Source organism: Blastocatellia bacterium (genome assembly GCA_035275065.1).
Lineage (GTDB): Bacteria > Acidobacteriota > Blastocatellia > UBA7656 > UBA7656 > DATENM01.
Window position 1 is genome coordinate 57672 of the sequence record DATENM010000097.1, and the last position, 115343, is coordinate 173014.

Genomic DNA, 115343 nt, shown 5'->3' on the forward strand with positions numbered 1-115343 from the left:
CACCGAATGGCATAAGGCACTGCTCGCGGCACTGAGCAGCATTCCGCCGATGGAGCCCGGCGACACGATCTGGTGGCACCCCGATCTTCTACATGCCGTCGAGGACCGCCACGCCGGAACCGGCTACAGCAACGTGATGTACATCGGCGCGGCGCCTTATTGCGCGAAGAACGCGGCCTATCTGGAGAGACAGAAACAGGCATTTTTAAACGGCGAGAGCGCGCCGGATTTCGCGCCCGAAAATTATGAGATCGCTTATCAGGGGCGGGCGACGATGGCCGAGCTGACAGAGCTTGGCAAGCGGCAGATGGGATTTGCGAGCTGGTAGCCTGTGTGCGGCGACTATCGCTTCCGTGGGCGCTGCCCACGGCTATTGATTCCCGGTGGCGTTGCCACCGGCTATTGACGCCATCCCCTTCGGGGATCATTTCAAAACCCGCTCTTGCGGTTTTTTCAAGCAGGCTGATCTATGGCTTATTGCTTGTAGATCGTGCCGCCTTTCATCACAAAGCGCACGCGCCGCGTCGCCGAGATGTCGCGGGTCGGGTCGCCTTCGACGGCGATGAGGTCGGCCAGTAATCCCGCTTTGACGCGCCCGATCTTATCGTCCATATGAAGCACATGCGCGTCAATCGAAGTTGCCGAGCGCAGCACGTCCACAGGTGACATGCCGAAGCTAACCATCAGCTCAAGCTCGCGAGCGTTGTCGCCATGCGCAAAGACACCGACATCGCTGCCGCTCGCAATAGTTACCCCGGCGGCGAGCGCCGCTTTGAAGCTGGCGCGCTTGGCCTCAGCGCCGGGGCCGACGCCTGAAACCGACACGGTCGGGCACAACGCGACGCCACGCTCTTTCATCAAGCGAAAGACTTCGGGCGTGCCGCCATCGCCATGCTCAATCGTTTCGACGCCGGCCATCACGGCGCGGCGCATGCCTTCGGCGGTCGTCGCATGAGCGCAGACCGCGCGGCCACTGCTGCGCGCCGTTTCAACAATGAACCTCAGCTCATCAATCGAAAAGGTCGGCGCGGCGGTGTTGTTCGCGCCCCAGCGGTAATCGGCATAGACCTTGATCCAATCGGCGCCCTTGCCGATCTGGTCGCGCACGACGCGAATCAACTCGATGCCGTCGGCCTCTTCAGCGCCTTGCGGCACGCGCCACTCGGCGGCAAAGCCTTTCGGGCCATAGCTGCCGGTAGCGACGATGGCGCGCGTGACGACGAGCATTCGCGGGCCGGGAATGATGCCCTGCTCGACCGACTGCTTCAATCCCACATCGGCATAGCCCGCCCCTTCGGTGCCTAAATCGCGCAACGTCGTGAAGCCGGCCATCAGCGTGTTGCGCAGGTGATTGGTGGCGCGCGCGACACGCACGGCTACAGATTCGCGGGCGACTTGATCGTTCCAGACCGTCTCGCTGTACGGGTGAAGCAGCACATGCGAATGCGCATCGATGAGACCGGGCATCAGTGTGGTGCCAGGCAGCTCGATCACTTTGGCGTCGGCGGGCGCGTTGATCTGGCTTGCAGGGCCGACCGCTTCGATGCGCTCGCCGCGCACCAGCACGGCCCAGCCGTCATGCAGCTCGGCGGCTTCGCCATCGAAGACATGCGCGGGTTTGAGCAAGTAGGTGGCGGGCGTTGGTGTCGTCTGTGTGCGGGCCGGAATGCCTGTGAGCAGGCAGCAGAGCAGAATCAGAAGCAGGCGGTAGCTTTTCATGATCTTCCCATTTCGGTGATGATGTGAAGCAGGCCCATTTTAATCGGCGCGCTTCCGCCCGGCAATGTAATTGCGGTCTGTTAAACCGCCAAGACGCCAAGACCGCCAAGAACAGCTTCGTATCCTCTTTGCGTCCTTGGCGTCTTGGCGGTTAATCTTTTGGTTTGTCGGGCGTGTCAATCTCGCGTAACCGTCACCGGCAATTTTCAGTAGCTGTCTTTCAGACCATCAGCCAACAAGGAGCTAACGCAATGAAAAGCCATCTTGCGCGGCGCGGCGCGGCGCTCGTCTGTGCGCTCGCTTTCGCCCTCTTCCTCTTGATTCCGCAAACCACGGCGCGCGCCCAACAGCGCGTTGACGATTCCCTGATGAAAGGCTTGAAGTGGCGCAGCATCGGCCCCTATCGCGGCGGACGCTCGACCGCCGTGGCCGGCGTCAGCAGCCAGCCCGGCACCTTTTATTTTGGCTCGACCGGCGGCGGCGTCTGGAAGTCAACCGATGGCGGCGTCAACTGGGAGAACGTTTCGGATACTTATTTCAAGACCGGCTCGGTCGGCGCCATCGGCATCAGCGAATCCGACCCTAACATCGTCTATGTCGGCATGGGCGAATCGCCCATTCGCGGCAACGTCTCGCACGGCGACGGCATGTATAAATCTACGGACGCCGGCAAGACATGGAAGAAAGCCGGCCTCGACGATTCGCGCCAGATCAGCCGCGTGCGGGTTCACCCGCGCAATCCCGACATCGTTTATGCCGCCGCGCTCGGCCACGTCTGGGCGCCGAACGATCAGCGCGGCGTCTTTAAATCCGTAGACGGCGGCAAGAACTGGCAGCGCGTGCTGTTCAAGAGCAACAAGGCCGGCGCGACCGATCTGATTATTGACCCGACCAACCCGAATGTAATGTATGCCGCATTGTGGGAGGTCTATCGCAAGCCGTGGACGCTCGAAAGCGGCGGCCCCGACGGCGGCATCTACAAATCAACCGACGCCGGCGACACCTGGGCAGAGATCACGCGCAATTCGGGCTTGCCCAAAGGCATCGTCGGCAACATCGGCATCACGGTTTCGCCCGCGAACCCTGACCGGCTGTGGGCCATCGTCGAAGCCGAAGACGGCGGCGTCTTCCGCTCGGACGACGCCGGCAAGACATGGCAGCGCACCAACCAGCAGCGCGCCCTGCGGCAGCGCGCGTGGTATTACACGCGCATCTACGCCGACCCGCAGAACCAGGAAGCGGTTTACGTGCTCAACACCGGCATGTATCGCTCGAACGACGGCGGGCGCACGTTCACCGGGTTCGAGAACATTCATCACGGCGACTGTCACGACCTCTGGCTCTCGTCCGCGGACCCGAACCGCATGATCTTAGGCGATGATGGCGGCGCCGAAGTGTCGCTCAACGGCGGCAAGAGCTGGAGCGAAGAAGATCAGCCGACGGCGCAGTTTTATCGCGTCGTGACCGACAATGATTTTCCTTATAACATCTATGGCGCGCAGCAGGACAACTCGACGGTGCGCATCGCTAGCCGCACGACCGACTTCAGCATCGGCACGTCCGACTGGTACGACGTCGGCGGCGGCGAATCAGGCTGGATCGCGCCCAACCCGAAAGATTCCAATATTGTTTTCGCCGGTTCCTACGGCGGATTGATCACGCGCCGCGATCACCGCACGGGCCAGGAGCGCAACGTCAGCCCGTGGCCCGACAACCCGATGGGTCACCCGGCGAGTGATTTGAAATACCGGTTCCAGTGGAACTTCCCCATCGTCTTTTCGCCGCACGACCCGAACACGCTTTATGCCGGCGGCAACGTGGTCTTCAAATCAACCAACGAAGGCCAGAGCTGGGACGTCATCAGCCCTGACCTGACGCGCAACGACAAGTCAAAGCAAGGCTCGTCGGGCGGGCCGATCACCAAAGACAACACCAGCATCGAGTATTACTGCACGATCTTTACGCTCATGGAATCGCCGCTTGAGCGTGGCGTCATCTGGTCGGGCTCCGACGATGGCCTGGTGCAAGTGACGCGCGACGCCGGCAAGTCATGGCAGAACGTCACGCCGAAAGACATGCCCGAATGGATTCAGGTGAATTCAATTGACGTGTCGGCCATCCAACCGGGCACCGCATACGTCGCGGCGACCATGTACAAGTTCGACGACTATAAGCCGTACCTCTACAGGACGAGCGATTACGGCAAGTCGTGGAAGAAGATCACCACAGGTATCCCCGATACGGCTTTCACTCGCGTCATCCGCGAAGACCCAAGCCGGCGCGGCCTGCTCTACGCCGGCACAGAGACCGGCCTCTACGTATCGTTCGACGATGGCGATCACTGGCAGTCGCTTCAGCTCAACCTGCCGGTGGTGCCGATCACCGACCTGACGATTCACAAGCGCGAAAAAGATTTGATCGCCGCGACACAGGGGCGCAGCTTCTGGATTCTCGACGACCTGCCGGCGCTCCATCAAATGAGCGATGCGGCAGCGGCGGACGCTTACCTGTTCAAGCCCGAAGACACGTATCGCTTGCCGGGCGGCGGCTTTCAAGCGTCGCGCACGGCGACCGCGGGGCAGAACCCGCCCGCTGGCGCGGTGATCTATTACTACCTGAAAGAGAAGCCGAAGGCCGACGTGACGCTTGAGCTGTTCGACCCGGCGGGCCATTCCGTCAAGAAGTACACGGCGCGCGTCGCCAAGCCCGAAGCCGGGCCGCCCAGCCCGACGCCGCCGACCATGGAGCAGCAGGAAGAAGGGCCGCCGCGCGGCGGTGCTGTGCGACTGCCCGCCGACGCCGGCTTGAACCGCTTCATCTGGGATTTGCGTTACGACGACGCGAAGCGCTTCCCCGGGTTGATCATGTGGTCAGGCGACACACGCGGGCCGCGCGCCGTGCCGGGGACGTATCAAGTCAAGCTCACCGCCGGCGGCAAAACTTATACGCAGAGCTTCGAGGTGATGAAAGACCCGCGACTCGAAACGACCGTGGCCGATTTTCAGAAGCAGTTCGAGCTGCTGACGAAGATTCGCGACAAGTTCAACGAGACGACCGACGCCATCACGCGTATCCGCGAGGCGCGCAAGCAGATCGAAGAGATCACGGCGCGCGTCAAAGATCAGCCGAACAGCAAGCCCGTCCTCGACGCCGGGCGCGCGCTGCGCGAGAAGATGACGGTGGTCGAAGAGGCGCTTTATCAAACGAAGAACCAGAGCAGCCAGGACCCGCTGAATTATCCGATCCGTTTGAACAACCGGCTGGCGGCGCTGGGCGGCGTCGTGGCGGCTTCGGATGCCGCGCCATCGGCGCAGGCGTATGTGATTTACGACGAGCTGGCCGCGGCCATCAATGCGCAACTGGCGACGCTCGATCAGATCATGAAGACCGATCTGCCGGCGTTTAACAAGCTGGTGCGCGACCAGGACATCCCCGCCGTCCTAGTCAAGCAGAAAGCCGACGGCAATTAACGACGGATAAAGAAGGGCGGCTTCATCGCGGGCCGCCCTTCGCTACTGCGCTCTCCGCTCATCTCTTCGCATTGATACAGAACGAGCAAGCAGGTTAGTATTTTTGTACCTCAGAATTGTTTATGAGCAAGCCAATCATCTATGACGCCATCATTGTCGGCAGCGGCGCGGCAGGCGGCATCGCCGCTCACGTGCTGGTGAACAAAGGGCTGAACGTGCTGCTGCTGGAGATCGGCCCGAAGTGGGACCCGACGACGAGTTACATCACGTCGCACAAGTGGCCTTATGAGATGCCGTTTCGCGGGCGCGGCAAGCCCGGCCAGTACGACGGCCTGTGGAAGATCGATGCCTACACCGAACACCTCTACGTCAACCCGCGCGTTGATCGCTATGCGCTGGCTCCGGGCACGGACTTTCACTGGACGCGAATCCATGCGGTCGGCGGGCGCACCAACACCTGGGGCCGCGTCAGCCTGCGCTTCAGCGAATGGGATTTCAAGCCCAGGTCCATGCAGGACGGTTACGGCGACGATTGGCCCATCGCTTACCAGGACCTCGCGCCCTATTATGACCGCGCCGAAACCTTGATGGGCGTCTACGGCACACGCGAAGGACTGGCCGTGCTGCCCGACGGCAACTACTTGCCGCCGCCGGCCATGCGCTGCGGCGAAGCGATGTTCAAGCGCGGCGGCGCGAAGATCGGCATTCCGGTGATCCCGATGCGCGCCGCCGTCTTGACGCGCAACCATGAAGGCCGCGCTGCCTGTCATTACTGCGGCGAGTGCGGGCGCGGCTGCGACACCTCATCGCGGTTCTGCACGCTCGACGCCATCATCCCGAAGCTGCTCGGCAAACCGAACTTCACCCTGCGCACAGGCGCTGCCGCTTATCGCGTGCTGCTCGACGCCAAAACCAATCGGGCGCGCGGCATCGCTTTTATTGATACAAAGAGCAAGCAGGATTACGAAGTCTACGCGAAGACGATTGTGCTGGGCGCCGGCGCGATGGAGACGACGCGCATCCTGCTGAACTCGAAGACCGGCGAATACCCGAATGGCCTGGCCAACTCGTCGGGCGTGCTCGGCCATTACCTGATGGACAGCATCAAGTCGGGATTCCTGAGCGGTGTGCTGCCGCAGTTGAAAGGCGCGCGAGTCACGAATGACGATGGCGCCGGCGGCGGTCATATCTACGTGCCGCGCTTTACGAACATCAAAGGCGGGCGCAAGGCAGCGATGCTGCGCGGCTGGCAGTTTCAACCCTCAAGCGGCGCACCGATGTTTCCGTGGGTTTCGCGCGGGATTGCAGGCTTCGGCTCGGAGTTCAAGCGCGACGTGCGCCAGCACTATCCGACGACCATCGGCGTCGCGGGATTCGGTGAAAGCCTGCCGCGCTTTGAGAACTACTGCGAGATTGATCCGAACGGGCTGAAAGACCGTTATGGCATTCCGCAACTGCGCTTCAATGCCCGCTGGGGCGACAATGATTTAAAGATGGCCGACGCCATGTACGACACCGCCGAAGAGTTGCTGCGCGCCGCCGGTGCCGAAGTCTTCCCCTATCGCCGCAACCCGCCGCCGCCGCCCGGCGATGCGACGCACGAAGTCGGCACCTGTCGCATGGGCGACGACCCGAAGCACGCCGTGCTAAACCGCTTCAATCAAGCGCACGACGTCAAGAATCTTTTCGTCACTGACGGCAGCTCGTTCGTTTCGGTTTCCGAGAAGAACGTCACGCTAACGATCATTGCGCTCTGCTGGCGCGCTTGCGACTATCTCGCCGAAGAGCTGCGCAAGGGCAATCTCTAAGCGGAGAAAGAGGAAACGATTGAACATCACCTGAACCTGTAGTAAATTGCCCTCATCGCCAGTCCCCGCGAAAGTAGCTCCTGCTTGATGCTCTTGAAACCCCTGCGGAGTCGCAGCTATCTCGAATCAGATTTTAGACACCATCCGTTCGGGCACCGCGCCGCCGACCATCAAGCTGGCGGCAGCGCGCGGTCTGCTGCCATTCAGCAACGAAGAGTTGCTGGAGTCGCTGGTCACCCTGTCCGGTGACACGGACCCTGGCGTGCGCGACACCGCGGCAGCCTCGATAGACACGCTCAAGCCCGAATCCTTCGCGGCGCTGGCCGCCGCGCCCGATGCGCCGCCCGAGGTGCTCGGCTTCCTCTGTCTGTGGCCGCGCGCGCCGCGTGAAGTCATTGAAGCCGCCATCTTCAACCGCGCGACGCCCGATTCAGCGCTGGTCATCCTGGCCGGACAGACCAAAGACGCTTCGATCATCGAAGCCATTTCGCTCAAGCAGCAGAGCCTGATTCGGGCGCCCGGCATCATCGAAGCGATTCTATCCAACCCGGCGCGCAGCTTTGAGGCCGAGCGCCGCGCCAGCGAAGTGCGCCAGGAGTTCTTCGAGAAACAGTTCGGCGCGCAACTGGTCGCCGACGAGCAACGCGTCCGCGCCGAAGCCGAAGCCGCCACCCGTGTTGAAGAAGAGAAGCGGCGGCAGATGGTCTCTATCGAAGACGTAGACGACCTGATCCGCCTCGGCCTTATCGAAGAAGGCATTGACGATTCACTGATCACCGAATACGAGAGCGAGTTCGGGCCATTCGACGAGCGCCCGCCCGAGGCGCACGAAACGTTCGATATCAGCCCCATCGTCGAAGAGATTCACGCCGCGGAGATGACGCAGATTACCACCGACCGCATGCCGGTCTTTCAGCAGATCGCTTTGATGAGCATCAAAGACCGCGTGATGCTGGCCATCAAGGGGACGCGCGAGGCGCGCTTGATCCTGGTGCGCGACCCGAACCGCATGGTCGCTTCGGCGGTGATGCGCAACCCGCGCCTTACCGACAATGAGATCGAATATATCGCTTCGATCAAGTCGATTCATGAAGACGTGCTGCGGCAAATCGGCTCGAACCGCGCCTGGGTGAAGGGCTACGCCGTGATTCATAATCTGGTGCGCAACCCGCGCACGCCCATCGCCATCAGTCTCGGCTTCCTCAACCGCATACAGACCCGCGACCTGCGCGCCCTGTCGCTGAACAAGAACATCCCCGACGTCATCCGCCAGACATCAAACCGCTGCTACATCAAGCGCACCGGCCATTAAGCGCGTTGACATGCCATCACCGCGCCTCTAAGATCAAATCAGCTTTCGGTGAGCGTAGTGGCTGCGCGCCGGCTTATGGGCCGGTCAAAAACAGCGGTGCGGCAGCAGTTTGAAAATCAGGAGACAGGCAAATGATAGGCGAGATTATCGGCTGGTTGATCGTCGGGTTGATTATCGGCGCGCTGGCGCGCTTGCTGATGCCGGGCCGCGACCCGATGGGCTGTTTGATGACGGCGGTTCTCGGCGTCGCCGGCAGCGTCGTCGGCGGCTTCATCGGAAGCCTGATCTGGGGACCGCAACGCGGCACGGGGTACTTCACGCCGAGCCGTAGCTGGATACTATCCCTCATCGGTGCGATGCTGCTGCTGTGGATCTTTCGCGCCACCAGACGGTCCTGAGCCGGTTGAGGCCGGATGTTAAGCGAACCTTCCGCCGACAACTGAGGCGCAAGTGTAGCGATCTGACTACCTGTGCGCCTTATTTTCATCCACCCAGACTCCCTCTTCTTCCTTAGCAGAAACTTCCAACTGAAATATGAGGGTTCAGAATTGCGCAGCTCAATGCATTTTTATCTCATTTCTCATCTGGCGGCTATAAACAGACTATCTGCAAATTGAAAATCTTGCGCCTCGCACCGGCTGCCTGGTGCTTTCTATCGCTGGCATAGACGTTGCTACAGTTGTGGCGTAGCAATCTTCAAGCGGGGGAACGTTCGTAAGATAGGGAAATGCGGCGAGCAGTTTGGCCGCTTTGAAATGGCGACAGGCGAAAGCGAGGAGAGAATTATGATGATTATTATTGCGGCGACCGTATTTGCTCTGAGTTTAACCGCCCTGTTTCTGCTCAAGGGGCGCAAAGAAGACCCGACGCAACTGCGCGCGCCGCGTCCACAGATTCCGACCCTGGGTGTGCAGATCATCTGCGGTGATTGCTCAGGCTATAATCTAATAGCCCGTAAGACGTTTCTCGATCAACACGGTAATTGCCACCAATGCGGCGGTCACAGCTACATTCTGGCCTCGACGATGGCGCTACAGGCAATGGCACTGCGCGCCCAGCGGATCGCCGAACAGACCAGCGCTTCGGCGGGCCGGGTGATTCCATTCGACGCCGCGGCACGCGCGGCGCGGACAGAAAAGATTGCCGTTTAAGGCGGCACTTCCACAGGTTAATTTCAGCGCGAAGGCCGGAGCATGCTCCGGCCTTCGGTTTTTTGATGGGCACTCCGTAGCCGCTGAGTAATAAGTGTTGAGCAATCCGTAGCCATGCTTTTTAAGGTTCGATCAGCCGCCGATAATCTTCGGGATAATCAAAATCAGTCAGCACCGAATCGGTCATTACTTCAATATGCACGAGGCTATCGGCGTGCGCATGAATGACCTGCCGCAAGCCTTGCGCGGGGTCGAACCCCAGCAGTTCGTCGCGCAGCCGCAGATCGATCAGGACCGGGTGACCGTTGCGCCCGCCGTAAGTCGGGATGACGACGAGCCCCCGGCGCCGCTCATATTCATCGATGACGCGATTGATGATCGAAGTCTCAATCTGCGGCTGATCAACCAGCGCGACCAGAACAGCCGAGGCGGCGGGCGACACGGCAGCGATACCGCACTTAACCGACGAGCTCATCCCTTCACGATAATCCGGGTTATGCGCGAAGCGCACGGCTCGCCCGTCGAGCGCGCGGCGCACGTCCGTTTCGCGGTGGCCGGTGACGACGACGACTTCATCAATCCGAGCCGCCAACAGTCGGTCGGCGCAGCATTCGACGAACGTCTGGCCGGCGAATCTGAGCAGTTGTTTGAACTCGCCCATGCGCCGCGACTCGCCCGCCGCAAGAAGAATGGCTGAGATCATAAATTGACTTTCGCGCACATACTCTCGCCTCGGCGATTATAGCGGCGCACCGCCATGCGCCGCCAACACCGCCGCGCTTGCTTTGGCCTTTCTCGTCCGCGCAGTTCTGCTATAATTGGTTTCGCGATTTCGCTTCTTGTTCAACCTCTCCAACGAACCTGATTGAGAAGGAGTTTGTCGTGCGTCTCAACTCGTTGCCCCCGGCGAGAGTCGCCTGGTTGTTTTTTGCTCTCTTCCTGATTGTTGTGCAATGGCCGGCGTCGGCAAAGCTTGCCGCGCGCCCGGCGGCGAGCCCAACTCAGGCCGATTACGAAGCCCTGCCGGATTTCGACCTCCGCGCCCTGCGCCCGCGCCACCTCGTTGACATCGAACAGAAGAAACGATTGCTGGCAACCAGCCGCGCCGCAAGCCAGCAAGCGACGCTGCGCTGGAATGACTGGCTGGACGCGCCGCATCATCTGTTTTCGCTCGGCGCGCCATTGACCGCTGCGTCCAGGGATGACGCGGCGGCGGCGGCGCGGCGCTTCGTTGAAGCCAACCGCGCGCTCTACGGCATTGAGCGCAGCGAGTTGGACGAAGCGCGGGTTGCTGCGCTGGAAGACGTCCCGGGCTTCACGCGGCTGGCGCTCGAACAGCGCGTCGGTGGCCTGCGAGTCTTCGATTCCGAGATGCTCTTTGTTCTTGACGGCGAGCGCCGCGTCCTCGCCGCTTCGGGGAGCTTTGTGCCAGGGCTCGCGCGCCGCGCAGTTGCTGCCAACCCGCAGCTTTCCGCCGAAGACGCCCTGCGCCGCGCCGCTCTAGTCTGCGGCGCGCGGTTGACGGCCCCGGTTAGTTCCACGACAGAACGACTCGCCGCCCGCGAGCGCGTCGTCTTCGCTTCCGACGAAGTCGACAGCCGCTCGGAAGCCAGCCTCGTCTATTATCCGATCAGCCGCGACGACGTGCGACTGGCGTATCAAGTGTTGCTTTATGGCGTGCCTTCAAGGCTCGACGCTTACCTGATTTTGATTGACGCCCACAGCGGCGAAGCCTTGCGCCGTGACGCGCTCACCATGAGCTTCGCCGCGCCGATGGCGCGCGTCTTCACACATGAGAATCCGCTCACAGCGGAGCGCGAACCGATGCCGCTGGGTGGCGACCCTACCGCCTCGCCGCAGGGCTGGGTCGGCAGCGACCGCACCGAAGGCAACAACACTCGCGTTTATTTCAACCCCGACATGAGCGGCGGCAGCCTTGTGCGTGCGGCGGCGGATGGGACGTTCGATTTTCCGCTCGACCTGGAACGCTCGCCGCTCGACTCAAGCGACGCGTCGGCGGCCAATCTCTTTTACTGGGTCAACGTCGCGCACGACCGCTTCTACGCGCTCGGCTTCAACGAAGCGGCGCGCAACTTTCAGAGCGATAACTTCGGCAAAGGCGGCGCCGCCGGCGACCCTGTGCGCGCAGACACCTTGCGCGGCGCGCGGGTGGACCCGGCGAGCGGCCAGACGGTTCGTAATAACGCTTACTTTAATCCGACGCTCGACGGCTCGCCGCCGCTGCTCGCCATGTTGATGTGGACAAACACAACAGACGGAGCGACCCGCGAACTCGATTCGTCTTATGATGCCGGTGTCATCATCCACGAATATACACATGGCGTTTCGACGCGGCTGGCGGGCACGGACAACGCGCTCGGGTTGCGCTCCAATCAGGGCAATGGCATGGGCGAAGGCTGGTCGGATTTCTTCGCCATGTCGTTTTTGACGCCGAGCGACCGGGCGCTCGACGCCCCTGCGCCGACCGGGGTTTATGTTACACAGCGCGCGCGCGGCGTCCGCGCTTATCCGTACTCGACGCGAATGGATGTAGACCCGCTGACCTTCGGCGACATTCGCTTCAACCCCGAAGTCCATGCGCAGGGCACCGTCTGGTGCTCGATGCTCTGGGACTTGCGGCAATCGTTTATCCAGCGCTATGGCTTTGACGCCGGGCGCGTGGCGGCAGAGCGCCTGGTCATCAACGGCTTGAAGGTGACGCCGCTCACGCCGTCTTTCATTGACGCTCGCGACGCCATTCTGCTGGCCGACCGGACGACCAATCAGGGCGCCAATCAAGACTTGATCTGGCGCGCTTTCGCCGGCCGCGGCCTTGGCCGGTCGGCGACAACGCAACTGGCGACGAGCGGCACCGGCTACCGCATGCCGGCGGTCGAAGCCTATGACGTGCCGGCTGAAGCGACTGCCGGATCGCTGGTGATGAACGACCGCCCCGACGCGCCTCTCGTCATCGGTGAAAACGTCAGCCTCATTCTCAGCGACCGCGACCTGATGAACGCCGTCTCGGCTGAAGTGCATGTCACGAATCAGCGCCTCGGCAGCGACCTTGCCGTGACGCTGCGCGCCGACGGAGCGGGCCACTTCGCTGTCAGCTTGCCGGTGGTGTCGCCTGCGACGGGCAGCAAGCCTGCTGCAAGCATCATCGCAGAAGCCGGCGACGAAATCGTCTTCAGCTATGCCAACGCCCGCAACAATGCCGGGGTCCCTGAAGCGGTTGAGGTGCGCGCCACAGCGGGCCGGCGGGTGGCCGTCTATGCGGTGAATTTTGAGCAGGAGGCGCCCGACTGGACGCTGTTCGGCAACTGGCATCTGACGACGCGGCGCGCGGCGAGCCCACCGCAATCGCTCTATTTCGCTAAGCGCAAGGGCGTTGATGAGGGCAAGTCGTATACCCCATCGGGCAGCTCGGGAACCGCCTACACGCCGGCTATCGATCTTCAGGCGCTGGTCAAGCCGCAGCTTGAATTCGATTATTACTTCAGCGGCACCATGCAGACGCCCGCCGATATGTTGACGCTTGCGGCGCGCAACTATCCGTTCATCGGCAGCGGCACGACGACCGCCGGCGAGCCGCCGATGACGCTGACGTACGACCTGCGCCCGGACGCCGACCCGACATTTCAAAGCGCCCGCATCGATCTGCATTTTCTCGGCAAGCGCCAAACTTTTCTGAGCTTCGCCTTCAACGCCTCGACAGCGGAAATCAACCGCAAGCGGCTCGAAGGTTTCTACCTCGACAACCTGCGCGTGACCGCCGTCTCAACCAGCAGACAGTAGTCAGTTGCCAGTTGCCGGTTGTCAGTAATCAGTTATCAGTTGTTAGTTGCAGCAAAGGTCTAACGATCTCGCAGTCACTGACAACTGACAACTGATAACTGGCAACTGGCAACTATTTACTGACTACTGATTTCCCACCGCTGCTACTTACTTCCCGGCACATTGTTACCACACGCGGCCTCGGATGGGATGTGTCGCTTGCCGCACGTCGGCTGAAATCACGTGCCGGCGGCAGTTAGATTCGCTGTGTGATGAAATTCACAAAGTTTCTGATTCTGGCACAGTGAATGCACAAGTGAGCACCGGGGTTCGGCCTCACCTCCAGGTTTGCGACCGATGGTCGAATGGTCAGGAGTAAGTTATGAGCGCCACCGGCAGTTTTCCTGGTCGCCCGGCAAGACGATCAACCGCTTGTCTCGCTTGCACAGTCGCGGCGATGATCGCTTTCACCGTCAGCGCCTGTTTGCCGATGACGACGACGATGGCGAGCCAGCGGGCCGCGGCAACTCCTATGGTTACCGGCGAGCCGAGGCCGCCGACGGCTAGTGCGGGAAGGCTCAGCCCTGAGGCTTTCAAGCGATTGCCGTTGCGCTTTGAAGCCGGCGACCCGAACGTGCCGGGGAAATTTCTGGCGCGTGCGGGCGATTGTAACATTACTCTCACAGCGACCGAAGCGGCACTGGCCATGCGAATGGCTGACGGCGCGGGGCGGCTTGGTTGCGGCGCGAATTTGGGATTGCCACGGAATGCGGGATCGCTTCATGCGAACGAGCAGCTTCCTGGATCGCGCCGCGACCGAGCGGCTCCGCGCCGCCGCCACGCGGCGGCTGATCAATCCCTGACCGCAACCCTGCGCATGCGGTTAGTCGGCGCGCGCCGGCGTGCCCGGCTGGTCGGCGAAGCCCAAGGGCTGACCCCGACTCATTACCTCATCGGCAATGATCCAAAGCGATGGCGGGCGAACGTGCCGACCTACTCACGCCTCAAAGCTGAGCAGGTCTACGGCGGCGTGGATGTCGTCTACTATGGTTCGGGCGCGCAACTCGAATACGACTTCAACGTGGCTCCGGGAGCCAGTTACGCGGCGATCCGCTGGCGCTTCGACGGCGCGGAGCGAATCCGGCTTGATGACTCGGGCGGCCTGCTGATTGACACCTCCGCCGGCACGATTCGCCAGGCGAGGCCGGTGGCTTACCAGATCGCCGGCGGCCCTCGCAAAGCCGTTCCCGCCCGTTATCTGGTCTGCGGCAAACGCGAGGTGCGCTTTCTCGTCGGCCAATACGACAAGCGCCTGCCGCTGGTCATCGATCCCGTCCTCAGTTACTCGACCTACTTCGGCGGCCACGGCGAAGACCGGGCCAATGGCGTGGCGGTCGATGCGTCGGGGAATATTTACATCACCGGCAACACCTACTCTTATGACTTGCCGCTGAAGGCCGCCATGCAGCCGGCGCACAACCAGCAGCCCTATGCCGACGTGTTCATCGCCAAGCTCAACGCGGCGGGCACCGAGTTAATCTATTCGACCTACCTGGGCGGCAGCAGTAGCGATAGCGCTAACGCGATTGCCGTAGACCGCGCGGGCAATGCTTACGTGACCGGGGCGACCCTTTCGAGCGACTTCCCGGTCACTGCCGGCGCGTTTCAAACGGCGCTCGCCGGCGGCAGGAGTCTCGACGCCTTCGTCGTGAAACTGAGGGCGGACGGCGCGCTCGATTATTCGACTTACTTGGGCGGCGGCAGGCCGGAGTCGAGCGGTTATGAGGTGGGCAACGGTATCGCCGTCGATGCCGCTGGCGACGCCTACGTGACCGGCAGCACCCAATCAAGTGATTTTCCAACGACCTCGGAAGCCGTGCAACGGGCGCTCAACAGCTATCGAAACGCCTTTGTGACCAGGCTCAATGCTTCGGGCACGGCGCTGGTCTATTCGACTTATCTGGGCGGCAGCGGCGGCGATGAAGGGCGCGGGCTGGCGCTGGACGCCGCCGGCAACGCGTATGTGACGGGCACCACCTATTCAAGCGATTTCCCGGTGACGGCGGGCGCGCTGCAATCCCGCAACGCCGCTGCCCCGCCCTCGCTGCCGTCGAGCGACGCCTTCGTCACCAAGCTCAACCCAAGCGGGACGGCGCTGGTTTATTCGACCTACCTCGGCGGTTCAAACGCCGATAGCGGCAGCGCGATTGCCGTGGACGCGGCGGGCAATGCCTATGTCGCGGGCACAACCTTTTCGCTCAACCTGCCGACGACGGCGGGCAGTTTGAAGAGTCAATCCGGCGGCGGCTTTTACAAGAGCGTCAACAGCGGGCGGCGCTGGCAACGGAGCAACACGGGCCTGGCGACGTCAACGGCGTACGCGCTCGCCGTTGACCCGAAAGCCGCCGGCCACCTCTACCTCGATAACAATGATGGGTTGTATACGAGCACGGACGGCGGCGACAGTTGGCGGCAGGTGAGCCGGCAGAATGTCGGCGACCTCGTCATTGACCCCGACCACCCCTCGACCATTTATGGCACCTACCCCAACGTCATCAAGAGCACCGATGGCGGGGCGACGTGGGCGGCGGCCAGTAGCGGACTGCCGCCGACTTTTGGGGGCTATAGCCTGTTGATCGATCCGCTGCATCCGGCCACACTTTATGTCTTCGGCTACTTCCTCGGTGGTGGCGCGCCGCAAGGGCCGCCGCAGCCACACTATTTTTTCAAGAGCACGGACGCCGGCGCGAGCTGGCAAGAAGTGATCTCGGTGCCGGCGATATTGCAGAGGCCGGATGCCCTGGTCATCGACCCGCATGACACGACGCGGCTCTTTCTGAATACCGCCTACCTGCTTTATCGAACTCAGGATGGCGGGCAGTCGTGGCGGCTGATGAGCGACCACACGGGCTACTCGCCGCGCGCCGTGGACCCGAACTCTTCAGGCATCCTCTATGGCTACGACTATGGCGGCGGCATCGGCAAGAGCACAGACGACGGGCGCACGTGGACAAGGATCAGTAATGGCCTGCCGCCGCAGTTCAACCTGCGCGATTTCGTGGCCGTGCCGACGACGCCGACGACGCTCTACCTGGGCACGGAGGATGGCATCTTCAAGAGCGCCGACGGCGGCAACAACTGGCAGGAGGTCGGCATCGCCGGCGACATCGATTTCTTGGCGTTCGACCCGCGCGACGCCTCGACGGTCTACACCGGAGTCAATGATCCCAAGGACGCCTTCGTCGCGACAGTGAATGCCTCAGGGTCGGCGCTAGTCTATTCGACTTACCTGGGCGGTAACGGCGGCGAGGAGGCATTCGCCATCGCCGTAGATCAGGCGGGCAACGCCTATGTGACCGGCTTTACCTTTTCAAGTGACTTCCCAACACAAAGCGCGCTGCAATCCAGCAAGCCGCGCGAGGCCAACCCGGCATTCCTGGCGAAGCTGAACCCGGCGGGCGCGGCACTGTCGTTTTCGACTTATTTCGGCGGCAGCAAAGATGCGACCTGGGGGCAGGCCGTTGCGGTCAGCGCCGCCGGCGATGTTTACGTCGCCGGCTGGACGGAATCCTCCGACCTGCCGACACGCGGCGCGATGCAGGCAGCTTATTCGGGACAGGGGGACGCCTTCCTGTTCAAGGTGGGTGCGCCGCGCGTCACCGGCGTTTCGCTTTCGGGCAAACAGCTCGTTGTCAGCGGTGAGAACTTCGACCAGGGCGCGGTGGTACTGGTCAACGGTGAACCGCAGAAGACCGAAAACGACGCGGCGAATTCGACGACCCGGCTGATTGGCAAAAAAGCCGGCAAGCGCCTGCCGCAAGGGCAGGCCGTGACCGTTCAAGTGCGGAACACGGATGGCGCGTTGAGCAACGCCTTCACCTTCACACGCCGCTTAGAATAAAACGGTAAGCGGCGGAAAGCCGGCGGTCGTGTTCAACCGACGCCGCCGAGGCGCTTGTCGCTGATGCCGAGTGCTTTCATTCTGCGATAGAGGTGCGAGCGGTCAATGCCTAAGGCTTCGGCGGCGCGAGTGATGTTGCCGTCACATTCGGCGAGCTTGCGCAGAATGTAATTGCGCTCGTAGGCGTCGCGGCCTTCGCGATAAGAGGTGAAGTTATAACTGGTCGGCGGGCGCACGCCTTCGGCGCTGCCGAACGTTGGCAGGTCGTCTGCCGTGATCGTTTCTTTCGCCCTCATGATGACGACGCGCTCAACCGTATTGCGCAGCTCGCGCACGTTGCCCGGCCATTCGTAAGCACTCAGGCGTTCGAGCGCCTCGTCGTCGAAGCGCTTCGGCGCGCGATTATAGCCGGCAGAGTATTTGCGGTTGAAGTGCTCGACTAAGAGAGGAATGTCTTCGCGGCGCTCGCGCAGTGGCGGCAGCTCGAAGGGGATGACATTGAGGCGGTAGAACAGGTCAGCGCGAAACGTGCCGCGTTCGATCTCTTCATCCAGCCTCTTGTTTGTCGCCGCGATGATCCGCACGTCTACTTTGACTGAATTATTCGAGCCGACCGGTTCGAAGCGCTGCTCTTCAAGCACCCGCAAGACCTTCGCCTGAACTTTCAAGCTCATATCGCTGACTTCGTCGAGCAGCAGTGTGCCGCCGTCGGCCTGCTCGAACTTGCCGCGCTTGGCCTGAGTCGCGCCGGTGAATGCGCCCTTGGTGTGACCGAACAGTTCTGACTCGATCAGCTCTTCGGGGATCGCCGCGCAGTTCAGCTCGACAAACGGCAGCGCGGCGCGCGGCGAGCCATGGTGCAGGGCGCGCGCCACCAGTTCTTTGCCGGTGCCCGATTCGCCATAAATCAAGATGCGCCCGTTGGTCGGCGCGGCAACGGCGATCTGCTGGCGCAGGGCGCGCATGGGCACGCTCTCGCCGATCATCACATAATCGTCGAGCTGTTGGCGCAGGTGCAGGTTGTCGGCTTCGAGTTGTTTCTGGCGCAGCGCGTTGCGCACCGCAAGGATCGTGCGATCAATTTGCAACGGCTTCTCGATGAAGTCGAGCGCCCCCAGCCGCGTCGCGCGCACAGCGGTTTCGATGCTGCCATGCCCGCTGATCATAATCACCGCCGTTTCGGGATAGGCCGCCTTCAACCGCTCAAGGGTTTCGATGCCGTCAATGCCCGGCAGCCAGACATCAAGCAACACGCAACTGAAGATGCGCCGCTCAAACGCCTTCAAACAGTCTTCACCCGACGCGGCGGCTTCGACCGACAGACCTTCGTCTTCGAGCACCCCCGAAAGCGTGCGCCGGATTCCTTCTTCGTCGTCTACGATGAGAACCGAGTTGGGCATGAGGCTTCGCCAGTGACCAGTGACCAGTGACCAGTGACAAGAAGGGAATTCTGTCTTGTCACTGGTCACTGGTCACTATTCACTCCTTTTGGGCGGCAGGCCGAGGATGGTTTTTTCAAACGGGTCAATCTCAAGCCGCAGCATCTGGCCGGCGTCAGAGAAGGCCGCCTGCATATGCTTGCGCCGCTTCAAAAACATCGTCGTGCCGAAGATGCAGCCGGCGACCAGCACCGAGCCGAGCAGGACGCCGAGCAGGCTAAACGTCGACAGCAGCATCTGCGCCGCCTTCTGGGCGCGGAACGGGTCGGGGCTCGGGATGCTCGGATGATGCAGCCACTGTACGCCGTAAGGGTACTGCACGGCATCAACGATGGCCTGTGCGGCATTGCGGTCGTTGAAGCTCACCGCTTCGACAATGTAATTCCCTTCACGCTTGATGATGATGTGCTGCTGTTCGGCTTCGGGCAGCGAGTTGACAAATTCGTTGGCGCGATTGATGGCGTCATAGGCAAACTGCGGCGTGTGGTATTCGATGATGATGAGCTTCATCGGCGCTGTCGGGGGCGCGGGGGCGCGGGGGCGCGGGGACAGCGTCGCCTATCGCCGCGTCGCCGTGTCTCTCCGTCTCCGCGTCAGGCTTCTGCTCATACTCTGCGACCACGGCTTCGGCGTCGCCATTGAAGGCGTAGAGGTCGCGCGTGCCGGCAACTGCCGTGTTGAGCGTTTCCGGGCCGAGATAATAACGCGGGCTGCTTACCGGTCGCGGCGTCGTCGGCAGGCTGCGGAAGACGACCGGGTGCTCGTCGAGCTTCGTCGTCGGTAGCGCATTGGCAATGGCGCGGGCCAGCGTCGCGTCGCCGTTAACCGGCATGTGTGGCTGGCCACTCGCCGCCGTCACGCGCACAAAATATCTGTCCTTCCAGAAGACCAGCGCTTCAGGCGTGCGGGCGCTGCCTGCGCCGATGTGGTCCGGAGCAGGGCTGTTAGTGCCGCCGTAAAAACTCAGCAAACCGAAAGCCCCGAACGGGTGCGACGATTGAAAGACTTCAACGCGAGCCGCGCCATATTGCCGCGCGGCGGCGCGCGTCACGTAGTATTCGCGGTAAACCGTCGCTTGATCGCCGGCCAATTCCGCGAGGTTGCCGGCGTTGAATGGTTTGATGTCGCCGGTCGCCTTCACGCCGGCCAGTTTATCGGGCAGCAATTCGGCCAGGGGCCGTTCGGTGGTGACGGCGATGACCGGTTGATTGCCTGCATTGGGCGGTTGCGCATGGACGGAAAGCGACGCGGCGAACAAGCTCGCCATCGCCGCCAACGCGAGAAACCATTTTTGATGCCGCATCCTGATATCGAATCCTCTGGTTGAATCCTTCAAGGCGATCCCTGTCGCCCTTCATTAGACCCCGCCGCCGTTGCTTTAGTTCCGGCGGCGCAGCTCGTCCAAAATCAAGTTCGCGTAACGCTCCGGGTGGTGGATGTCGTCGAGAATGATCTTGCCCATCTCTGACGCGCTATCGATTTCGATGTCGCCAATGTGGATCACCCGCTGCCAGAACGACGCGGTCACGGTGACGTCTTGAATCTTAGTGAGCGGGATATTGCGCACCGTCTTCGAGAGCAGCCCGTAGCGCATCTCCAGCTTGTGATTCGTCAGCGTGTAGACTTCACGGCGGCGCAGCAAGTGCTTGTAGACCGGCGACGCAAACGCGATGGCGCCGACAATGAGGATCACCACGAACGACACGACGCCGGTAAACCATTCCGGCTTGGCGCTGTGCATCAAGCCCATCAGCGCCGCCGTTGCCAGCAGGATGAGGATGGCAATGCCATAACGCACCATCACGAAGATCAGCGTCGGGCGCAGCACAAAGATGACCGACTCATTCGGCGCCAGATCATCGCGCCGCGCCGTCGGCAGTGGCGACTGACCTGCGGCGGCAGCAGCGGGCGGCGCAAAGTTCGGCTGCGCGACATTGACGTTGCTGTTGGCGACGACTACCGCACCGCAGGAATTGCAGAAGCGGCTCGTCGGGGGAAGCGCCTGACCGCATTGGTTGCAATACATATTCTTCATCCGTTCGTCTGATCTTTCAGGGCCGCCGGCTCGCGCCATCCTGGCGAATGTTGCCATCCGCCCGACTCACTCTCATTTCGAATTTTAGCATAAGCCGCCAATTGCAACGAAGCAACGAAACTCGGCGGTTGGTGAACGCCAGTTGCTTTATAGACGGCAGGAGTAAGCGGACGCCCCCACCGGATTTCATCGTTGACCGCCATGAAATCGGTAAATCCCTCGGATCGAGCAGCAAAGTGACCCCCAAACCGGCGGCAGCTTGTCGCCCCGAACGATTGACGACGACGGACGGACGCCACGGATGGACGAAAAGGAAACAACGCATAGGCTATTGCGTACCATCTAATGACGCAGCCCATCGGAGGGGAGCATATGAGTCAGGGCGAAGCGGATAAAGAGCATGCCGCAGAGATGAACCTCACGGCGGCCATCAACTCGGCAGCGATGGCGCCGCACAGGCGGTGGCTAGGGCTGGGCGTCGCCCTTGGCGTCGCCGGCTCGGTGACGCTGGCCTTCGGGGCGACCTGCTATCAGCTTTCACAGGCGTTGATCCGCCCGCGCCTCAAGCGGCTGACGCAACTCAAAAGCCCGCACCTGCGCCACCTGCTCAGGCGGCGCAACGTCCGCTTCGAAGACGTCACCTTCAATTCCTTCGACGGCACGCGGCTCTATGGCTGGTGGATGGCGTCGGGCGCGGCGCGGCCTACGATTGTCCTGCTGCATGGCGTTAAGAAGAATCGCACAGACGTGCTGCGCGGCGCGCTGGTGTTGTGCGAAGCCGGATTCAATGTGCTGGTCTTTGACGGGCGGGCGCACGGCAACAGCGAAGGCCGCTTTGTCACCTATGGCTTCTACGAGCGGCGCGATGTCGAATCAGCCATTGACTGGCTGGCGATGAATAAACAGGTTGACCGCAATTGTCTGGGGCTTGCGGGCGAGAGCATGGGCGCGGCCATCGCTTTGCAGGTCGCGGCGCATAACCCTTGGGTGCGCGCCGTCTGGGCCGACAGCCCGTTTGCCAGCCTGCGCCGCGTCAGCTCAGAGTTCCTCGAACGGATGACGCACCTGCCGGGCAGCTTGCTCAACCCTGTGGTCTGGACAACGATCCAGGTCGCCAACTATCGCGGCAAGTTCGACGTGCAGGCGGTTGACCCGCTGGCGCTCGCCGCCCGCATCACCTGTCCCGTCTATCTCGTGCATGGCACGGCTGACCAGTTGATTGCCCCGACGCACTCGCAGAACATTCACGACGCGCTGGCCGGCGAGCGTCACCTGTGGCTGATCGAAGGCGCGCGCCACGCGCGCGGCGTACGCCATGCGAAGCAGCATTACGCCGACCGCATCGTCGGCTTCTTCAAAGACAAGCTCACCGATTAAAGTTCTTTTGTCTCGCCAGAGGCGCTGATAGAATAAGCTTTAGAGGCATTGACGCGGGTTGAAGAAAAGCACAGCCGGGCCCGCTCGCTGTAGACCGTCGCGACGCACGAAGCGCCAATCGCATCTAATCCCGTGAATGAATTCAAGCAGGTATTGAGGAATCGAATGACCAGGAAATTCAAAGCTATCTTATCCGCCATTGCGCTCACCATCGTTCTGAGCGTGACGGCAAGCGCGCAGCAAGACTTTACCTTCACGACGCTCGACGGCCAATCGCTGAGCCTCGCGGCGCAGCACGGCAAAGTCGTCGTGCTGCTCTTCAGCGGCACGCAAGACCCGCAGTGCCGTGACGCGATGCAGTCGCTGGCGTCGCTCGCCGAACGCTATCAGGGCAAGCCCGTGAGCATTTACTGGGTCAGCGTCAATTCGCCCGCCGAAGCGAGCAACGAGCAACTGCGGCAAGCTTGTGGGCCGGTGGGCTCGGTGGTCGTCGCGCGCGACACCAACCAGGCGGCGTTCAAGCAGTACGGCGGCAAGCGCCCGCAACTGCCGACGGTGATCGTGCTCAATCGGCAAGGTCAGGCAGCGGGCCAGCCGCGCGGCGGCTTCAATCCGAACTCGGACTTTGTCAACGACCTGGCCGCCGTCGTTGACAGCCTGCTGGCCAAATAGGCTTCGCTTGCGAACCGACGAACCGAGGCCGCCGGCCTGGCGCAGAATCAGGCCGGCGGCTTTTACTTTTTTACCAATCGCTTGCTGCCGACCGGAGGCTACTCGAAGCCGGGCGCTTGTAACCGGCCGCCGCTTCATGATAAACCGCACTGTGGAAGCGGGCCGTTTGCCGGCGCGGCTTCCGCACAAACCACAGACGCTCAGCGCAAGCGAGGCCCTTTATGATGCATGAGAGCGAGATCACCATTCGTCCCGATGCCCTCAAGCCGCGTCAGCCGATCTTCCCGACCAGCTCTTCCGAATACGTCACCTCGCTGTCGCATTATTATCGCGCCGAGCTGTCGCGCATGATGAGCTGGCGCGACCGCCTCGACCGCACGACGAACTGGGCCATCACCGGCGCCGGCGCGATGCTGTCGGTGTCGCTGTCGTCGCCGCAGTCGCATCACGGCGTCTTGCTGTTTGCGATGGTGCTGGTCTTTTTGCTGCTACAGATCGAATCGCGCCGTTATCGCTTCTTCGATGTGTACCGCAGCCGCGTCCGCCTGATCGAGCGCAACTACTATGCGCGCATCTTCGCGCCGCGCGAGATGATCGATCCGATGCATTGGATGAACAAGCTCGGCGACGACCTGCGCCTGCCGCGCTTTTCGCTGTCGCATAACGAAGCGATGGCGCGGCGCCTGCGGCGCAATTACATCTGGCTGTTTCTGATCCTGTTGCTGGCCTGGCTGTTGAAGACCTCGACCAGCTCGCTGCAACCGGGCAACGGTACGCTCCAGATCATCCACTCGACAAGCGAGCTGTTCAGCAACGCTGCCATCGGCTATGTGCCGGGTTGGCTGGTGGTCATCACACTGCTGGGATTTTACGGCTGGCTGGCGTACATCATCATCAAGCACCGCGAGAAGACGGGCGAGCTGGCTTATGGTGAAGTCCACGTCTAGCGCGTTACGGCAAGCCGTCCTTCGCGCCATCATCGGCGCGGCGGTCGGGGCTGATCGAGGTATCTTCGGGGTGTGATTCGCGCGTGAACATCAGAAAGCCGACGCCGATAACTACCAGGACGACGAGGATGACCAGGACGAGCACGTACCAGGGCAGGCTGGCCTGGTCGGGACTGGCCGGGTCTGTGCCGCTGATGGCCAGCAAGACGAACGGCCCGATGACCGCGCCGAGCAGGCCGACCAGCAAAGCGATGCGGTCAACGGCGTGTTCCTGCGGCACTTTGACGTGCCAGCCCAGGTAAGCGCCCGCCGCCGCCCCTGCGAGCGAAAGCAGTGTGAATATTAAGCTGCGCTGGAAGCCGCTTAAGAAATACCCGCTGACGAACTGGCCGCGGCTGGCATTAGGCAGTGCGAGGTAGACCAGTGACACCAGCACCAGCGCCACGACCGTGACCAGCGTGGCATCTAACACGCGCAGCTCTTCGCTCATCCAGCCGATGACAAAACCACCCACCAGAAAGGCGCCCAGCGCCAGCCCGTAAGCGATCATCCACCAGATGTCTATTTGATTGCGCGCCGTGCGGTTGGCAATACCGGAGAAGAGTAGCGAGATGATGATCTGTAGTCCAAACGTGAAGCCCAGGCCGATCAGCGTCCATTTGATGCGGTCTCTCATCAAGCCCCCGGTTGGCGTGCCGATGAAGGGGCACGCCGTCGCACGGATATCTTGCCGTCCCGCCCCTGGTCGCTGGCTATCTTAGACGCGTGGCCCGCGCCTGTCAAAGAAGAGACACGGCGACGCGGCGTGTGCTATGAGACGCCGCACAGTCGCAGGAGTTGCACGGTGGCCGCCGCGAGCAGATAACCGATGCCGCTGTAGAAGAGCAGTTGCAGCGCCGCGAAGCGCCACGAGCCGCTTTCGCTGCGCACCACCGCCACCGTCGAAAGACATTGCAGAGAGATGAAGAAGAAGACGATCAGGCCGATGATGCTCGAAGTCGTAAAGACGCGCCGCTCGCTGCCGGTAAACGTGGCGTTGCGCATGTTTTCGAGCAGCCCCGCTTGCCGCGACTCTTCATCGTCGGCAACGTGAAAGACGATGGCCATCGTGCTGACGAAGACTTCGCGCGCCGCGAATGCCGATAACAGGCCGACGCCAACCCGCCAGTCCACGCCCATCGGACGCAGGACCGGCTCCATCGCCTGCCCGACCTGTCCGGCGAACGAGTGGTCGAGATCGCTCGACGCGACGAGCGGCGGGCGCTGGCCTTCCGGCGGTTCAGGCTGGCGCGCCCCGAAGCCGAAGTTTGATAGCAGCCAGAGAATCGATGAGATGACGACAATCGGCGCGCCGGCTTTGCGCAGGTAAGCCGAAGCCCGCGACCAGGTGATGCGCAGCGTCGGCTTGATCAGCGGCTTGCGATAAAGCGGCAGCTCCATCGCCAGCATCGAAGCCGTCCGCTTGCGCATGATGAAGCGGCTGATCAAGCCGGCGGTCAGCGCGCCGGTCAGCAGGCTGGCGACATAGATCGTTGCCAGCGCCAACCCGGCCTTGCCCGCCGCGCCCGGCAACAGCGCCGCCAGCAACAACGCGTAGACCGGCAGCCGTGCGCTGCAACTCATCAGCGGGATGATCCAGATCGTCAGCAGCCGCTCGCGCTTTGAGGGAATCGTGCGCGCCGCCAGCACCGCGGGGATCGCACAGGCGTAGCCCGACAGCATCGGCACGAACGAGCGCCCATGCAATCCCAGATATGAAAGCGGCTTGTCCACCAGCGCCGCGCCGCGCGACAGGTAGCCCGAATCTTCGAGCAGCGTCATCAAAAAGAAGAGGATGATAATTTGTGGGAAGAAGACCGCGACCGCGCCGACGCCGCCCAGCACGCCTTCGGCGATAAAGCGCGAAACGACGCCCGCGGGCAGCACCTGTATCACCAGCTGACCGAGACTCTTGAAGCCCCAATCGATCAAATCCATGAACGGCTGCGCTGCCCAGAAGATCGAAGCGAAGAGCGTCCCAAGGATCAAGAAGAAGATCGGAAAGCCGAGCCAGCGGTGCAGCACGATGCGGTCGAGGCGTGCCGTAATGGTATCTGCCGCCAGTTGTAGCGTCCGCCCGCGCCTGAGCGCCCCGCTCTGTTCGAGCAAACGCTCGATCTCGCGGTAAGCTTCCACCGGATCGTCACTGAGCACCGCCAGCCGGTTGTGATTATTGTAGGGCTTGCCGGCCGCGCGGCGCAGCTCGGTCAGCAACTCTTCAACGCCCCAGCCGGTGCGCCCGTCCACCGCCACGACCGTTGTGCCGAGCGCCGCCGAAAGCTTCGTGGCGTTGATCGCCTGGCCCGACTGCGCTAGCAGATCGATCATGGTCAGGGCGATGACAAATGGCTTTCCCTGCCGGGCGACATAAGAGGCGAATTTCAGGTGGCGCTCAAGCTGCGTCGCATCAACGACCATGATGAGCGCGTCGGGATGAATTGAAGGATGGCGGCCTTCGATGACCTGGCAGGAAAGGCTTTCTTCGGGCGTCGTCGCGGCGGTGCTGTGAACACCGGGCAGGTCAACAATCGTCACTTGCGGGCCTAGCTCCGCGCGGCTCTTGCCGCGCGACAGCGTGACCGTAGCGCCGGGATAGTTGGCGGTGTGAAAGCCGCCGCCGGTCAGGCCATTCATCAGCGCCGTCTTGCCGGCGTTCGGCACTCCCGCCAGACAGACGGTTAACGCATGCACCGCGGGCGCAGAGGCCGCAAGCGGCGACGGCTTCGCCGCCTGCGGCGCGTCGGCGGCAGCAATATGGATGGATTGGCGTTCCACTACTCGACTCGTATCCAGGCGGCTTCACGTCTTCTGAGGGCCAGGCGCATGCCGCGCACGACCACTACCAGCGGATCACCGAACGGCACACTCTGCACAACGGCCATCTCTTCGCCGGGCGTCAGCCCCAGGTCGAGCAAGCGGCGACACTCATCGGTGGGACCATCGAGCTGCTTGATGCGGTAGAACTGATTGCGCGCTGCGTCCAACAAACTCATTGAGGATTCCTTGATCGCAAAAAATGAAAATGAATTTCAATTTGAATCCAGCAGAGCAAGAATAAAGCGAAAGCCGGATGATGTCAACAACAAAGATTTCATGTCGCGACGCTGCTTTTGCAGGGGTGCGGTCGAGGGCCGCCTGGGAAACAAGTGCGGGCAAAATAGCCGAAAGAATTGTGACAAGCTACCGGCAGCTTTACAACTCACAGGGCTTTCTCTATCCTCACACTTGCCCCAGACCCATTGACAAAGGAGACTGAACTGATGCAGCTCTCGCTCGACAAGTTAATCAGCAGTTTCGGCGGCACGTGGGAAGATAAGAGTGGCAAGGCCACGCAGTTCGCTAGCCAGGATAGTAACTACCGCCTTTATCAGCCCGACACCAAGCCGGCAAGCAACAGCGGCCTTCTGGTTTACGTCAAGATAGACCACATTCGCGGCAGCGAAAAGGATGATCACGCCCAGATCACTTTGGGATTCGATAAGACGGGCGCACTGATTTCGAGCGAGCCCCAGATACAGCTTGCGCAGGCCGACGACATCCCCGCGACGGTGCTGAAGCTGACGAGCGTGACGGCAGCCGGCGCGCTCGGCCCGGCGGCGGCGGCGGTCGTCCAGATCGTCGGGCAGACCTACAATGCCTTGGCCGAGAGAATGGCTGTCATTACCGATGATGGCGGACGGCTCAACTTCCCCGCGGTCATCGCCCACACTATCAACAAGGTCGCCTGTGCGATTGAACTCTAATGATGCCCGACTCGATATTCGACGGCGTCTCTCAACCGTCTTGGAGAATGCGGAATGAAGATTGATAGCGATTGCATCGGAGCCAAGCTAAACGGCACGGCGTCCAAGGATGACCGAGCCTGGGACTATACGGGCGGCGACCAGAACCAGTATAGCTATAGAACGTGGAAGCCCGATTCGTCTTTATCGCCCAATCAGGACGCGCTGCTGGTGTCATCAAAGATAGACTTCACTCATGGCGGAGTGGATGACCATACGGTGTTGCTGCTGGTCTTTGATCGCACGGGGGCGCTGATCCAGGCCGAAGCCGACATGCAGTTGAACCTTGTCGAAAAGAAACATGGTATGTACAAGACCTCGATCAAGACGGTCGGCAGCGGCGTTGTGACGGGCACGCAGGCGCAAATCACCAGCGCCATTTTTGATGCGCTGACTGCCGGCCTCTTTGGCCTGGATGAGGATAAGTATGATGTGTCCGGCGATCACAGTCCGGCCGACTTCCCGAATATGGTGAAAGTCAACATGGACATCTTTGCCGGCTGCGTTCAGAAAGATTGAAGCGGCGACACGCGCGACACGCTTACGACCCCACTGAAGATGCAGAATCTGGCGTCACGCCGGGCCAAGCCATCGGCGCGCGGCGGCTTGCGCCTCGTCCAGTGTGCGGACTTCGCCGTCGAGCTGGCGTTCGTAAACCTGCCGCAGTAGCTCGCCCATTGCCGGGCCGGGCGCAATCCCCAGATCAATCAGGTGGCGGCCCAGGAGCAGCGGCGCCGGCGGCCCATGTTCGACGCCGAGCCGCCGCGCCCGCTTGATGAACCAGTCGGCGGCCTGCACGACGCGGTCATCAGCCGCAGCAGTCGCGGCACGAGCCAGCCCGCAGGCTTTGACGAGGCGATAAAGCAGATCGATCTCGACCTGCCGCGCCAGGCGGCGAAAGTCGCCATCGGTCGTCTGCTCGCGGCGGCCAAAGAACTCGCAGGGTCGGGCTTGCTCGCGCAGCAAGGCCAGAACCTGTGCGCGCACGTCATAACCCAGGAGCGTGTAGAGCCCGAGCCGCCGCATCACCGCCAGCGCCGGCGGCTCTGCCGCGGCGGACTGGTTTACGCTGACGTTGCCGAGCGCATGGCATAAGGTGGCGAGCATGACCGTCACGCGCCGTGGCCGGTCGAGATCATCCGTCAATTGCGCGGCGGCGTCGAATGCCCGCCCGGTGTGCGCGAAGGCGTCGTCGAGCGGCGCGCTGTCACTTGCGGTCGCGCACGGTTCCTGAAGACGGCTGCCGACGAGCGCCCGCAGTTCAGGGAACAGCTTATCTATCACACCGAGCTGCAACGCCACGTCGAGACCGATGGCGGGTCGCGCCGCCATCAATAATAATTTTTCGACTTCGCCCCAGATGCGCTCGTGCGGCAGATCGGCAAGATCAATCGTCCGGCAGAGGGCGGCGGTCGGCTCGTCTACGCTCATCTCGAAGCGCGCGGCAAACTGCACGGCGCGCAGAACGCGCAGGCTGTCTTCGACAAACGTCTCGGCGGCGACGGCGCGCAGCCGTTTCTGCCGCAAGTCGCGTATGCCGTCGTAAGGGTCAATGAACTCGTCGGCAAGCGGGTCGTAGAGAATGGCATTGATCGTGAAGTCGCGCCGCCGCGCCGCCTCTTCGAAGCTCATCCGCGGGTCGCCTTCGATGGTGAAGCCGCGATGTCCGCGCCCCGATTTGGATTCGCGGCGCGGGATCGATACATCGATCTCCAGCCGCCCGCCGTTCGACGCCGGTGCGTCATCCGCCGACCCATAACAGACCAGCTTGTAGACGGCGAAGTGCTCGCCGACCGTGTTGACGCGCCCGAGCTTTTTCAACAAGGCGCGCAACGCTTCGGGCTCGACCGCGTAGACTTCGAGGTCATAATCCTTCGACTCGTGGCCGAGCAGGCGGTCGCGCACCCAGCCGCCGACGAGCATTGCCCGCCCGCCCGCCGCCCGCACGGCTTCACACACTTGCCGCACTTCTTCGCGCATCGGCACAAGCATAGCGGCATTGCGCCATGCGATAAAGTGCTATAATGCGCTCGCTATGACCACCACCCCGAACGGCTTGGAGAGCCAGGAATTCGTCGCCCGGCTGGATGAAGAGATCGGCGCGATGCTCAATCGCCTCGGCCAGATGAGCGCCGCCGGCACGGCGTCCGAGACCTTGACCGTCGAGCGGCTGTTGCGGCTGGCTTTGAAGAACGAGCTGGAAGCGACGGAGCTGGCGGCGATCTGGCTGGCGACGACGCAGGAGATCGACGTCAAGCTGGCGCTGGCGCGGCAGTGCGGCGACGAGGCGAAACATTATCGAATGATCGCCGAGCGGCTCGAAGCGATGGGCGTTGATGCCGCCGGCATTGATCCGCGCGCCGGCGGCTATTCGCCGCTCTTCGAGTTTCTGCGCTCGCTTGAAAGCACGCCGGCGCGCGTCGCCGCAGGGCAGTTCACCCGCGAGGGCCTGGCGCTGGTGCGCAATCAGGCGTTCATCGAATTCTGTGAAGCACGCGGCGACCATGAAACCGCCACGCTCTACCGCGAGGTCATTCAGCCCGACGAGCAGCATCACCATGAGCTGGGCCGCCGCCTGCTGTTGCGCTATGCCATCACGGTTGCCGATCAACAGGTCGCGCATGACGCGGCGCGGCGCACGCTTGAGCTGGCCGAAGAGGTGCAGGAGACGGCGCGCATGAAAGCCGGTATCTCACACGCGCCGGGATGCTGAAGCCCATTTCGGCGGCTTACTGCATGGTGAAGTTGAAGACGATCACACCGCTAACGCGAACCGGCGTAGCCCCCAGAAAAGTCGGCTCAAAGCGCCAGCCGCGCGCCGCTTCGACCGCCGCCCCGATCAGCAGCGGGTGACCGCTGACGGCGCGCGCCGCTTCGACGTGACCATCAAGCGCGATCATCACCTCTACTGAAACCGAGCCGGAAAGATGAATCTGCCGGGCCAGCGGCGGGTACTCCGGGGTGCGCCGGACGATGGCTTTGCCTTGCAAGACGCCAGAACTCACACGCACCTGGCGCGGGGGGTCAGCCTGCGTCGTTGGGCGCACGGGCTCGACCGGGCGCGGTGGCGGCGGCGCTGCCGTTTCGATGTGCGCGGGGCTGCCCGGCACACTGCCGATGCTGTCGGGCACGCCGACGCCATCAGGCACGCCGACAACGCCTTGGCCATCAATGCTGGGCGGCGCAGCCTGCCTGTGTGGGGGCGCGGGCGTGTTGACGACCTGATCGAGGTTGCGGACTTGCGTGGGATCGTTGCGCGGCGCGACCGGCGGCGGCGTATTGTCTCGTTGCGCCGGCGGTGGCGGCGGGCCGGGCGGCGGCGGGGTGAGCAGCGCCAGCATGCGCTCGCCTGTATCGGCGAGCCTGGGCGTCGAGACCATCACGGATAACGAAAGCACACCGGCAATGACGATGGCGTAGATCGCCGAGGTGCCGAAGAAGAATCGAGCGATGCGGCCCCGACGCCGCTCGTTTGTCGAGATAACCAGCTTATTGAACATCGCACACGCTCCTTTGGGCAACACGCTTCCTTAAAGCCGCGGCTCGACGCGGGCGGTTGCCGGTTAAGGTCTGACGCTCTGTAATGTGGACTACGGCGGCGCTCTAAGGCTGGAAAGGCTAAAGCGGCGTCTTTGTCATTTGTCCCTGGCCGTCGGCGTCAGCTCATCTTACCGACAATCAACCAATGACCGGCGACGAATGACAAAGAACTCTATCCGCTAATATCAACTTTTTCGACGAACATGATGATGCGCGTCGGCACCGGGTGGCCTGAGACGGTGGCCGGCTGGAAGGTGCGGTTGCGCAGCGACCACCAGAGTTGCTCGACGACATAAGGGTCTTTAGGCGCGTTCAACACATCGATCAATTGCGCCCGCCCATCGGAATCTACTTCGACCATCGCCGACATCGCCTCGTTGCCCGGTTTAGCGTAAACGATATGGCTGAAGCTGATCAGCGCGCTGTTATCGAGCAGGCGCGGCAACTGGTAATAATGCTCTTCCGCCGCCGCGTCTTTGTCTTGCGGCAGATTGTTGTAGCTGTGGTACTCGCGATCCGAGCCGCTGACGACCGGGAAGATCATCGCCGTCTCGTTGGCCTCGACCGCCGGCACAGGGATGGGCCGGAAGCCCGAAAAGACCAGCGCAAACAGCAAGGCCGAAATCGCCGAGCCGGCGCTGTAAGCGACCAGCCGCGGGTCGAACTTCTGCAACCAGCCGACGGCGCGCTGCATGACGGTGATCTCCTTGCGCGCTCGCAGCGCCACTTCGCGCATGACATAGCCGTGCAGCTCACGCGGCGTTTCGGGCGACAGCAGCTCCTTTAACATCAGGGACGATTGCTCGACCTCCGTGAGATGCAGGCGGCAGTCGCCGCACGCCGCAAGGTGCGCGTCACAGTCGCCCGTCTCGGCGGCCGTGAGCTGCCGATCCAGGTAAGCCGAAGCCAGGGTTTCAAACTTCTTACATTCCATAATAGCCACACTTCAAAATGATGAATGATGAAGTGGCCGGAGCGAGCATTTATCGCGGGCCGACCTTTTTCAGTAATTCAGCATTCATCCTTTCTCATTCAACGTCTATATCAAGTCTTTCAGGCGGCGGCGCAATTCTTCGCGCCCACGCGCGATGCGTGACTTGACCGTTCCGATAGAGATTTCCAGGGTCTCGGCAATCTCATCGTAGGACAGTTCTTCGATCTCGCGCAGCACCAGAGCGACGCGGTACTCCTGCTTGATTTCGCCGAGGGCGCGCAGGATGCAGCGCTCGCGCTGATTGGCAATGGCCTGGGCTTCCGGCGAACGTTCGGAGCCCGGAAGGCGGCTGCCGAGGCTCGATTCGTTTTCGCCGCGTGTGAGGTCGAGCGAAATGGTTTCGTCGCGATGCCGCCGCCGCCACCAGCGTTGCTGATTCATTGCCTGGTTGATGGCGATGCGATAGATCCAGGTCTTCAGTCCCGACTCGGCGCGAAAGCCGCCAAGCCCGCGATATACTTTCAGGAAGGTCTCTTGCGCCGCATCGCGCGCTTCTTCGGCGTCGCCGAGCAGGCGAAAGCAGAGCGCGTAGACCGGCCGCTCGAATATCCGCACCAGATCATCAAAGGCCGTCAGGTCGCGGGCGCGCAGGCGCGCCACCAGGCCGGTCTCGAAGGTCTGTTCGACTGACCTCGATTCCAACTCCATGCGAGCCAGCGTCGTTTGTTCGAGTGCGGCCATATCTCCGGTTGACATTTGCGGCGCTCCTCAAGATTCAACCTGACCGGAGAGGGCCATCGCGCGAATCCGTGAAGCCGAGCGCCGTTAGTAGCTCCAAGTAACTCAGGCGATGACCCGTCACCTCACTTGTCGCTAACTTAGACACCAATCCGGGCGGTTTGTTCCGATGTTTTATCCTACCACAGTTGAACGGGCGCGACCTGAAGAGTTGCAGGGCGCGGGCGCTCCCGGCGTTGTGAACCGGCGGGCGAGTGTGTAGATTACTGGCAGATACAGCCGGGACGTGAGTGACGAATCAACGCAGGCAACGATAAGATTATGGCACAGCAAAACAGCTTCGACGTGGTCTCGCAGGTTGATATGGCGGAAGTCAAAAACGCCGTCAACCAGGCGATGAAAGAAGTCACCCAGCGATATGACTTCAAAGGCACCAACTCGACAATCGAGCTGAACGAGAAAGAGCATACCCTTCAGCTTGCGACCGCCAGCGAGTTCACCTTGAAATCGCTCAACGACGTGCTGCAACAGAAGCTCGTGCGGCGCAACGTTTCGCTCAAGGCGCTCAGTTACGGTAAGGTCGAGCCGGCGGCCAAAGATTCGGTGCGGCAGACGGTCACCCTGCAACAGGGCATCCCCATCGAAAAGGCGCGCGAAATCGTTAAGGTCATCAAAGACAGCAAGCTCAAAGTGCAGGCGCAGATTAACGGCGACTTCGTGCGCGTCTCGGGCAAAGATCGCGACACCTTGCAACAGGTCATCGCCTTGCTCAAGCAGAAAGACTTCGGGATAGATATGCAATTTACCAACTACCGCTCGAATTGAGGCGCGACTTGCTGATGCGAGGATTTGATAGGGGTGCGGGCTACTTCTCGATGATCGAGCCGACGATGGCCGCCAGGCTTTCCAGGTTGTGACGGTCGCAGTAATCCGCCAGGCCGTCAATCACTTTCATGGTGACCGCCGGGTCATAGTAATTCGCCGTGCCGATCTGTACGGCGGTCGCGCCGGCGAGCAGAAATTCGAGCGCGTCGCTTGCCGAAGTAATGCCGCCGATGCCGATCAGCGGAATCCGAACGACTCGCGCGACTTCGTAAACCATGCGCACGGCGATGGGGCGAATCGCCGGCCCTGACAATCCCCCCGTGCCATAGTTCAGTCGCGGGCGGCGAGCGTTTACATCAATCGCCATGCCGACCAGCGTGTTGATCAGCGACAGCGCATCGGCCCCGGCTTCGGCGATGGCCCTCGCTAGCTGTGTAATATCGGTAACATTAGGCGAGAGCTTAACGATCAACGGGCGGGCGGCCATGCGTTTCGCCTTTTCGGTCAGCCGCGCCGCCGCGACCGGCGAGTTGCCGATGACGATGCCGCCTTCTTTGACATTCGGACACGAGATGTTCAGCTCGTACGCATGAATGCCTTCGCCGTCGTTGAGAATGTGAATGGCTTCGAGGTAATCGTCGTCCGAGTAGCCGAAGACGTTAGCGACAATGCGCGTGTCGTAAGCCGCAAGCAACGGCAGCTTCTCTTTGACGAAAGCCCGCGCGCCGACGTTTTGCAGGCCGATGGCGTTGAGCATGCCGCCGTGGGTTTCGACGATGCGCGCCGGCGGGTTGCCGGCGAGCGGGCGCGCAGACAACCCCTTGGTCGCAAAGCCGCCGAGCCGGTTGAGATCGATCAAGCCGGCAAACTCCAGCCCATAACCGAACGTCCCCGACGCGCCCAGCACAGGGTTGTTGAACCGTATGCCGGCAATCTCAACCGCCAATCGTGAATCGTGGTCAGACATGGTGATTGCGGATTGCGGATTGCGGATTGCGGATTCTGGAACTTGTTCCTGAACTTAACTGAATCCCAGGCTCCAAATTCCGCAATCCACAATCCGCAATCCGCAATTCTTAATGTGTCATGGCGTTGACTTCCCAGCGAATGCGTTCAGCCGGAAAGATCGAGCCGTCAACGCAGACTCGCTTGTAAGATTCATAACCGAGCGGCGCGGCGCTCTCGACCGCGACGACGCAGCCGACGCAGACGCCGAAACCGCAGCCCATCGGCGCTTCGAGCGAAACCAGACAACGGGCATTGAATGTGCGAGCAATCTCGGCGACCCGGCGCATCATTACCCACGGGCCGCAGGCATAGATCGTCGCCCCTGTGCCGCCGCCTGCCGCGAGGTGACGTTCGAGCGGCGCGGTGACGAATCCCTGTTCGCCGAGGCTGCCATCGTCGGTCGTCAGCGTGAGCGGCAATTCGAGAGCGCGAAAGTCTTCGAGCCCGCAACCCATCGCAACGCGCCGGCTTGCCGCGCCGAAAAAGACTTGCGTTTCAACCTGCGCCGCCCGCAACCCTTCGCACAACATCAACACCGACGCCGAGCCGATGCCGCCGGCAACGACGATGGCTTTAGGCAACGGTTGCCGCTCGGCAATGGGCCACGCGTTGCCGAGCGGCAGCAGCGCGTCCACCTTGCCGCCGGCAGAGAGTTCGGCGAGCGCCTGCGTGCCGCGGCCTAGCACCTGATAGAGAAAGCTCAAGCGATGCGGGTCGGGCGCGCGATAGACAGCCAGAGCGCGGCGCAGCAGCGGCTCGAAAGCGGCGTGCGCTTTCAGCATAGCGAACTGGCCGGCGTGCGCTTCGACTTCCGGCTCAAAGCGCAACGTGAGCAGACGATAGCCCGGCGTCAGCTCGCGGTTGGTTTCAACGGTGGCGATTGTATCGATCATTCGCGCTGGCGTGTCCCCGGTCATCGGTAAAGGCCAGTCTATCAGCGTGCCTGACGGATGACAAACAGCCTACAAAGGCAAAAGGCAGCCGCGCGAACGGCTGCCTCGGTTGCGTGACGAACGGCGGGCTCAGCGCGATTGCTGCGCCGAGTCCGAGAAGTTCGGAATCTTGAGCTTCTGCCCCGGCTGAATCTTGTTCGGGTCGCTCAGGGTGTCGCGGTTCGCTTCAAAAATCTGCTGATAGGTGAGCTTGCCGCCGGTGACGTTTTTGGCGATGCTGGAAAGCGTGTCGCCCGATTTGACTTCGTATTCGCCGAAAATATCCGTGCGCTGTGCGGTAAGGTTAATTGCAAAGTCGCCGCCGCTCATGCCGGAATCAACTGATTTCAGCGCGTCCCACACCTGGTTGACGTTGTGTTGCGTCGGGCAAGTGCCGTTGATGACGAACTTGCCATTCTCTTCGCTGGTGGTGATCTGACAGCCGGCATTTTGTGCGGCAGAAACGACGGAAGCGAACTTATCGCTCAACTGTGACATGCTAGTTTATCTCCCTTGATCGTTGATGCGAGTTCGGCGCGTCCGCGTGCCGCTCGTGGAAAGCCACAAGCCTGACTCACATGATTATGGCGGCCGCGGCGCGCCGAGTCAATGTGCCTTGCTATGTCTTGCACGGCTCAATATGCTCAAAGTCATGGAACCAACGAAAGCCAAGATGACCGACGACGCCATCGTCAGCCGCGTCGAGCAAGCGGTTCAGTCCAAGGTGTCGCGCGACGAAACGCTGCGCCAGGCCGTGCGCCTGTTGAAAGCCGAGCGCCCGCATTACAACTGGGTGGGCGTCTACCTGCTCGAAGGCGACACGCTGGTGCTGCACAACTACGTCGGCAAGCCGACCGAGCACACGCACATCCCTGTCGGGCGTGGCGTCTGCGGCACGGCGGTCGCCGAGCGCGCCAACCAGATCGTTGACGACGTGACGGCAGTCGGCAATTATCTGGCGTGCAGCGTCGAAACGCGCGCCGAAATCGTCGTGCTCATCCGGCGCGGCGACGAGATATTCGGCCAGATCGATATCGATAGCGACACGCCTGCCGCTTTCACTGCCGCGGACGAAGCGCTGCTGGCTCGCGTTGCCGACCGGCTGGCCAGCCAATTTTAAAAGGTGGAGTGAAGCACAAAGGGGACTGCGGTGCGGTTGAGCTTTTACTTTATCGATCCAGAGATCAAGGTGATCCTCGGGCTATTCAGCCTGGCCATCGTGCTGGCGGTGATCGGCATCGCCCTGTCTTTGGTTTTAATCCGGCGCGACCGCAAGAAAAGCTGACCGCTGCGGCCACGCCGGGCGCAGATTATCTGGACGGCAAGGTCAGCGCCGACAGTTGCGGCGCGTGGCTGTAATGGCGGCGCTCAAGCATGCGGTGGCCGGCCATCTTCACCGCCGGCGGCAGTACCGTGCGCGCCATCGAGCGACCGAGCTGGTCGGCCAGCTTCAGCGACATATAAGTCAGCGAGCGCAGCCCCGAGCGCAGCCACACCAGCCGCAGGTTTTGTCTTTCGGACTTCGCCCAGCATTCTTTGTAAGGCTGATCGCCGCCCATGAAATCGTACTCGCGCACCACCGGGTCTTCGACGCAATCCTTGATGCAGAGCATCAGCATGACCTTGCCGATGCTGTCTTTGGCATAAGCCGGCGAGAAGCCCACCTGAAAACAATGCGCCGTGCCATTGTCAAGAAAGGCCAACTGAACGGCGGCAATCTCGCCATCGATCTCCAACGTCCACAGCCGCAAGCGGCCTGCGCCGAGCGCCTCGCTCGCCGCTTCGCGCAGCATGCGCTCCAGGCCCGGCAGGGCAAACGAGCCGGGCTCACCTTTCATCTGCCAGCGCGCCTGATGCAGCCGCACCAGCGCGTCCATACCGCGCTCAAGCTCGTCCGCCGTCTCGGCGCGGGAAAAGCGGCACGCGTAGGTTTCAAACAAGCGCCGCGCCAGCCGCTGCGTGTTCTGCCGGGTCGTGCGGCCCAGCGTCTGCTTGAAGGCTTCCCAGTCGGTATCCGTGTTCACGTAGTGGGCATTCTGGCAAACTGTCGGTTCGAGGTCGGCGCCAAGCGCCTGTATGAGATGCGGCAGCACGATTGAAGCGGCGGGGATTTCGCTCAGCCACAGCTTGTCCCAGCTGCTATCCGCTTTCAACACCTCGGCGACTGCCTGGGCGGCCTCGCGCTCATAACCGCGCCGCGCGATCAGGTCGAGGTATTCGCTGGTCTGCGCGAAGACGCCTGTGCCGATGAAGACGATTTCGCGGATGTGATCGATGCCGGCGTTGGTGCGCTGCCGCCAGTAGAAGGGGGCGAGGCCGACCAGACGGTCGCTGGCGTCTCGGCAGGTGATGATGAACAGGTGGCTGTGTGCTGGCCGAAAGGTCTGCCACCAGGCTTGATTCCAGTGACGGCGGAGAAAATAGACCTGCTGGCGGCTGGCGTCGAGCAGTTGATCCCATTCGCTTCGGAGATCGTCAAAAGCTTCGTCGTCAGTGAGAATTTCGGTGTGCAAGAACGTCGAGGTGTTGCCGGTTTCCATATCCAAGTTGACGCCTTTCAGGCAGCGGCAATGACCCTCTCTTTAGGAATAAAATGGTTTGCCGCGCATCTTTTCCAGAACTCTTTTCATCCCATTGATACAGGTGGTTAGCCATCACATCGGTTGCCGCGCGGCTGGTGAGTGAACACTGACTTATTACACGAAACCGTGTGGACGGTCTCCCAAAACAAGAGGCGCTGGCCCCGGCATATTGGCCTGCGACCCGTTCAGCCATCCAGTTAACTTCAACTATTTTACAACTTAACTCTTAGTCGAGTGTCGTTTACGCAATGGCACGCCAGTCGCTATTAGTGGAACTGACTCTCAAGAGGATAAGGGGTTAGGAAGGACAAATACGGATGGCAACCAACGCGATTCCCATGCAAACAGATGTCGGCGTCACAGAGGCGCTGGCCGGCGAACAGATGAGCGGCTTTGAGGACCTCTATCGCAAGCACTATCGCCGCGTCTATTCGATCTGCCTGCGCATGACTGGCAACGTCGCCGAGGCCGAAGACCTGACGCAAGAGGTCTTCATCCAGTTGCACCGCAAGCTCGATTCATTTCGCGGCGAGTCGCAGTTTACGACCTGGCTGCACCGGCTGACGGTCAATCAGGTGTTGATGCACTTCCGTAAGCGCTCGGTGCGCTCGGAGCTGACGACCGACGATGGCGAGATGCCCGATTCGGTTGACCCGGACACGATCAATCCCGAAGCCATGCCGATTGTGGATCGCATCGGGCTGGCGAACGCCATCGGCCAATTGCCGACGGGTTATCGCACGGTCTTCGTGCTGCACGATGTCGAAGGCTACGAGCACGAAGAGATCGCCCGCATACTTGGTTGCAGCGCCGGCACGTCGAAATCGCAACTGCACAAAGCGCGCATGAAGTTGCGCCGCCTGTTGCAGCAACGCGCCCTGGCCGCCTGATCCGAACAATAGATGGACCTCTCTAGGGGCTGCCGGTCACGCCAACCGGCAGCCCATTTCTTTGTCTCACTGGCGAGATTCGCAATATTTTCTTTGCTTTTAAAGGCGCGCATCGTTCTGTTACCATGTTATTTGGTTGTGTGCCATCTTATTGCCTCACCGCCAAGCAGGGTTATCAGGAATGACCGAGAAGCAAGCGCCGGAGACGGGCGAAGACGTTGTGCCGCGCACAGACCGCGAGCTGATTGCCGCGTGTCTGGCGGGCGACGCGGCGGCCTGGGAAGCGCTTGTCGCGCGCTATCAGCGCCTGGTCTATTCCATTCCGCTGAAGGCCCGCCTGTCGACGGATGACGCAGCGGACATCTTCCAATCGGTCTGGCTCAAGCTCTACGAAAAGCTCGCCGGCCTGCGCGATCACGAGAAGCTCAGCTCGTGGCTGATCACGACGACGACGCGTGAAGTCTGGCGCGTCACGGCGCGCAAACGCCGCGACGCCGCGCCCACCGCCAGTGACGATGACGATCAGACGGACGCCCTTTCACAGATTGCCGCAACCGCGCCGCTTGCCGATGCCGAGCGCGAACTGCTTGAGCAGCAACAGCTTGTGCGTGACGCCCTGGAGGCGCTACCGGAGCGTTGCCGCAACTTGCTGACGATGCTTTTTTACGAGAAGGACGAGTTGAGCTATGCCGAAATCGCCCGGCGCCTAGGGATGCCTGTGCCATCGGTCGGCCCGACCCGCGCCCGCTGCCTGGAAAAAATGCGGAAGATGCTACAGGGGAAATTCTGACCTGCGCCGACGTATTTTTTCGTGACGCGGCGGCTCTGCTTAAACGGAAAGCCAGGTTGGGAGACAACAACAGATGAAATGCCCCGGGTTTGAGCAAGTGATTGATTACCTCGACGGCAAGCTGGCGCCGGCTGAAGCGGCGCGCGTCGCGGCGCATCTGGCGAGCGATTGCCGAGCCTGTGCCGAAACGCGGGGATGGTACGAAGGCGTGCGCCAGGTTGCCGCGAGCGACGACTCCATAGCGCCGCCCGCCTGGGTCTTCAAACAGGCCGTGCGCATCTTCGACACGGCGCGCCGCCCGCGACTCGGCGAGCGCATCGGGGAAGCCATTGCCCGGCTCGTCTTCGACAGCTTTGCGCGTCCGCAGATGGCGGGCATACGCTCGACCGAAACGGCGAACCGACAGATGCTGTATCGCGCCGGCGATTTCTCGATTGACTTGCAGGTTGTGCCTTCTAGCGAATCGCGCGGCGCGATCATCGGGCAGGTGTTGCGCGAAGGCGACGCGGCTTTTGAATCGGTGGCGAACCTGCGGCTCGAAATCGCGCGCGGCGATGAACGCCCGCTTACGGCGGTCACCGATGACCGGGGCGAATTCAAGATCAATGACATAGATTACGGAAGCTACAATCTGCGCATCGAGCTGGCGGATGGACGAATCACCATTCCGAGATTGCCGATGACGCAAGATTGACTGCCCTCTTTAGGGCCAAGCCGGCCCGCCGCCTTCAACGCGAAATCCGTCGGAGCGCTGGTGTGAAGAGTCGGGTGAAGGATTGCCTGAAACAGGCGTAACGTGCAGCAGTGAGCAAAGAACTCGCAGACAAGTTAATCAACGCATCGAGCGCCGAGGCGTTCTTGCGCGCGCAGAACGGCGCGGCGGGATGGCAAATGGCTGCGGCGCTGAAGACCGAGATTGACCGTCTGGTCGGCTGCGATCTGGCCAGCGCCGGTCAACTGGCGGCGCGCCTTGAACAGCTTGCCGCGGCCCTCGGCGACCGCCGTGCGCAAGCCTTCGCCGATGCCAGCCGCGCCCGCGTCCTGCATTTCAGCGGCAGCTTTACGGATGCCGAGCGGCTCTACGAGCAGGCGAGCCAATCGCTCAGGTCTGCCGGACTCAAGACCGAAGCTGCCGCCTTGCAAACGCAGGCGGTCGGCGTGCTGATCGATCTGGGCCGCTATCAAGACGCCCTGCGATTGGCGAAAGGCGCCCGCCGCCGCCTTGCCGCCGAGCCGGTTCAACTGGCGCAGCTCGAAAACAACATCGGCAACATTTATTACCGGCTCGACCGCTACCGGCAATCGCTGACCCATTACGACCGGGCGCGCGAAGTCTTTGACGTTGCCGGCGACGAGACCATGCGCGCCTTTGTGGATTTCAACCGCGCAAACGTGCTGGGCGAGATGGATCGCCACGCCGAGGCGCTGGCGCTTACCGAAAGCGCGGCCACGGGATTCGAGCGCGCCGCGCAGCCCGCCTTTGCCGCTGAAGCCCGCTTTCACATCGCCTACCTGCAATTCCTGCGCGGCAATTACAACGAAGCGCTCGCCGCCTATCACGCGGCCCGTGACCGTTTGAGCGCCCTCGGCAGCCGCATGCGCGTCGCCTGGTGCGATCAGGAGATGGCCGAAGTGCTGCTGGCGCTCAATGCTTTTGGCGAGGCCGCCGAGAGCGCCGCCGCCGCCCGCGCCGAGTTCGGCGAATGTGATATGCCTTACGAAGCGGCACAGGCCGCCGTCGTCCACGCCCTGGCGCGCATGGGCCAGCGGCAGTTCGACGCCGCGCAGGCAGATTTGCTTGAAGCGCGCCGGGTCTTTGACGAGCGCAACAACCCGACGACTGTCGCCACCGTTGACGTTTATCTGGCCGAGCTGGCACTCAGGCGCGGCGAGTTGCGCGAAGCCGAAGCCCATACGAGCGCCGCCTTGCATCTGTTCAGCCGCCAGCGACTGGCAACGCGCACCGCTTATGCGCGGCTGCTCGGGGCGCGCGTTGCGTATCAGCAGAATGATCTGAAGAAAGCGTCGCGTTTGTCGCGCCAGGCGCTCACTGCCATCGAAGGTTTGTTCGCGCCCGCCATCGCTTATCAATGCCACCATCTGATGGGCAGCATCGAGCGCGACCGCAAACGCCGCAAGCCGGCGCTCGCCAGTTTTCGCCGCGCCGTTGACACCATTGAACAGATGCGCGGCGGCATCGTCGCCGACGAATTCAAAGCGACCTTCCTGCATGACAAGATGCACGCTTACGAGGACGCCATCGCCGCCTGTCTCGATGCCGGCGATGATGAGCTGATCGAAGAAGCTTTCCGGCTGGTCGAGTCGTCGAAGTCGCGGGCGCTGGCCGACCTGATGGCCCGCTACGCGCGCAAGCCGGCGCCGAGCGCGCTCAAGCCCGACACCCGCGAGCGCTTGGCGAAGCTGATCGAAAATTTGAACTGGTACAGCTCGCAAGCCGGCCTTGCCGATGATAAAGGCGAGCAGCGCAGCGCCGAGATCGTCGACCGTTACCGGCAAAATGCCGCGCGCTGCGAGCAGCAGATCGCGCGGCTCTACCGTCGCCTTGAGCTTGAATCGCCCGGCCTTGCGGCGATTGAGCGTTTCGCTTCGATCAAGGCTGCCGATTTGTTTGATACGTTACAAACGGACGAAACCGCCGTCGAATACTTCGCGACCGGCGAGCACGTTTCGGCGTTCGTGGCGACGCGCGACGGCTTGCGCGTGGCGCGGCACATCGCCGCCCGCCGCGAAGTCGAACAGTTGCTCGCGACGCTGCGCTTTCAACTCGAAAAGTTCAACTATGGCGCCGCCTATGTCGCGGCGCATTTCGGTCAACTGCGCCGCGCGACGAACGAAACCTTGGGCGCGCTCTACGGGCGCCTGTTCGCGCCGCTCGAATCACTGGTTGCCGGCTCCAGGTTAATTGTCATCCCGCATGGCGAGTTGCATTACATTCCGTTCCAGGCGCTCAAGGCGGGCGACCAGTACCTGATTGATCGCTACGAAATCTCTTACGCGCCGAGCGCTTCGGTGCTGAAGCTCTGCCGCGCCCGCCGTGATCGAGCGTCGTCAGCCGACCGCGCAAATGATGGGCGGCTGGTGGCGCTGGGGCTTGCCGAGAGCGGCACGCCGAGCATCGAAGAAGAGATACGCCAGCTTGCCCGGCTCTTCCCCGACGCCCTGACGCTAACGGGAGAAGCGGCAACGCGCGACAACCTGTTCAAGGCGGCGCCCGAGGCGCGCTTTCTGCACCTGGCGTCACACGGGTATTTCCGGCGCGATAATCCGATGTTTTCTTTCTTGAAGCTGGCCGATGCGCCGTTGAACTTTTACAGCCTGCTCGATTTGCAGTTGAACGCCGAGATGGTGACGTTGTCGGCATGTCACACCGGCGTCAATAAAGTGTTTCCGGGCGACGAGCTGCACGGCTTGATGCGCGGCTTTCTTTACGCCGGCGCGCCGTCGGTCGTCGCCAGCCTGTGGGCGGTCAGCGATCATTCGACAACCGAGCTGATGCGCGAGATGTACGGCGGGATTCGCGCGGGTTTATCGAAGCGCGCCGCTTTACGCCAGGCTCAACTGGCGACCAGAGAGGCGTATGGTCATCCGTACTACTGGGCGCCGTTCGTGCTGATGGGCGACCCGGAATAGCCGGTGACCGCCATCACAGATTGAGTGATGGCTGAGTAGTAGATTGAAAAGATTGTCGTGATGTAGCGCAAGGCGGTTAGCTTGCGCGAGACTCTGCGCAAGCTAACCGCCTTGCGCTACATTGGATTCGATTATGAATTTGAGATTCTTCAATGTCATTGCGCTGGCCTTGATTCTCTTCTTTGCCGCAAACCTGCTGCCCGTACGGGCGCAGACGGCGGACGTGCCGGATTTCATTCGCGGCGAAGTGCTGGTCGAGATCAAGCCGGGCGCTTCGATTGACGCGCTGATTGCGCGGTTTGGCCTGAGTTTGAAACAGCGCATCTACGGCACAAACTTCTACAGGCTGGGCACGCCGAATAATAAGAAGGAAGCCAAGTACCGTAAGAAGCTCGCCAAAGACTCGGACGTTTTAAGCGCGACGCTCAACCCTGTAATCACCACGCCGGTGAATGTCTTTGGGCGCTCGGTCCTGAGCTTCCCCGGCGACCACCCGACGCCCGGCCAGGCTCGCAATCAGTATCTCGCGCAGCAACTCGCCGGCGACCTCGTCGCGCTGCAAGCGCGCTCGACCGGCACCGGCGTCATCGTCGCGGTGATTGATACGGGCATTGACCGCAACCACCCTGATATCCGCAATCATATCTGGACCGACCCGAACGAGACGCCCGGCGACAATCTCGACAATGACAATGACGGCCTCGTTGATGACGTTTACGGCTGGGACTTTTTCGATAACCGCAACGACACGATGGAGCAGCCGGCCAGTACGCAAACGACGGTTGCCGGTCACGGCACCTTCATCGCCGGCTTGGTTACGTTGATCGCGCCTGACGTGAAGATCATGCCGGTGCGCGCTTTCTCGCCCGAAGGCTTGAGCGACGCCTTCACGATTGCCCAGGCCATCAAGTACGCCGTAGATCACGGCGCGAAGATCATCAACCTTAGCTTCGGCACGCCCGAACAGTCACAGGTGATGCTCGACGCCGTGAGCTACGCACAGCAGCGCGGCGTGTTGATGATTGCCGCCGTCGGCAACGAGAACAAAGGCAACGACGCGGCGCCGCAGTTCCCGGCCAACTGGAGCACAGCGGTGATGGGCATCGCGGCGCTCGACGCCGACGACCGCAAGGCGGGCTTCTCGAACTTCGGCACCAATGTTTCGGTGAGCGCGCTCGGCGTCGGCCTCGTGAGCGCTTACCCACAGACCAACAACACGCCCGATTATGCGCTGTGGAGCGGCACCTCTTTCGCCGCGCCGCTAGCGACCGCAGAGGCGGCGCTGCTGCTTGAAAAAGCGCCGCTCGCACAGAGCGTGCGCGACATTATCGAAAGCACCGCCGCGCCCATTGATGCCCGCAATCCGGGGCTTGCCGGCAAGCTTGGCAAAGGCCGCATCGATGCGCTGGCGGCGCTCGGCCAGATCATCCCCGTGGTCAGCAACCGCGGCGAAATCGCTTTGAAGCCCACCGGCGTCGAGCCGACGGCGACGGGCAAATCCGAAGTTTCAGTCGCCGGCACCGAGCAGAGCTTCGAGATCGAGGCCGAGCAACTGGCGCCTTATGGCAAGTACAAGGTCCTGGTTGACGGCAACCTGATCGTTGACGGCACGAGCGCGAGCGACCCCAACGCCGTTGCGGCGCGGGCCAGCAATTTCGGCACCTTCAAGATCGAGTTCAACGCGCCGAAAAAATCAGATCACCCGCTGCTACCTGCCGTGCTGGACCCTGTGACCAACATCAAGCTGGTCGAAGTGCGTGACGCGCTGGATCGCGTCGTGTTGAGCAACACCTTCAGCGCACCACGGACGGGCGGCGGCAGCGTCGTCGAAAAAGAAGCGCGGCTCACCTCGAACGGCTTGGCCCGCGGCAGCGCCCGCGCCGAAGTCGAAGCCGAGCGCCAGAAGCTGCGCGTCGAAGGCGACGGCTTGCAATCGGGCGTGGCGTATCAGATCGTCGCTGATGGCGTCAGCCTCGGCAGCTTCGCGGCGCAGTCCGGTTACCTGCGCGTCGAGTTCACCAGCGACAGCTCAAGTGGTCATGTGCTTCCGGCGTCGCTATTGCCTGTGACGAAGATTGTGCGCATCACCGTGCTCGATCCGGCGGGTCAAATGGTATTGGATGGAACGTTCCAGAGCGGTGGTGATGACTTTGGCGGCGGCGGTGGCGATGATGGCGGTGGCGGCGGCGGTGGTGGTGGTGGCGGTGATGATGGTGGCGGTGGTGGCGGTAGCGGCGGTGGCGGCGGCTCGACACAAATAAGCAGACAAGCTAGCCTCTCGCCCACTAGCGTTGATACCGATGCCAGAGGGAAAGTGAAGATCAGCGTGCAGGGCAGCCGGGAAGAGCTTGAGATCGAAGGCGACAAGCTCGACTCGGAGGCGGCCTACACGGTTATCGTTGACCACTTTGTGCTGGCGACGCTCGAAGCCGACGGCTCCGGCTCGTTCAAGCTGAAGCTGAGCACAGACGATGGCTCGCTGCCTTCGGCGGTGCGGCCTATCAGTAACATTCAACACATTGAAGTGCGCGACGCACAGGGTCGCGTTGTGCTAAGCGGCGGCCCGCCAGTTTAGAACGGCTCGACTCATCGGCACAATCTGTAATCTAATTTGTGTTGATGAAGCGGCACGGTGATACGATGACAGAGCGGCGTGGGGGCGCAGAGATGCGTTTCCGCGTCGCTTTTGCCTTTTGCCTTCTGCCGTTCTTGCTGCTGTCTTGCAGCGCTCATCGCGCCGAAAGATTGTCGCCGGCAACGTCCATCTCAAACGAAACTGCGGCATGGCTGCTCAAACAGGCGCGGGGGCGATTCGAGGGCCGCCGCCTGAACGCCGACGCCGCGCCTCAGGCCATCACCACGGCGAGATCAACGACCCTCTTCATCACAGCGTTTCGGCATGGCCAGGCGGCGCGCCCGCTCGCGGCCACCGGCACCAGCCTGCTTGCGGCGTTGAAGGCCGCGCTTGATTCGATTGACCCCAAGGCGACACGCTCTTTGTCCGCCCCTGACCGCATCCAGATAGACCTGCTCGATGGCGAGATCGTGACGCTCGACAAGCCCGCCGCCACCGAGCGCGACGCTCACCTGTCCGCCGCCCAATTGCTTCAGCCGGGCGTCGAAGGCATCGCGATAGAAGCGCAAGGTCAGACGTTCTACCTGCCGCCCTCGCAACTGGTCGTCAATCGTATCTTCGCCGACGATGCCGACGCGCAACCGGCGGAAGACCTGCTCGACCGCGTCGCCAAATACTTCGGCGTGGCTGACTGGCGCGGCAGCGGAGTGCGCTTGCGACGGTTTCGCACACAGGCTTTTGTCGAAGACCACGAGCGCCATACGGCGCTCGACCTGACGGCCAGCGGCTTGCGCCAGGAGATCAACCGCGCGCGGCTCAATCAGGCGGCGCGCGCCGGCGGCGATTACCTGATCCGCGCTCTGAAAGCCGATGGTAGCTTTCATTACCTCTACGACCCGGCTGCCGAAAGCGGCGGCGCGGGCGATTACAACATCGTGCGGCACGCCGGCGCGGCGGTGGCGCTGCTACAGCTTTACGAGGCGACGCGCGAGGCCCGTTACCTTGAGGCGGCGCGGCGGGCCATCGTTTTCTTGAAGCGCCGTTTCCGCACGGCACGCGCAGCCGAGGCGATTTATGTTCTGGATGATGACGGCCAGGCGAAGCTCGGCGCCAATGGGCTGGCGCTGATCGCGCTGGCGCTGCAAGCGCGGCTCGACCCCGGCGTGGCGGATCAAGTGAGCGCCGGCCGCCTGGCCAATCTCATTCTAAGGATGCAGGCGGGCGACGGCTCGTTTGCGAGCTATTACGAAGTGAAGGGCGAGGCACAAGAGCGCGCTTCGCTCTACTATCCCGGCGAAGCGCTGCTTGGATTGATCGAGCTATACAAGCAGAACGGCGACCGGCGATTGATCGAGGCGGCGCGGCGCGGCGCCGATTATTTGATCGATAGCCAGCGCGGCATGACACGGCTGCCGCCCGACGCATGGCTGATGCAGGCGCTCGAAGCGATGTTCGCCATCACCCATGACGCGAAGCTTTCGGCGCACGCCATCAACATTGGCGAAGCGATGATCGGCGAGCAGTACACGGAAAGCAACATGCCATTTTACGCGGGCGGTTATGGGCCGGGTGTGCCGCGCGCGACGCCCGCCGCGTCACGGGCTGAAGGCTTGCTGGCGGCTTTGCGGCTGGCGCGCTCGACTCAGGACGGGCGCGCCGCGCGGCTCGACGAGGCACTGAGGCTCAGCGCGGGTTTTCAACTGGCGCAGCAGTTCAACGAAGACAACAGCTATTGGCTGGCTCATCCAGAGCGCGCCGCCGGCGGCTTCCGCGAGAGCCTGACTTCCCGGCGCATCCGCATCGATTATGTGCAGCACAACATCTCGGCGCTGCTCGGCATCGCTCGAATCATCGAACCGTAAGGTGGCGCAAGGCGGTTAGCTTGCGCGAGTCGCTGCGCAAGCTAACCGCCTTGCGCCACGTATTACAATGGAGGCATGGCGGAAGCGGCGATTTTTCTGGATCGCGATGGCACGATCAACGAAGACATCGGCTATGTGTCGTCGCCCGACGAGCTGAACATCTACCCTTACGCGGCGCAAGCCGTGCGGCTGATCAACGAAGCCGGGCTGAAAGCCATCATCGTCACCAATCAATCGGCCATCGCGCGTCGGCTTTGCGATGAGCCGATGATGGCAACGATTCACGAACGCTTGACGACTGAGCTGGCCCGCGATGGCGCGCACATTGATGCGATCTACTATTGCCCGCATCACCCACGCATCGGCCAGCCGCCATACCGTCAGGCTTGCGAATGCCGCAAGCCGAACCCTGGCATGCTGCAACAGGCGGCGCGCGAGCATGCGCTTGACCTTTCAGCCTCGTACGTCATCGGCGACAAGGCGAGCGATATGAATCTGGCGGCGAACGCCGGGGCGCACGGCGCGCTGGTGCTGACCGGTTACGGGCACGAGACGCTGGTGGCCCGCGACCGCTTGCTCTCGGCCCCGGCGATCATCGCTGACGATCTGCTCGACGCCGTCAGACAGATACTTGACAGAAGAGGATTGTCGGTTGTCAGATGATGAATTCAGAAGTCAGGAGTCAGAATTCAGAAGTCAGAATGAGAGAGGGAGTCGGCTGCCGCCTCCGCTTCTATTCAATCTTTATAGGCTCCTCTTCCTTTTCCATTCTGACTCCTGACTCCTGACTCCTGACTTCCTGCTTATGCTCACGCTGCTTAACATTTCCAACATCGCGCTGATTGACGAGCTGCGCGTCGAATTCGAGCCGGGCTTGAATCTGCTGACCGGTGAGACGGGGTCGGGCAAGTCAATCATCGTAGACGCGCTCGGACTGCTGATCGGCGGGCGCTTCACTTCCGACCTGCTCAAAGCGGGCGCGGCGCGTGGCTCTATCGAAGGCTTGTTCTCGGTGGCGCGTAACCCGCAGATGGAATCGCTGCTGGAATCCGCGGGGATCGGCATCGAAGACCGCGAGGCGCACGAAGTCATCATTCGCCGCGAGCTGGCCGCCAACGGGCGTAACAAGATTTTCATCAACAATCAACTGGCGACGCAGGCGCTGCTGCGCGACCTGCGTCCGTATCTCGTCGACATTCACGGCCAGGGCGACCAGCAAACCCTGTTCGACCCCGACACACACCTTGAGCTGCTGGACGGCTTTGCCTCGGTCGCCACGCCGCGGCAAGAGGTCGCCGCGGCGTATAAGCGATGGGCCACGCTCAAGCGCGAGCTTGACGCGCTGCGCCAGGACGAGGCCGAGAAGTTTCAGTTGATCGATATCCTGCGCTTTCAGATCGATGAGCTGGAGCGCGCCGAGCTGAGCGGTGGCGAAGACGAGCGGCTTGAAGAAGAGCGCCGCCGCTTGATGAATGTCGAGAAGCTGACGACGCTCGGCGGCGAGAGCTTCTCGTTGATTTACGAAGACAACGATTCGGCCATCACGCGGCTGCGGCAGGCGATGAAGCGCGTCGAAGAGCTGAGCCAGTATGAGTCGAGCTTTCGCGGCTACCTCGAAGGGTTGGAATCGGCGCGGGCGTTGTTGGAAGACCTGGCGTTTGCGCTGCGCGACTTCACCGACGGCCTGGAGTTTTCGCCCGAACGCCTGGCCGAGATCGAAAGCCGGCTGGCCGAGTTGTCGCGCCTGAAGCGCAAGTACGGCGGCACGATTGAGAGCGCGCTTGAGCATCTGGCGCGCTCCGCCGAACGGCTCGATCAGGTCGAGCGCGCCGACGAGCGTGAGTCCGAATTGCGCGCCGAACTCGGCGCGGCGCGGCGGGCATATATCAAAGTGGCGCGGCGGCTGCACGACGAGCGGGCGAAGGCGGCAAAGAAGTTCGAGCGCGCCGTCGAACACGATCTGGCGGAAGTGGCGATGGAGAACGCGCGCTTTGAAATCCGCATAGCGACGCCCGCCGATACTGAAATGGCCGACGGCGAGACGGCGTTCACGGCGCGCGGCATAGACACGATTGAGTTTTATTTTTCGGCGAACGTCGGTGAAGCCGTGCGCCCGCTGGCGCGCGTCGCCTCGGGCGGCGAAGCGTCGCGGTTGATGCTGGTGCTGAAAACTATTGCCAGCGCCTCGGAGTTCCCGCGCACCATCGTCTTTGACGAGATCGATTCAGGAATCGGCGGGCGCGTCAGCGAAGCGGTCGGCGTCAAGTTGAAGAAGCTCTCGCAGACCAACCAGGTACTCTGCGTAACGCATCAGCCGCAGATCGCCCGCTTCGCCGATTCGCACCTTCTGGTCCGCAAAGAAGCCATCGCCGGCCACACCGAAGTCAGCCTGGAACGGCTAGACCGCCGCGGTCGCATCGAAGAGATTGCCCGTATGCTGACCGGCGCAGAGATCACCGAGAGCGCCCGCCGCCATGCGCGCGAGTTGTTAAAGATATAAGCAGTCGCTCAGCGGCCCGCAAAGGAGAAACGCGATGCCCGAAGAAAACAACGCTTACCGCATCGGCATCCCCATCTATGAAGGCGTGGACCTGATGGATGTCGCCGCGCCTTACGAGATTTTCAACTGGATGGGCTCTTACTGGGAGCAAGCCCCGGTCGCGCCGCGATCCGTGAAAGTCGAGCTGATCGCCGCCACTTACGACACCCTGCGGACGCGGGACGGCATGATCTTGACTCCCGACAAAACATTCGATGACCTCCAACAACCGCTCGACCTGCTGTGGGTGCCGGGCGGCGGCCCCGACCACCTGAGCGTGATGATGCAAGACCCCACCTACCTCGCCTTTCTTCGCAAGCAGGCTGCCGGCGCGAGCTACGTCACGTCGGTCTGTGAAGGCGCTTTGCTGCTGGCGAGCGCCGGCCTGCTCGACGGCTACGAGGCGACGACGCACTGGGCCTTCCTCCCCTGCCTGAAATCGTTCAGCCAGGTTAAAGTCGCTGACGGCTACCCGCGCTTCGTCGTCGACCGCAACCGCGTGACCGGCGGCGGCATCTCTTCGGGAATAGACGAGGCGCTTGAGCTGGTGGCGCGCATCAGCAGCTACGAGATCGCCAAGCAGGTGCAACTGGTCACGCAGTACTTTCCGCGCCCGCCGTTCAGCGGCGATATACCGGGCTCAGACACGTGCCCGCTCGATTCCTGAGGCAAAGCCTATGCAAACACTCATTGGCAAAGTCGCACTGGTTACGGGCGCCAGTCGTGGCGTCGGCCGCGGCGTCGCCCTTGAATTGATCGAAGCCGGCGCGACCGTCTACATTACGGGCCGCTCGGTTGATGACATGGCCTACGTCAATGGCAAAGGCACGGCCATCGAATGCGATCATCGCGACGACGAGCAGGTTCGTGCCGCCTTCCGCCGAATTGCCGACGATCACGGGCGCTTAGACATCCTGGTGAACAATGCCTGGGGCGGCTACGAGAATATGGTCGAAGGGGGCGAGTTCACCTGGTCGCGGCCCTTCTGGCAGCAGCCCGTCTGGCGCTGGGACGCGATGTTTCAGGCAGGCGTGCGCGCCACCTACGTCGCCAGCCAGTTGGCGGCGCAAATGATGGTCGCCCGGCAGAGCGGCTTGATCGTCAACATCTCGTTCTGGGCGGCGCAGAAATATCTAAGTAATGTTGCTTACGGAGTCTCGAAGGCGGCGACCGACAAGCTGACCGCCGATATGTCACACGAGTTGCGCGGGCAAGGTGTCGCGGTCGTCTCGCTCTACCCCGGACTGGTGCGCACCGAAAAGGTGATGGAGGCCGCCGCCTGGCTCGACCTCAGCAACTCGGAGTCGCCGCAGTTCATCGGGCGCGCGGTCGCGGCGTTGGCCGCGGACCCGCAGGTGATTGATAAAAGCGGCGGCGTGCTGATTGCCGCAAGCCTCGCCCGCGAGTACGGCTTCACCGACATAGATGGAAAAACGCCTGTGCCGCTGACGCTCAGCAACCTGTAAAGCGACGAAGACTTGTCCGGCGATTGACCGCGGCGCGCCGATGTGATGAGATGACACGGCCAATCATCCCCTCGCAAAGGAGAGCCGCAATGAACCCACTGCCGCGCGTCATCTGCATGAGTATCGCGCTGTTGCTCTGGAGCGCCACGGCGCGGGCGCAGATGCCCGAAAACCCGCAAGACTTGCTGCGTAACGGCGACCGAGCCATCAAAGTCAATGATTCGATCTATCTGGTGCAGGGCTTCGGCAACACCTTTCTGGTGACCACACCCGAAGGCAATGTCGTCATTGACACCTCGAATGCGACGCACGCACGCACCCACAAAAAGCTGCTCGAAGCCATCAACAGCGGCCCGATCAAATACATCATCCTGACGCACGGGCATCAGGATCACACCGGCGGCATTCCGCTCTGGAAACAACCCGGCACGCAGATCATCGCGCAGCGCAATCATGTCGAGTTCGTCAATTATCAAAAGCGGCTGGAGCGCTTCTTTGCCCTGCGCAACTCGGCGCAGTTCGGCTTTCCCGAACCGCAGGTCGGAGCCTGGCCCGGCAACTACGCCGCGAAGATCGAGCCGACGATTCTCTTTGATGATAAGTACGAGTTCACGCTCGGCGGTTTGACTTTTGTAATTTTGCACACGCCCGGCGAAACGCCCGATCACCTGAGCGTCTGGGTGCCGCAGCTTAAAGCCGCCTTCACCGGCGATAATTATTACGCCTCGTTCCCCAACATCTATACGCTGCGCGGCACGCCGCCGCGCCTGGCGCTCGATTATGTCAACTCACTCGACCGCGTGCTGGCGCTCAAGCCCGACCTTGTCTTGCCGAGTCACGGCCCGCCCATCGTCGGCGGCCAGGAAGTCGCCCGCAGGCTCAAACAGATGCGCGACGCGATTCTCTACGTTCACGACGAAACGGTTAAGGGGATGAACGCCGGCAAAGACGTCTTCACGCTGATGCGCGAAATCAAGCTGCCGCCGGAACTGGCGCTTGGCGAAAGCTATGGCAAGGTGAGCTGGTCTGTGCGCGGCATCTATGAAGGCTATGCCGGCTGGTTCGACCTGAACACGGCGACGATGTACGAGCAGCCCGCGTCGGCGGTTTATGCAGACGTTGTGCGGCTGGCCGGCGGCACGGATGCGATTGTAAAGCTGGCTACAGAACGCTTGCAGGCGGGGCAGACAGTTGAGGCGCTGCGGCTCACCGACTTTGCGCTGGCGGCGGACGGCGCGCAGCCGCAGGCGCTTGCCATGCGGCTCAAGGCGTTAGAGGCGTTGCGCGACCGTTGCCGCAACACCAACGAGCGCGGCTGGCTCGATTACGCCATCCGCACGACCCGCGCCAAGATGGCCGAGAAGCATTAAGCCGCCGCCGCGATTGACTGCGGGCGCGCGGTTCAACTAATCTTCAACACGTCGCACGGCTCTCACGGTCGCCATCATTTCAAGATTCGGTAATTGCCGGGACGCTGACTCACGCGCTTCGCTTCAGCCTCCGAAGAGGTGCCAACATGAAAAAGTCCATTCTTCTCGCCGCCATCGGTCTCTTCGGCGCAATGCTCTTTGCGACGGCGTCAACCAGCGTCGGCGGCAATAAGCGCGCCATCGTCTTCACCAAAGACATCGCGCCCATCCTGCAAAAGCATTGTGAAGAGTGTCACCGGCAGGGCGGCGTCGCGCCGATGTCGCTGGTAACCTATGAAGAGGCGCGGCCCTGGGCGCGCGCCATCAAAGAGCGCGTCAGCCGGCGCGAGATGCCGCCTTTTCATGCGACCGGCGCGCTGGGCCGCTATGTCGGCGACCCGCGATTGAGCGATGAAGAGATCAGCGCAATCAGCAACTGGGTGGACAATGGTTCGCCCCGCGGCAGCGACAAAGACGCGCCCACGCCGCGCCAGTGGAAGAACGACTGGACGCTCGGCACGCCCGACATCATCGTCAAAGCCCGCCATCCTTATACCGTGAAAGCCGGCGACAAAGATCAATACGTCTTCTTCATGTTCGACTACGTTTTCCCCGAAGACACCTGGATCAGCTCGATTGAAACGCGGCCCGGCAACCCGCGCGCTGTGCATCATGCGAACACACATCTGGTGCCGCCGGCGATCAAGGTCCCCGAAGAAGGCTACATCGCCGGCGACTTTGACCCGACGGCGCGCGGCACCATCATGGTGGCGGGCTGGGCGCCGGGCGTGACGCCGGTAATGTTGCCCGAAGGCACGGCGGTGCGCATCCCGAAGGGGCTGCGGCTCGGCTTACAGGTTCACTACGCGCCGACGACGAAAGAGACGACTGACCAGTCAGAAGTCGGCATCTATCTGGCGAACGGCCTGGTCAAGAAAAATCTGCGCGTCCTGTTCGGCGACCGCAAAGACATCGAGATCACGCCGGGCGGCGCCGACCAGTCGTTTGTGGCAAAGAATACATTTCAGACCGATGCGGTGATTCGCTTCATGCACGTTCACATGCACCTGCGCGGCAAGGCGATGGTCATGCGGCTGACTTACCCGGATGGCCGCAAAGAGGATGTGCTGGAAGTGCCGAACTATAATTTCAACTGGCAGCGCGTCTACATGTTGAAAGAGCCGCTACGGGTGCCGAAAGGCACGACGGTCGAATATATCGGCACCTATGACAACAGCCCTAAAAACCGGTTCAACCCCGACCCGGCAAAGACTGTGTATTGGGGCGAGAAGACGACCGACGAGATGATGCAGGGCCGCATCTTTTACGAGGCGGCGGATGAGAATCTGAATCTCTGGGTGAAGAAAGGCCGCGCCGTCAGCGCACCCGAAGCGGCCAGCAAAGGACAGTAAGCCGCATCGTCTTCTTGAAACGACAAGCGCCCGGATTCGCGTGGAGTGAATCCGGGCGCTTTGCTGTTTATGCATCGCCAGTCATGACGCAGTCATGACGCAGGCTGAACAGGCTCTACTTTTGTGGCGCGGCGGTCATGGCTTTGCTGTGTGATTGTACGATGCGCTCGATCTCGTCAGGTTCGGACGGGATGGCGCGGCTCAATTTCACCAGTCCTTTTTCCGTCACCATGTAATCGTCTTCGATGCGCACGCCGAGCTTCTCTTCGGGAATGTAGATGCCCGGCTCGATGGTGAAGACCGCGCCCACCGGCAGATTGCCGTAACCGCCAACGTCATGCACCTCCATGCCGAGCCAGTGGCCGAGGCCGTGAATGAAATAGCGTTCGAGCGTATTGCCCTGGCGGTCGCGCAGAGGGCTGGCTTTCATCGTCTCGCGCGCCACCTGATTCATTTGCGCGATGGTTGACTGTCCCGGCTTGAAGGCGCGCTCGGCGGCGCGCTGCGCGTCCAGCACCAGTTGATAAACCTCGCGCTGCCGCGGCGTGAACTTGCCCGACGCCGGGTAAGTGCGCGTAATGTCGGCGGTGTAGTAACTGAACTCGGCGCCGATATCGACGACGACCGTGTCGCCGGCGTCAATCTTCTTGCGATCCTGGTCATAGTGCAGCACGGTCGAATAAAAGCCTGAGCCGACAATCGAAGGGAAGCCCGGTCGCTCGGCGCCGTTGCGCGTGAACGCGGCTTCGAGCGCCGCCTGCACTTCGTACTCGAAAGCGCCTGGGCGAATCTGCGCCGCGGCCTCGCGCTGGGCCTCACCGGTGATGTCAATCGCTTTTTGCAGCAGCGCCATCTCTGCCGCGGATTTCACCTTGCGCATCTCGGCGAGGATAGGCGCGACCTCAACCACTTGAAGGCCGAAATAGTTCTGGCGCAGAGTCGCGACGAAGCCGGTCTCGCGCTCGATGTCTGCCGTCGAGCCGCGCGGGATGATGGTGTAGAGCTTTGCCGCCGGTTTACCCGTCGCCGGTTTGAAGGCCGGCGATTTGAGCAATTCGTTAAGCAGATCATTCAGGCGGGCGCTGTCGGCGACTTCCTGAAAACCGTAAGCGGCCTGACCTTCGGCGCCCGGCCCGATCTGCGGCCCCGTCCATTTCTCTTGAAACTGGTTGCGCGCCGGAATCAGCAGCGTCTCTTTTGCCGGTCTATCGGCAATCAGCCCTTCCGGCACAAGCACCAGATAAGCCGAGGGGGTTTCGACGCCCGTGAGGTACATGAAATCGTTCTTCTGGCGGAAGCGCCCGACCTCGCCGAACTCGTCTTCGCGCGCGCCGATCATCACGACGATGCCGTCTTTGATACGCGACATCAACTGCTGACGGCGGGCGCGGTACTCTGACTTTGCAATGCCCGCAAGCAAGCTGTCATCAGCCGCTCTTGCGGGCCGCGCGGCGGGCTGCACGGTGCTGAAGATGACAAAGACCGCGAGCGCGATGAGCGCGCCGCGCGCACCTGTGCGTCGGGGGTGAATTGTGCGAGTCATCGGATTCTCCTCAGAGGCAAAATGATAGGCACCAACCGTAAGCATACCCGAAGCCGTGGTCGGTTGTCAGTGGCCATTGCCGTGCTACAATCTAGCCGTAGCGGCGCGGGAATCATCAAGAGCGAGCAATCAACGTGGCAAAGAAGACGGCAAAGATTACGATTGAGATTGAAAAAGAGAAGCTCCGCCCGCGCGAGCGTGCCCCCATCCTGCCGACCAGGAAGATCGCGGACAAGCGCCGCCGCGAGCAGCGCGAAAAGCACAAGAAAGACCTGCGCCGCCTGCCCGACGAACCCTGAGCCAGCGGCTTCGCTTACCAGACGACCGGCTTGCCGTCCCGTTTGTAAATCACGCCACTTTTCATCACGAAGCTGACATTCTGAAGCAGCTTGATGTCCGCGGTCGGGTCGCCTTTGACGGCAACCAGGTCGGCGTAGCGCCCCGCTTGAACGCTGCCGATGCTGGCCGATTGCCCGAGCAAGTCCGCGGCGTTGCGCGTTGCCGCGAGAATCGCTTCGACCGGCGGCATGCCGGCTTCGACCATATACTGAAACTCTCTGGCGTTCTGGCCATGCGGATAAACGCCGGCGTCTGTGCCGAAGGCAATCTTCACGCCGGCACGATAAGCGCGGCCAAACATATTTTGCATCAGCGGTCCGGCCTTCAAGGCTTTCTCGGCGATGCGCGGCGGGAAAAAGCCCGGCTGTTTGGCGGCGCTCTCAACCGTCTTGCCGGCGATAATCGTTGGCACAAGATAAGCGCCGTGCTCTTTGAAAAGCGCAATCGCTTCGTCATCGGTGAACGTGCCGTGCTCGATGGAATCGATGCCGGCGCGCAGAGCGGCCTTGATGCCTGCGGCACCGTGTGCGTGGGCCGCGACTTTCATGCCGAGCAGGTGTGCCGCGTCAATGATGGCTTTCATCTCTTCGTAGGTGAGGTGCTGTTCGAGGCTGGCATCCGACAGCGACAGCACGCCGCCGGTCGCGGCAATCTTAATCAGGTCGGCGCCATACTTGGCATTGTAGCGCACGGCGCGCACGCCGTCTTCGGGTGAGTTGACGACGCCGTGGCGATAATCAGGCTCCGGCAACAAGTCTTCGCGGATGCCGCCGGTGGGGTCAACGTGGCCGCCGGTGATGCCGAGCGCCTGTGTGGCAACGAACATGCGCGGGCCGCTGACGGTGCCGGCGTTGATCGCATCGCGCAGGCTGACATCAACGAAACTGTACGCGCCGACATCGCGGACGGTGGTGAAGCCGGCCATCAGCGTCGTGCGCGCATAGACCGTCGCGGTCAACGCCGTGGCCGATGGGCGGCGCACCAGATTAGCCAGCGGCGCGCTCGTATCGCGGCCGATTTGCACCGTCAGGTGCGTGTGGCAATCGATCAAGCCCGGCATTACCGTCGCATCGCCAAGGTCAATGACTTCAGCGCCTTCGACCGTCGCCCGTCCATCGCGCACTTCGCGTATGCGGTCTTTATCGATGATGATGCTGACATTGGTGCGCACCGTGTTTGAGGTGCCATCGAGCAAGCGCCTGGCATAGACGACCTTGACATTGCCGGCTTGCGGCGTCTGTGCAGCGGCTTGCGGCAACTGGCAAACGAGAAAGACGGCGAGCAGAAGAAAAGCGGTGAGCGTCCGACGAATTGAAACGTTGTGCATGATTTATCCTCATCTGAGCAGGCTGCGAAGGTCGCGGGCAATGGCCACGTCGAGCAACGTCGGGCGGTTTTCGGCAAACGCCCACTCTAGCGCCGGGCGCAACTCGGCGGCGCACGCCACGCGGCGCGCCGACACGCCCAGAGATTCGGCCAGCCGTGTGAAGTCTACTTCCGGCTCGGTAATGTCCATACCAATGAACTGACCGCGCCGCGCCGATTCACCTTGCAAGGCGATCAATCCACCTTTGAGAATTTGATAGCTCGAATTGTTGAAGACCACGAACGTGACGCCGAGCCCGTAACGCGCCGCCGTCCATAAGCCTTGAATGGCGTAGAGCGCCGAGCCGTCGCCGACGGCGCAGATGACCTGCCGGTCGCGCCGCGCCAGCTTGACGCCGACCGCGAACGGCAAGCCGAATCCGAGCGAGCCGCCTTTGGCGAAGAAGTAAGCATTCGGCTCGTTGACTTCGAACAGCAATCGCAAGTAGGTCGTCGCCGTCACCGCTTCATCAACCAGGATGGCGTCGCTGGCCGCCATCTCGCGCAAGCTGCGGGCGACAAATCCCGCGGACATCGGGCCGCCTTCGCCGGTCGCAACGGCTTGCTCGGCAAAACGCGCCCGGGCTTCGCGGATCGTGCTTTCCAGTGCCGCGCGGCGTGCGGCGACCTCAGAGGCGGGCGCTCCACCGCTTGCGTTAATCGCCTCAAGCAAGGCTTCGACACAGCAACGCGGGTCGCCCTGAATGGCAATCTCGGCGGCAAAGTTCTTGCCCAGCTCGCGGTCATTCAGATCGATCTGAATCAATCGCGCGCTCGCGGGGATCATGCGGTGACCGGTGTAGACGAGCGGCGATAGATTGCTCGCGCCGACCGTCAGGATCACGTCTACGCCTTCGAGCATCGCCGCCGACTGCCTGGCGTTAGGCACGAGCGGCCCGGCGTAGAGCGGATGGCCGGTCGGAAAATCGAGCAGCGCATTCAATGGCTCGGCATAGACGCGAGCGGCGACTTGTTCGGCAAGCTGCGCCACTGCGGCCAGCGCCTGCGAGCGGGCGCAGCCGTCGCCCGTGATGATGACCGGATTCTTTGCGGCGGCCAGTATCGCAGCGGCCTCTTCAATCTTCGACGGGTCGCCGCGCAAGCGCCCGTCAACCCGAGTGCGGGCGAGCAATTCGATGTCGGCGCGCTCTTCCATCGTGTTGACCGGCAGCGACAGAAAGACCGGGCCGGTCGGTGGCGTCTCGGCCACCTTGAAGGCGCGCGCCATCGCCGCGGGAATCTCCGCGGCGTGGTGAACTTCATAGGCCCACTTCGTAAACGGGCGCGCCATGCCGACCATGTCTGCGCACAGCAAAGGCTCGTCAAGCGTCGCGCGGGTGTCTTGTTGACCAGCGGTGACGACAAGCGGGGTGCCTGCACGCTGCGCGTTGTAGAGATTGCCGAGCGCATGCGCCAGTCCGGGGTTAGTGTGCAGGTTAACGACCGCGGCGCGGCGGCTGGCGTCGGCGTAGCCGGCGGCGATGGCGAGCGCCGAATCTTCGTGCAGCGCAAGAATGTAATCAATCTCACTGCGCGCCGCGAACAGGTCCATCAGCGGCAACTCGGTCGTGCCGGGGTTGCCGAAGACGTAGCGCACCTGTTCATGCACCATCATCTCGTACATCGCCTGCGCGCCATTCATCTCGGCCATATCATTCTCCTGTGCAGGTGAGCAATCTTTCGCCAACCGTGAGCCGCCCGGTCAGCTCGACCGCCCCGATTCTTGCTTGCATAGCTCGGTGACCAGGCGTTCGAGCATATCGATCTGGCGCTGCTGCATGAGGACGAGGTCGGCCCAGTAGTGATCGCGCAGGTCGTTGAACTTTTCGTGCAACTGCATGATCTCCATCTCGGCCTTCATGTTCACTTCATAGTCGCTCTTTGATTGCAGGCGGTCTTTTTCGGCCTGGCGATTCTGGCTCATCATAATGATCGGGGCAGCGTACGCGGCCTGGAACGACAGCGCCAGGTTGAGCAGGATGAATGGGTAAGGGTCCCAGTGGTTGATGTAGGCCGTCAGGTTCAGCGCCACCCAGATGGCCAGGATGATGCTCTGCAAGATGATAAAAGGCCATGACCCCATGACGGCGGCGAAGCGGTCAGCGACGCGGTCGCCGACCGATAACTGCTCGGCGAATTCGCGCTCGACGTTGCGCACCACGCCTTTGCGGTGGATGAAGCGGCTGACGATCTCGCGCTCGTGCTCACTCAAGAGTTCCATCTCCCTGGCGAGAAATTTCTTCGCCGTCTCGTGTCTCGAAACAGTCATCTGTGATTCCTCCTGAGGCCGATGCGGGGAGAGGCTGCCGAATCCAAAATCGGTAATCCGAAATCCGAAAATCAGGCGCGGCGCTTGAGCAGCACCTTGGCCGTGTAGCTGACCACTACCTCGTCGCGCTGGTTGACGACTTCGTTGAGCATGGTGACGATGCCGCTGCGCTCGTCGCGCTCGGATTTGCCTTCGACTTTCTGGCGGACGCGCACCGTGTCGCCGATGAAGGTCGGCTTGACGAAGCGCAGGCGGTCAAGCCCATAGAAAGCAATGATCGTGTCGGCGGTCTGGCCCATGCGCACAGACAGGCCGGTGGCGATAGAAAAGATCAGCGCGCCGTGAGCGATGCGTTGTTTGAACGGGCCACGCTCGGCCAGTTCTTTGTTGGTGTGAATCTCGTTCCAGTCGCCGGTGATGCCGGCAAAGTTGACGATGTCGGTTTCGGTGATCGTGCGGCCAGCGGTCACGGCCTCTTCGCCGACCGTGAAATCCTCGAAGTATTTGCCCATACGGCTCCTCTCAAAGGTGATGAGTGATGAGTGATGAGTAAAAACGTCGCGGCAGTACGCTTGTAGTCTTTCAGCTACTCATCACTCATTACTCATCACTGCTTTTTATTTGAAACAGGGCGTCGGTTGCTTCGCTGAATGTATAGCATGAGTTGCGGAGCTGCGGCATCCAGCGCAAGACCATCTGGCGTTTGCGGGCCGGGTCGTCTGCGACCTGGCGCAGCGCCGCTTCGGCTTCGGGCCGCTGCTTGGCGACGAGGTAATTCATCTGGAAGGCGCAGGCCGCCATGTTGGTCACCAGCGTGTGCAGGTGGTTGCAGCTCGCCGCGCCGCCGGTGATTTCTCCGGCGCGCTTGCGAAAGCCGCGCCCGATCCGCTCGCCGACGAAGCCTGCGAGCGCCACGACCGAGCCGGTGCAGATGCCCGGATAGGGCATGCGGGTCAGCTCGCCCGTCGCTTCGCGGATCGAGAAGTCAGGGAAGCCGACGACGAAACGCGCCCGCAGCGAATGCACGTTGTCGTCGAGCTGGCCGCGAATCTCGAAGCTCGCCGGATCGAGCCAGTCCATCTCAACATTGATTGATCTGGAAAAGGTCGCCATATTGAGGGGTGACAAGTGACGCGACCCGCAAGCGGGTGCCCCAAGTGACAAGAAGAATTGCGCATGCCAAGGTTTGCCAGGAAGCCGTGTCACCTCGTCTTGTCACTCTTCACTTGTCACTTGTCACTAACTTTTCAGTCTGCCGATTCGGATTGCGACTTGCGGCTGCTGATCTCGTCGCGCTTGGCTTCGATGGATTTCAGCAGCTTCTCGAATGGCTCGACGAACAGGCGGACGGCGTCGCGCAAGACTTCGTCGGTGACTTCCGCGAGGCTGATGCCGAAGCTTTGCAGCTCGGCGAGCCGCGCCCGCTCCTCGTCCAGATTGTCTTCGATAGTCACCCTGGCAACGCCGTGGTCGCGGAAGGCGGCGAGCGTCGCCGGCGGTATCGTGTCAACCGTTTCGGGGCCGATCAAGGATTCGACGTAATACACATCACTGTAGGCCGGGTTCTTCGTCGAGGTCGAGGCCCACAGCGGGCGCTGCACCTGCGCGCCGGCGGCTTTCAATTTGTCGAACCGCTCGCCGTGAAAGATGCGCTTGAAATCCTGATAAGCCATCTTGGCGTTGGCGATGGCAATGCGCCCCATTAGCGATTTAAGCGCCTGCTGGTCGCTGGCGCTGGCGGCCACCTTGATCGCTTCCTGCAAGCGCTTGTCCGTGGCGGTGTCGATGCGGCTGACGAAGAAGCTGGCGACCGAAGCGATGCCGCTGACCGGCTTGCCTTCATCGAGCCGGCGTTCGAGGCCGCGAATGTAGGCGCCCATGGTCGCCTCGTAGCTCGCGAGCGAGAACAACAGCGTGATGTTGATATTGATGCCCTCGTAGATGCACTGCTCGATGGCCGGTATGCCGGCTTCGGTGCCGGGAATCTTAATCATCACGTTCTTGCGACCGACGAGCTGCCACAGCCGGCGGGCTTCTTCAATCGTCGCCTGCGTGTCGTGGGCCAGCAGCGGCGAGCATTCAAGGCTGACGTAACCGTCCAGGGCACCCGTCTTTTCGTAGACCCGCAACAGCTCGTCGGCGGCTGATTGAATGTCGCGGATGGCGAGCGCCTCGTAGATATCTATGGGGCCGGCGTTTTCGGCCACCAGCTCGCGCAACTGATCTTCATAGAGGTCCGAGCCGCTGATGGCCTTCTCGAAGATGGCCGGGTTCGAGGTGACGCCGCGCAAATCGTCTTCGTCAATCAGACGGCGCAGCTCGCCCGAAGTGATGAGCTTACGCTCGATGTTGTCGTACCAGACGGACTGGCCGAGCTGAGATAATTGCTCCAGTGGATTTGCGCTCATGAAAGTCTCCTCGTTTAATGAATTGTCTGCCTGCCGCTATTATGTGCGCTTGCCGGCACGGGCGCAACTTGTCGGCGGCGCGTCGGCTAATCGGTTTCGGCGCGAGCCTCGTCCCCGTCGGCTTCCGCAAGCCGGCGACGCAACGGCTGGTAGAGGAACGAAACCAGCAACAGCACGACGCCGAGCAGAATCAGCGCGCCGATGCGATAGAGCTTCGCAAGCGCCCAGATGTCTAAGACGTAGACCTTCGCAATGGCCAGCCCCAGCAGCAGCAGCGCCATCAGCCTGAGCATGGGGCGGCGGCGGACTAATCCGATGGTCAGCAGCAGGCCGCCATAGACTGTCCACACCACGGTCAGACACAACTGCTTCGCCAGTTGCAGGTCGCGGACATCGCCAGCGCTGCCGCCGGTAACCGACAGGCGGGCGTCGAAGTAGCCGAGCGCTTCAAAGCTCAACGCGATTACCGCCAACGCGTTGGCGGCAATCACCGTGATCAAGAGCCAGGCGCGGCGCTCGTTCTCATCAATCCCTTCGGCGCGCGCATAGAGCCAGGCACAGCAGCTTATCGCCGCGATCAAGACGACAAAGGCCGCAAACGTCGGGTTGAGTAACGGCAGGTGCCACACCGCGTTATAATCGCGTAAGTCCATGACCAGCACTTTGAATAAAGCGATCCCCAGCAGCAACAATCCGGCGACGCGCACGACGGTCAAACGGCGACGGACGCCGACGAAAATCATCGCCGTGGCGTATCCCACCCAGAGGATCGTCAGGCTCAGGGCGCGGTTGCCGTAGAGCCGCTCTAACTGATCGCTTGCCGAAAGCGCGCGCCCTTGCTGCTCGAAGTAGGTGTTGACCTCCAGGCTCAACAGGACCACGACGAGGAGGTTGCCGCCAAGCGCGCAGAGGCTGGCGAATGTCGCGCGCTCGCCGGCTTCGACGCGCTCGCCGATCCGCTTGTAGAATGACGCCGCCGCGAGCAGCGCCGCGACCAGCACCACGCACGACAGCGCGCGGCGATTCCATAACGGCGCGACATGGCCGCTCGCCTGATAAGCCGCATCCAGCGCGTCGCTCGCCAGCCAGTGCATCCCGGCGATGCCGAAGATGATCAGCGCGCCGTAACGCGAGACGCGGTCGCCGACGCGCAGGCCGACCCAGGTGAGAATCGCGCCTTCTATTGCCCAGCCCATGGTGATCCAGTTCTGCTTGAACTGAATCGGCACGGCGAGCACGACGAACAGAATCGCCAGTCCCCAGAAGGTGTAAAGCAGCAGCCGGTCTTCGCGGTCGCGCTGGTAAGTGAAATAGCCGAGCGCCAGGTAAAACGCCGACACCAGCACGGCAAAGAGCCCGAGGCGGGCTTGATATTCTTGTTCGAGCAAGCTGTAGCTGGCGGCGAAATAGAGCAAGGCGTTGGCGAAGACCATGCCGAGGTCGAGCCAGCGCGTCTGCCGCCGGTTGACGACATTGTATAGCACCGCGAGCAGCGCGAAGATGGCGAAGAAGAGCGTCAGGAAGCCGATGGTCAGCCAGAGCTTCTCCACCGCATACCAGGCGTCGTACCACGCGATGAACATCATCACCGTGGCGGCAAATGCCATGTAGTTGAGCGCTCGCCACTGCTTGGAGTAGGCCAGGGCCAGCACCCCCAGATCGAGCATGGCGATGTAGCTGAAGAGGCCGACTTCATTATCATGCCCGGTCGACAGAACAATGGGTGTAAGGAATCCGCCGATCAGTCCGAGCACGGCAATCGGCAAGGCGTTATAGCGCGCCGCCAGCAGCGTCGCGGTCGCCGTCACCAACACCATGCCGACGAATGCCGGCAGCGGCTCCCATAAATGCAGCAGGCCGTAAGCCGCATAAAAACAGGTGTAGAGAATCATGATGCCGAGGCCGGTCAGGCCATAGGCGTAATTGTGATAACGCGGGCGCAAACGCTCGGCGCCGACCAGGAAGGCGACGCCGATGGCGATACAAATCCACAGCGCGCCATTCTTGCCGATCCATTCATTGTCATACGCATATTTCAGAAAGTAGGCGACGCCGAGCGCCACAGTGATCACGGCGATGCGCAGCAGCCAGTTGCTGCCGATGCGGGCTTCAAGGTCGTCGCGCGATTTCGCGCGGCGCGGCGCGAAGGCCGGCGACGTGAAGGACGGCATAGGCGGCGGTGCAGGCCGCCGCGCGCCGGGGGCCAGCGCTGGTTGATGCGAGCGGTCGTTGAACGCCTCACCTGGCGCTTGCGCATTTGGCGGCGGCGCGGCGATGGGCGGAAGCGCGGACGGTTCTGTGTCTTTGCTTACAGAAGGCGGCGCGGCTGAAGGGGGCGGCGCCGTGTGCGGCTGCGGGGACGCGGCGAGCGGCGCGGGCCTGGGCGGCGCGCCGCCGAGCCTTTGTTCCAGGTGATAGATTCGCCACGCCTGTTGGCGCAGCGTCTCATCCATCTGGTTGATGCGCTGGATGAGCTCGGCGATGCGATCTCGCGAAGGGTCTTCGTCGGTCATAGTCTCTGGTACCTGTGCGTGAGCTGACTGCGGCTAGCATTATACTGCCAGCGCCGCAGAATTCGCCGGTCTAATCACGCACGATGACGCCTATAGATGAAGAATTCGCCCGGTGGGTTGCGCAGAGAGGCGATCTCGAAAAAAAACGGGCGCAGAGCCTTCACTCCGCGCCCATTCTGGTTTTTCGACATTCGACGGCTGCGACCGGCGAAAAGTTACTTGCGCCATTCAATCGGAAACAACGCGCCGGCCTTTTCCGGCTCGAGCTTGAAGCCGAGGATTTCCATGGCGCGCGCCAGCACCGGGTCGCGGTTGGCCGCCATATCTTCCGCGGTCGGCAGCATCAACTCATCCGGGGTGACGCCGACGCCTTCGAGGCTCTTGCCGTCCGTCATAATGACGTCGGCTGATGTGATACTTGCGCCATAGAAGACGACGGTGTCGGTGCCGATCTGCATCGGGTAATAACGCGACTCCATCACCGCGCCCGCCGAGCGGTCGCCGATGACCGTGCCGAATTTTTCAAGCTGCGCCATGCGGGCGAAGACTTCGGCGCACGAGCCGGAGCGGCTATCGATCAAGATGACGAGCTTGCCTTTGAATCCCGAGTTGCGCGTTTTGACCAGCAGCGGCTTAGTCTCCTTGCGCCGCCTTTCGTCGGCCACCTTGACGTTGCCTTCGACGAAATTGCCGAGCAGCGCTTGCAGCCCCTTGATATAACCGCCGGGGTTGCCGCGCAGGTCAATGATCAGCGCCTTGTGCTTTCTCGCCTTGCTCATGATCTCTTCGCCGCCGTCGTCGAGGAAGTCGAACTGCGGCATCTTCCAGATGAGCAGGTCGTCGCCCATTTCGTAATAGCGGTGGCGATTCAAATGATCTTCGGCTTCAGACTCGCGAATCAGATCGAACAGATCTATGCCTGAGCCGCTGGTCAGATCAAGCACCCGTTTGCCCTGCTTGACTTTCGCCATCAGATCGAGCTGGTGGCCCTGTTTGGCGCCGGGGCTGGCGACCACGACCTGCAAGCCGGCTTGTGGCCGCAAGGTGTTGAAGAAGTACTGCATCTTCCACATATTGTCGCGCGTCGGCTGAAAGCCGTTGACCGACAGCACCTCATCGCCCGGCTTCAGCCCTTTGGCTTCAGCGTCGCTGCCCGGTTGCACGGCAGTCACAAAACACTTGGCGCCGATCATCTGCATCCGCCAGCCATAGTTGGTGCGCGCGGCGCGCGCCGGCGGGACGAAGGTGGTGTGCGAATCGTTCAGATCCAACACCGCCTGGGCGATGATGCCATACATCTGACCAACCGAGGTGGCTGTCTTGACCTTCTCTTCGGCGGTCTTGAAGCGCGCGTCCAGGTCAAGTCCGTGAAAGTTCGGGTCATAGTAATTCTTCTTGATTTCGTCCTTGATGTTCTTGAGGATCATCAGGGTGCGTGTGCGTTCAAACTCGTCGAGCTTTTGTCCGCGCGCGACGCTGTACAAGCCGACATTCAACAAGCAGGTTGCGACGATCAACGCTGCCAGCCGCCGATACGCGCGCGGCGAAAAGAACTGCTGCCTATTCATAAGGTCTCCTTAACTTCCTTGATTGTGATCGGGCCGCAATCGCGGGCCAAGTGCGATTTCAGCGGCCATGAAGAGAAAGCAATCTTAACACGAAAGGCGCCGAATGTAGAGAGGCTAAACAAAAAAATCTGGCGCGCCGGGGCGGAATTCAAACCCGTGTGGCCTAGCTAAGCGCGCGAGCGGCCCGCCGCGAGGGTCTATTTTTTCGTGCCCGCCTGCCGGCGCAACTTCTCGATGGCGGTGCGGATGTCCGCGGCGCGCGCCTCCGGCAGATTGGGGTTCTCTTTGAGGAAGGCTTGCAGTTGTTGGATGGCGCGCTCCGGCTCGCCTTTCTTTTCGTAGAGGCTGGCCAGGTAGAGGCGCGCCAGCATCGGCTTGCCGATCTCGTAAGCCCGCAGCAGATGTTGTTCGGCGGTGGCCAGCTCGCCGGTCATCATCTCGGCGAGGCCCAGAAACAGGTAGGGCGCAGACGACTGCTTATCGATCTCCAGGCTGCGGCGCAACGGCGCAACGGCGTCCGCGTAACGCTGCTGCTTGACGCGCATCACGCCGAGCCCGACATAAGCCGCGGCGCGCTCTGGCTTCAGCTCGATGGCTTTCTGATAAGCCGCCGCCGCCTCGTCGTCGCGCTTGAGCCTCGTCAGTTGATCGCCTGTGGCAACGTGCGCCGAATAAAAGGTCGGGTGCAGGGCGAGGGCCTCTTGAAATAGCTTCAGCGCCTTTTCGGGCTGATCCTCGGCGGCGCGTTTCAAGCCGCGCTCGTAAGCTTCGCGGGCGCGCGCCGGGACTTCAAGGTCGCTGGCGTCAATCGCCCCGCCCGCCGGCGGCAGGCTCTTGCCGGCTTTGGCGCGCAGCGGCACGTTCTGCGTGAAGGTTTGCGCCGATGCTCCGTAAGAGAGAATTTCGGCGCTCACGCGCGTGGTCTCGAATGTCTCGCCGTCGCCTTCGGCGGTGAGCTGGTAGACGCCGCCATGCAGCCCCGAAAACGAGAAGCCGCCGCTCAGATCGGTGAAAGTTTCGTAGACACGCATGCCGTTGAAGGTCAGCGTCACTCTGACGGGCCGCGTCGGCGGCGCGCCGTTCGGCAGTTGCACCTTACCTTGCAGGGTGTAGAAGCCCTGCGCCCGCGCCGAAGCCGTGGCAATCAAAAATAGCATTAAGGCAAGCGTCCACGCGCGGCAGTAAAAGATAGCCTGGCTACGCATAATTCCCCCGGCAATTCGCCCCGCCTTGATGAAAGTAAAATGGCCGGGACTCGCATAAGTCCCGGCCCGTGAGAAAAGCCGCCTCGGCGCTCCTTAGAAGCTGAAGCGGAGGCCGAACTGGCCCTGGAACGGAATACCAATCGGCTCGGAGAAGCCCGTGGCTCCAAAGAAGTTGATCGGCTTCTTGAAGTTCGGGCTGCCAACCGTGCCGTCGAACGAGTTGCCGAAGTTGGCCGTGTTGAACAGATTGAAGCCCTCGAAGAAGAGCGCGATCTTCATGTTTTCGGTGAACTTGTGCGTCCAGCCGACGCGCAAATTGACCTGCGAGAATTTGTCGCCGCGCTCGGTGCCCGGCGGCAGCTTGTGCTGGTCGTTACCGTCACGCGACTCGCGGTCGTTGACCACGCCATCGCGGTTGATGTCGCCAGCCCCGCCTGAACCCGGATCGGGGAGGATGCTGTAAGGCCGCGCCGAGCCGAACTGCAAGATCGGCGACAGCTCGAAGCCCCACGGCAGGTTGAAGACGCCCGAGGCCACGAAGCGGTGACGCTCGTCTTCGCCCGGGTGGCCGAAGTCCGCCGCCGGATCGAACTTGTTGAACGGGTTCTGCGGCTGCAAGCCGAAGTCCGAGATGATGCCGAACCAGGCCAGCGAGCGCGCCAGCGTGTAGTGCGCGTTGAACAGGAAGTGGTGTGAATAGCGCTTGGTGAACGACACCGTGAAAGCGTCGTAGCGCGAGCGCCCGTCGGATTGCGCCACGCGGATCGAGGCGAACGGCGTCGGCGTGCCGAAGGCCGCGTTCAGCTCGGCGGCGTGCGCCGCGAAAGCCGCCGTCAGCAGCCGTGCCGGACTCGGGCTGGTACGCTGCGCGTTGATCAGCGGCCCAATCCTCGGGTTGGCGTCGATCTGCGTGAACTCATGCAGGCCGAGGATGTGGACGTAGTCGAACTCAAACGCCATGTCTCTACCGACTTGCTGCGCGTAGCCGATGTTGAACTGCTGCGTGTAGGGCGACTCGAAGTCCGGGTCGAGCAAGCGCCCGCGCGTGCCCGACAGCGGATTGACCAGGGGCCGCGGGATGATGGGCGGCGGCGATGACAGGCTGAGGTTCGGGTCGTCGTTGAAGAAGGTCGCGTAAATCTCCGGGTTGGCCTGCTGCACCGCAAACAGCGGCACGTTCAAGAACGACTGGTCATAGTAAATGCCATAGCCGCCGCGGACTACCTGGCGGCCATTGCCCTTGAAGTCATAAGCGAAACCGAAGCGCGGCGAGAAGTTGTTCTTGTCGTCTTTGACCACCCTTGAGCCGAGCGGGTGGCCGATGATCTGCAACGCCTTGAGGACGCGGCTGCCCTGCGCCTGGTGCTCGGAATCGACAAAGCCGATGTCAACGTCGTAGCGCACGCCGATGTTGAGCGTCAGGCGCGGCGACACTTTCCAGTCGTCCTGAACGTACCAGGCGAACTGCTTGGCGCCGTTTACGAGGTCAAAGCTCGGGTCGCCGCCCGACAGCGCGATGTCGCCGACCGCTCCTGTGCCAGCAGGCGCGCCGACCACCTGTTTGGTGTTGAAGCCCTGCGGGAACTGGCTCGGGTTGCCGACGATCTCTTCCGGCGTGAAGTTAAAGTCATACTCCGGCGCCGAGTTGAAGGCGAACAGCCCGCCCAGCACCGGCTCATAGACGAAATCGCCGCCGAACTTAAAGCCATGATTGCCGCGGTTCCAGCTCAGGTCGTCGTGGAACTGGTGCTTACGCTGCAAGGTCTGCTGCGGCACGTTGCCGTTGCGGCCAACGGCCAGGCCATCGGGGAAGACCAGCAGCGGCAGGTCTGTGGTCGCGACGATCTGGTTGTTGAAGGTCGCCCACTGATAGACGAACTGGTTGACCACCGTCGGCGTCGCCGTCCACGTCCACGATCCCAACAGACTGTGCAGGTCGTTCGTCTGTTTGTCGCCGCCCGATTCGTCGGTGAAGACCGTCAGGAAGCCCGCCTGATCGTTCAACGCCTCGTTATTCTGGCCGGCGTAGCGCACGGTGAAGGCGTGGTTGGTCGAAGGGTGGAAATCGCCTTTGATGGTGTACTGCGTGTCGTCATAAGGCTGCGCCAGGAAGCGCACCGCGTGATAGCCGATGCCTTCGAGCAACTTGATCTCGTTGAAGATCGAGCCGGGAACGATTGAGTTGCCGCGCTCGCGCGTATGCTCGACGGTGGCGAACCAGAAGGCTTTATCCTTGACCAGCGGGCCACCAATCGAGCCGCCGAACTGTTGACGTTGGAAGGGCGGCTTGATGATGTCGCTCGGGTCGGGGAATAGGTCGGGGTTGGCCTCGGCGAGCAGTTTCGGCGCATTGGCGTTGAATTTGTCGTGGCGGAAGAAGCCAAAGAGCGTGCCATGCATCTGGTTGGTGCCGCTCTTGTTGACCACGGACAACAAGGCGCCGCCCGAGCGACCGTTGGCCGCCGAGAAGCGCTGCGTCGAGAGCGCGAATTCCTGTATGCCTTCCATCGTGAAGTTTTGCAGGATGCCGCCGACCGCATTGTCTTTGTTGTCACCGCCGTCTACGGTGATGTTCAGATTGCGGCCCGTCGAGCCGCCGACCGAGAAGGTCCCGGTGCGCGCCTTCGTCGGGTCGAACGACGGTTGCAGCGTCGCCCCAGGAATCAGCACCGCCAGCGAGGCAAACGAGCGCCCGTTGACCGGCAGGCTTTCGAGTTGCCTCTGGCTGATGACGCCGCTCACATCGGTCTTGCCGGTTTCGACCAGCGGCGCGGCCTCGCCGGTGACCGTCACCTGTTCGGTGGCGCCGGCGGCCCGCAGTTCCGGGTCGAGCGTGGTGCGCGACAGCACGTTGACCGTGACCGGGTCGGCGGCGTAGCGGGCAAAGCCCGACGCTTCGACTTCGACGCGGTATTCGCCCGGCACCATCTGCGTCAGCTCATAGACGCCCGAGTCGCTTGCCGTGGTGTGACGCTCGACGCCTGTACCCTTGTTGGTCGCCCGAATCGTTGCGTTCGGGACGACCGCCCCGGATGCGTCTTTGACGACACCGGTGATGACGCCGGTGTTCGCGGTCTGCGCGAAGGTCTGGGTCGGCACGACCAGATAGGCCAACAGCAACCACATGGTCGTGAGCGTAATGGTAATTCTCCTAAGTTCGGTGGATTTCATTTAGCCTCCTGTTTTTTACGGCCTCAAGTCTTGCCGCTTGCGGGTGAGCCGATGGCGGCTCGCACGGGTCTCGCGAGCGGCAACCGTTGACAGAGCCATTGCCGGAGAGCGGCAGCGGAATGCGATGTTTAAGTCTGAGGTTGCACCACGGGTGCCGGCGCAAAGATTAGGCTCGCCGGCGTTTCCTGACCCAGAGGGCGCTTGTCGTGCTACGAATGGCACGGTCGGCGCTCAGACGAAGAATTACAGGGCGGAATCCGTGAGTCCACTGACCAATCTTTCGACTCGCACACGGTTGTCGAAGCGCACTTCCTTAGCTGGGGCGGCGCTATTATAGCATCAAATGCATTCGCCGCTATCAAATAAATTCGCGCCGACAAGCCAGCCATCGCCCGTCCGCTGTCTCGACAAGCGCCACCCCCTTGCGTGTATAATCTGAGCCACCGAAATCAAACGCTTGCGGGAGAGGGGTGCGGTGATCAGCAACGATCCGAACCGCGATGACAAGGAATGTCCTCGGGCCATTTCTTTTGCGGCCCAACCGCTGTCGCAGGCCGTAACCAAGGAGCAGATATAATGAATAAACAGGTCCGTTTCGTCGTCGGCATCATCATCGCGCTCGGCGCGCAGCTGCTGGTCAGTTCCGCCGCCGCGCAGGGCCGCAACACGATCTACGGGACAATCTTTGGCGAAGAGCATCGGGCGGTGCCTGACGTCTACGTCGAGTTGTTAGACGAGGTTGATTCCGTCATGCGGCAGGCGAGGACCGACCCCGCAGGGCGCTTCTCGTTCTCCGGTCTTGTGGACGGGCGCTACCGCATCCGCGTGCGACCCTACGGCACAGACTACAAGGAGCAAATGCAGGAAGTCGTGCTGGCCAGCGTCTCATCGAGAGCCGGCAGCGGCTCTGACACGCAGCACGTAGACATCCTCTTAAAGGTCAACGAGCGCGTATACAGCGGGCCTTTTGCGATGGCCCCAACTACGGTCTTCGCGCAGAGCGTGCCCGAAGGGGCAAGGCGGCAGTACGAGGAAGGCATCCGTAGCCTGCGTGATAAGAAGGAAAAAGAGGGCCTGGAAAGCTTGAAGAAAGCCATTGAGATTTTTCCTGAATACTACCTGGCGCTCGACCGGCTGGGTGCCGAATACGCCATGCGCGGCACGAGCAACCCGGCTTACTTCCAGGCCGGGCTCGTGCTGCTGACGAAAGCTGTCGAGATTAACGCGAATGGTTTCTCCAGCCTGTTCGGGCTCGGCTGGACGCAGTACCAGCTCGGCATGAACGCCGAAGCCATCGAGAACCTGCGGCGCGCGACAGCCCTTTACACCAAGTCCGCAGACGTTTACCTGTGGCTGGGCAGGGCGCTGCGGCGCGGCAAGGACTATGATCAAGCCGAAGTCGCCTTGAAGCGCGCCAGCGAGCTGAGCGGCGGCAAAGTCGGCGAGGTGCATCGCCAGTTGGCCGGCCTCTACATGGATCAGAAACGCTATCGCGAAGCCGCCGACGAGCTGGAGATGGTCTTGAAGAATGAGGCTAAGGCGGCGGACGCCGAGAAGATTAAAGAGCTGATCAAGACGTTAAGAGAAAAGGCCGGCACGAAATAGCTTCGGCGGCCGAAGCGACGGCGAAAAAAAGGCCCACACGGAGCAATCCGTGTGGGCCTTTTCAGTTGCGACTCTTCGCAGAGCCGATTGACTAGAAGATCAAGCGGAAACCGAACCGCACGCTGCGCGGGTCCTGGAAGCCGTTGGCCTTGTCAAAGGTGCTCTGGCGACGATCCGGGCGGGTCGGCGCGTTGATGAAATTCAGCGCGAAATCGCGAATGCCGCCGTTGAAGATCTGCTGAATCGTGGTGAATTCATTGGTGCAAGCTGTGCAGCCGACAGCGCGCAAGCTCGCATCCGTGATGTTGCTCGGGCTGATCGTCGTCTGATAGGTCAACACCCTGTCTTCGTTGAACAGGTTGAGGATGTCAACTTCAGCAACCAGCATCATGCGCTCGCTGCTGCCCAGACGCATCTTGTGACGGATGGCGAAGTCGGTCTGGGTGAACATCTCTGTGCGGCCCAGATCGCCAAAGCCATTCACAACCGTCGGGTTGAGGTTGAAGAGGGTGATGACGCTGGTCACCGGGGTGCCCGACGCCGCCGTCGTGAAGGTCGAGAATTCGGTCGTGCTCTTGCCACCGAAGCGCGCCTCGTAGGCTCCGTAGAACTTGAAGACGTGCGGACGGTCGGTCGGCAGCGGCCCTTCGATTGACTGACCGTTCAGGTTGAACGGCTGGAACGGCAGGTCGAACAGGCGGCTGACGTTCGGGCTGACGCGACCAAATTCAAGCGAGCTCGCCAGACCGGAGTAGTTGCCCCACAGCCGGCTATAGGTGTAGTTCGCGTTGAAGAAGTAGTGATCGGCGAAGCGCTTGTCGAGCTGGACTTCGAAGGCGTTGTAACGGCGAGTCGCCTTCGGGGTCGGCAGGCCGGTCTGGCTGCCCAGTTGGGCGACCAGGCCCATGCCGGGGTTGCCAATGATGTAGGCTTCGCTGCCCAGCGCCGTCGGCAGGCCGACGTCTTCGATGGCGCGATCCAACACCTTGCGGGTAAAGCGGGCGCGCACCAGGAAGGTGCGGGTCAGCTCGTGCTCACCGCCGATAGTGAACTCGTGCTGGCGCGCCGCCTTGAGGTTCGGATCAACCGCGCCGGTCGTGAAGGCGTCGCCACCAATCAGGTTCGACGGGATGCGGAAGTCAAACTGGCAGCGTGAAAGCGCGCCCGGAGCGGTGCGAACCGCCGGGTTGTCGCTCTCGCAGCCAGCGCCGCCCACCGGATCGGTGAAGCTGCCGATGATCTGCGACACGGTGTACGAGTTGTAGTTGACACCCGAGAAGAGGTCGAAGTAATCGCGACGGTAGAAGTCGCCGCCGAACGAGCCGCGCGGCAACTCATACTTGAAGCGATCATAGAACCAGCCGTAGCTGGCAAACAGCTTCGTCTTGCCATTGCCGAAGACGTCGAACGCGCCACCAATGCGCGGTGCCGGTTTCGAGCCCCAGCCGAACTTGATGCCCGGATTGCCTTCGCTGAAGGTCGGGACATCTTCACGTTCGATACGAACGCCCAGGTTGAGCGACAGACGCGAAGTCGGCTGCCAGCTATCCTGGATGTAAACGCCCTGGTTAGCGCTGCTCGCGGCACCGATGGTGCCGAAGCGCTGCAACACGCCGACGCCAATCGCTCCCGGAGCCGGCGCCTGGCCGGTCTGGTTGGCGATGGTCTGGGTGCCGTAGATGAGCGTCAATTGGCCAGTGTCGGCATAGCCCTGGCTGGTCGTGTTCGACAGGCCATTGTACTGGTAACCGCCCTTGAACTGGTGGCGACCGAGCAGGTTGCTCACCAGGTAGCTAGCGTCAGCATCAACCGTCTTGCGGGTCGACACGTCGTAGTCAATCTGGAAGTTGGACGCGAAGTTCTGCTGTCCGGGAACGCAGCCGGCCAGGGCAGCGGCAGAGGCGCTGCTGGCCGAGCTGCACAGGACGCGCAACTGGCGCGGCAGACCGTAGGCGCCGAGCTTCTCGTTCAGGAAGGTGCGGCCACCGCGCAGGCTGACGACCAGCTTGCTGGTCGGCGTCCAGACGGCAGAGCCGGTGACGTTGTTCGAGTTCTGACGACCGCCCTGCTGATCCAGGAATTCCGGCCCACGCAGCGTCGTGCTGCCGAAAGTCGCCTGTTGCGGCGTCGCCGTGGTTTCGCCGAAGCCCGGCAGCGCGCCTTCGTCATGAATCGGCGCCCAGATGAAACGACCGGTCAGGTGGATCTTATCCATCGGCTGGGCGTCGAGGCGCGCGTCGGTGTAATCGCGGATGCGCTTGAGGTTGTAGGTCAGGCTCTCAGAGACCACGCGCGAGCGCGGGTCCGACGAGATGTAGTCGAGCGTGCGATGATAGTTCTCGATCTGCGGCGAATAGCTGGCAAAGAACCACAGGTGGTCTTTGATGATTGGGCCGCCCAGGCTCGCCTGCGGGAAGTACAGCGTGCCTTTGTCTTTGCGCGGCTGGATGTATTCCGGAAGATCGATGAAGGTCGAGGGCGTGGCCGTCGCGCTGCCTGTGCGGAAGTTGCGCAGGAAGGGGGTCGGCTTCGACTGCAAGCCGCTCGGCGCGAACGACGAGCCGAATTCACCGTGGAAGTCGTTGGTGCCGCCCTTGGTGACGACGTTGATGACGCCGCCGGTCGCGCCGCCGTATTCGGCTTCGAAACCAGAGCTCTTCACCTGCGTCTCCTGGACGATGCTGAACGGCAGGTTGTCGTTGGCGCGCAATACGCCAGTGCGGAAGTGCGTGACTTCCTGGCCGTCAACGATGAAGGTGTTCTCCGAGCCCGACGCGCCATCAACCTGGTAGCCGCCGTTGATCGCCTCGGGGCGAGTCGAAGGCGCCACCTTCAACAGGCTGGCGAAGTTGGTGCCCTTGGGCAGCAGCTCGGCGACCTGCGCGGTGATGTTGGTCTGAATCTTGTTGTCGGTCGGGTCAATCGTCACTTCGCTGGCCGACACTTCGACGGTCGTGGTCGAGCCGGCGACGGCCAAAGTAATGTTGACCGGCGACGTCTTGCCGAGCACCACCTGGATGTCGTCGGCGGTCGCGCCGCCGAAGCCGCCGCCCGCGGCGACCGAAACCGTGTAGACGCCCGGCGGCACATCGTTGACACGATAGAAGCCGTTGGAGTCTGCGGTAACGGTGCGGTTAAAAGCCTGCGAGGCGTCAGGACGAGCGCCGCCCGTGGTGGCTTTATTGACGATGGTCACCTTCGCGCCCGGGACGACTGCCCCGTTCGGGTCTTTGACCTCGCCTTCAATCTTACCGGTGGTCTCTTGCATGGCCAGCGCGGAAAATGCCGAGCCGGGGCCAAACAACAAGGCCAACAGCATCAGGACGCTCGCAATGCTGCGAACACGGCCTTTGCTGATTTTAAATGACTTTGGGGTCATATGCTTCCTCCTAAGTAATCAGAATGATCATCTGTTTTTCGCTTCGGATACGGTCCAGACGAAGCGAGGAATGGGCGCGCCGCTATGGCCGGCACCCCTCAGGCATCACTCAATGGATGGTTTGTGAGCGATAACAGCCCCCGTGTGAGGCGAGGCTGCGTGGTGGAAATTGGTGCTAATGTCGCAGTTGAAAGCGGCTGTTTGCCGATTGGCGCCGCCCAGAGATGATAAGTGCCGACTCTTATAAACATTATTCCGCCTGAGAAACTCCCCATTTACTAATTCTTTATTGACTGCTTAAGTCTGAAAATTGTACGGTAAAGGTGGATTTCTGCAAACACCATACCGTCATCACCCATTCCGCGCATCCGGCGCTAAATCTCACCCTTGCCACAATTAAATTTCGAGGCGAAAAGCCTGGCGGGACGCCGGAGGGCTTGCGAATATGAAATTCTGGATTTTCTTCCGAAAATTTGAACGCTACTGGATGACATCGGAGGCGGTATCAGGGACGATCATGGGGATCGGCGAGGCGTGGTGATGCACCATCAGCCAGCGCTCCTGGCGGCGCACAAAGAGGTTGGTCGCCGCCGCCTGCGCCGAATCGAAGCTCGATTCATTGAATACCGTGATGTTCTCCAGACAGCTCACCCAGGCGACGTCGCCCATCACCTGCACCCAGACATCCGATGGCGAGGCGCGCATGCTCTGGCCGCCCTCGAAGATCATCTCCCAGCTCTCGCGCACGCGCGGCCAGCCGACGATCATCTCCCAGCCCGGATGCACGCAACGCACCCAGTCCTCGTGCGCCCAGACCTCTTCCATGCGTTCAAGGACGCCGGATTCCAGGGCGCGATAAAATGCCGCGTTGGCTTGCTCGACCAGCATTTTGTCGTCGCTGCTCATCTGCCGCGCAAGACTATCGCAAAAACCTCGCCGCTGACAAGCGGCCCGTGAAACGCGCAAGTTTGATAGCCGGTGGGCGCCAGTGTAGAATCGAAGGCAGGCATTAAGCATAAGGACGAAAATCTAAAGGCAATGAGTGAGCAATCCATTACGGTGATCGGCGGCGGCCTTGCCGGCAGCGAAGCCGCATGGCAGGCGGCCTCGCGCGGCCTGCGCGTCCGGCTTTACGAAATGCGCCCGGTGCGGCCCACGCCGGCGCATCGCACCGGCAACCTCGGCGAAATCGTCTGCTCCAACTCACTGAAGTCGGACGAGCCGGGCACCGCGCCTTTCATGCTCAAAGAAGAGTTGCGGCGCGGCGGCTCGCTGCTCTTGCGCATCGCGCACGAAACGTCGGTGCCGGCGGGCGCGGCGCTCGCCGTTGACCGCGAACGTTTTAGCGAAGCCGTCACCCGCGCGCTCAGCCAGCACCCGAACATCGAGCTTGTCCGTGAAGAAGCGCAAGCGATCCCGTCCGATGGCGTCGTGGTCATCGCCACCGGGCCGCTCACCTCGCCGGCGCTTTCCGAAGCGTTGGCCCGCTTGACCGGCTCGACGCATCTCTACTTTTATGACGCCATCGCGCCGGTCGTTGACGCCGAGACGATCAACACCGAGGTCGCTTTCCGCGCGGCGCGTTACGACAAAGGCGGCGCTGATTATCTGAACTGCCCGATGAGTGAAGAAGATTACAGTCGCTTCTACGAGGCGCTGATCGCGGCGGAGTCTGTGCCGCTGCATGAGTTCGAGCAGACCATGTACTTCGAGGGCTGTCTGCCGATTGAAGAGATTGCCCGGCGCGGGCGCGACACCCTGCGCTTTGGGCCGATGAAGCCTGTCGGCCTGCGCGACCCGCGCACAGGCCAGATGCCTTATGCCGCTGTGCAGTTGCGGCAGGAAAATCTGTTGGCCGATAGCTACAACCTCGTCGGCTTTCAAAACCATCTCAAGTTCGGCGATCAGAAGCGCGTCTTGAGATTGATTCCGGGGCTGGAGCAAGCCGAATTCATTCGCTTTGGCCAGATTCACCGCAATACTTTCATCTGCGCCCCGGCAGTGCTGGGCGAGACACTGCAAATGCGCGCCGAGCCGCGCGTTCTGTTTGCGGGGCAGATATCGGGTGTCGAAGGCTACATCGAAGCGATGGCGACGGGCTTTATGGCCGGCGTTCATGCTGCCCGCATCGCTCGCGGCGAGCAACCGGAAGCGCCGCCGCGCCATACGGCAATGGGCAGCCTGGTCAACTATATCGCCAATGCCGAGACAAAAAATTTTCAGCCCATGAACATCACCTTCGCGCTGCTGCCGCCGTTAGAGCCGGAGCTGCGAAGGCGGACGAAACGCAAAGTTGATCGGCATCGTTTACAGGTAGAGATTGGCTTGAAAGATTTTGATGACTGGCGCGCACGTTATCTGGCCGCCGTCACGCAATACGCACAAGGATGAGCATGGAAAGGCAAAAGGCAAAAGGCAAAAGGCAAAAGGCAAAAGGTGATGCGTCGGCAACGTCGCTGATCTCATCAGCAACTATGCCCGATCTCGTTTTGCCGACGACGATCAATCATCGCGTGATTCAATGGCTGCTGCGCATCGCCAACCGGCGGCACACCAGGAGACGCCCGATAGCGCAGCTCTGGCTCGCGGCATTTTTGCCTTTTGCCTTTTGCCTTTTGCCTTTCGCCTTCGCAAGCAGTGCGCAGTCCGGGCGGCAGCCGCAGTCGCCGCCGCAGCAAACCCATCAGCCCCCGCCGCCGCCGCCGAAGCCAAAAGCCGCCGTAGCCCCCGATAGCCGCCCGCGCCGCGCCACTGATGAGCCGCAGCAAGACGAAACGCCATTGAAGCTGAGCGCCAGTTTGGTGACCGTCATTACATCGGTGACCGATGCGGCGGGCAATCAGGTGAACAACCTGTCGCAAAGTGATTTTCAGATTTTCGAGGATAATCAGCCGCAGGAGATCGCCGGCATTTATCGCGAAGGCCAGTTGCCGCTGCGGCTCATTTTCCTGTTCGACACTTCAAGCTCGATCCGCCATCGCTTCGATTTCGAGCAGCGCGCCGCCGCGCAGTTCTTCCGCCAGGTGCTAAGGCCCGGCGACCAGGCGGCGATTATGAGCGTCTCGACCGACCCGCGGCTTGAGCTGTCGTTCACTTCAGACATTGATCGGCTAGTGGCGACGCTCGCCGGCCTGAAGGCCGAAGGCGCGACGGCGCTTTACAACGCGCTCATCGAGGCGGCGCATTACATACGCCCCGCCGAAGGCCGTCACGTGCTCGTCGTCTTGTCAGACGGCACTGACACGGCTTCGGCCTCGACGCTGGCACAGGCACTGACCGAAGTGCAGAAAGCCGACGCCATCGTCTATGGCGTCCATTCAACGGGCATCGCGCCTTCGGCGAATGTGCAAGACCTGGCCGGCGAGTTTGCCCTGAAGGCGATGTGCGAAGACACCGGTGGCAAGGCTTTCTTCCCGCCCATCTATGAAGAGCAGAAGAAAGAAGTCCGCGACCTCGACGAGATTTACCGCCGCGTCGCCGCCGAAGTGCGCGCCCAGTACGTGCTGACTTACTACTCGAACAGCGCGGCGCGCCCGAACACATTCCGCACGGTTCGCGTCGAAGCGCGGCGGCCCGGCCTGTTAGTGCGCGCCCGCCGCGGCTACTACACATCAAAATGAATTTTGGATTTTGGATTTTAGATTGGGGAACGATCCGGCATTGCTTGCTGCTCTAATCCGGCAATCTAAAATCTAAAATCCAAAATCCAAAATCGATGAGGGGGTTTATGCTTGCACCTTTCGCCTCGAAGGCTACGGCCCTGCTTTGCTTTGTCGCGCTGCTGGCGGCGCCTGTCGCGTCGCATAGCGGCAATCACCCACTAGAATCTAAATCACAAAAAGCCGCGGCGGCCTCGCAGGCCGTCAAACCCGATGACGCCGCGTTGCGGGCGCGCGCCGCCAAACTGCATCGCGACGCCATCGTCATCGATACGCATAACGACATCACCTCGCCGATGGTGGACGAGAATTTCGACCTCGGCATGAATGGGATCAATGCCGACGGCACGATGAAGACCCACACAGACATTCGCCGCATGAAAGAAGGCGGCCTTGACGCCGAGTTCTTCGCCATCTATGTCGGCAAAGAGTTCGTGGGCAAAAAAGCGGCTGAAGGCGGCGGCCCGGCGCGCCGCGCTCTGGACATGATCGCCGACGTGCGCGAACAGGTGCGCCGCCACCCCGAAACGTTCGAGATGGCCTCGACCGCCGCCGACATCCGCCGCCTCGCTCGGCAAGGAAAGATCGCCGCGCTGATGGGCATCGAAGGCGGCCACGCCATCGAAGACAGCTTGCGCACGCTGCGCTCGTTTTATACGCTCGGCATCCGCTACATGACGTTGACGCATACCAACACGAATGATTGGGCCGACTCTTCAGGCGACATCAATGATGCGACCGTCCATCATCATAACGGCCTGACGGCGTTCGGGCGCGAGGTCGTCCGTGAAATGAACCGCATCGGCATGATGGTGGACATCTCGCACGTCGCCGACAAGACGTTTTATGATGCGATTGAAACATCGCGCGCGCCGATCATCGCTTCGCATTCGTCGGCGCGGGCGCTCGCCAATCACCCGCGCAACATGGATGACGATATGCTGCGCGCCATCGGCAAGAATGGCGGCGTCGTGATGGTCAACTTTTATGATGGTTTCCTCGACCCGCGCAAAATCGAGTTCAACAAGACGGCCAATGCCAAGGCCGAAGAATTCCGCAAGCAGTATCTCGACGATCCGAAGCGCGCCGAAGAAGAGTTTAAGAAATGGTCAGCGGCCAACGCGCCGGCGCGCACGCCGCTCTCCGTGTTGATCGATCACGTTGACCACATCGCCAAAGTCGCCGGCATCGATCACGTCGGCATCGGCTCGGACTTCGATGGCATTCCGCTTACGGGCGCGCCCGCCGGCATGGAAGACATCTCGAAACTGCCGAACCTCACCATCGAGTTGATGAAGCGCGGCTATTCCGACGCCGACATCAAGAAAGTGCTGGGCGAGAATTTCCTGCGCGTCATGGCCGCCGTCGAACGCGTCGCCGCCGAGATGCAGGCCAAAGAGCCGAATGCCGTGACGCCGAAGTTTCAGCCATAACCAACCGTGGGAGGCAACGGATGAAAGCCAGGCTCGTTCTCTTACTCTGTCTCTTCTGCTGCTCGACTCGCAACACCCTGGCCCAGGTCAGTCCGTACGATGGGCTGGACAACAACCTCAACAACCTCTACCGCGTGTCGGATGCCAAGACGCGCTCGATCAGTCCCGAAAACCTGACCGGCGAAAAGGGCAAAGGCGGCATGGCTGTGACCGGCAACGCCGCCGACGCGGCGCGCGATCTCGGCCAGGGATGGAAGATCAATCCGTTCGTCATCATCGAAGCCGGCAAGACATTCACGCTCGGCGAAATTGATGGCCAGGGCGCGATCCAGCATATCTGGATGACGCCGACCGGCAACTGGCGCTTCTCGATCCTGCGCATATACTGGGACGGCGAAACCGAGCCCTCGGTCGAAGTGCCGGTGGGCGATTTCTTCGCCATGGGCTGGGGCCGCTATGCGCCCATCAACTCGCTGCCGGTCTGCGTCAATCCCGGCAGCGCGTTCAATTCTTACTGGCCCATGCCGTTTCGCAAGCGCGCCAAGGTCACCATCGAGAACCTCGATGCGAAGGCGGTGCGTTTCTACTATCAGATCGATTACACCTTGACGCGAGTGCCGGCGGACGCCGCTTACTTCCACGCGCAATTCCGCCGCACAAACCCGCTGCCTTACAAGCAGGTCTATACCATCGTTGACGGCATCAAAGGCAAAGGGCAATACGTCGGCACCTACATGGCATGGGGCGTGCGCAACAACGGCTGGTGGGGCGAAGGCGAGATCAAATTCTATCTGGACGGCGACCAGGAATTCCCGACGATCAACGGCACCGGCACGGAAGATTACTTCTGCGGCTCATACAATTTCGAGAATCAAGAGAAGCACCAGTACCAGGAGTTCACGACCGCCTATTCGGGTTTGATTCAAGTGCTGAAGCCGGACGGCCTCTACCAGACGCAGCAGCGCTTTGGGCTTTATCGCTGGCACGTCGCCGACCCTGTGCGCTTTGACAGCGATCTCAGAGTGACGATTCAGGCGCTCGGCTGGCGCAGCGGCGGGCGCTACCTGCCGCTGATGGATGACATCGCCTCGGTCGCTTACTGGTATCAGATGGAGCCGCACACGCGCTTCCCGCGGCTGCCAGCTAAAGACCTGTTGGAAGTGAACTGAGCGGCGGCTAGCAGTTCTTCCCACGATCAAGGTAGCGACTGAACCAGGCGCCGGCGAGTTGCGCGGCCTGGTCGAGCGCGCCCGCTTCTTCGAACTGATGCGAAGCGCCGCCGATGACCGTCAACTCTTTCTGGCAGCGCAATCCTTCGTAAGCCCTGGTATTAACCGTGCGCGCTTCTTCGTCATCGCTGCCGACGATCAGCAAAGTTGGCGCTTTGACATAAGGCAGGTAAGGGCCGGCCAGGTCTGTGCGGCCAGAGCGACAGACAACCGCGCAAGGGCCGGGCTCGCCAGTGATCGGAATGCCATCTTGAATGCCGGCGCGCGCGGCTGCGACCAGCACCGCTGCGGCGCCCGTGTCCGCGCCGAAATACCCGACGCGCAAATTCGCTAGCCCGGAGTTCTCTTCAATCCAATCGGTCGCCAGCAACACGCGCTCGGCCAGCAAGTCTGTGTCGAAGTGTTTCTGCGGGTCTTCGGCCTCATCAATCATCAGCAAGTCCATCAGCAACGTGCCGAAGCCGCGCTCGTGCAGCGACCGCGCCAGATAAAGATTGCGCGGGCTGAGCCGCCCACTGGTGCTGCCGTGGGCAAACAGAATGACGCCTCTGGCGGTTTCCGGCAGCACGAGAATGGCTTCGAGCTTTGCCGTGCCCGCGGGAATTTCAATCAGCTTTTCGTTATCGTGCTTTTCCAATGATGTACCGTTTTGCATCAGCGCTCCTCTTCCCCGTCAGTCAGTGCAAGCCTGATGCCGAAATGAAAGGCGACGCGGCGACGCGTCCCTCTCCGTGTCGCCGCGTCACTCTTCCTCCAGCCAATCGCGGGCGCGGAAATAATCCCAGGCGTCGGCTTCGCGGCTGCCCGGCTCGGGCTGATAATCGTAGACCCAGCGCACCAGCGGCGGCAACGACATCAGGATCGATTCGGCGCGGCCGCGCGTTTCCAGCCCGAAATGCGTGCCGCGATCATACACTAGATTGAATTCGACATAGCGCCCGCGGCGGATCAGTTGAAACTCGCGCTCGCGTTCAGTGTAAGATTCATTACGTCGGCGCTCGGCGATGGGCACGTACGCCGGCAGGAAGGCGCGACCGACTCCCTGCACGAAATTGAAGATGAATTCGATGTCGTGACGCTCGCGCGGGGCGGGGTCCTCCGGGCCGAGCAGCGGCCCTTCGCCCGCGCCGGTCAGGTAATCGAAGAAGAGGCCGCCGACGCCGCGCGCCTCGTTGCGGTGCTTGATAAAAAAATATTCGTCGCACCACTTTTTGAACTTGGGATAAAAGGCCGGGTCGGCAGCGTCGCAGGCTTGCTTCAAAGTGCGGTGAAAATGTACCGCGTCTTCGCGGTAAGGGTAGTAGGGCGTCAAATCGGCGCCGCCGCCAAACCAGCCACCCGTGCCTCTTTGAAGGTAGCGGAAGTTGGCGTGAACCGTCGGCACCATCGGGCTGAGCGGGTGCAGGACGAGCGACACGCCGGCGGCATAAAACTGCGTGCCTTCGCCGACGGGCATGCGCTCGGCATAGGCATTTTCGAAGTGGCCATGAACGGCAGAGAAATTGACGCCGGCTTTTTCAAACAGCGCGCCGCCTTCCATGACGCGAGTGCGACCGCCGCCGCCGCCTTCGCGCTGCCACTGGTCTTCGCGGAAATGGCCCGCGCCGTCCAGTTGTTCGAGTGCCGCGCAGAGATCATCCTGCAAGGCGACGAAAAAATCGCTCGCCCGCTCCCGCATTGGCCTGCCGTCGCTCATCGCCGCGCTCCTTTCGCCTGTCGTCAGCAAACCTATCACAAAGGCGGCGCGGCGAAAAAGCGGCGCGGCTCATTCAGGCATTCGGCTTGCGCCATTGCCCCAGGGGCATTCAGTTCTCGACATTCAAAAGGTGAATTAAACACAGAGACACAGAGGCACGGAGGGAACACAGAGGAGACTCCGGGTTTTCTCCGTGTCTCCATACCTCTGTGTCTCTGTGTTTTTCTTTCATCCCTGTTTCGCAGAACTGAATGGCCCTGGCCATTGCCCCTACATCAGGGCGCACGCACTCAAGCGACTTTGTTACAGCCCTGACCGTGCGAAGCTGAGGTTTGACACGGTCAGGATAAGCGATATAATGCGCCCGCGATTGATTCATCCGGTTTCTGAATTCCTTGGCTTCTTAAATGTGCGGTTTGGGGAAGACAGCGGTGCGCTTCGCTTTGCCTCCTCCGACCAGCTTGCTCAACCACTCTCATCTTAGATTCAGGAGGCGGATTATGTTGAAACGCGTCGTCGGGTTCACCTATGGGGTGCTGTGCTACCTGGTATTCTTCGGCACCTTTCTCTGCGCCATCGCCTTCGTCGGCGGCGGCAATCTCTACGCGCCGGAGCAGAAGCTGGTCGCGCCGTGGGCCATAGACCTGCCTTCGCGACCGCTGGGCGATTCGCTGGCGATGCGGCTGATCATTGACGCCGTGCTGCTGAGCCTGTTCGCTGTGCAGCACAGCGTTATGGCGCGCCAGTGGTTCAAGCAGCGCTGGACGAAGATGGTTGCGCCGCTGCTTGAGCGCAGCACCTACGTCTTAATTGCCAGCCTGATTTTGCTGTTGATGTTCTGGCAGTGGCGGCCCATCGGCACTTCGCCGGAGCGCGTCGCCTGGGACGTGCAGAATCACGCGGCGCGGCTGGTGCTTGAAGGCTTATTCTGGCTCGGCTGGCTGATCGTGCTGACCTCGACCTTCCTGATCAACCACTTCGACCTGTTCGGCTTGCAGCAGGCTTACTGCTATTTGAAAGGCACCGAGTTGTCGCCGCCAACCTTCAGGACGCCGGCGTTTTATCGCGGCGTGCGCCACCCCATCTACCTCGGCTTCATCATCGCCTTCTGGAGCACGCCGCGCATGTCGCTGGGGCACCTGTTTTTCGCCGTGATGACGACCGCCTACATGATCGTCGCCATTCAATTTGAAGAGCGCGACTTGCTGCGGGCACATGGCGAGCGCTATGCGAATTACCGCAAGCAGGTCTCGATGCTGACGCCCGTGCGTTTCTTGAAAGCAGAGCCCGAAGCCGAAGAAGTCAAGCAGAAGGGCGCGCACTCTTGAAGGCAAAAGTAAAAAGTAAAAAGGCAAAAGTGCGGCAGGGGATTCAATAAATAGCTTGAGGCTATCTATTGATCCGGCTCCGCACTTTTGCCTTTTACCTTTTACCTTTTTACTTTTGCCGGTGTGCCGGAAAAATGTCTGCCGGCACGCCGGGGAATTTCTTTTGCAGGTTCTTGATGTAGCGCGGCGTCGGGTCCATCGGGCCGAGCGGGTCATTCGGGTCTTCTTCGACGCCCGAAAGATCAGCGACCACCCACGCGCCCTTTTCATAGTGAAGCAAGTTCGGGCCGCCTTCGCCCACGGGCTTCCCCTTGTTGTCGAGCGGCGTCACGTCGGCCCACGCCCAGCCTTGATGCACCTTCAGATGATTCACCTCAAAGATGACGCGCTGGCCGCTGCCTTTGAGGTACTCGTCGCGCAACGCGTCCATGATGGCCTTGCGCTCGGCGCTGCCTTTCGTAGGCGTGTGCAGAGCATTTTGATCCTGCGCCGTGACGCGATAGCCATTCAGCCACAGGCCCACGCACAGGATAAGCAGAAGCAGGAATCGCGTTCTCATAGCCCTCCGATGATTGAGTATGGATGTAGCGCAAGCGGTTAGCTTGCGCCAGGCAATGCGCAAGCTAACCGCCTTGCGCTACATGGCAAACGCAATCGAAACTCGCGTAGAACCATACGTCAAAGCCGGCCCGCCTGTCACGATGCTTTCCTACCCATTCATGTGGTGACAGCGCGCCGCCACCGCGGTATGGTCACGGTGGCGGCGGCGGGCCGACCTGTCATTGCCGCTCGCCGCCGCGCCGGTTAAAATCATCTGGCTTCTCGGGGTAGTCTCGTAACCATTCGACGATCTAAGAAAGCCGATGACCTTGCGCCGTACTTTTGCTGCCCGATTGCGACGCGCGGCGCGCGCCCTGCTCGTCGTGTGCGCAGGGCCACTGCTCTGGTGCGCCGTGGCGCAAGCCGAGCGGCTGCCGCTGCGCGTCTTCACAACTTCGGACGGCCTGGCGCGCGATCACATCATGCGCATCGTGCCGGATTCGCGCGGCTACATCTGGTTCAGCACCACCGAAGGCTTATCGCGCTTCGACGGTTATCGCTTCATCAACTATGGCCGCGAGCAGGGCCTGCCGGTGCGCGTCGTCAACGATTTTCTCGAAGCCCGCGATGGCACCTACTGGCTGGCGACTTCCGAAGGTCTCTTCCGCTTCAACCCCGACCCCGTCCCGCCGTCGCAGCGCTTTGTCCACTATCAGGTGGACGAGCGGGCGGATGCCAATGTCATCGCCGCGATTTGCGAAGACCATCAGGGAACGATCTGGTGCGGCACTCGCGGGGGACTTTATCGGCTCGACCGCGCGGACGGTAAAGAGGTCTTCTCGTTCGTTAACCTGATCCGCCCGGCCAACAGCGCCGATAGCCTGCTGGTGAAAGCCATCATCGAAGACCGCCAGGGCGGGTTATGGGTCAGCGCCTACTCCGGGCTCTACCGCCTGCGGTCGGATGGCAACACCGAAGTCTACGCCGAGCGCGAAGGCTTGCCGACACGGCTGATTCGTGAGGCGCTGCTGGAAGACCGCCAGGGGCAAATCTGGGTCGGCTTCGGCCCGGCGCTTTATCAACTGGTCGCCGACCCGCATCCCGGCCAGTCGGCCGTCGCGCGCATCTACACGACGAAAGATGGGTTGAGCAGCGCCGGGGCCGACGTGTTGCTTCAGAGCGCCGATGGCCGCCTGTGGGCGGGCGGCAATCGGGGGCTGAGCGTCAGTCCTCTGGCGGCTCAATCCGACCCGCCGTTTCGCGCCTACACCACGGCGAATGGTTTGAGCGACCAGGCGATCACCGCCCTTGCCGAAGACCGTGACGGCAACCTCTGGCTCGGCACCGAAAGCGGCGGCGCAATGAAGCTGGCCGGCGACGGCTTGACCAGTTATGGCGAGGCCGACGGCCTGAAGCTCATCCGCATCGCCTCGCTGATTGAAACCGACGACGGGCGGTTCTGCGCCCTGAGCAGTGGCGGCATTCTTCACGTTTTCGATGGCCGGCGCTTCACGCCCATCGAGATTCCGCTGCCCGCCGGCTGGGACTACTGGGGATGGGGCTGGTCGCAAACGACCTTTCAAGATCACCTCGGCGAGTGGTGGGTGGCAACCGGCAACGGCTTGCTGCGCTATGCCAGGATGCCGCCCGAACGGTTGCCGCGCGCCCGCCCGAAAGCGGTCTACACCACAGAGCAGGGCTTGCCGACGAATGAAATCTTTCGCCTCTACGAAGACTCGCGCGGCGACATCTGGATCAGCACGCTGGGGCGCGACGAGGCGGTGCTGACGCGCTGGGAGCGCGCCACCGAAACCTTTCATCCGTACTCGCCCGCCGACGGCGTCTTCGATCATGCGCCGACCGCTTTTGCCGAAGACACGGCGGGCAATGTCTGGATAGGCTTTTACATGGGCGGCTTGCTGCGCTACCGCGCGGGGCGCTTCACGCGATTCACCGCCGCCGATGGCTTGCCCGGCGGGCTGGTGCGGACGATTTATCTCGATCACGCGGGCCGCCTGTGGGTCACCACCAGCGAAGGCGGCGTGGCGCGCCTGGACGATCCCGGTGCCGAGCATCCGAGTTTTGTCGTCTACAATACAGAGCAAGGGCTGGCCAGCAACCAGGCGACCTGCGTTACCGAAGACCGCTGGGGCCGCATCTACATCAGCACGGGGCGCGGGCTGGACCGCCTCGACCCGGCCACCGGCCACATTCAGCACTACACGACCGCCGATGGGCTGGCCAGCAACTTCATCAATGTCGCCTACCGCTCCCGCGACGGCGAGCTGTGGTTCGGCACGTTGCTTGGCCTGTCGCGCTTCATGCCGCAAGCCGAGCGGCCCACGTCGCCGCCGACCATGTTGATCAGCAGCTTGCGCATCGGCGGCGTCGCTTACCCGGTATCGGAGCTGGGAGCCACCGATGTTCGCGGCCCGCAATTGCAGGCGAGCGCCGGCCAGATGCAGGTAGACTTTCTCGGCATCAGCCTGGCCCCCGGCGCCGGCCTGCGCTATCAATACAAGCTCGAAGGCGCCGACCGCGACTGGAGCGCGCTGACCGACGAGCGCACCGTCAATTACGCCAACCTGTCGCCCGGCGAGTACCGCTTTCTGGTGCGCGCCATCAGCGCCGGCGGATTGATGAGCCCGGCGCCCGCCGCGGTCACCTTCCGCGTTCTGCCGCCCCTCTGGCGGCGCTGGTGGTTCGTCACGCTGGCCGGCGTGGTGGTCGCCGTGATCATCTACTCAGTTGATCGTTACCGCATCGCGCGCTTGCTGGAGATGGAGCGCATGCGGACGCGCATCGCTACAGACTTGCACGACGACATCGGTTCGAGCCTGTCGCAAATCTCTGTCCTCAGCGAAGTGATCCGCCGGCAGGTCGGCAACCATGAAGTCGTCGCCGAGCCGTTGTCGCTAATCGCCACGCTGTCGCGCGACTTGATCGATGCGATGAATGACATCGTCTGGGCGATCAACCCGCGGCGCGACCGGCTGGCCGACCTGAGCCACCGCATGCGCCGTTTCGCCAGCGATGTCTTCACGGCGCGCGACATCGCCTTCACCTTCAACGCTCCCGACCATCAGCATGACACGCGGCTCGACACCGACGTGCGCCGCGAAGTCTTTCTGGTCTTCAAAGAAACGGTCAACAACATCGCGCGCCATGCGCGCTGCACCGAAGCGGCGATTGACTTTCGCATGGACGGTCACTGGCTGGAGCTGAGCGTCTGTGACAACGGCAGGGGGTTCGACCCCGAACATATCAATGACGGCAATGGCCTGACCAGCATGCGCCAGCGCGCCCGCAAGATCGGCGGCGCGCTGACGATCACTTCGATGATCGAGAATGGCGCGACCGTCAAGTTGAAAGCGCCGGTGCGCCGCCGCCGCTGGCTAAAACAGAACTAACGATTGCGGATTGCGGATTGCGGATTATCGAACTCATTCCTGAGTTTTATTAGTAAGAAGAAAATCCCGGTTCCAAAATCCGCAATCCGCAATCCGCAATCCGCAATCGTAATCTTATGATTGATGCAAACAGAATGAGCAATGAGTCGCAGCCGCAAAGCGTGTTGAAGGTCGCCATTGTCGAAGACGTGCGCTCGCTGCGCGAGAGCTTCGGTGTGCTGATTGACGGGACGCCGGGCTTTCAATGCACGGCGAGCTTTCGCTCGATGGAAGAGGCGCTCGACCGCATCAGCGTGAACCTCCCTGACGTGCTGCTCGCAGACATCGGCCTGCCCGGCATGAGCGGCATTGAAGGCATTCGCCTGCTCAAAGGGCGCTACCCACAACTGACCGTGCTGATGCTGACGGTTTATGACGACAACGACCGCATCTTTGACGCCCTGTGCGCCGGCGCGGTCGGCTACTTATTGAAGAAGACGCCGCCGGCCCGCCTGCTCGAAAGCATCCGCGAAGCCGCGCAAGGCGGCGCGCCGATGTCGCCCGAAGTGGCGCGCCGCGTCGTCGAGCTGTTCAAGCAGGTGCGCCCGCCTGAGCGCGCCGACTATCAACTGACGCCGCACGAGCTGCGCCTGTTGAAGCTGCTGGTCGAGGGTCATAATTACAAGACCGCCGCCGCCCAGCTCGGCGTCAGCTTCAACACTATCTGCTTTCACATCCGCCACATCTACGAAAAGCTGCAAGTCCACTCGAAGTCCGAAGCTGTCGCCAAGGCGTTGCGCCAGCAGCTCATCAAATGATCAGGGGAGAAGGCGCGAAGGGCTAAACCTTCGCGCCCCTCGCTTCGCGCCTACCGCTTCACGTCCCTACCAATTCATGTGGAGACGGCGGCAGCGGCTTACCGCACACTTAAAGCCGATAACAGGCCCTTGTCGGACTGGCTACCTCTATTCGCAAAATACCAAAGGAGAGTTGTATGCAGAAGATGAAGAATAAGTTGATGGTGGCGCTGGCCACCGGTGTATTGATCGGATCGTTTGTCCTCGGCAGTGTGTTCGCCGGCCACGCCGCCCCTGACCTGCCGCCGCAAAATGTTAATGTAGTCAACACCACATCGAACCCTGTGCCAACGCAGGCGGTCGGCACGACGGCGGTCTCTGGCAACGTTAGCGTCGTTAATCAGCCGACAGTTAAAATCGGCAATACGGTCGCGGCGCCGGTGGCCGTGCGCGACGTCGACAACCCGGCCCGCCACCCGTTTCAGTTCTATGCCACCTTCTCGAAGACCGGCGGCAACCTGATCGTTGATAACCAGATCGCGGTGCCATCGGGCAAGCGCCTGGTCATCGAGACGGTCACCCTGCAAGCCTTCGTGCCGGCGGGGCAGAAGCTGCTGGCGCAGCTCAATATGGTCGGCGGCGGCACGTTCGCCCAGCATAACATCGTGCTGACTCCGCAAGGGGGCTTCGACTTCGACCTGCTCGACTATTTCGCCGCCACCGAAACGGTGCGCCTGTACGCCGACTCGGGCAGCGCCGTGCCGCTCCACGTCACGCGCAGCAGCAGCGACGGGAATCTCTGGGGCGGCAGCTACACCGTCTCCGGCTATCTTATAGACGCGCAGTAACCGCGCCGGGCCTGCAAGCAAAACCGCGAGCCCGTCCCTCTGCGGGCGCGCGGTGCTTTCCCGAAGGCCACCGTGCCGGGCTCGCCAATGGCGCGTTGATAAGATATGGCGCACTGCTAAGATGATGAGCTGATATGATTGGGAAGCCATCATGAGCCTATTCCTGCTGCTTGCCATGCTTGTCTTAGCGCCGCCGTCTGCTCACCCGCAGCGCTGCGGCGATTCGCTGCTGATCTATCTCCGCGACCGCAACGGTCGAGTGATCGCGCCCGCCGATTTCGAGTCGGCGACGGTGTCGGCCACTTACACGGTGGACAACGTCGAGAACCTCGTGGATGCAGAGCCGGAGATCAAGGAGCTGCCGCCCAGAGTCAAAAGTTTTTCGGTGCGCGCCGTCTGCGGCATGAAATCGGCGCAATTCCGTTTGCGGTACAAAGGCGAAGAGATGGCGATCCGCGTGCTGAACGTGCCGGGCGATGCCGGGCACATCTTGCTTGAAGGAATCGGCTTCAGAAGCGGCGCGTTCGAAGTCAATCTCGGCGGCCGCCCGCTTCAGAACGCCGGACGATATGAAGGCGAAGGGAGCAAGGCCGCCGACCCGGCGAACGAAATCGCGTGGGTGATTAAAGACCATTCGCTGCGCCGAAGCGATACCCGCTTAGTGCCACCGAAGCGGCATAGGATTGAAATTAAAGACGACGAAAGCCGCTTCACGCACCGGCTATTCGTAAACGGCCAACGGGTGCTCGAATACGAAGGCCGGTCGCTGGATGTGTTCGACGTGTTGCAAGGAGGCGAATGACGAAGCGGCTGCGCACGCTCTACATCACGATGCTGGCGATCAGCTTTGCGGCCTCGCTCGCTCTGCACGGCGGCGCTACCGGCGCAACCCCGAGCAAGGAGCGCCCGTACCGCTGCACGAAAGCGGCACTCGCCGCGCTCAAGCCCGCGCCCAAATTAGACTACGAATGCGCGGACGATGAAGACGATAACCTGAAAAGCCCGGAGCGGCAGGCGGCGATGAAGGATTACCTGCGCGAGCTTGAAGAGACATTCAATGACGACGGCTGGTGGGCAACCTCTGTCAATGACTTGAACGCGTGTTCGATTGCCAAAGAAGTGCGCCCGCTGACTGGATCAGAGAACAATGAGTTTGCCTTCAGCATCTATTTGTATGGCGACCACACAACGCGGCTGCTCGCCGTCATCGACCCTTGCATCAAGTACAGCTACGGGACGCTCGACGTCTACGTCCTTGAGCGCGCCGCTGGCCGCGTCGTCGCGACGCAGGTCTTGGACGCCTTTTACACACGCTACGACGCTTCGCTTTTTCTGGAGGTCGCACAGCTCAACGGCGAGCGACTGATCCTGGTCGAACGATTCGCCCACGACGGCTTCGCTACGTCGCTTCAAGTGACAGCCGCCGCCTACACGATCAACCCGCGAACGCACGGGGCGGTGCCGAAGAAGATATTTAAAGAAGCGGGCAAGCTGACAAACGAGGTGGAGTGGGATGCGCCGCCTTTTTATGAGCTCGGGCGGCCGCTGCCGGACAAGGGGTGGCGGTCGCCCGAGCTTGTGCGCAAGGGCCGACTGGTGCCGCGCTTTTCTATCGATTACCCCACACGGCGCGGCTTGCGCCATCAGGCTTACGTCTGGAACGGCAAGTATTACAGCGTGGCGCGCTGAAAGGCCGCCGCGCCCGGGTGATTACTTCTTGAGCCGGTCGAGAAACTTCTTGCGGAACTTGGCGACCTTCGGGGCGACGACCGCCATGCAATAAGGCTGGTACGGGTTGCGCTCGAAGTAATCCCGGTGGTACTCCTCCGCCGCATAGAACTCTGTGAGCGGCACGATTTCCGTCACCACCGGATCGTGCCAGAGCTGCTCTGCGGTCAGTTCGGCAATCACCTGCTCGGCCGTCTCGCGTTGTGCGGGCGAGTGATAAAAAATCGCCGAGCGGTATTGCGACCCGACGTCTGCGCCTTGCCGGTTCAAGGTCGTCGGGTCGTGGATGGTGAAGAAGACTTCGAGAATTTCGCGAAAGCTCACGGCGCGCGGGTCGAAGGTCACCTGCACGACTTCAGCGTGGTCCGTGGTGCCGGTACAGACTTGTTGATAAGTCGGGTTGGCCACCTTACCGCCGCTGTAGCCGGAGACGACGCTTTCGACGCCGCGCAATTCTTTGAAGACCGCTTCCAGGCACCAGAAGCAGCCGCCGGCGAGCGTTGCGACTTCCTTTTCAGGCCGCACATCCATACGCATTCCCTTTTATTCGAGCGCGTGCTCGATGGCCTGCGCCACTTCGGGGCTTTCAGGCTTCACCGCCGGCTCGAAACGGCCAATGATCTTGCCATCGCGCCCGATCAGGAACTTGTTGAAGTTCCATTTCACGTCGCCGCCGAATTGCGGGTCGCTCTGTTTGTCGGTCAGGTATTTATAGAGCGGGTGGATGTCGTCGCCTTTGACTGAAATCTTGGCGAACATCGGGAAGGTGACGTTGTACTTGAGCGAGCAGAAGCTCTTGATCTCTTCGTTGCTGCCGGGCTCCTGACCGCCGAAGTTGTTCGCCGGGAAGCCGAGGATCACCAGCCCGCGGTCTTTGTACTTGAGATAGACCTTCTCTAAGCCGTCGTACTGCGGCGTGAAGCCGCAACGGCTGGCGACGTTGACCACAAGCACCACCTTGCCGCGATAATCGGCCAGGCTGGTCTCTTTGCCGTCAATGTTTTTGAGCGAGAAATCGTAAATCGAATTTGCCACAGTTGCAGTCTCCGTCTTATCGTTGGCGCGGCTCAAGGCAGCGACGGTTAACCCCGCCACCAGCATAACCGCGAGTCCGATCCCTACAAGCTTTGTCTTCATAACGCGTCCTCAAAGGTTGAAATTTCCACTCCTCCTATCATAGCCATCGCCGGCCCGTGGTCAATCCCATGAGTGACAAGTGACAAGCGGAAGGGAGTCAGGAGTCAGGAGTCAGAAGTCAGAATGGAAAAGGAAGGGGAGTCTAAAAGGGAGAATAGAAGCGGCGGCGGGCAAGCGTACTCGCGACGAGCGGACTCGCTGCCGCCGACTTCCTTGTTCATTCTGTCTTCTGACTCCTGACTCCTGAATACTTCTCCCGTCACCTGTCACTTTTAACGCTGACTTCTTTAAAGTAGACGTGTTCGCCCGTCGCGTAGTCGTCGTGGTTCTGAATGCCGAGGTAGCCCGAATCGGGGCGTGGGCCGCGCTCCGGTTCAAAGTCTTTGGTGCGCGGCGGCGCGGGCTGGGCCGGGTCGAAATCGGTGACCGGCAGGCCATTCAGGCTGACCCGTATGCGCGGCCCGTCCAGCGTAATCTCCATCACGTTCCACTCGCCCGGCGGTTTGCTGGCCAGGGTCGTGGTTTTCGCCAGCGAATAGATCGCGCCGGTGCGGTGGTATTCGTCCTGGCTGTCACAGATTTGCACTTCGTAGCCGTGATGCACGGCGAACCATTCGTCGCGGGGGCGGTCGGCGATGCGCACAAAGACGCCGGCATTCGACGCCGCGCTCGTCGTCTTGAAAACCACGCGCACACGGCAGTTGCCGAAGGTTTCGCCGGTATACCAGAGCAAGCCCATGCCGCCTTCGCTGCGCAGCACGCCGTCTTCGATGACGAACTTGCCCGGCCCGGTGTGCTGCCAGCCGTCGAGATCGCGGCCATTAAATAACTGTCGCCAGCCGTCCGGCGTTACGGGTTGAGCCGTTGGCGGCGGCGTTTCTTTGCAGGTCATCAACAGCGCCAGCAGAGCGAGCGTTGCGGCAAGTGTGATTCTCATCTCATCTCTCCCGCATCGAGATCGTTACAGCCCCGCTCAAGCATAGACGAATGCCTCGCGCGGCGCACCCGATTCCAGTGCGGCGCGAGGCATTGAGATGCGGTTGTGGGTTTGCTTTAGGGATGGCCGGCGCGCTTTGTTTTACTTCTTCGCCGGCTTTTTGGCGCTGACCTTTTTCGCCGATTTCTTGTAACTGGCCAGCCACAGGGGGTCAACGGCATCGGCCTGGCGGCGCTCTTTTTCGGCGATCAGCCACTTGCCGCGCTCGGTGAATGGCGCGCCCCCTTCGGCGTTGACGTGACAGAAGCGGCAATCTTTAGCGCCGAACTTCTTGGCCTTGGCCAGAAATGGCGGGTAAGCGATGGACTGCACCGCCAGCGCCGCGATGACGCTCGCCAGAAAAGTAACCGATAACACAATTTTAATCCGTCTCACGAACTCCTTCTCCCTTGGTGTGATGAAATGTGGCTCGCATTAGCCAGCTAGAACTTGATTCAGCTCGCGCACCAGCGCCGCCGCCAATCGCTCGTCGGCCTGCTCGCCGCCGAGCGCATGCACCAGCGCCGTGTAGAGGCTGTGCAAGGTCTGCGCGGTTCGGTCTGTGGGCGCGAGACGCACGTTGAGCTGCACGCGGCTGAGGTCGGCGGGCACCGCAAGCGCCTTTTGATCGAGCGCCTCAAGATGAAAGAACATCACCGCCGCGAACGCCGTCGGTCCGGTGTTTTCGGTCACCGGCAGCCCGCTGGTCTTCGCCCGTTCGGGCGGTGTCGGCTCGCCGGCCTTCTTCTCGTTTTCGCCCGACTTCTGCTCTTTCTCCGTAGGCGATTGGGTCGGCCCCGGCGTCGCGCCGGTCGCCAGCATCTTGTAGCGCGCAGGCCCCGAGCCGATGCCGCCCTGAATGCCGGCGAGCTGAAGCTGCGCGTCTTTGACTTCGCCGGCTTTGCCGCCGTTGACCGTCAGACGACCGCGCAGCCGCAAGCGACTGTCGGCAATCTCGGCCTGCGCCGGCGCAAAGGTCAGCTTGTAACTTTTGCCGCCGAGCGCGAACTCGCCCGCGAAGACGCGCTCTTGCAGCCACACCGGCACCGAGTAGAGTTTGCGTCCGCCCGTCGCGCCGCGCGCCGCCACTGTGGCCTTGCGCGCCGGCTGCCTGGTTTTCTTGCTTGCCTGATTAAAGAACATTACACACTCCGATTTTGGATTTTAGATTTTGGATTCTGGGAACGTACACTCAGTTAAGTATATGGCCTTCTGCTAATCCAAAATCGCCGGCGCGTAGCGCCAAGCCATGAAAATCTAAAATCCAAAATTAAAGATTGCCTCGTTTGCGCTCGTCGGCGATGTAATCGCAGGCGCGCATGGTCAAGGCCAGAATCGTCAGCGTCGGGTTCTGGCAGGCGCTCGATGTAAAGGCAGCGCCGTCGGTCACGAAAACATTCTTGGCATCCCAGCACTGGTTCCAGCCGTTTAACACCGATGTCTTCGGGTCGCTGCCCATGCGTGCGGTACAAAGCTCGTGAATGATGCGACCGGGCGCGGTGATCTGCCCACCCTTCCAGGTGACCTCGGCGCCCGCCGCGCGCAGGATTTCTTCGCTGGTCTCGGCGGCATCTTTGGCCATCTCGCGCTCGTTGTCCGAGTGCTGAATGTGAATCTTCAAGACCGGAATGCCCCAGGCATCGACGACGCCGTTCGGATCGATCTCGGCATGGTTTTCAAAGCGCGACAGCATCTCGGCGCGCGTCGTCATATAGACCGGCGCGGTGTACCAGCGGCGCACCGCCGACTTGAACTCGCTGCCGAAGCCGGGAGCGCGCGATGGGTCTTTGGCCATGCCGGGATAACGCCAGATTTGCGAAGCGCACTCGAAGCCATAGCCGCGCACGAAGCGCGCGTGTTTGGTCTCTTTGCTGACGTTGCGGAAGCGCGGGATGTAGAGGCCGTCCGACTTGCCGTCTTCGTTGACCGGCGTGCGCCCCGCAAGCTGGTGGAAGAAGCCGCCCGCGCCGATGCCGCCGAAATGGTCTACCAGATAATGGCCCATCACGCCCGACGAATTGCCGAGGCCATTGGGGTGCTGGCGCGATTTCGAATTGAACAGAATGCGGGTTGATTCGAGCGTCGAAGCGGCGACGACGATAACCCGCCCAAAGGCTTCGTACTCCTGATACGTGACGCGGTCAACGTAGGCGACGCCTTTGGCGTTGCCGGTGTTGGTGTCGGTGATGATCTGGCGCACGACCGAGTTCGGCCTCAACGTCATGCGCCCCGTAGCCTGAGCGATGGGCAGCGTCGAAGCAATCGAGCTGAAGCTGGCGTTGACGTCGCAGCCGTCGCCGCAGTTGCCGCAAAAGTGACATTTGTTACGCCCCTTCATGTGCGGGCGCGGCTGCGCGGTCAGCATCGCGACGCGCGCCGAGATGCCGCGGCGGCCCGTCTTTTCCGCGCCGCGACGGAGCAAATGCTCGCCGCAGGTGAGCGGCATCGGCGGCATGAATTTGCCGTCCGGCAGATACGGAATGTGGTCTTGATTGCCGCTGACGCCGACGAAGTCTTCGGCCTTGTCATAGTACGGCTCGATGTCTTTGTAGCTGATCGGCCAATCATCGCCGAAGCCGTCGTGCGAAGCGGCTTTGAAATCGAGGTCGCTCATGCGCCAGGAGAAGCGCCCCCAGTGCAGGCTCTTGCCGCCGACGATGCGGGCGCGCACCCACATAAACGGCTTGCCGGGGTCTGTGGTGTAGGGATGCTCTGTGTCTTTGACGTAGAAGTGGCGCGAGAACTCGCCCGCCGTGTCCTGCATCCACTGGTCATAGTCGCGCCAGCCCGGACGACCGAAGCCGCGGTACATCGATTCCCACGGGTTCTTGTGCGAATTCAGATCGCGCTCGGGGTTGACCGGCGGGCCGGCTTCCAGCACCAGCACTTCAAAGCCATGTTCGGTGAGCTGCTTTGCCGCCATGCCGCCCGAAGCGCCCGATCCGATGATGATGGCGTCGTAAACTTTTTGCGTTCCCAATTCCGCCTCCCCTTAGAAGACCGATTTGAAGCGCCCGACCTCGGCTCGCTCGGCGTTGTTTGTCAGGATGGCGTGACGGTAACACAGCCGCCCGCGGCAATTCAAGTTTGGCGGGTCGGCTTGCGCGGCGCGGCTAATTTAGGTTATTAAGAAAGACCAGATTCTCTTGCTCTTCATCTCGGTAGCGCCCGACTGAATTCCGAATCGAACCGGTCAAGATGCGCCTCTGCGAGGAGCAATCACAAATCCATAGTATGCCGGGAGACGAATGAACATCCGCTTTAGATTTCTCTCGATTATCACGCTGCTGCTGATCGGCCTGAACGGCGCGGCGCTGGCGGCCTCGCGCCCGACCGTTTCAGATCAAAAACAAGAGCCCGATTTCGCGCTCAAGGATGGCGACCGCGTCCTCTTTTACGGCGACAGCATCACCGAGCAGCGGCTTTATACGACCTACGTCGAGCACTATGTGTTGACGCGCTACCCGGAACGGCGCATCACCTTCATCAACACCGGCTGGGGCGGCGACCAGGTGACGCGCAATGAATGCGTGCCGTGTCGCGGTGTCGGCGGGTTGGCGCGCATCAAGCGCGACGTGATTGACCATCATCCGACGGTGGTGACCTTGCTGTTTGGCATGAACGATGGCCGCTATTACGATTTCGACGAGCCGACAATGAAGGTCTACGTTGATGGTCTGACGGCGATCATTCAGGAAATCAAGGCGAAGACCAAAGCGCGCATCTACGTGATGACGCCGACCGTTTATGACGGCACGCGCAACACGCCGTGGTCGCACACGACGCGCTATAACGACGTGCTCGACCGCTACAGCGAGGCGGCGAAACAGATCGCCGCGCGCGAACAGTTGCCGGTGATTGACCTGCACGCCATCACGGTTGATGCGTTGATGCGCGCCAAGAAGGATGATCCGTCTTACACGTTTTTGCCCGACGGCGTTCACCCGCAAGAAGACGGCCAGCTCGTGATGGCGGCGGAAATCCTGCGCGCCTGGGGCGCTCCGGCGAGCGGCATCAAAAAAACGAGCGGCCCAATGTTTAATGGCGCGGAAATCCCGCCATCGAGTTATACCGTTACCGCGCCGCTCCCGTGGCCAGAGCCTCTGCCGAGCAACAAGCTGCGCGCGGTGTGGCCGCAGATCACGGAGATCGGCGCGGTGACGTTGCGCATTCCCAGCATCGTGCCGGGCACCTATAAAGTCAGCGTTGATGGTGCCGACGCCGTTAGCTTCACGGCAGACGATCTGGCGCGTGGCATCGCTTTGGATCAACTGTCGAAGAAAGCTCAGGAAGATTCAAAGGCGCTCGCTGATTTCATTCGCAAGCGCGCTGACTGGTTCTTCATGCGTTGGCGGCAGATCGAAGTGCCTTACGCCGCCGAGTACAAATCAACGGCCAATGTCGTCACGGCATTCGACTCGTTGATTGACGAGATGGCCGAGCGCGCCCGCAAGATGGCCGCGCCGCACACATACCAAATCACCATCAGCCGTGTGCCCTAATATCGCATTCATCAGGAGGATTGATTCCCATGTCGAAGATGAACCGGCGCGAAGCAATGATTGGCTTGAGCGCCGCCGCGTTTGGCGCCCTGGTGCTGCCGAAATTCGCCCGCCCTGCCACCGTCGAGAAGATCGTTAAGCGGGGCCGCCTTAAACAATCGGTTTCTTACTGGTGTTATCAAGGCAACTATAAACTGCCGGAGTTTGCGAAGATTGTCGCCGACATGGGACTGACGGCCATTGACCTGCTCAACGAAGAGCAGTGGCCGGTCGTCAAGCCGTATGGGCTGATCTGCTCGATGGGCTACCCGGCAGAAGGCGCGCAGATTCCCAAGGGCTTGAACGATAAGGCCAATCACGAAGTCATCATTCGCGGCTTGACCAGGAGCTTGCCGGTGGCCGCCAAGATGAATGTCCCGAATCTGATCGCCTTCTTCGGCAATCGCGGCTCGATCCCGGAAGCCGAAGCCTTCGACAACTGTGTTGCCGGCCTGAACCGCATCAAGAAAGTGGCCGAAGACGCCGGCGTCACCATCTGCGTCGAGCTGCTGAACAGTAAAGTGGATCACAAAGACTATCTCGGCGATCACACGCCGTTCGGCGTCCGGGTGATTCAGGCGGTCGCCTCGCCGCGCGTCAAGCTGCTCTATGACATTTATCACATGCAGATCATGGAGGGTGATGTCATCCGCACGATCCGCGACAATCATCAGCACATCGCCCACTTTCACACAGGCGGCGTGCCGGGCCGGCACGAGATTGACGACACGCAAGAATTGAACTGGGCGACCGTCTGCCGCGCCATTGTCGAGACCGGCTACACCGGCTACATCGCCCACGAGTTCGTGCCGACGCGCGAGCCGCTGAAATCGCTCGCCGAAGCCATCGCGCTGTGCGATGTCTAGGCCGCGTGACCGCCGCCACCGCCCGTGGTGCGCGCAGTCACCGCCGCCGGCATTCGCACCTGTTTATAAAAGAAGGTTGCGGGGTCACCGGCCATCTTCTGCTAAATCGTTTTTCTAGCCGGGCCATTCGGTTGGCCGGGGGAGTAAGCAATGAGCAACGACACACCCAGCCGGCGCGATTTTCTGAAGACCGCGGCGGCATCTTTGCTGGTCGTCTTCAGCGAAGAAGAGATTATCAAAGGCGCGTTCCGGCAAGATGAAAAGCCGGTCGGGCCGCCGGTGAAGTACGGCGTCATCGGCCTCGGCCAGTGGGGCAAAGAGATTCTTGCGACGCTGGCGCGCTCGCAGGCCGCGCAGGTCACCGCTCTCTCCGACACCTATGAGCAGGCGCTCACCAAAGGCAAAGAGATCGCCCCGAAGGCCGCCACCTTCGCCGATTATCGCAAGCTGATCGAGTCGCCCGATGTCGAAGCGGTGATCATTGCGACGCCGACGCCGTCACACAAAGAGATCGCCCTGGCCGCGATCCAGGCCGGCAAGCACGTCTATTGCGAAGCGCCGCTCGCCACCACGGTCGAAGACGCGCGGGCCATTGCCGTGGCGGCGCAAGCCGCGCCAAAGCTCAAGTTTCAGTCGGGGCTTCAAGGCCGCTCGAATTCGCTCTACCGGCACGTGCTGAAGTTCGTCAAGACCGGCGTGCTCGGCACCCCCGCGCAGGTCACGGCGCAGTGGAACAAGAAGCAGAGCTGGCGGCGCATGGCGGCATCGCCCGAACGCGAGCGTGACTTGAACTGGCGGCTGTCGAAAGCCACCTCGGCGGGCTTGATCGGCGAGATCGGCATTCATCATCTCGATCTGGTGAACTGGTATCTGAAGTCGCAGCCGGTGGCGGCTTCGGGCTATAGCGCGCTGGTCAGTTGGAAAGACGGGCGCGATGTCCCCGACACCGTGCAGGCGGTCATCGAATATCCGAACAATGTGCGCATGGTCTTCTCATCGACGCTGGTCAGCTCGTTCAGCGAATCCTTCACCGTCTTTCAAGGCAGCAACAGCAGCCTGATGATGCGCGAGAAGCGGAGCTGGCTGATTAAGGAAGCCGATTCGCCGCTGCTGGGCTGGGAGGTTTATGCCCGCAAGGAAGAAGTCCACAACGAGACCGGCATTGCGATGGTCGCCGATGCGACAAAGATCATCGAGGCCGGCAAAGAGCCCGGCAAAGACGGCCCCGTAGAGCCGACGCAGACGCCGCTTTACCTGGCGCTCGACGATTTCGCCCGCGCCATTCGCACAGACGCGGCAACCCCGGCAAGCGCGCTCGACGGCTACGTGGCGACGGTCGCCACGATCAAAGCCAACGAGGCGGCGATTACCGGCTCGCGCATCGCTTTTGACAAATCATGGTTTGAACTCAAATAGACACTTTCAGGAGGAGCGCAGTTATGAGCAAAAAGCAGAAAGAGAATGATCTGACCCGGCGCGATTTCATCAAGACCACAGGCGTGACGACCGCCGGGCTGGTCGCCGCGTCATTGATCGGCAGCGAAGCGCCGCCGGCGCAGGCCGCCACGCCGTCGCTTCCCACTTCGGCGCGCATCATCGGCGCCAATGGCCGCGTCAACTATGGCTTTATCGGCGTCGGCGGCATGGGCAGCGGCCACCTCAACATCATCAACACCTGGGTGGAGAAGAAAGAAGAAGACGTTGCCATCCTCGGCGTCTGCGACGTCTTCGACAAGCGCCGCCGCAAAGCGCAAGAGACCGCCAAGCTGTCGGACGCGCAGGTCTACAAAGACTACCGAAAGCTTTTAGAGAACAAAGAGATTGATGTGGTGGTCATCGCCACGCCCGACCACTGGCACGCGCAGATCGGCATGGAGGCGATGGAAGCGGGCAAGCACATCTACATCGAAAAGCCGATGACCCACACGCTCGAAGAAGCGTTCAAGCTGCGCGAGGTGGCGATCAAGACCAAGCGCTGGGTGCAGGTCGGCTCGCACGGCTGCTCGGACCCGAAGTGGCACAAGGCGCGCGAGATCACTAAAGCCAACCGCCTGGGCCGTCTGCTCTGGGCGCAGGGCAGTTATTGCCGCAACAACCCGAAGGGCGAATGGAATTACAAGATCGAGCCCGAGGCCACCGAGCAGAATATCGACTGGAAGCAGTGGCTGGGCAAAGCGCCGAAGCGCCCGTTCAGCGCCGAGCGTTTCTACCGCTGGCGCAAGTTCTGGGATTATGGCAACGGCATCATCGGCGACCTCTGGCCGCACCGCCTGCATCCGCTCATGCTGGCGATGAACCTGCTTGAGTTCCCGAAGACGGTCAACTGCATCGGCGGCATCCTCTGCGACACAGACACCGGCAATGGCGAGCCGCGTGACGTCGCTGACACCACCATGATGACGGTCGTATTCCCTTCGGGCGCGATGATCTTCCTGGCCGGCTCGACGGTAAACGAGCGCGGCGTCGAAGACGTGATTCGCGGCCAGAAGGCGAACCTGCTGTGCGGCGGCACCAAGGTCGAGCTGGTGCCGGAGCGCCCCTACGCCGAAGAGATCGAAGCCAAGGACGAGACGCCGCCGGATTCGGGCGAAACCCACGCCAAGCACCAGAAGAACTTCTTACAATCGCTGCGCAACAATGTCGCGCCGAACTGCGACATCGAGCTGGGCGTGCGCGTGCAGACCATCGTTTCGATGGCCGAAGCGTCGTATCGCAAAGGCAAGTCCATGCAATTCGACGCCAACCGCATGAAGATGAGCAGCTAGAGCCGCTATGGTGGCGCAAGGCGATTAGCTTGCGCGAGCCACTGCGCAAGCTAACCGCCTTGCGCCACATCCAGAGGCAGCCCGCGCGGGCTGCCTCGTTTCGTTTTCGGGTCGGTCCCGTTGCATGAAGTCCGCAGTGATTCGAGCCACCTGTGATAAAATCGGCGGCGAGGTGTTCTTATGAGTACGACCGAACAATTGATGACCGCCGACGAGCTGCTCAGGATGCCCGACGATGGGTTTCGTTATGAGCTGGTGGAAGGAGAGCTGAGAAAGATGGCCCCTGCCGGACACGAACATGGACGAGTGGCTGTCAGATTTACCTGGCGGCTGGCGCAGTACGTTGAAACAAACAATCTTGGCGTGGTCTATGCCGCCGAGACTGGCTTTCGGCTTGCGACCGACCCGGACACGGTGCGCGCCCCTGACGTTGCCTTCGTCAGCCGCGAGCGGCTCGAGGCGGTAAAGAGCGCGTCTGGCTTCTTTCCCGGCGCTCCCGATCTTGCGGTTGAAGTCGTTTCGCCCGGAGACACCTACACCGAAGTCGAAGAGAAAGCGATGGACTGGCTCGCGGCAGGGGCGCGGATGGTGCTGGCGCTCAACTCGCGCAAGCGCACGGTGATGGTCTTCCGTTCGTTAAACGACATCGTCATCCTCGGCGATGATGCGATACTCGATCTTGATGATGTGGTTCCAGGATTCAAGATCGCCGTGAAAGATATTTTCGATTAATCGTCTTCCAGTCAGTGTTCCCTCTACGCTGAAACCCGCAATGAACACCCCGGCAATGGTCACGCTTTCGACGCACGCCATGGCGACGCGCTTCGAGCTTCTGCTCTACGGCGCGGACGAGGTGCGGTTGCGGGCTGCCGGCGAAGAGGCGCTCTCAGAGATCGAACGGCTCGAAGCGCAGTTGAGCTGTTACCTGACCGACAGCGAGATCAGTTGGATCAATCACAAAGCCGACCTTGAGGCGGTGCGCGTCGAGCCGCGCCTGTTTCATCTGCTCAAACACTGCGCCGCCTTCAGCCGCGCCACCGATGGGGCGTTCGACATCACCATCGGCCCGCTGATGCGCGCCTGGCGCTTCGCAGGCGAGAGCGGCGCAGTGCCTTCCACGGATGAGCTTGAAGCGGCGCGCCGGCTGACAGGCATGCATCAGGTCGAGCTTGACCCGGAAGCCTTCACCGTCCACTTCAAACAAACCGGCGTGCGGCTCGACCTCGGCGCTTACGGCAAGGGCTACGCCATCGAGCGCGCCAGCGATTCGCTGAAAGAAAACGGCGTCGCGAGCGCCCTGCTGCACGGCGGCACAAGCTCGGCAGCGGTCATCGGCACACCGCCCGATCAAGCGAGCTGGCGCATTCAACTGAGCGAGCCGTTCAAAATCGCCGACCAGTTCATCACCCTCGATCTCGTAAGCGAAGCGCTGTCGGTTTCAGCGACGCACGGCAAAATGTTTACGGCGGACGGGCAGACTTATGGCCACGTCATCGATCCGCGCACCGGTTATCCGGTCAGCCGGGCGCTGGCCGCGGCGGTCGCCGGCCAGTCGGCTTCGACCTGCGAAGTCTTATCAACTGCTTTGCTGGTGCTCGGGCCGGCGTGGCTCGACGAGATGACGGAACGCTTCGTCGGCTATCGCGGCGCGGTCGCTTATCAAGAAACCGAAGCGAACATCGGCCTCGCAAGACGCGGCCTGTGATCGGCGGGGCGAATCGTTTGACAAGCGGCGTAGCCAGACAGTATAAGCATATCGCTGTCGTCTGTGACTTCGCTTGCATCAACCTTGCGCACGTTTAATTCTAGGCACGCTCTCGTCGGAGAGTGCGCCTTAAGCGCCAATTCACCTGAGCCGTCTGCAAATCTTAAATCGAGGTCTGCCGCATGAATTTGACTAGCATTGACTGGATCATCATGGTGGTTTACTTCGTCTTTGTGCTCGGCATCGGCTTCATGCTGAAGCGCTACATGAAGACGAGCACGGACTTCTTTCTCGCGGGCCGTTCGATCCCGGCGTGGGTGGCCGGGCTGGCCTTTATCTCGGCCAATCTCGGCGCCCAGGAAGTCATCGGCATGGGCGCATCGGGAGCCAAGTATGGCATCGCGACGAGCCACTTCTACTGGGTCGGCGCGATCCCGGCGATGGTCTTCGTCGGCGTCTTTATGATGCCGTTTTATTATGGCTCGCGGGCGCGCTCGGTGCCGGAATACCTGCAACTGCGCTTCGACGAGAAGACGCGCGCGCTCAACGCCGTCTCGTTCGCCGTGATGACTATCTTTTCATCCGGCATCTCGATGTACGCGATGGCCAAGCTGATTCAGACGTTGCACATCTTCGACGGGCTGTTCAATCGGCTCGGCATTCCCGCCTCTTACATCTTCGACGTCAGCATCATCCTGTCGGCACTGATCGTGCTGGGCTACATCTTTCTTGGTGGACTGACGAGCGCGATCTACAACGAGGTGCTGCAATTCTTCCTGATCGTCGCAGGCTTTTTGCCACTGGTCTTCCTGGGATTGAAGAACGTCGGCGGCTGGGAGGGATTAAAAGCGAAAGTGCCCGTCGCCTTCACGCACTCGTGGGAAGGCATGGGCAGCCCCGACACGAACCCGCTCGGCGTCGAGTGGTTCGGCATGGTGATGGGCCTCGGCTTCGTGCTGTCGTTCGGTTACTGGTGCACGGACTTTCTGGTCGTCCAGCGCGCGATGGCCGCAAAATCGATGGACGCGGCGCGGCGCACACCGCTGATCGCCGCCGTCCCAAAGATGTTCTTCCCGATCCTCGTCATCCTGCCCGGCATTATCGCCATCGCCGTGACCTCGCAGAGCGACACCCGCCAGCCGCTCGCCAACCCCACTTCATCGCAGGCTGTCGTCGAGCGCGGGCCAGAGGGCGCGCCGGCGGGCAAGGGACTCATCCCGGTCAAGATGGATGAGCAGACCGGCAAGCCTAAGGTTGACAAGAACGGCAAGCCGGAACTCGATTACGACCTCGCCATTCCGCAGATGTTGCTGCATTACTTTCCGACCGGCATTCTCGGACTCGGGCTGACGGCACTGCTGGCGAGTTTCATGTCAGGCATGGCCGGCAACGTCACGGCCTTCAATACGGTGTGGACGTACGACATCTACCAGTCATACATCAAGCGCGGCGCAAGCGACGAGCATTACCTGTGGATGGGCCGCATGACGACCGTGTTCGGCATCGCCATTTCGGTGGCGGCCGCGTACGTCGCGGTGAAGTTCAACAACATCATGGACATGCTTCAGTTGGTCTTCGCCTTCGTTAATGCGCCGTTGTTTGCGACCTTCCTGCTCGGCATGTTCTGGAAGCGCGCGACCGGCCACGGCGCGTTCACCGGGCTGCTGTCAGGCACGATTGCGGCGGCGATCCATCATGGCCTGACCTTGCCCAGGGGCGCGGAGGTTGGAATCAAAGGCGGCTGGCTCGGCATGATCCACGAGTATCCGAGCGAGATGGCGCAGAACTTCTGGACGGCCATCTATGCATGGACGACCTGCTTTCTGGTGACCATCATCGTCAGCATGCTGACCCGACCGCGCAAGGATGAAGAACTGGTCGGGCTGGTCTATTCGCTCACGGAAAAACCGAAAGAGCATCACCTGCCGTTTTATGCGCGGCCGCTCAACCTCGGCATCTTCGTGCTGCTGATGGTCGTCGTGCTGAACATCATCTTCCGATAAGGAGCGATAAAGATGGGACTCGATATACGGCTGCCAATCGGCGTGATGTTTTCAATTATTGGGGCGCTGCTGATCTTTTACGGGCTGGTCAGCGACAAAGCGATTTATGACCGTTTCTCGCTCGGCGTCAACATCAATCTCATCTGGGGCGTCGTCATGCTGATCTTCGGCGTGGCGATGTACATCTTCGGACGGCGCGGCACCTCGGCGATGCGCTCGGCGGAACAGAGCGCCGAGGGCCGCTTGATCGAAGAGATTGAGCACGAGACCGGCGAAGAGCGCGAACGCCGCCCGCCAGCGCATTGAAACAGTGATGAGTAATGAGTGATGGGTGAAGCGTGCGCGGCATTCAATGCGCCTTCTTCTCACTCGTCACTTCCCGCTCATCATTCATCACCTTCAAGAGGGTTAGCATCACATGGCAGTTCTGGTCACGGGCGGCGCGGGGTATATCGGCAGCGTCACGGTCGAGTTGCTGCGGGCGCAGGGCGAGCAGGTCATCATCCTCGACAACCTGTCGCGCGGTTATCGCCGGGCGGTGCCCGCCGACGCCGTGTTTTATGAAGGCAGTCTCGGCAACCGCGCGCTGATTAAACAGATCACCGAAGCGCACCCAATCGAAGCCTGCGTTCATTTCGCAGCCCTGGCTTATGTCGGCGAATCGGTCGAGCATCCGGCGCGCTATTTTGAAAACAACGTCGGCCAGGGTATCGAGTTGCTCGGCGCGCTCCGAGAAGCCGGCACGCGACAGTTCATCTTCTCTTCGACCTGCGCCACCTACGGCGAGCCGCAGTACATGCCCTTAGACGAGCAGCACCCGCAACGCCCGGTCAACCCTTATGGCTGGTCGAAGTTCGTCCTTGAGCGCGTGCTTGAAAGCTATGACCGCGCCTACGGCATGAAGTTCGTCGCGCTGCGCTATTTTAACGCCGCCGGCGCGACCGAAACGCTCGGCGAAACGCACCAGCCGGAAACCCACTTGATCCCCATCGTGCTGGAAGTGGCAGAAGGCAAGCGGCCACAGGTTCCCGTCTTCGGCGGCGATTACCCTACGCCTGATGGCACGGCGGTGCGCGATTACATTCACGTCACCGACCTGGGGACGGCGCACCTGCTGGCGTTGAAACACCTGCGCGGCGGCGGACAGTCCGAGTTCATCAACCTCGGCAACGGCACAGGCTATTCGGTGCTCGAAGTCATCGAAGCGGCGCGACAGGTCACCGGCCGCGAAATCAATATGCACATCGAGCCGCGCCGCGCCGGCGACCCGGCGCACTTGATCGCCAAGGCTGACCGCGCCCGCGATGTGCTCGGCTGGCAGCCGGCTCACCCTGATCTCGCAGACATCATCGGCAGCGCATGGCGCTGGCGGCAAGCGCACCCGGACGGCTACGCCGAAAGTGGCGCAAGCGGTTAGCTGGCGCTACATCTCATCATGAGCTTGATCGGCTCGCGCCAGCTAACCGCTTGCGCCACTTTTCATCATGAGCTTGAGTCGCAGAGGCTTTCTTCAATCATCGGTCGCTGCCGGGCTGGCGTTTTCGATCAAGCCGCTGCGCCGCGCCGAAACGGCGAAGTACCGCACGGCGCTCATCGGCAGCGGCTGGTGGGGCATGAACATTCTGCGCGAAGCCATGCGCGCCGGCGCGTCGCGCGTCGTCGCGCTCTGTGACGTGGATCAGAATCAGCTCAACCCTGCCGCCGAAGAAGTCGAGCGGCTCGCGGGCGGGCGGCCCAAGCGTTATCGAGATTACCGAGAGCTGCTCGCCGCGGAAAAGCCTGAAATCGTCATCGTCGCCACGCCCGACCACTGGCACCCGCTCATCACTATCGCGGCGGTGCGCGCCGGCGCGCACGTCTACGTCGAAAAGCCCATCGGTCACACGATCCGCGAAGGCCGCGCGATGGTCCGGGCGGCGCGCGATACCGGGCGCATCGTGCAGGTCGGCACGCACCGCCGCGTTTCGCCGCACAACGTATCAGGGATGGAGTTTTTGAAATCCGGCAAGGCAGGCCATATCGGCATGGTGCGCGCCTTTGTGCATTACGGCGGCGGGCCGGGCGAGCGCGTTACCGACACCGAGCCGCCCGCCGGCCTGGATTGGAATATGTGGTGCGGCCCGGCGCCGCTGCGCCCGTTCAACAAGACGATTCACCCGAAGGGCTTTCGCCAGTACCTCGATTATGCCAACGGCCAGCTCGGCGACTGGGGCATTCACTGGCTGGATCAGATTCTCTGGTGGACGGAAGAGAAGTACCCGCGCAAAGTCCATTCGACCGGCGGGCGCTTCATCCGGCGCGACAACACCGACGCGCCAGACACGCAGGTCGCTACCTTCGAGTTCGAATCGTTCACCGCCACCTGGGAGCATCGCCTGTATGCCGCGAACGAAGCTGAGAAGACGAATATCGGCTGTTACTTTTACGGCACCGAAGGCACGTTTCACATGGGCTGGCTCGACGGCTGGACCTTCTACCCGGCGGACAAGAACAAGCCTGTGCAGCACGAAGCGCCGCGGCTGAATCAGCCGGATGAGCAGAACATCCGCGAGCTTTGGGCAGACTTCCTTGAGAGCATCCGGCTGAAGCGGCGACCCGTCTGCGACATCGAGACCGGCCACCGCTCGACCAACATGGCGCTGCTTGGGATGCTCTCTTACAAGCTCGGTCGCAGCGTCCATTGGGACGGCGACAAAGAGACGATTCTGGATGATGCGGAAGCCAACCGGTTGCTTGCGCGACCATACCGCGCGCCGTGGGAATATCCGAAATCATAGAATGAAAGGAAAAACACAGAGACACAGAGACACGGAGGCAGCACGGAGTTTTCTCTGTGTCTCCATGCCTCCGTGTCTCTGTGTTTTTTTCCTCTTTTCTGTGTTCAGGTGAGCGATGCCATACAAAAGAATCTTTGTCCCCGTACTGCTTTCATTATTGCTCGTGTCACTCAGCCTACTGCCGGCGCGCACGACGGCGCAGGCCGGTTATCAGCCCGCGCCTCAGAACCTTGAAGCGCGCCGCTGGTTTCAGGATGCCAAGTTCGGGCTGTTCATTCACTGGGGCGTCTACAGCGTGCTGGGCGACGGCGAGTGGGTGATGAACAACCGCAAGATTCCCATCCACGATTACGAGAAGCTGCCGCGCGCTTTTAATCCCATAGACTTTGATCCGGCTGAGTGGGTCAGCATCGCCAAGGCCGCCGGCATGAAATACATCACCATTACCAGCAAGCACCACGACGGCTTCGCGATGTTCGACTCGAAGGTTTCCGACTACGACATCGTGGACCGCACGGCGTACAAGAAAGACGTTTTGAAAATGCTGGCCGACGAGTGCCACCGCCAGGGCTTGAAGATCTTCTTTTATCATTCGCAGCTCGACTGGCATCACCCGGATTATTATCCGCGCGGCGGCACGGGCCGCGACGCCGGGCGACCGAACGCGGGCGACTTCTCGAAATACATTGATTACATGAATGCGCAGCTCAGCGAGCTATTGACGAACTATGGCGAGGTCGGCGGCATCTGGTTCGATGGCTGGTGGGATCGCCCCGAGGCGAACTGGCGGCTGGACGAAACCTACGCGCTGATTCACCGTTTGCAGCCGGCGGCGCTCGTCGGCAGCAACCATCACCGGCGGCCCAATCCCGGCGAAGATTTTCAGATGTTCGAAAAAGACCTGCCGGGCCAGAAGACGACCGGCTTTAATCAAGAGCAAGAGGTCGGCCAGTTGCCGCTTGAAACCTGCGAGACCATGAACGATTCGTGGGGCTTCAACATCAACGACCGAAAGTACAAGAGCACGCGCGACCTGATCCGCTACCTGGTGCGCGCCGCCGGCAATAACGCAAACTTTCTGTTGAACGTCGGGCCGATGCCGAACGGCAAGATTCAACCGGAGTTCGTCACACGGCTGCGCGAGATGGGCCAGTGGCTGGCCCGCTATGGCGACAGCATCTATGGCACGCGCGGCGGCCCGGTCAGCCCGCGCCTCTGGGGCGTGACGACGCAGAAAGCCAACCGCGTCTATGTTCACGTGCTCGACTGGAACAGTGCTGACGCGCTGTGGCTGCCGCTACCGGCGCGCGTCACGTCGGCAAAGTTTCTCAAGGACGGCAGCATTGCGCCGGTGACTCAGGTAGAAGGCGGCGTCTTGATCCGCGCGATTCCGCAGAGCGCCGCCGACGAGTTCGACACCGTCATCGCGCTGGAGCTTGAAAGCAAGTGAACGTCAGATGGCGCACACAGGGTTAACCGGTAATCTCAAGCGGCCCGGTCTTCGCTCAGCTTTTCAGGCGCAGGCTGCCGCCGGCGGCGCACGATATAAATCGTCACCGCGATGCCGGCCAGCACACCGAGCGCAATCAGCGACCACAACATCACCGTGTAATGGCGCATCAGGAAGCGGAAGACACGCTGGCCGAAGACGGAAGCGAGATAGGCGACCAGCGTGAAGCGCACGGCTCGCGCCGCAATCAGTGACGCGAGAAATTTCGGCAGCGGATAATTCATCGCCCCGGCGCCGAGCAAAAACGGGCCGAGCGGCGCAGGCGGCGGCAACAGCGCCGGCACAAAGACCGTCGCAAAGCCCCAGCGCTCGAAGGCGCGATGCACCTTTTCCATCTTCTCTTTCGAGAGCCGCTTCGCCAGCGCCTGCTCGCCGCCCTTGCGCCCCAGGCGGTAGGTAATATAACCGCCGAGCACCGAGCCGATGGTCGCCATCACCGCGTAATAGATCCACTCGTCGCGCTCGTGCGCCGTCAGCACGATGGTCAGCGCGTCGAGCCCGCCCGGCGTCGGGATCACCGAGCTATCAACCACCCCCATCAGGATCAAGCCGAGCCCGCCTAGCCGCCGGAGGGTTCGCCACACTTCGAACAGGTATACCCAAATAAAGCCCATTTATCATTGCCATTTCAGTTTTAATACTCACGTCCGCCACTAATGATTATAACCGCCAAACGCTGCGAGCTTGCCGAGCAGCTCGGCGCGGGTGATGCGACAGAGATTGCCGCCGGTGAAGAAAGCGTCTTCGGTGACTTCCACCGGCGCGTAGGCGGGCGGCTCGACCGCCATCAATTCGTCGAGCGTGTCGGCCTCGACTTCGCATAGCACCAGGCCGGCAAGCTCACCTGCGAACACGTCAATCGAAAAGACGCGCCCGCCGGCGTTGTGGTAATAACGCGTCTTCGTCAGCCGGTCGCCTGCAAGCCCCTCGAAGAGAGCATACTCGCCCGGCGACAGCAGAATGCGGCTGATCGTCTGGAAGTAGGGCGAGGGCGATTCGGCTTTCTTCGTCAGCTTGATCACGCGCCGGTCGCTGTCCGAATCGGTCAGGACGCGCAGCCGCAGCCTTGTTTGTCGAAGATAGTTGTCCTCGAAGGTCTTCGAGTATGACTCGACGGCGCTTTGCCAGTCCGCCCGCGGCGCAACCAGGAATCGCCGCTCGTATTCGACGCGCGTATATTTTGCCTCTTCCGCATCCATGATTCGTTCTGTTCTCGCTTCGCGCCGCGCGCTTTGCTTCCCGACGGCAGCGCGATTACTGATGCTGCGCCGCTGGTTTTTCGTGAAGCGTTTTCCATGCTTGAAGGTAGCGCGCGGCCTTCGGATTATCGGCGTTCCAGTGCGGCGATTGCGCGTTGTTGGCCATCATCAACACGGCGAGCGCCACACAGCGGTCTACCTTTGCCATGTTCTGATAGTTAACTTTCTCCCAGGTATCGCCGACGCCGTGATAGTCGGGATAGACGTAGGCGACGCAGAGCGTGTGCGCCGGCACGCCCTGATCGGCGAGCGCCTGGTTGTCGCTGCGACTGAAGAAGGCGTCGCTGTTGCGCGGGTGCTTATAAACGTTGATGCCTGTGAGCAGACCGGCGGCTTTGAAGACCTGGCCGACTTCGGAAAAGTCGAAGCCGGTCATCGAAGCGTTGTTCACCTGCGGCCCTTCGTTGCTGTCTGTGCGCCCGACCTGTTCGAGATTGATGTCGGCAACCGTGCGGTCGAGCGGGAAGAGAGGATGCTGCCCATAGTAACGCGAGCCGAGCAGGCCGCGCTCCTCGCCAAAGAAGGTCATAAAGACGATGCTGCGACGCGGGCGCTGTTTCATCGAGGCAAGCGCCGACGCCACTTCGATGACGGACACCGTGCCGCTGCCGTCGTCGTTCGCGCCGTTGTAGATCGTATCGCCTTCGCCCGGCTTGATGCCGAGGTGGTCGTAATGCGCCGTCACCAGCACGTAGGTATCTTTCAGCGCCGGGTCACTGCCGCGCAGCACGCCGACGACGTTGCGGACGCGCACGGGCTTATCCGAGCCGCGCGGCGCGACGCTGGCGGTTTGAAAGTAGCCGTCATCGCCGGCAGGCTCAAGGCCGGCGCCGCGGAACTGCGCGGCGATGTATTCGGCGGCCATGTCGAGCCCGCGCGACGGCGTGCCTCGCCCTTCCAGAGCGTCCGAGGCGATGAACGACAGGTGGCCGCGCAACGAGTCGGCGGAGATGCGATTGAGCGCCGCGCGCACCTCAATGGTCATCCGAAACGGCGGCGCAGGCGGCGCGCTCAGCGTAGAGGCCGCAAGCGCCAGCAGCAGCATGACCCGCGCCAGCCTATCAGTGATCTTTTTCACGCTCATCCTTCTGTCCATCTCCCGGTTGATTTGCAAATATTCGGCCAAGTATAGCAGACCGCCCGCGGCCCGCGGCCAATTGCTGTGATTTTGTTGCGATGATTGCGCCGGCGCGCCGAGCGACTTTATAATATTGGGCGTCTCCCAATTTTACTTCAATAGCTCCCCGGCAGCCGCCCCGGCGCGTTGCCGGCATACAACGCAGCAGTCCAGCCCTGCCGCCATGAAGCTGTGAAGAGGTGTCGAGGTAGTCAATGAAGAAGCTCGCTGTCGCTTGTCTGTCTCTGGTTATGGCGTCGTTTATCGTCGTCCCCCACAAGGTCGCCTACTCGCAGGCCCGCAACCCGCGTTCAGCCGCTTACGCCGAGGGCGAAATCATCGTCAAGCTCAAGGCAGAGGCTGCCGGCCTGGCCGAGCAAGATATTCCCGAATTCATTTTCCGCGCGCCGGGCGCTCAGGCCGAGCGATTAAGCAAGCGTCAGCGCGGCATCAACCTGATCCACCTCAACGGGCAGCTTTCGGTCGAGCAGGCGGTCGCCGCGGCTAAGGCCGATCCGCGCGTCGAATACGCCGAGCCGAACTACCTCTACGCGACCGACGCGACGCAGCCCAACGACCCGCGCTTCGGCGACGAGTGGGGGTTGATGAATTCATTCTCGGCGCAGAGCGCCGGCGCGACGCCCGCCGACATCGGCGCGACGCGCGCCTGGGACATCACCACCGGCAGCGATGATCTGGTGGTCGCCATCATCGATACCGGCGTTGACATCATTCACGAAGACCTCGCCGCCAACATCTGGACGAATCCCAACGAGATTGCCGGCAACAAGTTTGACGACGACGGCGACGGTTACGACGACGACGTGCATGGCTGGAACTTCCGCGATAAGAGCGCCGACCTGTTTGTGGACGCTAACGAAGATTTGCATGCGACGCACGTCGCCGGCACCATCGGCGCGGTCGGCAATAACCAGGTCGGCGTCACCGGCGTCGCCTGGCACGTCAAGCTCATGCCGCTGAAGTTTCTCGGCGGCTCGAAAGGCTCAGGCTCGACCGCCGACGCTATCCGCGCCATCGATTATGTGATCTACCAGAAGAACCACGGCGTCAACGTGCGCGTCATCAACTCGAGCTGGGGCGGGCCGGGCGCGTCACAGGCGTTGCGCGACAAGATTCAAGAGGCCGGCGACAACGGCATCGTCTTCGTCTGCTCGGCGGGCAACGACGCCGAAGATAATGATGGCGCATCGCCGGATTACCCGGCGGCTTTCGCGGCCAGCCTCAACAACGTCATCTCGGTGGCGGCGATTAACAGTTCAGATTACCTGGCGAACTTCTCGAACTACGGCCACGCCGGGGCGACCGTTGCCGCGCCCGGTGAGGAAATCTGGAGCACGGCACCGCACACTTCGCTCTCGCCGAATGGCTCGTACCGCCAGTTGAGCGGCACCTCGATGGCTTCACCGCATGTCACGGGCGTCGTGGCGCTGCTGCTCTCGAACGAGCCGCAGTTGACGCCGGCGCAGGTCAAGCAGCGCATCATCGCGACTGCCGAGCCGACTGACGCGCTGGTTTCGAGGGTTGCCGCTTCGGGCCGCGTCAACGCTTACAACGCGCTGACGAATCGCATTGCTCCGACAACAAGCCCGCGCATCGTGCAGAACGGTGTGAGCTTTTCCAAAACCACTTTGACGATTGACGGCTTCGGCTTCGCGAGCGGCTCGGCGGTCATCGAAGTCGGCGGCAAAGCCCTTGACGGCACCGCGTACGATAGCTCGTATGCGACCGGCAATGGCACGCTGACGCGGCTGACCAATGAGATGGGCAAGAAGCCTTTGAAAAAGAAATTCCCCATCGGCCAGCCGGTCACGGTGACGATCTTCAACCCGACGACCGGCGAGCGCTCGCCGAGCTTCACGGCGACGCGGTACTAGAGCAGTTTTCGATTGCGTTTGCCCTGTAGCGCAAGGCGGTTAGCTTGCGCGAGTCGCGGCGCAAGCTAACCGCCTTGCGCTACATTTGCAGAAGTAAAAACGGAGGCCGCAGGCGCGCCGCTTGCGGCCTCCGTCTTTTTTCGCGGGCCGTTTGACCGCCAGAGGTTTCGGCTTGCGTCTTGTCGCTCAGACGCCGGT

96 protein-coding genes (1 of these 96 only partly in view) are annotated in these 115343 nt (G+C 61.6%); 53 read left to right on the forward strand and 43 right to left on the reverse strand.

Annotation, left to right across the window (positions count from 1 at the left end; translation table 11 throughout):
• Nucleotides 1–328, forward strand: the 3' end of a protein-coding gene (locus VJ464_21780; GenBank protein HKQ07772.1) for a YbiU family protein. It extends 920 nt beyond the left edge of the window; only the last 328 of its 1248 coding nucleotides appear in the window; its start codon lies off the left edge, out of view; the stop codon is at nucleotides 326–328.
• A gap of 146 nt (nucleotides 329–474) precedes the next feature.
• On the opposite strand, the gene VJ464_21785 is transcribed toward VJ464_21780, so the two are convergent.
• Nucleotides 475–1719, reverse strand: a complete 1245-nt coding sequence (locus tag VJ464_21785; GenBank protein HKQ07773.1) for an amidohydrolase family protein — start codon at nucleotides 1717–1719, stop codon at nucleotides 475–477.
• Between the two features lie 251 nt (nucleotides 1720–1970).
• Between VJ464_21785 and VJ464_21790 the strand changes: the two genes are divergently transcribed.
• The 5 genes from VJ464_21790 (at nucleotide 1971) to VJ464_21810 (ending at nucleotide 9460) form a co-directional block, all read left to right on the forward strand.
• Complete coding sequence (locus tag VJ464_21790) at nucleotides 1971–5189, forward strand: glycosyl hydrolase (GenBank protein HKQ07774.1); 3219 nt, start codon at nucleotides 1971–1973, stop codon at nucleotides 5187–5189.
• A 122-nt stretch (nucleotides 5190–5311) separates the two neighbouring features.
• Nucleotides 5312–6997: a GMC family oxidoreductase gene (locus VJ464_21795; GenBank protein HKQ07775.1), complete on the forward strand. Its 1686-nt coding sequence runs from the start codon at nucleotides 5312–5314 to the stop codon at nucleotides 6995–6997.
• Nucleotides 6998–7214: 217 nt separating this feature from the next.
• Nucleotides 7215–8309 (forward strand): hypothetical protein, encoded by a 1095-nt coding sequence (locus tag VJ464_21800; GenBank protein ID HKQ07776.1) that lies wholly within the window; start codon nucleotides 7215–7217, stop codon nucleotides 8307–8309.
• A 131-nt stretch (nucleotides 8310–8440) separates the two neighbouring features.
• Nucleotides 8441–8707: a GlsB/YeaQ/YmgE family stress response membrane protein gene (locus VJ464_21805; protein ID HKQ07777.1), complete on the forward strand. Its 267-nt coding sequence runs from the start codon at nucleotides 8441–8443 to the stop codon at nucleotides 8705–8707.
• A 387-nt stretch (nucleotides 8708–9094) separates the two neighbouring features.
• Complete coding sequence (locus VJ464_21810) at nucleotides 9095–9460, forward strand: hypothetical protein (protein ID HKQ07778.1); 366 nt, start codon at nucleotides 9095–9097, stop codon at nucleotides 9458–9460.
• A 121-nt stretch (nucleotides 9461–9581) separates the two neighbouring features.
• On the opposite strand, the gene VJ464_21815 is transcribed toward VJ464_21810, so the two are convergent.
• A complete protein-coding gene (locus tag VJ464_21815; GenBank protein ID HKQ07779.1) occupies nucleotides 9582–10163 on the reverse strand; it encodes a nucleotidyltransferase family protein in 582 nt (193 codons plus the stop codon).
• 218 nt (nucleotides 10164–10381) lie between these two features.
• On the opposite strand from VJ464_21815, the gene VJ464_21820 reads away from it, so the two are divergent.
• The gene (locus VJ464_21820) at nucleotides 10382–13258 is read left to right on the forward strand and encodes a M36 family metallopeptidase (GenBank protein HKQ07780.1); all 2877 of its coding nucleotides are present in this window, start codon (nucleotides 10382–10384) and stop codon (nucleotides 13256–13258) included.
• 348 nt (nucleotides 13259–13606) lie between these two features.
• On the opposite strand, the gene VJ464_21825 is transcribed toward VJ464_21820, so the two are convergent.
• A complete protein-coding gene (locus tag VJ464_21825; GenBank protein ID HKQ07781.1) occupies nucleotides 13607–13912 on the reverse strand; it encodes a hypothetical protein in 306 nt (101 codons plus the stop codon).
• Between the two features lie 202 nt (nucleotides 13913–14114).
• On the opposite strand from VJ464_21825, the gene VJ464_21830 reads away from it, so the two are divergent.
• Complete coding sequence (locus VJ464_21830; GenBank protein HKQ07782.1) at nucleotides 14115–17138, forward strand: SBBP repeat-containing protein; 3024 nt, start codon at nucleotides 14115–14117, stop codon at nucleotides 17136–17138.
• Nucleotides 17139–17170: 32 nt separating this feature from the next.
• Here the strand turns inward: VJ464_21830 and VJ464_21835 are convergent, their stop codons facing one another.
• From VJ464_21835 to VJ464_21850, 4 genes are all read right to left on the reverse strand, one after another.
• Nucleotides 17171–18538, reverse strand: a complete 1368-nt coding sequence (locus VJ464_21835; GenBank protein ID HKQ07783.1) for a sigma-54 dependent transcriptional regulator — start codon at nucleotides 18536–18538, stop codon at nucleotides 17171–17173.
• A 75-nt stretch (nucleotides 18539–18613) separates the two neighbouring features.
• Nucleotides 18614–19087 (reverse strand): hypothetical protein, encoded by a 474-nt coding sequence (locus tag VJ464_21840; GenBank protein ID HKQ07784.1) that lies wholly within the window; start codon nucleotides 19085–19087, stop codon nucleotides 18614–18616.
• The gene (locus tag VJ464_21845) at nucleotides 19041–19880 is read right to left on the reverse strand and encodes a DUF6599 family protein (protein ID HKQ07785.1); all 840 of its coding nucleotides are present in this window, start codon (nucleotides 19878–19880) and stop codon (nucleotides 19041–19043) included. Before VJ464_21845 ends, VJ464_21840 begins: the two co-directional genes overlap by 47 nt.
• A gap of 75 nt (nucleotides 19881–19955) precedes the next feature.
• Nucleotides 19956–20603, reverse strand: a complete 648-nt coding sequence (locus VJ464_21850) for a PH domain-containing protein (protein HKQ07786.1) — start codon at nucleotides 20601–20603, stop codon at nucleotides 19956–19958.
• A gap of 381 nt (nucleotides 20604–20984) precedes the next feature.
• Between VJ464_21850 and VJ464_21855 the strand changes: the two genes are divergently transcribed.
• The 3 genes from VJ464_21855 (at nucleotide 20985) to VJ464_21865 (ending at nucleotide 23608) form a co-directional block, all read left to right on the forward strand.
• Nucleotides 20985–21989 (forward strand): alpha/beta fold hydrolase, encoded by a 1005-nt coding sequence (locus VJ464_21855; GenBank protein HKQ07787.1) that lies wholly within the window; start codon nucleotides 20985–20987, stop codon nucleotides 21987–21989.
• A gap of 165 nt (nucleotides 21990–22154) precedes the next feature.
• Nucleotides 22155–22661: a TlpA disulfide reductase family protein gene (locus VJ464_21860; protein HKQ07788.1), complete on the forward strand. Its 507-nt coding sequence runs from the start codon at nucleotides 22155–22157 to the stop codon at nucleotides 22659–22661.
• Between the two features lie 221 nt (nucleotides 22662–22882).
• Complete coding sequence (locus tag VJ464_21865) at nucleotides 22883–23608, forward strand: DUF2270 domain-containing protein (protein ID HKQ07789.1); 726 nt, start codon at nucleotides 22883–22885, stop codon at nucleotides 23606–23608.
• A gap of 4 nt (nucleotides 23609–23612) precedes the next feature.
• Here VJ464_21865 and VJ464_21870 read toward each other — a convergent pair whose 3' ends face one another.
• From VJ464_21870 to VJ464_21880, 3 genes are all read right to left on the reverse strand, one after another.
• A complete protein-coding gene (locus tag VJ464_21870; protein ID HKQ07790.1) occupies nucleotides 23613–24284 on the reverse strand; it encodes a hypothetical protein in 672 nt (223 codons plus the stop codon).
• 134 nt (nucleotides 24285–24418) lie between these two features.
• Entirely contained in the window at nucleotides 24419–26422 is a 2004-nt protein-coding gene (locus VJ464_21875) for a ferrous iron transporter B (GenBank protein ID HKQ07791.1), read from the reverse strand.
• Nucleotides 26422–26640 (reverse strand): ferrous iron transport protein A, encoded by a 219-nt coding sequence (locus VJ464_21880; protein HKQ07792.1) that lies wholly within the window; start codon nucleotides 26638–26640, stop codon nucleotides 26422–26424. Before VJ464_21880 ends, VJ464_21875 begins: the two co-directional genes overlap by 1 nt.
• Before the next feature lie 267 nt (nucleotides 26641–26907).
• On the opposite strand from VJ464_21880, the gene VJ464_21885 reads away from it, so the two are divergent.
• Both VJ464_21885 and VJ464_21890 read left to right on the forward strand, forming a co-directional pair.
• Nucleotides 26908–27390, forward strand: a complete 483-nt coding sequence (locus VJ464_21885; protein ID HKQ07793.1) for a hypothetical protein — start codon at nucleotides 26908–26910, stop codon at nucleotides 27388–27390.
• A 54-nt stretch (nucleotides 27391–27444) separates the two neighbouring features.
• A complete protein-coding gene (locus VJ464_21890) occupies nucleotides 27445–27948 on the forward strand; it encodes a hypothetical protein (protein ID HKQ07794.1) in 504 nt (167 codons plus the stop codon).
• Between the two features lie 54 nt (nucleotides 27949–28002).
• Here the strand turns inward: VJ464_21890 and VJ464_21895 are convergent, their stop codons facing one another.
• The gene (locus VJ464_21895) at nucleotides 28003–29421 is read right to left on the reverse strand and encodes a hypothetical protein (protein ID HKQ07795.1); all 1419 of its coding nucleotides are present in this window, start codon (nucleotides 29419–29421) and stop codon (nucleotides 28003–28005) included.
• A gap of 43 nt (nucleotides 29422–29464) precedes the next feature.
• Between VJ464_21895 and VJ464_21900 the strand changes: the two genes are divergently transcribed.
• The gene (locus tag VJ464_21900) at nucleotides 29465–30142 is read left to right on the forward strand and encodes a ferritin-like domain-containing protein (protein HKQ07796.1); all 678 of its coding nucleotides are present in this window, start codon (nucleotides 29465–29467) and stop codon (nucleotides 30140–30142) included.
• Between the two features lie 16 nt (nucleotides 30143–30158).
• Here VJ464_21900 and VJ464_21905 read toward each other — a convergent pair whose 3' ends face one another.
• The 3 genes from VJ464_21905 to VJ464_21915 all read right to left on the reverse strand — a co-directional run bounded on the left by VJ464_21905 (nucleotide 30159) and on the right by VJ464_21915 (nucleotide 32659).
• Nucleotides 30159–30929 carry an energy transducer TonB gene (locus tag VJ464_21905; protein HKQ07797.1) on the reverse strand — a complete coding sequence of 257 codons (771 nt, stop codon included), beginning with the start codon at nucleotides 30927–30929 and terminating at the stop codon, nucleotides 30159–30161.
• Nucleotides 30930–31141: 212 nt separating this feature from the next.
• Complete coding sequence (locus VJ464_21910; protein HKQ07798.1) at nucleotides 31142–31903, reverse strand: zf-HC2 domain-containing protein; 762 nt, start codon at nucleotides 31901–31903, stop codon at nucleotides 31142–31144.
• A gap of 105 nt (nucleotides 31904–32008) precedes the next feature.
• Nucleotides 32009–32659, reverse strand: a complete 651-nt coding sequence (locus VJ464_21915; GenBank protein ID HKQ07799.1) for a sigma-70 family RNA polymerase sigma factor — start codon at nucleotides 32657–32659, stop codon at nucleotides 32009–32011.
• A 303-nt stretch (nucleotides 32660–32962) separates the two neighbouring features.
• On the opposite strand from VJ464_21915, the gene VJ464_21920 reads away from it, so the two are divergent.
• Nucleotides 32963–33466 (forward strand): YajQ family cyclic di-GMP-binding protein, encoded by a 504-nt coding sequence (locus VJ464_21920; GenBank protein HKQ07800.1) that lies wholly within the window; start codon nucleotides 32963–32965, stop codon nucleotides 33464–33466.
• Between the two features lie 40 nt (nucleotides 33467–33506).
• Here the strand turns inward: VJ464_21920 and VJ464_21925 are convergent, their stop codons facing one another.
• From VJ464_21925 to VJ464_21935, 3 genes are all read right to left on the reverse strand, one after another.
• Nucleotides 33507–34433, reverse strand: a complete 927-nt coding sequence (locus VJ464_21925; protein HKQ07801.1) for a dihydroorotate dehydrogenase — start codon at nucleotides 34431–34433, stop codon at nucleotides 33507–33509.
• Nucleotides 34434–34542: 109 nt separating this feature from the next.
• A complete protein-coding gene (locus tag VJ464_21930) occupies nucleotides 34543–35367 on the reverse strand; it encodes a hypothetical protein (GenBank protein ID HKQ07802.1) in 825 nt (274 codons plus the stop codon).
• A gap of 129 nt (nucleotides 35368–35496) precedes the next feature.
• Nucleotides 35497–35904, reverse strand: coding sequence for a LysM peptidoglycan-binding domain-containing protein (locus VJ464_21935; protein ID HKQ07803.1), 408 nt, complete (start codon nucleotides 35902–35904; stop codon nucleotides 35497–35499).
• Nucleotides 35905–36058: 154 nt separating this feature from the next.
• Between VJ464_21935 and VJ464_21940 the strand changes: the two genes are divergently transcribed.
• Both VJ464_21940 and VJ464_21945 read left to right on the forward strand, forming a co-directional pair.
• The gene (locus tag VJ464_21940) at nucleotides 36059–36526 is read left to right on the forward strand and encodes a GAF domain-containing protein (GenBank protein ID HKQ07804.1); all 468 of its coding nucleotides are present in this window, start codon (nucleotides 36059–36061) and stop codon (nucleotides 36524–36526) included.
• Between the two features lie 30 nt (nucleotides 36527–36556).
• On the forward strand, nucleotides 36557–36691 hold the full coding sequence (locus VJ464_21945) for a hypothetical protein (GenBank protein HKQ07805.1): 135 nt from the start codon (nucleotides 36557–36559) through the stop codon (nucleotides 36689–36691).
• A gap of 25 nt (nucleotides 36692–36716) precedes the next feature.
• Here VJ464_21945 and VJ464_21950 read toward each other — a convergent pair whose 3' ends face one another.
• Complete coding sequence (locus tag VJ464_21950; GenBank protein ID HKQ07806.1) at nucleotides 36717–37946, reverse strand: GNAT family N-acetyltransferase; 1230 nt, start codon at nucleotides 37944–37946, stop codon at nucleotides 36717–36719.
• A gap of 359 nt (nucleotides 37947–38305) precedes the next feature.
• Here VJ464_21950 and VJ464_21955 point away from each other — a divergent pair, with 359 nt between their 5' ends.
• From VJ464_21955 to VJ464_22010, 12 genes are all read left to right on the forward strand, one after another.
• Nucleotides 38306–38878 carry an RNA polymerase sigma factor gene (locus VJ464_21955; protein ID HKQ07807.1) on the forward strand — a complete coding sequence of 191 codons (573 nt, stop codon included), beginning with the start codon at nucleotides 38306–38308 and terminating at the stop codon, nucleotides 38876–38878.
• 181 nt (nucleotides 38879–39059) lie between these two features.
• A complete protein-coding gene (locus tag VJ464_21960) occupies nucleotides 39060–39668 on the forward strand; it encodes a sigma-70 family RNA polymerase sigma factor (protein HKQ07808.1) in 609 nt (202 codons plus the stop codon).
• A 73-nt stretch (nucleotides 39669–39741) separates the two neighbouring features.
• Nucleotides 39742–40362: a zf-HC2 domain-containing protein gene (locus VJ464_21965; GenBank protein HKQ07809.1), complete on the forward strand. Its 621-nt coding sequence runs from the start codon at nucleotides 39742–39744 to the stop codon at nucleotides 40360–40362.
• A 110-nt stretch (nucleotides 40363–40472) separates the two neighbouring features.
• Nucleotides 40473–43319, forward strand: coding sequence for a CHAT domain-containing protein (locus VJ464_21970; protein HKQ07810.1), 2847 nt, complete (start codon nucleotides 40473–40475; stop codon nucleotides 43317–43319).
• Between the two features lie 133 nt (nucleotides 43320–43452).
• Nucleotides 43453–45894 carry a S8 family serine peptidase gene (locus VJ464_21975; GenBank protein HKQ07811.1) on the forward strand — a complete coding sequence of 814 codons (2442 nt, stop codon included), beginning with the start codon at nucleotides 43453–43455 and terminating at the stop codon, nucleotides 45892–45894.
• Between the two features lie 65 nt (nucleotides 45895–45959).
• A complete protein-coding gene (locus tag VJ464_21980) occupies nucleotides 45960–47756 on the forward strand; it encodes a hypothetical protein (protein HKQ07812.1) in 1797 nt (598 codons plus the stop codon).
• Between the two features lie 75 nt (nucleotides 47757–47831).
• A complete protein-coding gene (locus VJ464_21985; protein ID HKQ07813.1) occupies nucleotides 47832–48419 on the forward strand; it encodes an HAD family hydrolase in 588 nt (195 codons plus the stop codon).
• Nucleotides 48420–48561: 142 nt separating this feature from the next.
• Nucleotides 48562–50256 (forward strand): DNA repair protein RecN, encoded by a 1695-nt coding sequence (gene recN / locus VJ464_21990; GenBank protein HKQ07814.1) that lies wholly within the window; start codon nucleotides 48562–48564, stop codon nucleotides 50254–50256.
• A 34-nt stretch (nucleotides 50257–50290) separates the two neighbouring features.
• Nucleotides 50291–50962 carry a DJ-1/PfpI family protein gene (locus tag VJ464_21995; GenBank protein HKQ07815.1) on the forward strand — a complete coding sequence of 224 codons (672 nt, stop codon included), beginning with the start codon at nucleotides 50291–50293 and terminating at the stop codon, nucleotides 50960–50962.
• Nucleotides 50963–50972: 10 nt separating this feature from the next.
• A complete protein-coding gene (locus VJ464_22000; protein HKQ07816.1) occupies nucleotides 50973–51761 on the forward strand; it encodes an SDR family NAD(P)-dependent oxidoreductase in 789 nt (262 codons plus the stop codon).
• Between the two features lie 89 nt (nucleotides 51762–51850).
• The gene (locus VJ464_22005; GenBank protein HKQ07817.1) at nucleotides 51851–53131 is read left to right on the forward strand and encodes an MBL fold metallo-hydrolase; all 1281 of its coding nucleotides are present in this window, start codon (nucleotides 51851–51853) and stop codon (nucleotides 53129–53131) included.
• A 146-nt stretch (nucleotides 53132–53277) separates the two neighbouring features.
• A complete protein-coding gene (locus VJ464_22010; protein ID HKQ07818.1) occupies nucleotides 53278–54582 on the forward strand; it encodes a hypothetical protein in 1305 nt (434 codons plus the stop codon).
• A 115-nt stretch (nucleotides 54583–54697) separates the two neighbouring features.
• Here VJ464_22010 and VJ464_22015 read toward each other — a convergent pair whose 3' ends face one another.
• Nucleotides 54698–56125: a Xaa-Pro peptidase family protein gene (locus tag VJ464_22015; GenBank protein HKQ07819.1), complete on the reverse strand. Its 1428-nt coding sequence runs from the start codon at nucleotides 56123–56125 to the stop codon at nucleotides 54698–54700.
• A gap of 134 nt (nucleotides 56126–56259) precedes the next feature.
• Between VJ464_22015 and VJ464_22020 the strand changes: the two genes are divergently transcribed.
• Nucleotides 56260–56424: a hypothetical protein gene (locus tag VJ464_22020; GenBank protein HKQ07820.1), complete on the forward strand. Its 165-nt coding sequence runs from the start codon at nucleotides 56260–56262 to the stop codon at nucleotides 56422–56424.
• 14 nt (nucleotides 56425–56438) lie between these two features.
• On the opposite strand, the gene VJ464_22025 is transcribed toward VJ464_22020, so the two are convergent.
• From VJ464_22025 to VJ464_22070, 10 genes are all read right to left on the reverse strand, one after another.
• A complete protein-coding gene (locus VJ464_22025; protein ID HKQ07821.1) occupies nucleotides 56439–57791 on the reverse strand; it encodes an amidohydrolase family protein in 1353 nt (450 codons plus the stop codon).
• Between the two features lie 9 nt (nucleotides 57792–57800).
• Nucleotides 57801–59480, reverse strand: coding sequence for a thiamine pyrophosphate-binding protein (locus VJ464_22030; protein ID HKQ07822.1), 1680 nt, complete (start codon nucleotides 59478–59480; stop codon nucleotides 57801–57803).
• Between the two features lie 51 nt (nucleotides 59481–59531).
• Entirely contained in the window at nucleotides 59532–60098 is a 567-nt protein-coding gene (locus tag VJ464_22035) for a DUF1003 domain-containing protein (protein ID HKQ07823.1), read from the reverse strand.
• A 71-nt stretch (nucleotides 60099–60169) separates the two neighbouring features.
• Nucleotides 60170–60610 (reverse strand): MaoC/PaaZ C-terminal domain-containing protein, encoded by a 441-nt coding sequence (locus VJ464_22040; protein ID HKQ07824.1) that lies wholly within the window; start codon nucleotides 60608–60610, stop codon nucleotides 60170–60172.
• An 88-nt stretch (nucleotides 60611–60698) separates the two neighbouring features.
• Nucleotides 60699–61178, reverse strand: coding sequence for a DUF2889 domain-containing protein (locus VJ464_22045; GenBank protein ID HKQ07825.1), 480 nt, complete (start codon nucleotides 61176–61178; stop codon nucleotides 60699–60701).
• 167 nt (nucleotides 61179–61345) lie between these two features.
• Entirely contained in the window at nucleotides 61346–62506 is a 1161-nt protein-coding gene (tal, locus tag VJ464_22050; protein HKQ07826.1) for a transaldolase, read from the reverse strand.
• An 86-nt stretch (nucleotides 62507–62592) separates the two neighbouring features.
• On the reverse strand, nucleotides 62593–65019 hold the full coding sequence (locus VJ464_22055) for a DUF2339 domain-containing protein (protein ID HKQ07827.1): 2427 nt from the start codon (nucleotides 65017–65019) through the stop codon (nucleotides 62593–62595).
• A 215-nt stretch (nucleotides 65020–65234) separates the two neighbouring features.
• Nucleotides 65235–66587, reverse strand: coding sequence for a S41 family peptidase (locus VJ464_22060; protein HKQ07828.1), 1353 nt, complete (start codon nucleotides 66585–66587; stop codon nucleotides 65235–65237).
• Nucleotides 66588–66784: 197 nt separating this feature from the next.
• Nucleotides 66785–67792 carry a tetratricopeptide repeat protein gene (locus tag VJ464_22065; GenBank protein HKQ07829.1) on the reverse strand — a complete coding sequence of 336 codons (1008 nt, stop codon included), beginning with the start codon at nucleotides 67790–67792 and terminating at the stop codon, nucleotides 66785–66787.
• A gap of 93 nt (nucleotides 67793–67885) precedes the next feature.
• A complete protein-coding gene (locus VJ464_22070) occupies nucleotides 67886–70963 on the reverse strand; it encodes a TonB-dependent receptor (GenBank protein ID HKQ07830.1) in 3078 nt (1025 codons plus the stop codon).
• A 576-nt stretch (nucleotides 70964–71539) separates the two neighbouring features.
• On the opposite strand from VJ464_22070, the gene VJ464_22075 reads away from it, so the two are divergent.
• Entirely contained in the window at nucleotides 71540–72568 is a 1029-nt protein-coding gene (locus tag VJ464_22075) for a tetratricopeptide repeat protein (GenBank protein HKQ07831.1), read from the forward strand.
• Between the two features lie 91 nt (nucleotides 72569–72659).
• Here the strand turns inward: VJ464_22075 and VJ464_22080 are convergent, their stop codons facing one another.
• Both VJ464_22080 and VJ464_22085 read right to left on the reverse strand, forming a co-directional pair.
• A complete protein-coding gene (locus tag VJ464_22080) occupies nucleotides 72660–75947 on the reverse strand; it encodes a TonB-dependent receptor (protein HKQ07832.1) in 3288 nt (1095 codons plus the stop codon).
• Between the two features lie 480 nt (nucleotides 75948–76427).
• The gene (locus VJ464_22085; GenBank protein HKQ07833.1) at nucleotides 76428–76853 is read right to left on the reverse strand and encodes a nuclear transport factor 2 family protein; all 426 of its coding nucleotides are present in this window, start codon (nucleotides 76851–76853) and stop codon (nucleotides 76428–76430) included.
• Nucleotides 76854–76985: 132 nt separating this feature from the next.
• On the opposite strand from VJ464_22085, the gene trmFO reads away from it, so the two are divergent.
• The 4 genes from trmFO to VJ464_22105 all read left to right on the forward strand — a co-directional run bounded on the left by trmFO (nucleotide 76986) and on the right by VJ464_22105 (nucleotide 82208).
• Nucleotides 76986–78338: a methylenetetrahydrofolate--tRNA-(uracil(54)-C(5))-methyltransferase (FADH(2)-oxidizing) TrmFO gene (gene trmFO, locus VJ464_22090; GenBank protein ID HKQ07834.1), complete on the forward strand. Its 1353-nt coding sequence runs from the start codon at nucleotides 76986–76988 to the stop codon at nucleotides 78336–78338.
• 83 nt (nucleotides 78339–78421) lie between these two features.
• Nucleotides 78422–79567, forward strand: coding sequence for a VWA domain-containing protein (locus tag VJ464_22095; protein HKQ07835.1), 1146 nt, complete (start codon nucleotides 78422–78424; stop codon nucleotides 79565–79567).
• Between the two features lie 107 nt (nucleotides 79568–79674).
• A complete protein-coding gene (locus VJ464_22100) occupies nucleotides 79675–81039 on the forward strand; it encodes a dipeptidase (protein HKQ07836.1) in 1365 nt (454 codons plus the stop codon).
• A gap of 20 nt (nucleotides 81040–81059) precedes the next feature.
• On the forward strand, nucleotides 81060–82208 hold the full coding sequence (locus tag VJ464_22105; GenBank protein ID HKQ07837.1) for a glycoside hydrolase family 172 protein: 1149 nt from the start codon (nucleotides 81060–81062) through the stop codon (nucleotides 82206–82208).
• A 7-nt stretch (nucleotides 82209–82215) separates the two neighbouring features.
• Here the strand turns inward: VJ464_22105 and VJ464_22110 are convergent, their stop codons facing one another.
• Together VJ464_22110 and hemF are read right to left on the reverse strand one after the other, a co-directional pair.
• Nucleotides 82216–82923, reverse strand: coding sequence for an alpha/beta hydrolase (locus VJ464_22110; GenBank protein ID HKQ07838.1), 708 nt, complete (start codon nucleotides 82921–82923; stop codon nucleotides 82216–82218).
• A gap of 87 nt (nucleotides 82924–83010) precedes the next feature.
• Nucleotides 83011–83964, reverse strand: coding sequence for an oxygen-dependent coproporphyrinogen oxidase (hemF, locus tag VJ464_22115; protein HKQ07839.1), 954 nt, complete (start codon nucleotides 83962–83964; stop codon nucleotides 83011–83013).
• Nucleotides 83965–84467: 503 nt separating this feature from the next.
• Here hemF and VJ464_22120 point away from each other — a divergent pair.
• Nucleotides 84468–85292, forward strand: coding sequence for an isoprenylcysteine carboxylmethyltransferase family protein (locus tag VJ464_22120; protein HKQ07840.1), 825 nt, complete (start codon nucleotides 84468–84470; stop codon nucleotides 85290–85292).
• Between the two features lie 109 nt (nucleotides 85293–85401).
• On the opposite strand, the gene VJ464_22125 is transcribed toward VJ464_22120, so the two are convergent.
• Nucleotides 85402–85851: a hypothetical protein gene (locus tag VJ464_22125; protein HKQ07841.1), complete on the reverse strand. Its 450-nt coding sequence runs from the start codon at nucleotides 85849–85851 to the stop codon at nucleotides 85402–85404.
• Between the two features lie 304 nt (nucleotides 85852–86155).
• On the opposite strand from VJ464_22125, the gene VJ464_22130 reads away from it, so the two are divergent.
• From VJ464_22130 to VJ464_22150, 5 genes are all read left to right on the forward strand, one after another.
• Nucleotides 86156–89242, forward strand: coding sequence for a two-component regulator propeller domain-containing protein (locus tag VJ464_22130; protein ID HKQ07842.1), 3087 nt, complete (start codon nucleotides 86156–86158; stop codon nucleotides 89240–89242).
• A gap of 134 nt (nucleotides 89243–89376) precedes the next feature.
• Nucleotides 89377–90039 carry a response regulator transcription factor gene (locus VJ464_22135; GenBank protein HKQ07843.1) on the forward strand — a complete coding sequence of 221 codons (663 nt, stop codon included), beginning with the start codon at nucleotides 89377–89379 and terminating at the stop codon, nucleotides 90037–90039.
• 176 nt (nucleotides 90040–90215) lie between these two features.
• A complete protein-coding gene (locus VJ464_22140; protein HKQ07844.1) occupies nucleotides 90216–90866 on the forward strand; it encodes a hypothetical protein in 651 nt (216 codons plus the stop codon).
• Nucleotides 90867–91017: 151 nt separating this feature from the next.
• A complete protein-coding gene (locus VJ464_22145; GenBank protein ID HKQ07845.1) occupies nucleotides 91018–91668 on the forward strand; it encodes a hypothetical protein in 651 nt (216 codons plus the stop codon).
• Nucleotides 91665–92555, forward strand: coding sequence for a hypothetical protein (locus VJ464_22150; protein HKQ07846.1), 891 nt, complete (start codon nucleotides 91665–91667; stop codon nucleotides 92553–92555). The genes VJ464_22145 and VJ464_22150 overlap by 4 nt, the downstream gene beginning before the upstream one ends.
• A 21-nt stretch (nucleotides 92556–92576) precedes the next feature.
• On the opposite strand, the gene msrA is transcribed toward VJ464_22150, so the two are convergent.
• The 6 genes from msrA to VJ464_22180 form a co-directional block, all read right to left on the reverse strand.
• A complete protein-coding gene (msrA, locus tag VJ464_22155; protein ID HKQ07847.1) occupies nucleotides 92577–93125 on the reverse strand; it encodes a peptide-methionine (S)-S-oxide reductase MsrA in 549 nt (182 codons plus the stop codon).
• Between the two features lie 12 nt (nucleotides 93126–93137).
• Nucleotides 93138–93731: a glutathione peroxidase gene (locus VJ464_22160; GenBank protein HKQ07848.1), complete on the reverse strand. Its 594-nt coding sequence runs from the start codon at nucleotides 93729–93731 to the stop codon at nucleotides 93138–93140.
• Nucleotides 93732–93990: 259 nt separating this feature from the next.
• Nucleotides 93991–94668 carry a DUF1080 domain-containing protein gene (locus tag VJ464_22165; protein HKQ07849.1) on the reverse strand — a complete coding sequence of 226 codons (678 nt, stop codon included), beginning with the start codon at nucleotides 94666–94668 and terminating at the stop codon, nucleotides 93991–93993.
• 141 nt (nucleotides 94669–94809) lie between these two features.
• Nucleotides 94810–95103 (reverse strand): hypothetical protein, encoded by a 294-nt coding sequence (locus VJ464_22170; GenBank protein ID HKQ07850.1) that lies wholly within the window; start codon nucleotides 95101–95103, stop codon nucleotides 94810–94812.
• A gap of 39 nt (nucleotides 95104–95142) precedes the next feature.
• Entirely contained in the window at nucleotides 95143–95850 is a 708-nt protein-coding gene (locus tag VJ464_22175; protein HKQ07851.1) for a hypothetical protein, read from the reverse strand.
• Between the two features lie 127 nt (nucleotides 95851–95977).
• Nucleotides 95978–97687 (reverse strand): GMC family oxidoreductase, encoded by a 1710-nt coding sequence (locus VJ464_22180; protein HKQ07852.1) that lies wholly within the window; start codon nucleotides 97685–97687, stop codon nucleotides 95978–95980.
• 268 nt (nucleotides 97688–97955) lie between these two features.
• Between VJ464_22180 and VJ464_22185 the strand changes: the two genes are divergently transcribed.
• The 11 genes from VJ464_22185 to VJ464_22235 all read left to right on the forward strand — a co-directional run bounded on the left by VJ464_22185 (nucleotide 97956) and on the right by VJ464_22235 (nucleotide 110814).
• Nucleotides 97956–99209 carry an SGNH/GDSL hydrolase family protein gene (locus VJ464_22185; GenBank protein ID HKQ07853.1) on the forward strand — a complete coding sequence of 418 codons (1254 nt, stop codon included), beginning with the start codon at nucleotides 97956–97958 and terminating at the stop codon, nucleotides 99207–99209.
• A 29-nt stretch (nucleotides 99210–99238) separates the two neighbouring features.
• The gene (locus tag VJ464_22190; protein ID HKQ07854.1) at nucleotides 99239–100114 is read left to right on the forward strand and encodes a TIM barrel protein; all 876 of its coding nucleotides are present in this window, start codon (nucleotides 99239–99241) and stop codon (nucleotides 100112–100114) included.
• A gap of 150 nt (nucleotides 100115–100264) precedes the next feature.
• Nucleotides 100265–101530: a Gfo/Idh/MocA family oxidoreductase gene (locus tag VJ464_22195; GenBank protein ID HKQ07855.1), complete on the forward strand. Its 1266-nt coding sequence runs from the start codon at nucleotides 100265–100267 to the stop codon at nucleotides 101528–101530.
• 23 nt (nucleotides 101531–101553) lie between these two features.
• Nucleotides 101554–102879, forward strand: a complete 1326-nt coding sequence (locus VJ464_22200; protein ID HKQ07856.1) for a Gfo/Idh/MocA family oxidoreductase — start codon at nucleotides 101554–101556, stop codon at nucleotides 102877–102879.
• A 180-nt stretch (nucleotides 102880–103059) separates the two neighbouring features.
• Nucleotides 103060–103611, forward strand: coding sequence for a Uma2 family endonuclease (locus VJ464_22205; GenBank protein ID HKQ07857.1), 552 nt, complete (start codon nucleotides 103060–103062; stop codon nucleotides 103609–103611).
• A 40-nt stretch (nucleotides 103612–103651) separates the two neighbouring features.
• The gene (locus tag VJ464_22210) at nucleotides 103652–104584 is read left to right on the forward strand and encodes an FAD:protein FMN transferase (protein HKQ07858.1); all 933 of its coding nucleotides are present in this window, start codon (nucleotides 103652–103654) and stop codon (nucleotides 104582–104584) included.
• Between the two features lie 182 nt (nucleotides 104585–104766).
• On the forward strand, nucleotides 104767–106587 hold the full coding sequence (locus tag VJ464_22215) for a sodium:solute symporter family protein (protein ID HKQ07859.1): 1821 nt from the start codon (nucleotides 104767–104769) through the stop codon (nucleotides 106585–106587).
• Nucleotides 106588–106599: 12 nt separating this feature from the next.
• Entirely contained in the window at nucleotides 106600–106893 is a 294-nt protein-coding gene (locus VJ464_22220) for a hypothetical protein (GenBank protein HKQ07860.1), read from the forward strand.
• 112 nt (nucleotides 106894–107005) lie between these two features.
• The gene (gene galE / locus VJ464_22225) at nucleotides 107006–108004 is read left to right on the forward strand and encodes a UDP-glucose 4-epimerase GalE (protein HKQ07861.1); all 999 of its coding nucleotides are present in this window, start codon (nucleotides 107006–107008) and stop codon (nucleotides 108002–108004) included.
• Between the two features lie 73 nt (nucleotides 108005–108077).
• Complete coding sequence (locus VJ464_22230) at nucleotides 108078–109364, forward strand: Gfo/Idh/MocA family oxidoreductase (GenBank protein HKQ07862.1); 1287 nt, start codon at nucleotides 108078–108080, stop codon at nucleotides 109362–109364.
• Between the two features lie 115 nt (nucleotides 109365–109479).
• Nucleotides 109480–110814 (forward strand): alpha-L-fucosidase, encoded by a 1335-nt coding sequence (locus VJ464_22235; protein ID HKQ07863.1) that lies wholly within the window; start codon nucleotides 109480–109482, stop codon nucleotides 110812–110814.
• Between the two features lie 35 nt (nucleotides 110815–110849).
• On the opposite strand, the gene VJ464_22240 is transcribed toward VJ464_22235, so the two are convergent.
• From VJ464_22240 to VJ464_22250, 3 genes are read right to left on the reverse strand one after another with little or no spacing between them, the layout of a single operon-like run.
• Nucleotides 110850–111488 carry a VTT domain-containing protein gene (locus VJ464_22240; GenBank protein HKQ07864.1) on the reverse strand — a complete coding sequence of 213 codons (639 nt, stop codon included), beginning with the start codon at nucleotides 111486–111488 and terminating at the stop codon, nucleotides 110850–110852.
• Between the two features lie 39 nt (nucleotides 111489–111527).
• A complete protein-coding gene (locus VJ464_22245; protein ID HKQ07865.1) occupies nucleotides 111528–112073 on the reverse strand; it encodes a hypothetical protein in 546 nt (181 codons plus the stop codon).
• Between the two features lie 55 nt (nucleotides 112074–112128).
• Nucleotides 112129–113211, reverse strand: coding sequence for a M28 family peptidase (locus VJ464_22250; protein HKQ07866.1), 1083 nt, complete (start codon nucleotides 113209–113211; stop codon nucleotides 112129–112131).
• A 254-nt stretch (nucleotides 113212–113465) separates the two neighbouring features.
• Here VJ464_22250 and VJ464_22255 point away from each other — a divergent pair, with 254 nt between their 5' ends.
• Nucleotides 113466–115145, forward strand: a complete 1680-nt coding sequence (locus tag VJ464_22255) for a S8 family peptidase (GenBank protein ID HKQ07867.1) — start codon at nucleotides 113466–113468, stop codon at nucleotides 115143–115145.
• Nucleotides 115146–115343 lie beyond the last annotated feature (198 nt).

Excerpts from the sequence above, each read along its gene's own strand:
- VJ464_22100 (HKQ07836.1), top strand. The coding sequence starts at position 79,675 with ATGCTTGCACCTTTCGCCTCGAAGGCTACGGCCCTGCTTTGCTTTGTC.
- VJ464_21815 (HKQ07779.1), bottom strand. The coding sequence starts at position 10,163 with ATGATCTCAGCCATTCTTCTTGCGGCGGGCGAGTCGCGGCGCATGGGC.
- VJ464_22145 (HKQ07845.1), top strand. The coding sequence starts at position 91,018 with ATGAGCCTATTCCTGCTGCTTGCCATGCTTGTCTTAGCGCCGCCGTCT.
- VJ464_21885 (HKQ07793.1), top strand. The coding sequence starts at position 26,908 with ATGCAGCTCTCGCTCGACAAGTTAATCAGCAGTTTCGGCGGCACGTGG.
- VJ464_22055 (HKQ07827.1), bottom strand. The coding sequence starts at position 65,019 with ATGACCGACGAAGACCCTTCGCGAGATCGCATCGCCGAGCTCATCCAG.
- VJ464_21950 (HKQ07806.1), bottom strand. The coding sequence starts at position 37,946 with ATGGAAACCGGCAACACCTCGACGTTCTTGCACACCGAAATTCTCACT.
- recN (HKQ07814.1), top strand. The coding sequence starts at position 48,562 with ATGCTCACGCTGCTTAACATTTCCAACATCGCGCTGATTGACGAGCTG.
- VJ464_22150 (HKQ07846.1), top strand. The coding sequence starts at position 91,665 with ATGACGAAGCGGCTGCGCACGCTCTACATCACGATGCTGGCGATCAGC.
- VJ464_21925 (HKQ07801.1), bottom strand. The coding sequence starts at position 34,433 with ATGTCTGACCACGATTCACGATTGGCGGTTGAGATTGCCGGCATACGG.
- VJ464_21895 (HKQ07795.1), bottom strand. The coding sequence starts at position 29,421 with ATGCTTGTGCCGATGCGCGAAGAAGTGCGGCAAGTGTGTGAAGCCGTG.
- VJ464_22255 (HKQ07867.1), top strand. The coding sequence starts at position 113,466 with ATGAAGAAGCTCGCTGTCGCTTGTCTGTCTCTGGTTATGGCGTCGTTT.
- hemF (HKQ07839.1), bottom strand. The coding sequence starts at position 83,964 with ATGAGCGACGGCAGGCCAATGCGGGAGCGGGCGAGCGATTTTTTCGTC.
- VJ464_21960 (HKQ07808.1), top strand. The coding sequence starts at position 39,060 with ATGACCGAGAAGCAAGCGCCGGAGACGGGCGAAGACGTTGTGCCGCGC.
- VJ464_21825 (HKQ07781.1), bottom strand. The coding sequence starts at position 13,912 with ATGTTACAATCGCCCGCACGCGCCAGAAATTTCCCCGGCACGTTCGGG.
- VJ464_21965 (HKQ07809.1), top strand. The coding sequence starts at position 39,742 with ATGAAATGCCCCGGGTTTGAGCAAGTGATTGATTACCTCGACGGCAAG.
- VJ464_21785 (HKQ07773.1), bottom strand. The coding sequence starts at position 1,719 with ATGAAAAGCTACCGCCTGCTTCTGATTCTGCTCTGCTGCCTGCTCACA.
- VJ464_22135 (HKQ07843.1), top strand. The coding sequence starts at position 89,377 with ATGAGCAATGAGTCGCAGCCGCAAAGCGTGTTGAAGGTCGCCATTGTC.
- VJ464_21900 (HKQ07796.1), top strand. The coding sequence starts at position 29,465 with ATGACCACCACCCCGAACGGCTTGGAGAGCCAGGAATTCGTCGCCCGG.
- VJ464_21855 (HKQ07787.1), top strand. The coding sequence starts at position 20,985 with ATGAGTCAGGGCGAAGCGGATAAAGAGCATGCCGCAGAGATGAACCTC.
- VJ464_21860 (HKQ07788.1), top strand. The coding sequence starts at position 22,155 with ATGACCAGGAAATTCAAAGCTATCTTATCCGCCATTGCGCTCACCATC.
- VJ464_22125 (HKQ07841.1), bottom strand. The coding sequence starts at position 85,851 with ATGAGAACGCGATTCCTGCTTCTGCTTATCCTGTGCGTGGGCCTGTGG.
- VJ464_21995 (HKQ07815.1), top strand. The coding sequence starts at position 50,291 with ATGCCCGAAGAAAACAACGCTTACCGCATCGGCATCCCCATCTATGAA.
- VJ464_22220 (HKQ07860.1), top strand. The coding sequence starts at position 106,600 with ATGGGACTCGATATACGGCTGCCAATCGGCGTGATGTTTTCAATTATT.
- VJ464_21910 (HKQ07798.1), bottom strand. The coding sequence starts at position 31,903 with ATGGAATGTAAGAAGTTTGAAACCCTGGCTTCGGCTTACCTGGATCGG.
- VJ464_21935 (HKQ07803.1), bottom strand. The coding sequence starts at position 35,904 with ATGTCACAGTTGAGCGATAAGTTCGCTTCCGTCGTTTCTGCCGCACAA.
- VJ464_22065 (HKQ07829.1), bottom strand. The coding sequence starts at position 67,792 with ATGCGTAGCCAGGCTATCTTTTACTGCCGCGCGTGGACGCTTGCCTTA.
- VJ464_22215 (HKQ07859.1), top strand. The coding sequence starts at position 104,767 with ATGAATTTGACTAGCATTGACTGGATCATCATGGTGGTTTACTTCGTC.
- VJ464_22240 (HKQ07864.1), bottom strand. The coding sequence starts at position 111,488 with ATGGGCTTTATTTGGGTATACCTGTTCGAAGTGTGGCGAACCCTCCGG.
- VJ464_22175 (HKQ07851.1), bottom strand. The coding sequence starts at position 95,850 with ATGTTCTTTAATCAGGCAAGCAAGAAAACCAGGCAGCCGGCGCGCAAG.
- VJ464_22195 (HKQ07855.1), top strand. The coding sequence starts at position 100,265 with ATGAGCAACGACACACCCAGCCGGCGCGATTTTCTGAAGACCGCGGCG.
- VJ464_22210 (HKQ07858.1), top strand. The coding sequence starts at position 103,652 with ATGAACACCCCGGCAATGGTCACGCTTTCGACGCACGCCATGGCGACG.
- VJ464_22140 (HKQ07844.1), top strand. The coding sequence starts at position 90,216 with ATGCAGAAGATGAAGAATAAGTTGATGGTGGCGCTGGCCACCGGTGTA.
- VJ464_22070 (HKQ07830.1), bottom strand. The coding sequence starts at position 70,963 with ATGAAATCCACCGAACTTAGGAGAATTACCATTACGCTCACGACCATG.
- VJ464_21940 (HKQ07804.1), top strand. The coding sequence starts at position 36,059 with ATGGAACCAACGAAAGCCAAGATGACCGACGACGCCATCGTCAGCCGC.
- VJ464_22165 (HKQ07849.1), bottom strand. The coding sequence starts at position 94,668 with ATGAGAATCACACTTGCCGCAACGCTCGCTCTGCTGGCGCTGTTGATG.
- VJ464_21975 (HKQ07811.1), top strand. The coding sequence starts at position 43,453 with ATGAATTTGAGATTCTTCAATGTCATTGCGCTGGCCTTGATTCTCTTC.
- VJ464_21870 (HKQ07790.1), bottom strand. The coding sequence starts at position 24,284 with ATGAGAGACCGCATCAAATGGACGCTGATCGGCCTGGGCTTCACGTTT.
- VJ464_22105 (HKQ07837.1), top strand. The coding sequence starts at position 81,060 with ATGAAAGCCAGGCTCGTTCTCTTACTCTGTCTCTTCTGCTGCTCGACT.
- VJ464_21980 (HKQ07812.1), top strand. The coding sequence starts at position 45,960 with ATGACAGAGCGGCGTGGGGGCGCAGAGATGCGTTTCCGCGTCGCTTTT.
- VJ464_21930 (HKQ07802.1), bottom strand. The coding sequence starts at position 35,367 with ATGATCGATACAATCGCCACCGTTGAAACCAACCGCGAGCTGACGCCG.
- VJ464_22000 (HKQ07816.1), top strand. The coding sequence starts at position 50,973 with ATGCAAACACTCATTGGCAAAGTCGCACTGGTTACGGGCGCCAGTCGT.
- VJ464_22160 (HKQ07848.1), bottom strand. The coding sequence starts at position 93,731 with ATGAAGACAAAGCTTGTAGGGATCGGACTCGCGGTTATGCTGGTGGCG.
- VJ464_22040 (HKQ07824.1), bottom strand. The coding sequence starts at position 60,610 with ATGGGCAAATACTTCGAGGATTTCACGGTCGGCGAAGAGGCCGTGACC.
- VJ464_22200 (HKQ07856.1), top strand. The coding sequence starts at position 101,554 with ATGAGCAAAAAGCAGAAAGAGAATGATCTGACCCGGCGCGATTTCATC.
- tal (HKQ07826.1), bottom strand. The coding sequence starts at position 62,506 with ATGAGCGCAAATCCACTGGAGCAATTATCTCAGCTCGGCCAGTCCGTC.
- VJ464_21805 (HKQ07777.1), top strand. The coding sequence starts at position 8,441 with ATGATAGGCGAGATTATCGGCTGGTTGATCGTCGGGTTGATTATCGGC.
- VJ464_21890 (HKQ07794.1), top strand. The coding sequence starts at position 27,445 with ATGAAGATTGATAGCGATTGCATCGGAGCCAAGCTAAACGGCACGGCG.
- VJ464_21920 (HKQ07800.1), top strand. The coding sequence starts at position 32,963 with ATGGCACAGCAAAACAGCTTCGACGTGGTCTCGCAGGTTGATATGGCG.
- VJ464_22015 (HKQ07819.1), bottom strand. The coding sequence starts at position 56,125 with ATGACTCGCACAATTCACCCCCGACGCACAGGTGCGCGCGGCGCGCTC.
- VJ464_21880 (HKQ07792.1), bottom strand. The coding sequence starts at position 26,640 with ATGAGTTTGTTGGACGCAGCGCGCAATCAGTTCTACCGCATCAAGCAG.
- VJ464_22045 (HKQ07825.1), bottom strand. The coding sequence starts at position 61,178 with ATGGACTGGCTCGATCCGGCGAGCTTCGAGATTCGCGGCCAGCTCGAC.
- galE (HKQ07861.1), top strand. The coding sequence starts at position 107,006 with ATGGCAGTTCTGGTCACGGGCGGCGCGGGGTATATCGGCAGCGTCACG.
- VJ464_22205 (HKQ07857.1), top strand. The coding sequence starts at position 103,060 with ATGAGTACGACCGAACAATTGATGACCGCCGACGAGCTGCTCAGGATG.
- VJ464_22190 (HKQ07854.1), top strand. The coding sequence starts at position 99,239 with ATGTCGAAGATGAACCGGCGCGAAGCAATGATTGGCTTGAGCGCCGCC.
- VJ464_21985 (HKQ07813.1), top strand. The coding sequence starts at position 47,832 with ATGGCGGAAGCGGCGATTTTTCTGGATCGCGATGGCACGATCAACGAA.
- VJ464_22005 (HKQ07817.1), top strand. The coding sequence starts at position 51,851 with ATGAACCCACTGCCGCGCGTCATCTGCATGAGTATCGCGCTGTTGCTC.
- VJ464_21845 (HKQ07785.1), bottom strand. The coding sequence starts at position 19,880 with ATGCGGCATCAAAAATGGTTTCTCGCGTTGGCGGCGATGGCGAGCTTG.
- VJ464_22080 (HKQ07832.1), bottom strand. The coding sequence starts at position 75,947 with ATGACCCCAAAGTCATTTAAAATCAGCAAAGGCCGTGTTCGCAGCATT.
- VJ464_21915 (HKQ07799.1), bottom strand. The coding sequence starts at position 32,659 with ATGTCAACCGGAGATATGGCCGCACTCGAACAAACGACGCTGGCTCGC.
- VJ464_22110 (HKQ07838.1), bottom strand. The coding sequence starts at position 82,923 with ATGCAAAACGGTACATCATTGGAAAAGCACGATAACGAAAAGCTGATT.
- VJ464_21865 (HKQ07789.1), top strand. The coding sequence starts at position 22,883 with ATGATGCATGAGAGCGAGATCACCATTCGTCCCGATGCCCTCAAGCCG.
- VJ464_22035 (HKQ07823.1), bottom strand. The coding sequence starts at position 60,098 with ATGACTGTTTCGAGACACGAGACGGCGAAGAAATTTCTCGCCAGGGAG.
- VJ464_21810 (HKQ07778.1), top strand. The coding sequence starts at position 9,095 with ATGATGATTATTATTGCGGCGACCGTATTTGCTCTGAGTTTAACCGCC.
- VJ464_22185 (HKQ07853.1), top strand. The coding sequence starts at position 97,956 with ATGAACATCCGCTTTAGATTTCTCTCGATTATCACGCTGCTGCTGATC.
- VJ464_21840 (HKQ07784.1), bottom strand. The coding sequence starts at position 19,087 with ATGAAGCTCATCATCATCGAATACCACACGCCGCAGTTTGCCTATGAC.
- VJ464_22130 (HKQ07842.1), top strand. The coding sequence starts at position 86,156 with ATGACCTTGCGCCGTACTTTTGCTGCCCGATTGCGACGCGCGGCGCGC.
- VJ464_22235 (HKQ07863.1), top strand. The coding sequence starts at position 109,480 with ATGCCATACAAAAGAATCTTTGTCCCCGTACTGCTTTCATTATTGCTC.
- VJ464_21790 (HKQ07774.1), top strand. The coding sequence starts at position 1,971 with ATGAAAAGCCATCTTGCGCGGCGCGGCGCGGCGCTCGTCTGTGCGCTC.
- VJ464_21835 (HKQ07783.1), bottom strand. The coding sequence starts at position 18,538 with ATGCCCAACTCGGTTCTCATCGTAGACGACGAAGAAGGAATCCGGCGC.
- VJ464_22245 (HKQ07865.1), bottom strand. The coding sequence starts at position 112,073 with ATGGATGCGGAAGAGGCAAAATATACGCGCGTCGAATACGAGCGGCGA.
- VJ464_22075 (HKQ07831.1), top strand. The coding sequence starts at position 71,540 with ATGAATAAACAGGTCCGTTTCGTCGTCGGCATCATCATCGCGCTCGGC.
- trmFO (HKQ07834.1), top strand. The coding sequence starts at position 76,986 with ATGAGTGAGCAATCCATTACGGTGATCGGCGGCGGCCTTGCCGGCAGC.
- VJ464_22010 (HKQ07818.1), top strand. The coding sequence starts at position 53,278 with ATGAAAAAGTCCATTCTTCTCGCCGCCATCGGTCTCTTCGGCGCAATG.
- VJ464_21955 (HKQ07807.1), top strand. The coding sequence starts at position 38,306 with ATGGCAACCAACGCGATTCCCATGCAAACAGATGTCGGCGTCACAGAG.
- VJ464_21850 (HKQ07786.1), bottom strand. The coding sequence starts at position 20,603 with ATGTATTGCAACCAATGCGGTCAGGCGCTTCCCCCGACGAGCCGCTTC.
- VJ464_21905 (HKQ07797.1), bottom strand. The coding sequence starts at position 30,929 with ATGTTCAATAAGCTGGTTATCTCGACAAACGAGCGGCGTCGGGGCCGC.
- VJ464_22085 (HKQ07833.1), bottom strand. The coding sequence starts at position 76,853 with ATGAGCAGCGACGACAAAATGCTGGTCGAGCAAGCCAACGCGGCATTT.
- VJ464_22095 (HKQ07835.1), top strand. The coding sequence starts at position 78,422 with ATGCCCGATCTCGTTTTGCCGACGACGATCAATCATCGCGTGATTCAA.
- VJ464_21830 (HKQ07782.1), top strand. The coding sequence starts at position 14,115 with ATGCGGTTAGTCGGCGCGCGCCGGCGTGCCCGGCTGGTCGGCGAAGCC.
- VJ464_21795 (HKQ07775.1), top strand. The coding sequence starts at position 5,312 with ATGAGCAAGCCAATCATCTATGACGCCATCATTGTCGGCAGCGGCGCG.
- VJ464_22060 (HKQ07828.1), bottom strand. The coding sequence starts at position 66,587 with ATGAATAGGCAGCAGTTCTTTTCGCCGCGCGCGTATCGGCGGCTGGCA.
- VJ464_22025 (HKQ07821.1), bottom strand. The coding sequence starts at position 57,791 with ATGCACAACGTTTCAATTCGTCGGACGCTCACCGCTTTTCTTCTGCTC.
- VJ464_22030 (HKQ07822.1), bottom strand. The coding sequence starts at position 59,480 with ATGGCCGAGATGAATGGCGCGCAGGCGATGTACGAGATGATGGTGCAT.
- msrA (HKQ07847.1), bottom strand. The coding sequence starts at position 93,125 with ATGGATGTGCGGCCTGAAAAGGAAGTCGCAACGCTCGCCGGCGGCTGC.